This is a genomic window from Rhizobium sp. LjRoot254 (assembly GCF_964254105.1).
Taxonomy (GTDB): domain Bacteria; phylum Pseudomonadota; class Alphaproteobacteria; order Rhizobiales; family Rhizobiaceae; genus Rhizobium_E.
The window spans coordinates 4,785,001-4,899,910 of record NZ_CAXUSM020000001.1 but is presented as its reverse complement, the minus strand read 5'-3'; the positions used below and the strand labels follow the sequence as shown (position 1 = coordinate 4,899,910).

The 114,910-nt window shown below is 61.4% G+C and carries 103 protein-coding genes and 1 pseudogene (2 of these 104 running past the window's edge); 58 read left to right on the top strand and 46 right to left on the bottom strand.

The features are described from left to right. Positions 1–449, top strand: partial view of a sarcosine oxidase subunit gamma gene (locus tag ACSQ26_RS24190; protein WP_436013454.1) — the 3' portion only. It extends 79 nt beyond the left edge of the window; the window shows 449 of its 528 coding nt (coding positions 80–528); the start codon falls outside the window, past its left edge; its stop codon occupies positions 447–449. Positions 450–456: 7 nt separating this feature from the next. Here ACSQ26_RS24190 and ACSQ26_RS24185 read toward each other — a convergent pair whose 3' ends face one another. From ACSQ26_RS24185 to ACSQ26_RS24165, 5 genes are all read right to left on the bottom strand, one after another. Next, the gene (locus tag ACSQ26_RS24185) at positions 457–2,304 is read right to left on the bottom strand and encodes a putative bifunctional diguanylate cyclase/phosphodiesterase (protein WP_436013452.1); all 1,848 of its coding nucleotides are present in this window, start codon (positions 2,302–2,304) and stop codon (positions 457–459) included. A gap of 126 nt (positions 2,305–2,430) precedes the next feature. After that, entirely contained in the window at positions 2,431–3,702 is a 1,272-nt protein-coding gene (locus ACSQ26_RS24180) for a D-tagatose-bisphosphate aldolase, class II, non-catalytic subunit (protein WP_436013450.1), read from the bottom strand. Beyond that, positions 3,699–4,682, bottom strand: coding sequence for a tagatose kinase (locus tag ACSQ26_RS24175; RefSeq protein WP_436013448.1), 984 nt, complete (start codon positions 4,680–4,682; stop codon positions 3,699–3,701). The genes ACSQ26_RS24180 and ACSQ26_RS24175 overlap by 4 nt, the downstream gene beginning before the upstream one ends. A gap of 38 nt (positions 4,683–4,720) precedes the next feature. After that, entirely contained in the window at positions 4,721–5,923 is a 1,203-nt protein-coding gene (locus ACSQ26_RS24170; protein WP_436013446.1) for an ROK family transcriptional regulator, read from the bottom strand. A gap of 108 nt (positions 5,924–6,031) precedes the next feature. After that, positions 6,032–6,916, bottom strand: coding sequence for a sugar phosphate isomerase/epimerase family protein (locus ACSQ26_RS24165; RefSeq protein WP_436013444.1), 885 nt, complete (start codon positions 6,914–6,916; stop codon positions 6,032–6,034). 489 nt (positions 6,917–7,405) lie between these two features. Between ACSQ26_RS24165 and ACSQ26_RS24160 the strand changes: the two genes are divergently transcribed. From ACSQ26_RS24160 to ACSQ26_RS24105, 12 genes are all read left to right on the top strand, one after another. Next, the gene (locus tag ACSQ26_RS24160; protein WP_436013442.1) at positions 7,406–8,359 is read left to right on the top strand and encodes a helix-turn-helix domain-containing protein; all 954 of its coding nucleotides are present in this window, start codon (positions 7,406–7,408) and stop codon (positions 8,357–8,359) included. A 292-nt stretch (positions 8,360–8,651) separates the two neighbouring features. Then, positions 8,652–10,025 (top strand): extracellular solute-binding protein, encoded by a 1,374-nt coding sequence (locus ACSQ26_RS24155; RefSeq protein WP_436015445.1) that lies wholly within the window; start codon positions 8,652–8,654, stop codon positions 10,023–10,025. A gap of 112 nt (positions 10,026–10,137) precedes the next feature. Beyond that, entirely contained in the window at positions 10,138–11,019 is an 882-nt protein-coding gene (locus ACSQ26_RS24150; protein ID WP_436013440.1) for a carbohydrate ABC transporter permease, read from the top strand. After that, positions 11,019–11,855 carry a carbohydrate ABC transporter permease gene (locus ACSQ26_RS24145; RefSeq protein ID WP_436013438.1) on the top strand — a complete coding sequence of 279 codons (837 nt, stop codon included), beginning with the start codon at positions 11,019–11,021 and terminating at the stop codon, positions 11,853–11,855. Before ACSQ26_RS24150 ends, ACSQ26_RS24145 begins: the two co-directional genes overlap by 1 nt. Positions 11,856–11,858: 3 nt before the next feature. Beyond that, positions 11,859–12,098 carry a DUF2160 family membrane protein gene (locus tag ACSQ26_RS24140; RefSeq protein WP_436013436.1) on the top strand — a complete coding sequence of 80 codons (240 nt, stop codon included), beginning with the start codon at positions 11,859–11,861 and terminating at the stop codon, positions 12,096–12,098. Positions 12,099–12,127: 29 nt separating this feature from the next. Next, positions 12,128–13,171: an NAD(P)-dependent alcohol dehydrogenase gene (locus ACSQ26_RS24135; protein ID WP_436013434.1), complete on the top strand. Its 1,044-nt coding sequence runs from the start codon at positions 12,128–12,130 to the stop codon at positions 13,169–13,171. A gap of 11 nt (positions 13,172–13,182) precedes the next feature. Then, positions 13,183–14,244, top strand: coding sequence for an ABC transporter ATP-binding protein (locus ACSQ26_RS24130; protein ID WP_436013432.1), 1,062 nt, complete (start codon positions 13,183–13,185; stop codon positions 14,242–14,244). 25 nt (positions 14,245–14,269) lie between these two features. Continuing rightward, the gene (locus tag ACSQ26_RS24125) at positions 14,270–15,040 is read left to right on the top strand and encodes an SDR family NAD(P)-dependent oxidoreductase (RefSeq protein WP_436013430.1); all 771 of its coding nucleotides are present in this window, start codon (positions 14,270–14,272) and stop codon (positions 15,038–15,040) included. Between the two features lie 12 nt (positions 15,041–15,052). After that, entirely contained in the window at positions 15,053–15,778 is a 726-nt protein-coding gene (locus ACSQ26_RS24120; RefSeq protein WP_436013428.1) for an SDR family oxidoreductase, read from the top strand. A gap of 84 nt (positions 15,779–15,862) precedes the next feature. Then, entirely contained in the window at positions 15,863–16,846 is a 984-nt protein-coding gene (locus ACSQ26_RS24115) for a hypothetical protein (protein WP_436013426.1), read from the top strand. A gap of 19 nt (positions 16,847–16,865) precedes the next feature. Continuing rightward, positions 16,866–17,882, top strand: coding sequence for a carbohydrate kinase family protein (locus ACSQ26_RS24110; protein ID WP_436013424.1), 1,017 nt, complete (start codon positions 16,866–16,868; stop codon positions 17,880–17,882). Between the two features lie 53 nt (positions 17,883–17,935). After that, a complete protein-coding gene (locus tag ACSQ26_RS24105; RefSeq protein WP_436013422.1) occupies positions 17,936–18,664 on the top strand; it encodes an SDR family oxidoreductase in 729 nt (242 codons plus the stop codon). 198 nt (positions 18,665–18,862) lie between these two features. Here ACSQ26_RS24105 and ACSQ26_RS24100 read toward each other — a convergent pair whose 3' ends face one another. The 4 genes from ACSQ26_RS24100 to ACSQ26_RS24085 form a co-directional block, all read right to left on the bottom strand. Next, positions 18,863–19,609: an ATP-binding cassette domain-containing protein gene (locus ACSQ26_RS24100; protein WP_436013420.1), complete on the bottom strand. Its 747-nt coding sequence runs from the start codon at positions 19,607–19,609 to the stop codon at positions 18,863–18,865. Next, positions 19,602–20,669: an ABC transporter permease subunit gene (locus ACSQ26_RS24095; protein WP_436013418.1), complete on the bottom strand. Its 1,068-nt coding sequence runs from the start codon at positions 20,667–20,669 to the stop codon at positions 19,602–19,604. Before ACSQ26_RS24095 ends, ACSQ26_RS24100 begins: the two co-directional genes overlap by 8 nt. 95 nt (positions 20,670–20,764) lie before the next feature. Next, positions 20,765–21,751, bottom strand: coding sequence for an ABC transporter substrate-binding protein (locus tag ACSQ26_RS24090; RefSeq protein WP_436013416.1), 987 nt, complete (start codon positions 21,749–21,751; stop codon positions 20,765–20,767). A gap of 177 nt (positions 21,752–21,928) precedes the next feature. Beyond that, a complete protein-coding gene (locus ACSQ26_RS24085; protein WP_436013414.1) occupies positions 21,929–22,828 on the bottom strand; it encodes a sugar-binding transcriptional regulator in 900 nt (299 codons plus the stop codon). 251 nt (positions 22,829–23,079) lie between these two features. Between ACSQ26_RS24085 and ACSQ26_RS24080 the strand changes: the two genes are divergently transcribed. The 8 genes and pseudogenes from ACSQ26_RS24080 (at position 23,080) to ACSQ26_RS24045 (ending at position 30,065) form a co-directional block, all read left to right on the top strand. Next, entirely contained in the window at positions 23,080–24,006 is a 927-nt protein-coding gene (locus ACSQ26_RS24080; RefSeq protein WP_436013412.1) for a tagatose-bisphosphate aldolase, read from the top strand. 5 nt (positions 24,007–24,011) lie between these two features. Continuing rightward, on the top strand, positions 24,012–25,442 hold the full coding sequence (locus ACSQ26_RS24075) for an ROK family protein (RefSeq protein WP_436013410.1): 1,431 nt from the start codon (positions 24,012–24,014) through the stop codon (positions 25,440–25,442). A gap of 46 nt (positions 25,443–25,488) precedes the next feature. Then, positions 25,489–25,665: pseudogene (locus ACSQ26_RS24070) on the top strand (sugar phosphate isomerase/epimerase); the annotation flags it as partial. Positions 25,666–25,674: 9 nt separating this feature from the next. Next, on the top strand, positions 25,675–26,751 hold the full coding sequence (locus tag ACSQ26_RS24065) for a Gfo/Idh/MocA family protein (protein WP_436013408.1): 1,077 nt from the start codon (positions 25,675–25,677) through the stop codon (positions 26,749–26,751). Then, entirely contained in the window at positions 26,751–27,572 is an 822-nt protein-coding gene (locus tag ACSQ26_RS24060; protein WP_436013406.1) for a sugar phosphate isomerase/epimerase family protein, read from the top strand. The genes ACSQ26_RS24065 and ACSQ26_RS24060 overlap by 1 nt, the downstream gene beginning before the upstream one ends. After that, positions 27,569–28,402 carry an alpha/beta fold hydrolase gene (locus ACSQ26_RS24055; protein ID WP_436013404.1) on the top strand — a complete coding sequence of 278 codons (834 nt, stop codon included), beginning with the start codon at positions 27,569–27,571 and terminating at the stop codon, positions 28,400–28,402. The genes ACSQ26_RS24060 and ACSQ26_RS24055 overlap by 4 nt, the downstream gene beginning before the upstream one ends. Beyond that, positions 28,399–29,121, top strand: a complete 723-nt coding sequence (locus ACSQ26_RS24050) for a ribulose-phosphate 3-epimerase (RefSeq protein ID WP_436013402.1) — start codon at positions 28,399–28,401, stop codon at positions 29,119–29,121. The genes ACSQ26_RS24055 and ACSQ26_RS24050 overlap by 4 nt, the downstream gene beginning before the upstream one ends. After that, positions 29,121–30,065 (top strand): ROK family protein, encoded by a 945-nt coding sequence (locus tag ACSQ26_RS24045; RefSeq protein ID WP_436013400.1) that lies wholly within the window; start codon positions 29,121–29,123, stop codon positions 30,063–30,065. The genes ACSQ26_RS24050 and ACSQ26_RS24045 overlap by 1 nt, the downstream gene beginning before the upstream one ends. A gap of 10 nt (positions 30,066–30,075) precedes the next feature. On the opposite strand, the gene ACSQ26_RS24040 is transcribed toward ACSQ26_RS24045, so the two are convergent. The 4 genes from ACSQ26_RS24040 to ACSQ26_RS24025 all read right to left on the bottom strand — a co-directional run bounded on the left by ACSQ26_RS24040 (position 30,076) and on the right by ACSQ26_RS24025 (position 33,557). Further along, complete coding sequence (locus tag ACSQ26_RS24040) at positions 30,076–30,807, bottom strand: ATP-binding cassette domain-containing protein (protein ID WP_436013398.1); 732 nt, start codon at positions 30,805–30,807, stop codon at positions 30,076–30,078. Next, positions 30,804–31,787, bottom strand: coding sequence for an ABC transporter permease (locus tag ACSQ26_RS24035; protein ID WP_436013396.1), 984 nt, complete (start codon positions 31,785–31,787; stop codon positions 30,804–30,806). The genes ACSQ26_RS24040 and ACSQ26_RS24035 overlap by 4 nt, the downstream gene beginning before the upstream one ends. 65 nt (positions 31,788–31,852) lie before the next feature. After that, positions 31,853–32,827 carry a sugar ABC transporter substrate-binding protein gene (locus ACSQ26_RS24030; protein WP_436013394.1) on the bottom strand — a complete coding sequence of 325 codons (975 nt, stop codon included), beginning with the start codon at positions 32,825–32,827 and terminating at the stop codon, positions 31,853–31,855. Between the two features lie 37 nt (positions 32,828–32,864). Then, complete coding sequence (locus ACSQ26_RS24025; protein WP_436013392.1) at positions 32,865–33,557, bottom strand: GntR family transcriptional regulator; 693 nt, start codon at positions 33,555–33,557, stop codon at positions 32,865–32,867. A gap of 141 nt (positions 33,558–33,698) precedes the next feature. Between ACSQ26_RS24025 and ACSQ26_RS24020 the strand changes: the two genes are divergently transcribed. Genes ACSQ26_RS24020 through ACSQ26_RS24010 form a run of 3 tightly spaced genes read left to right on the top strand, consistent with a single transcriptional unit; the run spans position 33,699 to position 36,715 of the window. Continuing rightward, positions 33,699–34,592 (top strand): SMP-30/gluconolactonase/LRE family protein, encoded by an 894-nt coding sequence (locus tag ACSQ26_RS24020; RefSeq protein ID WP_436013390.1) that lies wholly within the window; start codon positions 33,699–33,701, stop codon positions 34,590–34,592. A gap of 46 nt (positions 34,593–34,638) precedes the next feature. Continuing rightward, positions 34,639–35,421, top strand: a complete 783-nt coding sequence (locus ACSQ26_RS24015) for an SDR family NAD(P)-dependent oxidoreductase (RefSeq protein WP_436013388.1) — start codon at positions 34,639–34,641, stop codon at positions 35,419–35,421. A gap of 46 nt (positions 35,422–35,467) precedes the next feature. Next, the gene (locus ACSQ26_RS24010) at positions 35,468–36,715 is read left to right on the top strand and encodes an enolase C-terminal domain-like protein (RefSeq protein ID WP_436013386.1); all 1,248 of its coding nucleotides are present in this window, start codon (positions 35,468–35,470) and stop codon (positions 36,713–36,715) included. 18 nt (positions 36,716–36,733) lie between these two features. Here ACSQ26_RS24010 and ACSQ26_RS24005 read toward each other — a convergent pair whose 3' ends face one another. After that, on the bottom strand, positions 36,734–37,624 hold the full coding sequence (locus ACSQ26_RS24005; protein WP_436013384.1) for a hypothetical protein: 891 nt from the start codon (positions 37,622–37,624) through the stop codon (positions 36,734–36,736). A gap of 198 nt (positions 37,625–37,822) precedes the next feature. On the opposite strand from ACSQ26_RS24005, the gene ACSQ26_RS24000 reads away from it, so the two are divergent. From ACSQ26_RS24000 to ACSQ26_RS23990, 3 genes are all read left to right on the top strand, one after another. Beyond that, positions 37,823–38,074: a hypothetical protein gene (locus tag ACSQ26_RS24000; RefSeq protein ID WP_258159368.1), complete on the top strand. Its 252-nt coding sequence runs from the start codon at positions 37,823–37,825 to the stop codon at positions 38,072–38,074. Between the two features lie 154 nt (positions 38,075–38,228). Further along, the gene (locus tag ACSQ26_RS23995) at positions 38,229–39,035 is read left to right on the top strand and encodes a DUF72 domain-containing protein (RefSeq protein WP_436013382.1); all 807 of its coding nucleotides are present in this window, start codon (positions 38,229–38,231) and stop codon (positions 39,033–39,035) included. Between the two features lie 123 nt (positions 39,036–39,158). Next, positions 39,159–40,247 carry an AbrB family transcriptional regulator gene (locus tag ACSQ26_RS23990; RefSeq protein WP_436013380.1) on the top strand — a complete coding sequence of 363 codons (1,089 nt, stop codon included), beginning with the start codon at positions 39,159–39,161 and terminating at the stop codon, positions 40,245–40,247. 6 nt (positions 40,248–40,253) lie between these two features. Here the strand turns inward: ACSQ26_RS23990 and ACSQ26_RS23985 are convergent, their stop codons facing one another. From ACSQ26_RS23985 to ACSQ26_RS23950, 8 genes are all read right to left on the bottom strand, one after another. Beyond that, positions 40,254–42,260, bottom strand: a complete 2,007-nt coding sequence (locus ACSQ26_RS23985) for an aldo/keto reductase (RefSeq protein ID WP_436013378.1) — start codon at positions 42,258–42,260, stop codon at positions 40,254–40,256. A 41-nt stretch (positions 42,261–42,301) separates the two neighbouring features. Then, positions 42,302–43,390, bottom strand: coding sequence for an ABC transporter ATP-binding protein (locus tag ACSQ26_RS23980; RefSeq protein WP_436013376.1), 1,089 nt, complete (start codon positions 43,388–43,390; stop codon positions 42,302–42,304). Positions 43,391–43,401: 11 nt separating this feature from the next. After that, on the bottom strand, positions 43,402–45,648 hold the full coding sequence (locus ACSQ26_RS23975; protein WP_436013374.1) for a glycoside hydrolase family 2 protein: 2,247 nt from the start codon (positions 45,646–45,648) through the stop codon (positions 43,402–43,404). Positions 45,649–45,657: 9 nt separating this feature from the next. Further along, positions 45,658–46,473 (bottom strand): carbohydrate ABC transporter permease, encoded by an 816-nt coding sequence (locus tag ACSQ26_RS23970; RefSeq protein WP_436013372.1) that lies wholly within the window; start codon positions 46,471–46,473, stop codon positions 45,658–45,660. Beyond that, the gene (locus tag ACSQ26_RS23965; protein ID WP_436013370.1) at positions 46,470–47,369 is read right to left on the bottom strand and encodes a carbohydrate ABC transporter permease; all 900 of its coding nucleotides are present in this window, start codon (positions 47,367–47,369) and stop codon (positions 46,470–46,472) included. Before ACSQ26_RS23965 ends, ACSQ26_RS23970 begins: the two co-directional genes overlap by 4 nt. A 295-nt stretch (positions 47,370–47,664) precedes the next feature. After that, positions 47,665–48,933 carry an ABC transporter substrate-binding protein gene (locus ACSQ26_RS23960; RefSeq protein WP_436013368.1) on the bottom strand — a complete coding sequence of 423 codons (1,269 nt, stop codon included), beginning with the start codon at positions 48,931–48,933 and terminating at the stop codon, positions 47,665–47,667. A gap of 135 nt (positions 48,934–49,068) precedes the next feature. Then, a complete protein-coding gene (locus ACSQ26_RS23955; RefSeq protein ID WP_436013366.1) occupies positions 49,069–50,115 on the bottom strand; it encodes a LacI family DNA-binding transcriptional regulator in 1,047 nt (348 codons plus the stop codon). A 166-nt stretch (positions 50,116–50,281) separates the two neighbouring features. Further along, the gene (locus ACSQ26_RS23950; protein ID WP_436013364.1) at positions 50,282–50,830 is read right to left on the bottom strand and encodes an AAA family ATPase; all 549 of its coding nucleotides are present in this window, start codon (positions 50,828–50,830) and stop codon (positions 50,282–50,284) included. Positions 50,831–51,225: 395 nt separating this feature from the next. On the opposite strand from ACSQ26_RS23950, the gene ACSQ26_RS23945 reads away from it, so the two are divergent. The 6 genes from ACSQ26_RS23945 to ACSQ26_RS23920 all read left to right on the top strand — a co-directional run bounded on the left by ACSQ26_RS23945 (position 51,226) and on the right by ACSQ26_RS23920 (position 59,089). Then, positions 51,226–52,848 (top strand): ABC-F family ATP-binding cassette domain-containing protein, encoded by a 1,623-nt coding sequence (locus tag ACSQ26_RS23945; protein WP_436013362.1) that lies wholly within the window; start codon positions 51,226–51,228, stop codon positions 52,846–52,848. Positions 52,849–52,960: 112 nt separating this feature from the next. Further along, a complete protein-coding gene (locus tag ACSQ26_RS23940) occupies positions 52,961–53,959 on the top strand; it encodes a UDP-glucuronic acid decarboxylase family protein (RefSeq protein ID WP_436015443.1) in 999 nt (332 codons plus the stop codon). Positions 53,960–53,969: 10 nt separating this feature from the next. Then, the gene (locus ACSQ26_RS23935; protein WP_436013360.1) at positions 53,970–55,316 is read left to right on the top strand and encodes a UDP-glucose dehydrogenase family protein; all 1,347 of its coding nucleotides are present in this window, start codon (positions 53,970–53,972) and stop codon (positions 55,314–55,316) included. Between the two features lie 241 nt (positions 55,317–55,557). Continuing rightward, positions 55,558–56,436, top strand: coding sequence for a UTP--glucose-1-phosphate uridylyltransferase GalU (gene galU / locus ACSQ26_RS23930; protein WP_436013358.1), 879 nt, complete (start codon positions 55,558–55,560; stop codon positions 56,434–56,436). 136 nt (positions 56,437–56,572) lie between these two features. Continuing rightward, the gene (locus ACSQ26_RS23925; protein WP_436013356.1) at positions 56,573–57,976 is read left to right on the top strand and encodes an O-antigen ligase family protein; all 1,404 of its coding nucleotides are present in this window, start codon (positions 56,573–56,575) and stop codon (positions 57,974–57,976) included. Positions 57,977–57,994: 18 nt separating this feature from the next. Beyond that, on the top strand, positions 57,995–59,089 hold the full coding sequence (locus ACSQ26_RS23920) for an endo-1,4-beta-xylanase (RefSeq protein WP_436013354.1): 1,095 nt from the start codon (positions 57,995–57,997) through the stop codon (positions 59,087–59,089). A gap of 9 nt (positions 59,090–59,098) precedes the next feature. On the opposite strand, the gene ACSQ26_RS23915 is transcribed toward ACSQ26_RS23920, so the two are convergent. Beyond that, the gene (locus ACSQ26_RS23915; protein ID WP_436013352.1) at positions 59,099–60,211 is read right to left on the bottom strand and encodes an acyltransferase family protein; all 1,113 of its coding nucleotides are present in this window, start codon (positions 60,209–60,211) and stop codon (positions 59,099–59,101) included. A 146-nt stretch (positions 60,212–60,357) separates the two neighbouring features. Beyond that, positions 60,358–60,555 (bottom strand): hypothetical protein, encoded by a 198-nt coding sequence (locus ACSQ26_RS23910; protein WP_436013350.1) that lies wholly within the window; start codon positions 60,553–60,555, stop codon positions 60,358–60,360. Positions 60,556–60,893: 338 nt separating this feature from the next. On the opposite strand from ACSQ26_RS23910, the gene ACSQ26_RS23905 reads away from it, so the two are divergent. The 6 genes from ACSQ26_RS23905 to ACSQ26_RS23880 all read left to right on the top strand — a co-directional run bounded on the left by ACSQ26_RS23905 (position 60,894) and on the right by ACSQ26_RS23880 (position 70,017). Continuing rightward, a complete protein-coding gene (locus tag ACSQ26_RS23905; RefSeq protein ID WP_436013348.1) occupies positions 60,894–63,989 on the top strand; it encodes a family 16 glycosylhydrolase in 3,096 nt (1,031 codons plus the stop codon). Positions 63,990–64,119: 130 nt separating this feature from the next. Further along, positions 64,120–64,329: a KTSC domain-containing protein gene (locus tag ACSQ26_RS23900; protein WP_436013346.1), complete on the top strand. Its 210-nt coding sequence runs from the start codon at positions 64,120–64,122 to the stop codon at positions 64,327–64,329. Positions 64,330–64,901: 572 nt separating this feature from the next. After that, positions 64,902–65,480: a sugar transferase gene (locus ACSQ26_RS23895; protein ID WP_436013344.1), complete on the top strand. Its 579-nt coding sequence runs from the start codon at positions 64,902–64,904 to the stop codon at positions 65,478–65,480. Positions 65,481–65,553: 73 nt separating this feature from the next. Then, complete coding sequence (locus ACSQ26_RS23890) at positions 65,554–66,315, top strand: WecB/TagA/CpsF family glycosyltransferase (protein ID WP_436013342.1); 762 nt, start codon at positions 65,554–65,556, stop codon at positions 66,313–66,315. 251 nt (positions 66,316–66,566) lie between these two features. Further along, positions 66,567–67,622 carry a polysaccharide biosynthesis/export family protein gene (locus tag ACSQ26_RS23885; RefSeq protein WP_436013340.1) on the top strand — a complete coding sequence of 352 codons (1,056 nt, stop codon included), beginning with the start codon at positions 66,567–66,569 and terminating at the stop codon, positions 67,620–67,622. A gap of 43 nt (positions 67,623–67,665) precedes the next feature. After that, positions 67,666–70,017 carry a GNVR domain-containing protein gene (locus tag ACSQ26_RS23880; RefSeq protein WP_436013339.1) on the top strand — a complete coding sequence of 784 codons (2,352 nt, stop codon included), beginning with the start codon at positions 67,666–67,668 and terminating at the stop codon, positions 70,015–70,017. A gap of 15 nt (positions 70,018–70,032) precedes the next feature. Here the strand turns inward: ACSQ26_RS23880 and ACSQ26_RS23875 are convergent, their stop codons facing one another. Next, positions 70,033–71,004, bottom strand: coding sequence for a glycosyltransferase family 2 protein (locus ACSQ26_RS23875; protein WP_436013337.1), 972 nt, complete (start codon positions 71,002–71,004; stop codon positions 70,033–70,035). A gap of 189 nt (positions 71,005–71,193) precedes the next feature. On the opposite strand from ACSQ26_RS23875, the gene ACSQ26_RS23870 reads away from it, so the two are divergent. The 16 genes from ACSQ26_RS23870 (at position 71,194) to ACSQ26_RS23795 (ending at position 88,382) form a co-directional block, all read left to right on the top strand. Then, positions 71,194–73,182 (top strand): acyltransferase family protein, encoded by a 1,989-nt coding sequence (locus tag ACSQ26_RS23870; protein WP_436013335.1) that lies wholly within the window; start codon positions 71,194–71,196, stop codon positions 73,180–73,182. Then, entirely contained in the window at positions 73,172–74,482 is a 1,311-nt protein-coding gene (locus tag ACSQ26_RS23865) for a hypothetical protein (protein ID WP_436013333.1), read from the top strand. Before ACSQ26_RS23870 ends, ACSQ26_RS23865 begins: the two co-directional genes overlap by 11 nt. After that, positions 74,469–75,329, top strand: a complete 861-nt coding sequence (locus ACSQ26_RS23860) for a hypothetical protein (protein WP_436013331.1) — start codon at positions 74,469–74,471, stop codon at positions 75,327–75,329. The genes ACSQ26_RS23865 and ACSQ26_RS23860 overlap by 14 nt, the downstream gene beginning before the upstream one ends. After that, positions 75,326–76,768, top strand: coding sequence for an MOP flippase family protein (locus ACSQ26_RS23855; RefSeq protein ID WP_436013330.1), 1,443 nt, complete (start codon positions 75,326–75,328; stop codon positions 76,766–76,768). The genes ACSQ26_RS23860 and ACSQ26_RS23855 overlap by 4 nt, the downstream gene beginning before the upstream one ends. Next, positions 76,769–77,719, top strand: a complete 951-nt coding sequence (locus tag ACSQ26_RS23850) for a glycosyltransferase family 2 protein (protein WP_436013328.1) — start codon at positions 76,769–76,771, stop codon at positions 77,717–77,719. It begins immediately after the preceding gene. Between the two features lie 61 nt (positions 77,720–77,780). Beyond that, entirely contained in the window at positions 77,781–78,767 is a 987-nt protein-coding gene (locus ACSQ26_RS23845) for a glycosyltransferase family 2 protein (RefSeq protein ID WP_436013326.1), read from the top strand. A 34-nt stretch (positions 78,768–78,801) separates the two neighbouring features. Then, positions 78,802–79,758 (top strand): NAD-dependent epimerase/dehydratase family protein, encoded by a 957-nt coding sequence (locus tag ACSQ26_RS23840; protein WP_436013324.1) that lies wholly within the window; start codon positions 78,802–78,804, stop codon positions 79,756–79,758. 129 nt (positions 79,759–79,887) lie between these two features. Beyond that, positions 79,888–80,559, top strand: coding sequence for an FCD domain-containing protein (locus ACSQ26_RS23835; RefSeq protein ID WP_436013322.1), 672 nt, complete (start codon positions 79,888–79,890; stop codon positions 80,557–80,559). Positions 80,560–80,577: 18 nt separating this feature from the next. Then, a complete protein-coding gene (locus ACSQ26_RS23830; protein WP_436013320.1) occupies positions 80,578–82,020 on the top strand; it encodes an MmgE/PrpD family protein in 1,443 nt (480 codons plus the stop codon). Between the two features lie 52 nt (positions 82,021–82,072). Further along, complete coding sequence (locus ACSQ26_RS23825) at positions 82,073–83,041, top strand: tripartite tricarboxylate transporter substrate binding protein (RefSeq protein ID WP_436013318.1); 969 nt, start codon at positions 82,073–82,075, stop codon at positions 83,039–83,041. A 59-nt stretch (positions 83,042–83,100) separates the two neighbouring features. Beyond that, positions 83,101–83,583, top strand: a complete 483-nt coding sequence (locus tag ACSQ26_RS23820) for a tripartite tricarboxylate transporter TctB family protein (protein ID WP_436013316.1) — start codon at positions 83,101–83,103, stop codon at positions 83,581–83,583. Next, on the top strand, positions 83,583–85,079 hold the full coding sequence (locus tag ACSQ26_RS23815) for a tripartite tricarboxylate transporter permease (RefSeq protein WP_436013314.1): 1,497 nt from the start codon (positions 83,583–83,585) through the stop codon (positions 85,077–85,079). The genes ACSQ26_RS23820 and ACSQ26_RS23815 overlap by 1 nt, the downstream gene beginning before the upstream one ends. After that, the gene (locus ACSQ26_RS23810; protein ID WP_436013312.1) at positions 85,076–86,446 is read left to right on the top strand and encodes an MmgE/PrpD family protein; all 1,371 of its coding nucleotides are present in this window, start codon (positions 85,076–85,078) and stop codon (positions 86,444–86,446) included. Before ACSQ26_RS23815 ends, ACSQ26_RS23810 begins: the two co-directional genes overlap by 4 nt. Positions 86,447–86,454: 8 nt before the next feature. Continuing rightward, positions 86,455–87,222 (top strand): SDR family NAD(P)-dependent oxidoreductase, encoded by a 768-nt coding sequence (locus tag ACSQ26_RS23805; RefSeq protein WP_436013310.1) that lies wholly within the window; start codon positions 86,455–86,457, stop codon positions 87,220–87,222. A gap of 52 nt (positions 87,223–87,274) precedes the next feature. Next, positions 87,275–87,835 (top strand): chromate transporter, encoded by a 561-nt coding sequence (locus ACSQ26_RS23800; protein WP_436013308.1) that lies wholly within the window; start codon positions 87,275–87,277, stop codon positions 87,833–87,835. 1 nt (position 87,836) lies between these two features. After that, the gene (locus tag ACSQ26_RS23795) at positions 87,837–88,382 is read left to right on the top strand and encodes a chromate transporter (protein ID WP_436013306.1); all 546 of its coding nucleotides are present in this window, start codon (positions 87,837–87,839) and stop codon (positions 88,380–88,382) included. Here the strand turns inward: ACSQ26_RS23795 and ACSQ26_RS23790 are convergent. Genes ACSQ26_RS23790 through ACSQ26_RS23780 form a run of 3 tightly spaced genes read right to left on the bottom strand, consistent with a single transcriptional unit; the run spans position 88,379 to position 91,573 of the window. Then, positions 88,379–89,392: a PdxA family dehydrogenase gene (locus tag ACSQ26_RS23790; RefSeq protein ID WP_436013304.1), complete on the bottom strand. Its 1,014-nt coding sequence runs from the start codon at positions 89,390–89,392 to the stop codon at positions 88,379–88,381. The genes ACSQ26_RS23795 and ACSQ26_RS23790 overlap by 4 nt on opposite strands. Then, positions 89,389–90,486, bottom strand: a complete 1,098-nt coding sequence (locus ACSQ26_RS23785) for a tartrate dehydrogenase (RefSeq protein WP_436013302.1) — start codon at positions 90,484–90,486, stop codon at positions 89,389–89,391. The genes ACSQ26_RS23790 and ACSQ26_RS23785 overlap by 4 nt, the downstream gene beginning before the upstream one ends. Positions 90,487–90,496: 10 nt before the next feature. Continuing rightward, entirely contained in the window at positions 90,497–91,573 is a 1,077-nt protein-coding gene (locus ACSQ26_RS23780) for a tartrate dehydrogenase (RefSeq protein WP_436013300.1), read from the bottom strand. Between the two features lie 137 nt (positions 91,574–91,710). Between ACSQ26_RS23780 and ACSQ26_RS23775 the strand changes: the two genes are divergently transcribed. Then, complete coding sequence (locus tag ACSQ26_RS23775; RefSeq protein ID WP_436013298.1) at positions 91,711–92,673, top strand: alpha/beta fold hydrolase; 963 nt, start codon at positions 91,711–91,713, stop codon at positions 92,671–92,673. A 53-nt stretch (positions 92,674–92,726) separates the two neighbouring features. On the opposite strand, the gene ACSQ26_RS23770 is transcribed toward ACSQ26_RS23775, so the two are convergent. The 9 genes from ACSQ26_RS23770 to ACSQ26_RS23730 all read right to left on the bottom strand — a co-directional run bounded on the left by ACSQ26_RS23770 (position 92,727) and on the right by ACSQ26_RS23730 (position 102,887). Next, positions 92,727–93,797 carry an isocitrate/isopropylmalate dehydrogenase family protein gene (locus tag ACSQ26_RS23770; protein ID WP_436013296.1) on the bottom strand — a complete coding sequence of 357 codons (1,071 nt, stop codon included), beginning with the start codon at positions 93,795–93,797 and terminating at the stop codon, positions 92,727–92,729. 12 nt (positions 93,798–93,809) lie between these two features. Further along, the gene (locus ACSQ26_RS23765; protein WP_436013294.1) at positions 93,810–94,910 is read right to left on the bottom strand and encodes an AbrB family transcriptional regulator; all 1,101 of its coding nucleotides are present in this window, start codon (positions 94,908–94,910) and stop codon (positions 93,810–93,812) included. A gap of 16 nt (positions 94,911–94,926) precedes the next feature. Next, positions 94,927–96,342 carry an MmgE/PrpD family protein gene (locus ACSQ26_RS23760; RefSeq protein ID WP_436013292.1) on the bottom strand — a complete coding sequence of 472 codons (1,416 nt, stop codon included), beginning with the start codon at positions 96,340–96,342 and terminating at the stop codon, positions 94,927–94,929. A 123-nt stretch (positions 96,343–96,465) separates the two neighbouring features. Next, positions 96,466–97,188, bottom strand: coding sequence for an FCD domain-containing protein (locus ACSQ26_RS23755; protein ID WP_436013290.1), 723 nt, complete (start codon positions 97,186–97,188; stop codon positions 96,466–96,468). A 147-nt stretch (positions 97,189–97,335) separates the two neighbouring features. Next, on the bottom strand, positions 97,336–99,054 hold the full coding sequence (locus ACSQ26_RS23750) for an ABC transporter permease (protein WP_436013288.1): 1,719 nt from the start codon (positions 99,052–99,054) through the stop codon (positions 97,336–97,338). 6 nt (positions 99,055–99,060) lie between these two features. Further along, positions 99,061–100,107: an extracellular solute-binding protein gene (locus ACSQ26_RS23745; protein WP_436013286.1), complete on the bottom strand. Its 1,047-nt coding sequence runs from the start codon at positions 100,105–100,107 to the stop codon at positions 99,061–99,063. 17 nt (positions 100,108–100,124) lie between these two features. Beyond that, a complete protein-coding gene (locus tag ACSQ26_RS23740) occupies positions 100,125–101,189 on the bottom strand; it encodes an ABC transporter ATP-binding protein (RefSeq protein ID WP_436013284.1) in 1,065 nt (354 codons plus the stop codon). A gap of 398 nt (positions 101,190–101,587) precedes the next feature. After that, positions 101,588–102,049 (bottom strand): hypothetical protein, encoded by a 462-nt coding sequence (locus tag ACSQ26_RS23735; protein ID WP_436013282.1) that lies wholly within the window; start codon positions 102,047–102,049, stop codon positions 101,588–101,590. 13 nt (positions 102,050–102,062) lie between these two features. Continuing rightward, complete coding sequence (locus tag ACSQ26_RS23730) at positions 102,063–102,887, bottom strand: DUF2092 domain-containing protein (RefSeq protein ID WP_436013280.1); 825 nt, start codon at positions 102,885–102,887, stop codon at positions 102,063–102,065. Positions 102,888–103,184: 297 nt separating this feature from the next. Here ACSQ26_RS23730 and ACSQ26_RS23725 point away from each other — a divergent pair, with 297 nt between their 5' ends. After that, positions 103,185–103,475 carry a hypothetical protein gene (locus ACSQ26_RS23725; RefSeq protein WP_436013278.1) on the top strand — a complete coding sequence of 97 codons (291 nt, stop codon included), beginning with the start codon at positions 103,185–103,187 and terminating at the stop codon, positions 103,473–103,475. Beyond that, entirely contained in the window at positions 103,456–104,349 is an 894-nt protein-coding gene (locus ACSQ26_RS23720; protein ID WP_436013276.1) for a helix-turn-helix domain-containing protein, read from the top strand. Before ACSQ26_RS23725 ends, ACSQ26_RS23720 begins: the two co-directional genes overlap by 20 nt. A gap of 191 nt (positions 104,350–104,540) precedes the next feature. On the opposite strand, the gene ACSQ26_RS23715 is transcribed toward ACSQ26_RS23720, so the two are convergent. The 9 genes from ACSQ26_RS23715 to ACSQ26_RS23675 all read right to left on the bottom strand — a co-directional run. Further along, positions 104,541–105,620, bottom strand: a complete 1,080-nt coding sequence (locus tag ACSQ26_RS23715; RefSeq protein WP_436013274.1) for an LLM class flavin-dependent oxidoreductase — start codon at positions 105,618–105,620, stop codon at positions 104,541–104,543. A gap of 45 nt (positions 105,621–105,665) precedes the next feature. Beyond that, on the bottom strand, positions 105,666–106,634 hold the full coding sequence (locus tag ACSQ26_RS23710) for a ketopantoate reductase family protein (RefSeq protein WP_436013272.1): 969 nt from the start codon (positions 106,632–106,634) through the stop codon (positions 105,666–105,668). A 12-nt stretch (positions 106,635–106,646) separates the two neighbouring features. After that, the gene (locus tag ACSQ26_RS23705) at positions 106,647–107,828 is read right to left on the bottom strand and encodes an acyl-CoA dehydrogenase family protein (protein ID WP_436013270.1); all 1,182 of its coding nucleotides are present in this window, start codon (positions 107,826–107,828) and stop codon (positions 106,647–106,649) included. 84 nt (positions 107,829–107,912) lie between these two features. Next, positions 107,913–109,019: an LLM class flavin-dependent oxidoreductase gene (locus ACSQ26_RS23700; protein WP_436013268.1), complete on the bottom strand. Its 1,107-nt coding sequence runs from the start codon at positions 109,017–109,019 to the stop codon at positions 107,913–107,915. A gap of 54 nt (positions 109,020–109,073) precedes the next feature. Then, positions 109,074–110,156: an LLM class flavin-dependent oxidoreductase gene (locus ACSQ26_RS23695; protein WP_436013266.1), complete on the bottom strand. Its 1,083-nt coding sequence runs from the start codon at positions 110,154–110,156 to the stop codon at positions 109,074–109,076. Further along, a complete protein-coding gene (locus ACSQ26_RS23690) occupies positions 110,153–111,874 on the bottom strand; it encodes a dipeptide ABC transporter ATP-binding protein (RefSeq protein ID WP_436013264.1) in 1,722 nt (573 codons plus the stop codon). The genes ACSQ26_RS23695 and ACSQ26_RS23690 overlap by 4 nt, the downstream gene beginning before the upstream one ends. Further along, positions 111,853–112,707: an ABC transporter permease gene (locus ACSQ26_RS23685; protein ID WP_436013262.1), complete on the bottom strand. Its 855-nt coding sequence runs from the start codon at positions 112,705–112,707 to the stop codon at positions 111,853–111,855. The genes ACSQ26_RS23690 and ACSQ26_RS23685 overlap by 22 nt, the downstream gene beginning before the upstream one ends. Then, positions 112,704–113,714, bottom strand: coding sequence for an ABC transporter permease (locus ACSQ26_RS23680; protein WP_436013260.1), 1,011 nt, complete (start codon positions 113,712–113,714; stop codon positions 112,704–112,706). Before ACSQ26_RS23680 ends, ACSQ26_RS23685 begins: the two co-directional genes overlap by 4 nt. An 18-nt stretch (positions 113,715–113,732) precedes the next feature. Further along, positions 113,733–114,910, bottom strand: partial view of an ABC transporter substrate-binding protein gene (locus ACSQ26_RS23675; protein ID WP_436013258.1) — the 3' portion only. It continues 478 nt past the right edge of the window; 1,178 of the gene's 1,656 nt are visible here — the last part of the coding sequence; the start codon falls outside the window, past its right edge; the stop codon is at positions 113,733–113,735.

Below are 114,910 nucleotides of genomic sequence, written 5' to 3'. Positions count from 1 at the left end.
CATTGCCGGAAGGCCGGGTGATCCAGGTGCTCGGTAAGCCCGATGGCGACGACCCGCGCCAGATCCTTGGCGAGTTTGCCGGCGTGGAGCCACATGGCCTGCGCTCGGCGGGCCCCGGCCAATGGTTCATCGTCGGCGACTCCCCGATGACCCACGACGAGTTTCAGGCAATGGCCGCGAAGCTTGCCCAGCATGCATTCCTCGTCGACCAGAGTCACGGCCGGGTGCGTGTCGGCCTCAAGGGAACCCGGATAGTCGATGTGCTGGCGAAGGGCACGGGCGTCGATCTCGACCGGGTCGCCGTTGGGGAATCGGCCATGACCTTGGTGGGCCACATATCGGTGCACCTTACCCGCCTCGCGCCGGATGCGATCGAACTCATGGTGCTGCGTGGTTTTGCTGAAAGCCTGTGGGACGATCTGGTCCGGATGAGCCGGGAATTCGCCTGATCGGGGCTCACGCACCGCGCGCGGTCGAGACCCGTTTCAGTTGGAACAGCGCTTCGTTCATCTCCGCCGTGCCCTTTTCCTGACTGCCTTCGAGGAGCAGACCGGTCATCTCTTCCGCCGACACCGCCCTCGAATACAGATAGCCCTGGCCCAGCACGCATCCCATCGTCTTCAGGCGTTCGGCCTGGTCCGCTGTCTCGATGCCCTCGGCGACGACCCGGATGCCGAGACCCTTGGCGATGTGCAGGATTCCCTCGATAATACATCCGCCGGCGTCACCGGGACCGAGGCGATCGACGAAGGATTTGTCGATCTTGATGATATCCACCGGCACGGCAAGCAGGTGGGTCAGGGAGGCAAATCCCGTCCCGAAATCATCCAGAGCGACCTTGAGGCCTCGCGCGCGGAGCGCCTTGATCTCGTTTGCGACCGTCTTGTCGCGCTGGCTGATATAGACGGATTCCGTGACTTCGAGGATAGCGTGGCTGAGCGGCACACCCTCCGCCCCGAACGTTTCGGAAAGAAGATCGGACAATCCGCCGGCCTGGAAATCGGCCGCCGAAATATTGATCCCGACATGCTGGAAGGCGATCCCGCGGCCGAGCCATGCGCCGACATCTCTCGCAACCTGCTTGAGCATCGAGCGCGTCAGCGCGGCGGCGACGCGCGCATCCTTCGTGGCTTCATGGAATTGCGAGGCCGAGATGATGGAGCCATCCCTGCCGATCATCCGGCAGAGCGCTTCGACGCCGATGATCTCGGCGCTGTCGAGGCGCACGACGGGCTGATAATAGGCTCGTATGCGATCCTCGTCCAAGGCAAGTGCCACACTGCGGATCGCGTCGAATCGCGCTGAGATCGCGGTGCCGAGGGTCTCCTCGTGATGAATGAAGCCGCCCCGCTGTGTCTCCTTGGCGTGGTAGAGTGCAAGGTCGGCATTCTGGCGTACGGTCTCCGGCGTCTGGCCGGGATGGTTTCGTTCGGCCGCGCCGATCGTCACCGATGAGAAAACGGTATGGCCGTTGCAAATGAAGGGCTTGCTGGCGGAAGCAAGGATGCTTTCGGCAAGCGCAGCGGCTTTCTCGGCCGAAGCGGAATTGACGATCACCGCGAATTCGTCGCCGCCGAGCCGGTAGGCCTCGAAGGGTTTGACCGCGGTGGACAGCCTCGCTCCCACTGTGGCGATTAGCGCATCCCCTACATTGTGCCCGAACGTATCGTTGACGGTCTTGAGATTGTCGATGTCGACCAGCAGCAGGCCCCAGTCGTCGTCCTGGCAGGCACTGAGATCGTTTTCGAACCTGGCGCGGTTGGGAAGTCCGGTCAGGACATCGGTGAAAGCCAGCCTGCTATGTGCCTGCAATCGCTCCTGGCGTTCGAGCGCGATCATGCAAAGCGGTAGGCAGGTCTCGACGATATTCTCTTCGAGCGATGTAGGACCGCGCGTCTCCCGGAAGTAGAAGGCGAATGTGCCAATGACCCTGCCGTCGTTGCTGAAGATGGGACTCGACCAGCAGGCCCGCAGTCCCAGCGGCAGAGCCAGTGCCTTGAAATTCGTCCATAGCGGATCGCGGTCTATATCCGTGACGCTTACCGGCCGTCCGAGAAAGGCGGCTGTGCCGCAGGAGCCGACGTCCGGGCCGATGGGTAGATTGTCGAGTGCATCGGAATAATGGTCCGGCAGGCTGGGTCCGGCTGCCGGGTGCAGGCGGCCCTCAGCATCCAGTGTCAGGATCGAACAAATGATCCCGGGCACCAGGGTTTCGGCTTGCTCGCACAATCTGTTCAGCGTCGTTTCCAGCGCATCGCCTCGGGCGACCATCCTCAAGATGACGTTTTGCAGTTCCAGAAGCATGCCCGACTCCATACGACATGCCTAAAATACAGACTGACGTTTTCGGAAGCGTTAGGTCGATAGATACAACTTGAGCGATTTGATCCTCGACGCGAAATTCCTCTCGTTCGCGCGCTAACGCTCGTGTTAGCCGCCCGTGCAGGCAGCGCGGTAGTTGTCGAGGCTGCGCTGAACCGCGGCAACGACAAGCGCGGTTGGATCGAGCGGCTTGCCGAACCAGCCTTCGAAGCCAGGGAGGTGCTGGCGGAAAACCGTCGGCGGGGCGGTTCTGCCTTGTAGCACATTGATCAACGTCTGCACCGCAGCTGCCGCCTCTGGCTGATTCCAATAGTAGCGGATGCGGTCGGAATAGGAGTAATGCCGCTGCACGTGCTGTTCCTGCGGCCAGCCGTGATAGTGGCCCTGCCAGAAGACAGGATTGTCCAGCATCAGCTTTTCCATGGTTTTGAACAATGCGCGGGGCGGATAGCCTTCGATGAGATCGCTGGCGATGAGATCCAGGCCATAGAGTGCTTCCCGCAATACGAAGGTCAGCTCTGGCCCGACCTTGAGAATGGGAAAACCATCCTCCACAAGATGCCTGAGCGCCGCCCGTCCCTGGTAATCGGTCGAATGGGCCTCGTAGATGAGGCTCTGTTCCCGATCGAGCAATTGCGTCAGCCCGCGTGCCTTCGAGGGATCATAGATGACCACGTTTTCATTGCCGAATTCGACACCCGGCTGAACGACGAGGCCGATCACGCGCGAGAAGGTATCCTCCATGCCCGCCCGCCGGAACATATCGCGGTGAATGTCGATGGTCTGCTGCGCGGCCGCAACGTTGGTCGGTTCGAGCTCGGTGATCACATGATGCGCACCGCCGGGCGGCGGCACTTCGGTGCCGATGATATAGACCGGCATCTCGCCGCCAGCCTTCCGCGCAGCATGTTCCGCCGCCTGGGCCAGCCGCAGCGCCCGCTCGGCCGTTGTTGCATCATCGAGCGCGGCAGGCTCGCCGGCGCATCCCATCGATGCGTCTAGATGGATTTTGCGGAAACCGGCATCGACATAAGCCATCACCATGTCCTCGGCTTTCGCCATGGCCGAGGCGGCAGGCTCCGATCTCCATGGGTTGGGACCAAGATGGTCGCCGCCGAGGATGATCTTGTCAGTTGGCAGATTTTCCTCCGCTGCAATGCGCCGAACAAGCTGCACGAAATCGGCTGGCAGCATGCCGGTATAGCCGCCGAACTGATTGACCTGATTGCAGGTCGCCTCGATCAGCAGGATATCCGAGTAATGCGCGGCATTTCGGGCCGCGGCGCGTATCACCAGCGGATGCGCTGAACAGACTGAGGTGATGCCGAGCGGCTTGCCGTCGCGGCGCGATTGCGCCAGTTGTCTTAGGAATGCGGTCACAGCGCTGCCCTCGGCGTATTTGCAATGAACTCGTCGAGTTGCTGGCGGCTTCCGGTGCCCTCCATCGGGCCCTTGGCGGTGACATTCCGGGCGCCCGCCGCATTGGCATATTCCAGCGCCTTGTCGGCCGGCATGCCAAGCCGGCGACACGCGACATAGGCGCCACCGAAACAATCGCCCGCCCCGGTCGGGTCGACTTCTTCCACCTTGAAGGCCGGGCAATCCAGGCGCGTGCCATCGGAGCCGTAGAACGTCGAGCCCCGCTCGCCGCGCTTCAGTGCGATCTCGCTCGCACTGTGGGAGAATAGCGCTTGGATCGACGCCGTCTCTCCATCCACACCTGATGCCGCGAACAATTCGTCGCCCGAGGGGAGGATGAGGTCGGCGATCTCCACCAGCCTCGCGAAACGCGCCAGCATATCGCCCTGACCGAGCAGTTCCTTGCGCAGGTTGGGATCGAAGGAGATGCTGCCGCCCCGGTTCTTGATGACGCCGATGGCGTGATCCATGATGTCCCAGGCGCCGGGAATCGAAAATGCGGTTCCCATGACATGCAAATGTCCGGCACGGGCGATCAGCGCCATTGCTTCGCAGGTCAGGCTGAGTTGAGCGGCGGCGGATTTGGCGATGTTGTAGACGAAATCGCGCGAGCCATCCTCGCGATAACGCACGAAGGCGCTGCCGGTGGGATAGTCGGCGCTGACCGAGACGGCGGAGACATCGGCGCCATCGGCGCGCAACCGCTCGACATTGATGCGTCCGAAATCATCGTTGCCGACAGAGGCGATGATGCCTGCCGATCCGCCGATCTTGGCGCATTGGTTGATGAAGATCGCCGGAGCGCCGCTGGGATAAGGCCCTGTCAGCTCGATCGGCTCCAGGAAACCGTCGCCGCGATGGACCGCCATGATCTCCACCAGGATTTCTCCGATGGTGATGGTGGGGCCGAGCTCGTCGGGGGCGAGGGATGTACGGGTCATGGATGCATTCTCTTGATTTAATCTCAATTATGACCGGCCTATCCCGCATCCTCGGCGAAGCGCTGGCTCTCCATCGACAGATACCGCTGGTGGAGGATGCAGGCCGCGCCGAATGCCGGGCCGATCGTTTCATTGTCGTTCATCACAATATCGGGCATCGGAAAGCTCGCCTCCTGCGTCGACCGGATGTGGTGGGCGACGCGGGCAGCCATCAGCGGATAGAGCGCCGCCACCGATCCGCCCAGAACGATCCGATCCGCATCGATGACGCGACAGGCCTGGATGAGGCCGATCGCCAGCGCTCTCGCCCACTCCTCGGCGATCGTCACCGCGCCGGGCACGCGATCATGCACATCTGCCAGGAATGTCTGGAACGTCGGTTCGGCCTTGCCGGACACGTTGCGATATCCATGCATGATGTTTTCGAGGCCGAGCACCTGTTCCAGATTCCGGTCCGGCTGCGAGACGCCGTCGATCCTGAGATGGCCGACCTCTCCGGCCAACCCATTCGCGCCGCGAAACAGGCTGCCATTGACGATGATGCCGCCACCGACGCCGCTTTCCATGACGAGGAACAGCGTAACGCCCGCATGCCGTTCGTTGCGGCCATATGTGGCGCCGATGGCGAAGGCATTGGCGTCGTTCTCCGCCACAACAGGAACGGAGACGGGCAGGACGTCCCGAACGCGCTCCACGAGCGGCACGTTTTCCCAGCCGAGCAGTGGCGCCAGCCGGACAAAGCCGTGCCTGTCCATCTGCGCCGGTGTTGCGATACCGAGACCTTCGCAACGATCGCGCCTATGGGCGGGGATCGCTTCGAACGCCATCTGCACCGCGCGCTCGACGGCTTTCGTGACACCGGCGGAGGCGCCGTCGAAGGGCTCGACGCTGGTGGAGATGATATTGGTCGCGAGGTCGATCTCGACCGTGCTGATATGCTCGACGCCGATTTCGACGCCGACGAAGAACACGGCCTCCGGCACGAGTTCGAGCATGATGCCCGGCCTGCCGGCATGGGTCGGGTTGGCGCGAACATAGTGGTTTTCGCTGACTTCGCGCACCAGCCCATCGGCGGTCAATCCGGCGATGATATGGCCCGAGGACGAGCGGTTGAGCCCCAGCTTGCGCGCCAGATCGGCGCGGCTGAGGCGGCCGAACTGATGCAGCGCCTTGAGGGCAGCCACTTCATTTCGTTGCCTGATGCCGCGCGGCGAACTGGTGATCAACACCGTCTCATTCACATAAAAGTCTCCCCAAATGCATGGCAGGACGGAAAACTGATGGCACAAGACGGAAAGCCGGTAAAATGCTGATATCGCACGACACCGACTTTCCCCGCATGTTCGCGCTCAAGGACCGGCATTTGTGGCGCGCCGGCGGACAGCTTCTTCCATTTTGAGATCGATAAACGCCTTGGCATGCCTGGCGACCGGCATGTTGTCGGTCCAGGTATCGCGCCAGATCGCGCAGGCCAGCGACAGGCCTTCATCCACCACGGCGCTCGAAAAGGATTCGAATGTGATGTCCCTGGTATAGCCGATGTCGAGGAGCGCATCGAAGATCCGGTCGAAATCGATCACGCCATCGCCGAGATAGCCGCGATTGCTTTCGCCGATGTGGAAATAGCCGATCTTGTCGGCAGCGAGCCGGATCGCCGCGGCGGGATTGGCCTCCTCGATATTCATGTGGAACGTATCGAGATGCAGCGTCACATGGTCGGAGCCTGTCTCCTTGATGAAATCCATCCCCTGCGCAGTCGTGTTGAGCAGGTTGGTCTCGAACCGGTTGACGATCTCAAGGACGAGGTCGACACCGGCGGCCTTGGCGATGTCCCCAGTCCGCGCGATCGCCCCGATGCTGTTCTTGCGGCCACGATCCGTCGGCATCCTGGAATATTTGGTATGGGCGGAATAGAGGATGCCACCCAGCTTGGTGCCGCCGATGTCGCGCACGGCCTTCACTGCATCGGATAACAGCTTCTCGCCCGCCTTCACCACCTCGGCGTCGTCGTTCGAGACATCCGCGTTGAGCGGCAATCCCATGGTCACGGCGATCTCGAGATCGAGCGCGGACGCTCGTTTCGCCAGTTGGTCGAGGTTGAATTTCTCGGGCCGGAGATAGGCGAACTCTATCAGCCGATATCCGCAGGCCGCCGATTTTTCCATGGCATCCTCGAGCATCGCCTGGGTGGCGCCGCCCGTCCAGACGAATGAATGTATTCCCAATCGGCCCATGTTTTTCCTCCTTCCCGCACTGGCGGAATATTTATGTTGTTATGCGCAACAAATTTGCCGCACTGCAGCAAACTAAAATGTCGGTAGCCATTGAATTGATCTTAGTCGTGCGAACCGGTCGACAGGTCTCGGCTTCATTCTTCTCGAAATGAGCGAAATCTCCGCACCTGGTGGCCTTCCTCATATTGCCGCCAAGCACTTAAGCAGTTTGTCATTGACTTATTTGTAAAGAATATTAATTTGTCTTGTCAAGCAACATATAAGCCTGAAAATGCATCGAGGCCGGGAGGAATTGAATCATCGCCGAGCGCATGCCTGTGCGTGTCCGCCAAATCGCGTGGATTCAGGGCCGGCGACCGCCGATTTGAAATTTGAAAATTCTTATGCATTGATGTCGCGGGGAAGAGGAGCCCCAGGAGACGACTTGGGAGACTGCGGATCAGAATGAGCGAGGCGGCTACCGCCTCACTGGGGAAGAGGAGTCATTCAATGAAGGCCGATCTGAAGATCGTTCCGGACTTCGAAATGATCATTTGTCCGCCTGCGGAATCCTTCCGCTGGAACATGCACGACTATCCATATTTCGGCGCCAAGTGGCACTATCATCCGGAATACGAACTGCACCTGACGCGCGCGACATCCGGCGTGATGATGGTCGGCGATCATATCGGCGAGTTCGCGCCGGGCTGCCTTGTGCTGACCGGCCCCAACGTGCCGCACAATTGGGTCAGCGACATCGAGCCGGGCAAGCTCATCCGCAATCGCGACATGCTGATCCAGTTCAGCCCCGAATGGGCCGATCGCGTCACCGCCTTTTGCCCGGAACTCGGAACCATAAGACCGCTTTTCGAGGACGCGGTCTTCGGGGTGGAATTCACTGGCGCCACGGCGCTCGCGGGGCAGCGGTTGCTCGCCCAGATCGGTGCCGCGCATGGTGCGGAGCGTGTGGTGCTTTTCCTGCAATTGATGATCACGCTGGCGCAAAATCCCAAAGAGCGGCGCAAGCTTTCGCGCCTCGCGCCGACTTCCGCGCGGGTGGAACTGCCGCCGGAGCTCGACGTCGCCATGCGCTACGTGCTGGAGAACTATAGCGAGGACATCGACTTCGCGTCCGTGGCGAAGCGCTGCGGCCTGGAACCCCAGGCTTTCTCGCGGTTCTTCAAGCGCCAGACAGGTCATACCTTCGCGCGTTATGTCATCCTGGCGCGCGTCTATGCCGCCTGCTCGCTGCTGACCCAGACCTACCGGCCGATCACCGATATCTGCTTCGAAGTCGGCTTCAACAATATCGCTAATTTCAACCGGCAGTTCTTCAAGATCTGCGGGCGAACACCCTCGGATTACCGGCGCAATGCGCACAAGATCGGCACCGACGCACGGCCCGATCCGTTCCGGGAAATCCGCGCATTTTCGGCCGGCTTGGTCGTCGGCGAAAAAGTATAGATCGCCTGCAAAGCACGCGTGGCATCGGGTCAAACCCCGCTCTAAGCTTTTGGAACGCTCATGGGAACGAACTTCGGACGATAAATCCGGTGACGATCCGGAAAGCGAAGGATGCCTGAACGCCGGGAGGAGCCGTGCGTCAGGTCATGGGAGGACCCGGCTTGTACCGGGTGCGAGACCTTGCCTGCAGGCCGCCGGCCGCAGGATGCGCAGACACCAAGGAGGAGGAATCATGATCAGGAAAAGTGGAATTGGAATTGCCGCGCTTGCGATCAGCCTGCTGGCAAGCGTGATGCCCGCACGGGCCGACTTCTGGTCCGATGCCGGTGCGAAGTACAAGGGCGTCGTGCTGCACGGCGTGACCGAAAGCACGCCGCCGTCGAATTACATCAAGGACGTCCTGGCACCGGAATTCGAAAAGAAGACCGGCATCAAGGTCGAGATCGAAACGACCTCCTGGGACCAGATGTACGACAAGGCGATCAAGGACATGGAAGCCAAGACCGGCCTCTATGACATGGTCTATATCGAGCAGGACATCATCTACGCCTATCTGGCGCGCAACTTCCTCGTCGATATCACGAAATCGCTCAAGGACGACCCGTCGCTGAAGGCGCCGGATTTCGATGAGTCGCATTTCACGACCTTCGCCAACTACTTCAAGAATGCCGATGGCGACATTTTCGGCATCCCCATGGAAGCCTTCATCAAGGTCTATCTCTATCGCACGGACCTCTTCAACGATCCGAAGATCAAGGAAGCCTTCAAGAAGGAAACCGGCAAGGATCTCGTGCCTGCCAAGACGCATCAGGAATATACCCAGATCGCGGAATTCTTCACCAAATATGGCAAGGACAATGGCATGGAGCTCTGGGGCACGACAGCCCAGGCGCATACCGGTCATCCAGCGTCCTGGTATGAATTCTTCGAGTCGATCGCGCCGACATACGGCGTCTACAACTGGGGCATCGACCCATCGAAGAACTATGCCGCATCCGTCGAGAATGGCGGCCAGATGAACAGCGACAAGGCGAAAGCCGCCATGAAATACTGGCTGCATCTGCGCGATATCGCTCCGCCTGAATCGGCTGCCTCGACATGGACGGAAGTCGGCACGACTTTCGCTGCCGGCCGCGTCGCACAGGGTCTGGTCTATGGTGAAAACGCCGCCTGGATCGCATCCGATGCCGAAAAATCCAAGGTTGTCGGCAATGTCGGCGTCGCTCTGCCGCCGACGGAACCCGATGTCCTAAAGGAAGTCGAAGCCGGCAATGGCTATCTCGGCTACTATGACGGCGGCGCCTTCGGCCTGCCGGTGACCTCCAAGAACAAGGAAGCGACGCTGCTCTTCCTGCAGTTCATCGGCCAGGATTCGGTGCAGGCCGACTGGGCGGTTGCCGCTCCCCGCATCACCAACACGGCGACCTACGACGACCCCAAGGTCATCGAGATGGATAAGAAGCTGAACGGCTACTACACCATGCTCAAGGACCAGGGAAAGCTGTTCGCCGGTGCGCCGCCCTTCCCGTTCCATGCCCAGGTGCGTGAAGCGACAGCTCCGATCTTCTACAGGATCCTTCTGGGCGAAGTTGGTCCGGACGAAGGCCTCGACCAGATGGCGGCCGCCGCCGAAGCGGAACTGACGAACCTCGGCTACCGCAAGTAAAACCGGTTAAGAGCCTGCGTCCGGGTGGCATCTCCCAAGACCGCCACCCGGGCGCAGTGTCCTCTCAAGACAGGCATCGAGCCTGCGTAAATATCCTGGGGAGCACGAATTCATGCGTTCAAACACAGTCGGTTGGCTGATGCTCGCTCCGACGATCGCGATCCTCGGCATCTTCGGCATCATACCCTTCATCTACGTGCTCTATGTCGCGTTCCACCAATGGAACCCGTTCGGCGCCAGCCCCGACATGATTTATAACGGCGCCAACAATTTCCGCCGTCTCGTCTTCGACGGCGAGTTTCTGACGTCCATCTGGTACACCATGAAATTCGCCTTCTTCGCGGTGGCAAGCGAGGTCGCGTTGGGCTACCTGCTCGCGCAGCTGTTCATGAAGGAATTTCCCGGCCGCGGCTTTTTCCGCACGATCCACACATTGCCGCTGATCGTCGCGCCCATCGTCGTCGGCTCTGTCTGGCGCCTGATGACGACGCCCAGCATCGGCATCATCCCCTATCTCCTGAAGAGCTGGTTCGGCTACGATCTCAATATCGGCCGCGATCCCACCACCGCCTTCGCGCTGACCGTCATCATGGATATCTGGCACTGGACGCCGCTGGTGACGTTGACGCTGCTTGCGGCACTGCTCGCGCTGCCCAAGGAACCTTTTGAGCAAGCGCAGATCGACGGCGCCAACCGCTGGCAGATCTTCTGGCACATCACGCTGCCGATGATCCGCCCCGCTATTCTGGCGACCGTGTTCATCCGCCTCATGGATGCGCTGCGCACCGTCGATGAAGTCTGGATGCTGACCTCGGGCGGGCCGGGTGCCGCCACCCGCTATGTCGGCCTGCACATCTGGAAGATTGTCTTTCCCAAGACCGACTACGGCTACGGCGCGGCAATCTCGGTGATCGTGCTCTATCTCACGCTGGTCATGTGCTGGATACTTTACGTCTCGCTCGTGGCGCGGCGCGAACGGAAGAGGACATTCTGATGCAGAGCCGCAATCCGTTGATCTACCTGGTGTTTTGGCTGTTTCTCAGCCTGCTGACGCTGTTCCCGATCTATTGGCTCTTCGTCATCTCGGTGAAGCCGGCGGTCGATCTCTTCACCACGCCGAGCCTGTTCCTCGATGTGATCTACTGGAAGAACTACGTCAACGTGATCGGCAACGAGACGCTGCGCGGCTATATGCTGAATTCGATGATCATATCGAGCGGCAATGCGCTGCTGGTGACCACGCTGGCGTTCCTCGCCTGCTACGCGCTTTCGCGCTACGATCTCCCCGGCAAGGAGAATATCTTCTTCTGGACGATCACCAACCGCATGGCGCCGGCGGCGGTGTTCCTGCTGCCGTTCTTCCTGCTTTTCACCCAGGTCTTCACCTTCGGTGACTGGAAGCTCTATGACACCAAGATCGGCATGATCCTGCTCTACTGCACCTTCAACCTGCCCTTCGCGATCTGGACGCTGCGGCCGACGATCGACGGCATCCCGAAGGAATTGGATGAAGCCGCGACAGTCGATGGCGCCACGACCTGGCAGGTCATTTCCGAGGTGATCTTTCCGCTTGCCCGCCCGGGTCTTGCCGTGACGCTGATCCTGACCTGGGTCTTTGCCTGGAACGAGTTCCTGCTGGCGGCAACACTCACCAGTTTCAACGCGCGTACCATCACGACGGGCCTATCCGAATATGTGACGACGACGGGCACCGAATGGGGCGCGATGGCCTCGATCGCGGTCATCACGCTGATCCCGGCGCTGATCATCTTCTCCGTCGTCCAGCGCCATATCGTCGCCGGCCTCACCTTCGGCGCGGTCAAGGAGTAAGCCATGCAGCAGCCAATCGAAGGCGAAAACCCCGATCCGGAACTGGAGGCCGCGCCAGTGAAGCCCGCACAGACCGGCTTCCTGCCGATCGTCACCAACTGGTTCGACCGCGTCTTCGTCGGCATCTACCTGTTCGTCGCGCTCGAGCTTTTCTGGATGCGGTTCCTCGAACAGGCGATCCCGCTGACGGTCTGCCATGTGCTGGCTATCGCACTCGGCGTGCTGATCGTTTGGCGCGGCTGACGACTTCTAGGGAAAACAGGACAAAGACAATGAAATCGCTGGTGTTGGAAGAGAAAATGAAGCTGTCGCTCCGGGATTTCCCGATCGAGCGGGAAGAGCGTCTGGGACCACGCGACGTGCGCATAAAGCTGCACACAGTGGGCATCTGCGGTTCCGACGTCCACTATTATACCCATGGCGGCACCGGCGTCTTCCAGGTCAAGGCGCCGATGATCCTCGGACACGAGGCATCCGGGATCGTCATCGAGACCGGCGCCGAGGTGACCTCGCTGAGGATTGGCGACCGGGTCTGTATGGAGCCGGGCATCCCCGACCCAAACAGCCGCGCCACGCGGCTTGGAATGTATAATGTCGATCCAGCGGTTCGTTTCTGGGCGACGCCGCCGATCCATGGCGTGCTCAGGCCAACCGTCGTCCACCCCGCAGATTTCACCTTCAAGCTGCCCGACAACGTGTCCTTCGCCGAAGCCGCGATGGTTGAACCGCTGGCGGTCGGTGTGCACGCTGCCACCAAGGCGCAGGTCAAGCCGGGCGATATCGCTCTGGTGATCGGTGCCGGCCCGATCGGCCTTGTGACGGCGCTTTCGGCGCTGGCCGCCGGCTGCGCCCGGGTCTTCGTCAGCGACATCGACGACGTGAAACTGGAACTGGCGGCGAAGCTTGGGCCAATCACGCCCATCAATGTCTCGAGACAGGATCTCGCCAAGGAAATCCTGGCTGCCACCGATGGCTGGGGCGTCGAGATCGTGTTCGAATGTTCGGGCCATGCCAAGGGCGCCGAAGGCGTGTTCGATCCACTGGCGCCCGGCGGCCGTGTGGTCTTCATCGGCTCGCAGGTCCACACGATCAACTACGACGTCGGCAAGGCCATGGTGCGGGAGGCGCGCGTGGAACATGTCTTCCGCTATGCCCATGTCTTTCCGCGCTGTGTCGCGATGCTGTCCTCGGGCGCGATCGACGTGAAGCCGCTTATTACCCGCACGTTCGATTTCGACGAAAGCGTTCGCGCCTTCGAGATCGCCGCGTCCGCCCCCAAGGGCGAAGTCAAGATGCAGATCGCGCTGCCGCAGTAAAAGGAAGAGAAATGGCCCACGTCACCGTCAAGGACGTCATCAAGAAATACGGCGCGATGCAGGTCATCCACGGCGTCGGCATCGATATCGCCGATGGCGAATTCGTCGTGCTGGTCGGCCCGTCCGGATGCGGCAAGTCCACGCTGCTGAGGATGATCGCAGGGCTCGAGACGATCTCCGGCGGCACCGTCGATATCGGCGGCAGGGTGGTCAACGACGTCCTGCCGAAGGACCGCGACATCGCCATGGTCTTCCAGAACTACGCGCTCTATCCGCACAAGACGGTCGCCGACAATATGGGCTTTCCGCTGAAGCTCAAGGGCGCCCCGAGGAGCGAGATCGAGGCCAAGGTCCGCAAGGCGGCCGAAATCCTCGATCTCGGCAAGCTCCTCGACCGCTATCCCAAGCAGCTCTCCGGCGGCCAGCGCCAGCGTGTTGCGATGGGCCGTGCCATCGTGCGCGATCCGCAGGTCTTCCTGTTCGACGAACCGCTCTCCAACCTCGATGCCAAGCTGCGCGTGACCATGCGCGTCGAGATCAAGGAGCTGCACCAGCGGCTGAAGACCACCACCATCTACGTCACTCACGACCAGATCGAGGCCATGACCATGGCCGACAAGATCGTCGTGATGCGCGATGGCAGGGTCGAGCAGATCGGCGCACCGCTCGACCTCTACGATCGCCCGGCCAATGTCTTCGTTGCCGGCTTCATCGGGTCACCATCGATGAATTTCGTCACCGGCAAGCTGGTGAACGAGGCCGGCCGGCTGTCCTTCGTCAGCGACAAGGGAACTGTGCTGCCCGTACCCGAAGGCACGGCGAACCACGCCGAGCCGGTCGTCTACGGCATCCGCCCCGAGCATGTCGATGTCCGCACCGATGGCTTGCCGGCCACGATTTCGGTTCTGGAACCGACCGGTTCTGAAACGCAGATCTTCGCCCATTTCGGCACGGACCCGATCATGGCGGCCGTCCGCGACCGGATCACCGCCCGCCCGGGCGAAGCCATTTCGCTGAAGATTGACCCCGCGCGCGTGCACCTGTTCGACGCCAGGAGCGGCCGGCGCCTTTGATCCCGGCATAGAAACGGAGCAGCAGATGTTTTTCGAGAAATTCAGGATGGATGGCCAGGTCGCAGTGATCACCGGCGGCGGGCGCGGCATCGGCCTTTCCTGCGCCGAAGCGCTCGCGGAGGCGGGCGCGCGCATCGTCATCATCGACCGCGATGACGCCGTGGCGGAGTCGGGCCGGCAAGCGCTGGCGACCAAGGGCGTGCAAGCGGACAAATATGTTCTGGATGTCACGGATTCGGCGGCGGTGGACAAGGCAGCGGCGGATATCTTCGCCAGGCACGGCCGCATCGATGTGCTGGTCGCCAATGCCGGGATCGCCCGCACCGGCGCCCGGGCGGAGGATACGCCGGATGAATTGTGGCTCAATGTCAACGACGTGAACTACAACGGCGTCTTCTGGTGCAATCGCGCCTTTGGAAAATACATGCTGAAGGCCGGGCGCGGCGCGATCGTCAATATCGGTTCGATGTCCGGCTATATCGCCAACCGCCCGCAATTCCAGACCTATTACAACGCTTCCAAGGCGGCGGTGCATCACCTGACCGCCTCGCTCGCCGCCGAATGGGCCGATCGTGGCGTCCGCGTCAATGCGGTGGCGCCGACCTATATCGAAACAGAGATGACCAGGAACATCGTCGACAGGTCGATGATGGATGTCTGGATTCGCGACACGCCCATGGGCCGCATGGGCCAGCCGCACGAGATCGCCTCGGTGGTGCATTTTCTGAGCTGCGATGCGTCGAGCTTGCTCACCGGCGCGACGGTGAAGGCCGATGGCGGCTTCACCATCTGGTAGGGAGGATCATTCATGGATTTTACGGACAAACACGTGGTGCTGACGGGCGCGGGCAAAGGCATCGGACGCGCGACCGCGCTGATGCTTGCACGACGCGGCGCCAGGGTAACGGCGCTGTCGCGATCGGCAGCCGATCTCGAAGACCTCAGAAGCGAGATCGGCTGCATCCCGATCGCGGTCGATCTCGCCGATCCCGAGGCAACGCGCGCCGCAGCAATTCGGGCGCTGCCTGCCGACTACCTGATCAACTGCGCGGGAACGACCGAACTCGAATCCTTCCTCGACCTCAAGGTGGAGAATTTCGATCTCCTGCTTGCCGTCAATGCGCGGGCACCGATGATCGTGTCGCAGGAATATGCCCGCGAGCGCATCGCGAGCGGCAGGAAGGGCGCGATCGTCAACGTTTCGAGCGTTTCCTCTTTCATCGGCTTTGCCGACCATGCCGCCTATTGCGCGTCCAAGGGGGCGCTCGATGCGATGAGCCGCGTGATGGCCAACGAACTCGGCCGGCAGGGCATCCGCGTCAACTGCGTCAATCCGACCGTGACGTTGACACCCATGGCCCTCAAGGCGTGGAGCGATCCGGCAAAGTCGTCCGGGATGCTGTCGCGCATACCACTTGGACGCTTCGCGGAGCCCGACGAGGTCGCCGAGGTGATCCTGTTCCTGTTGTCGGACGAAGCATCGATGCTGCACGGACTGGCCATGCCCGTCGATGGCGGTTTCATGGTGAACTAAAGCTCGGCCGACGAGACCCCGTATGGCCCTGCGCCAATTCCGACGGCACTTGAAGCCGCCAACTTATATTCGAAGGATTCCTGCATGACACGCTTTGACGCAAAGATCGCCCGGATCAGGGCCGGCAATTACAAGCGCACGGATTTCATCATAGCCGACGCCAAGGATGGCGACATGGGGCCGAGCATTCCATCCTGCGGCCCCAAGCTCGAAAAGGATTGCTCGTTCACGCGCTACCGCACGCGGGCGGAATTCCTTGGGCAGGTCAAGGCCGTGATCGCGCAGGATGTCGTCGATATCATGCTGACCTCGGCGTCGAACCTCGAACTGCTGGTGGAAAGCGGCGCCTACGCGGCCAGTAGTGTGAAACCCGCGATCCGCGCCAATGATACGACGGATATCTGGGTGGGACGCGGCGCGACTTATTCGAAGCATCCGTCGCGGCCCTATCGCACCGCCTCGCTGTCGGTGAACCGGCGCCATACTGATCTCGGGCTCTATTCGATCACCTTCAACAACGACATCGACGCCGACTACGATTCGCTGCTCGCTTTCCTCGATTTCGTCGAGGATGCCGATGACAACGGCTTCAAGTATTTCCTCGAAGTGTTCAACCCGAACGTCGATACCGGCATCGCGCCCGAACTCGTGCCGCACTATGTCAACGACTGCATTTGCCGTGCGCTCGCCGGGTTGACGCGCGCCCAGCGGCCGCAATTCCTGAAGATCCCGTTCAACGGCCCGAAGGCGCTGGACGAGCTGGCATCCTACGACCCCAGCCTGATCGTCGGGGTCCTCGGTGGCGGCGCAGGCACGGCACGCGATACGTTCGAACTCATCCACCAGGCTGAAAAATACGGTGCCCGCGTGGCGCTGTTCGGCCGCAAGATCAACCTCGCCGAGGATCCGCTCGCGATGGTGAAATACATGCGCGCCGTGGCCGATGGCGACCTCGCACCGCAGGAGGCGGTCAAGGCCTATCATGGCGCGCTGCAGGCCGCCGGGCAGAAGCCGCTGCGGGCGCTGGAGACGGATATGGAAATCACCGAGAAAGTGCTGAAGTCTTAATCCGGCGAGGGAGGAGAACATGGCCGGAAACACAAGGTGCGGGTTCATCGCCGGCGGTACCTGGTGCCTGGACCGCAACCGCAAGATCGATGCCTGGCCGAGGGAGGATAGCGTCGGCATCGCCTGGGGGCTGGAGGAGCGCGGCGGCGGCCCGGCCTGCAATCTCGCGGTCGATATCAAGCGGCTCGATCCATCCATTCCTGTCGAGACCATTGGCCTTATCGGTAACGATGACGCCGGTCGGAAGCTGCTTGCTGCAGCCGACGCGGCCGGGCTCGAACGGCGGCAGATCCATGTCAGCGATCAGGCGCCGACGCACTCGACCGAAGCTTTCATCTCGCAGGCGAGCGGTCTTCGCACCCATATCTCCGACCTTGGCGTATCGGCGCTTCTTTGCCCCGATCATTTCGATTTTTCCAGCACGACTGCCCGGTTTATGCATCTCGGCCTCCCCGGCATTCATCCCAAGATGGATGCGCCATGGCAGGGTGACGAGAATGGCTGGGTGACGGTGCTCAAGGCGGCGCGTCGGGTGGGGCTGGAAACCAATCTGGAACTCTGCACCGTCACGCCCGAACGGCTGCGCGGCCTCATCCTGCCATGCCTGCCACATCTCGACACGCTGATCGTCAACGATAGCGAGATCGGGGCGCTGGCCGAGGCGATCACCGTCCGGGATGGCAAGACCGATGTTGAAGCCTGCACCGCCGCATCCGCCGCCATTTTGCAGCAAGGCGCGATGCGCCTCGTCACCATCCATTTTCCCGATGGGGCGATCACGGTTAGCCGCGACGGCGCCAGCGTCTTCGTGCCCTCCGTCAGGGTGCCGCCCGAGGCAATCGTCGGCCCCAACGGTGCGGGCGATGCCTTCGCGGCGGGCTTCATGTACGGCCTGCATGAGAACTGGCCGATCGAGGAATGCCTCGGCCTCGGTCATGCGGCAGCTGCCTGCTCGCTGAGGACCGCCGGGACCACTGACGGGGTGGTCGGCTGGCGAGAATGCCTCGACATCGCACGCCGGTGGGGCAACCGCTAAGGGCACGCCACGACAGGATTTCAACATTTCATCCGAAATAGAAGGAGACGGACATGGTCAAGCATTTGGAAGGCAAGGTAGCGGCGATTACAGGCGCCGCCTCGGGCATTGGCCTGGCGAGCACGCGGGCGATGATTGCCGAAGGCGCTCGCGTGGTGCTCGTTGATCGCGATGAGAAGGCGCTCGACAAGATCTGCGCGGAACTCGGCGATGCCGCTATCCCGCTGGTGATCGATCTTCTCGATCCCGCAAGCTGCGCGACCCTGATGCCGTCGATCGAGAAACTGACCGGACAGCTGGATATTTTCCACGCCAATGCCGGCACCTATATCGGCGGCGACCTGATCGAGGCCGAGACTGCCGTGATCGACCGGATGCTCAATCTCAACATCAATGTGGTGATGAAGAATGTTCATGACGTCCTGCCGCACATGATCGCGCGCGGATCGGGCGACATCGTCGTCACCAGTTCGGTCGCCGGACATTTTCCGGTTCCGTGGGAGCCGGTCTATTCGGCATCGAAATGGGCGATGACCTGCTTCGTCCAGACCGTGCGGCGCCAGGTAAACCGGAAGGGCATTCGGGTGGGCTCGGTGTCACCCGGCCCGGTGATCAGCGCTCTGCTCGCCGACTGGCCTGAGGAGAATCTCAGGAAGGCAAAGGAATCGGGCAGCCTGATCGAACCGGTCGAAGTGGCCGATGCCATCATCTTCATGCTCACGCGGCCACGCAATGTCACGATCCGCGACGTCGTCGTGCTGCCGACGAACTTCGATCTTTGAGAAGGAATCGATAGCCAGGGAGCAAGCCAATTGCTCCCGCTTCTCCCCTTGGGGAGAAGGTGGCGCGCAGCGTCGGATGAGGGGTTGCGCGAAGCGCATCGAACAATGGGAACCCCTCATCGCCTCGCTGTGCTCGGCACTTCTCCCCAAGGGGAGAAGAGGGAGTTTGTGGCCGCGCTTCAACGGCAGTCAGTCAGCCTACCCGCCAATCATCAGCCTGACCACCTCGTCATGCGTGGTCTCGCCGATATTGCGTTCTCCGGCGACGATGCCCCGCCGCAGCACGACGATGCGGTCGGAAACCGCGAAAATATCCTGCAGGTTATGCGAAATGAAAAGCACGCCGCGCCCCTGCGCCTTCAGCGACTTGATCAGGGAAATGACCTTGCGCTGCTCGGGCACACCGAGCGCCGCGGTCGGTTCGTCCATGATCAGGATCTTGGCGTTCCAGTAGACGGCCCGGCCGATGGCGACGGCCTGGCGCTGCCCTCCGGAGAAATTGCTGACCGGCGCGTCGAGGCGTTTCACGTGGAAATCGAGTTTCGCCATGGTCTGGGCGGCCGCCTCGGCCATCGCCTTGCGATCGAGCACCGGCAGGAAGCCGAACATCTTGCGCATCGGCTCGCGGCCGAGGAAGATATTGCCGCCGATCGTCAGGTTGTCGGCGAGCGCCAGATCCTGGTAGATCGTCTCGATGCCCAACTCGCGGGCTTCCTGTGGCGAGCGGAAGGTGACCGGCTTGCCCTCGATCAGGATTTCGCCCGAGGTCGGCGGATAGACGCCCGAGATCGCCTTGATCATCGTGGTCTTGCCGGCACCGTTGTCGCCAGCGAGCGCCACCACTTCACCGGGGCGGACCACCATGGAGCAGTCTTCGAGCGCCCGCACCGCGCCGAAATAGCGCGAGAGATTGCGGACTTCGAGCAGTGGTGTCTGACTATTCATCCTGCTTTGCTCCACCACTGAACTTGCGCTGCGCCTGGTCGATCAGCACGGAGATGATGATCACGATACCGACGGCGATAAATTGCCAGAACGGTTCGACGTCGAGAAACACAAGCCCGTATTGAATGACGGCGATGACCAGCGCGCCGGCGACCGTGCCGAGGATAGAGCCCGAACCGCCGAACAGGCTGGCGCCACCGATGACGACGGCCGCGACGCTATCGAGCAGTAGCGGCTCGCCCGCCTGCGCCGCGCCGGCGGTGAAGCGCGCGGCATAGAGCGCGCCGCCGAGGCCGGCGCACATCGCCGACAGGATATAGAGCTTCAATATATGCTTCTTGATGTCGATGCCGGCGCGGCGGGCCGCCTGCACATTGGCGCCGATCGCATAATTGTGCTGGCCGAAACGCGTCTGGCTCAGCACGTAATGCATGACCAGCACGAAAACAGCGGTGACGATGACGAGATAGGGAATGCCGTAGAAGCGGCCATTGCCGAGCATCGCGAACCAGGAATTGGACACCGGGACGGTCGTGCCGCCGGCAAGCAGGAAGGCTGTGCCGCGCGCCACGCCGAACATGCCGAGCGTGCCGATGAAGGGCGGCACCTTGAGGCGGGAGATCAGCAGGCCATTGATCGCGCCGGGAATGCCTGCAGCGAGCACCGCGACAAGGATCCCGATCAGCATGGCAACGGGTAGAGGAAGGTAAATGCCGGCTATGTTGGTGATATGCGCCGCAACGACGGCGGCCAGTCCCATGATGAAGCCCGTGGAAAGGTCGATGCCACCCGAGATGATTACATAGGTCTGGCCGATCGCGATCAGCAGCGGCGCCACCGCGAAAACGGCGACCGACTGCCAATTGTAGGACGAGAAGGCGAACGTGCCGCCGAAGGAAATCCGCGCCCAGACTTCGAAGATTATGATCAAGGCAGCGAGGAATAGCCAGGCGCGCAATTGGGCGATGCGCTGGACGATCGTCTTGGCGACTTCACTGTGATCGGCCTGCGGCGCGATATGTGTTTCCGCCTCATGCGACACGGCGTTCTGTTCTGTCATTGACTGTTTTTCCGACAGCGGAAGGTAAACTCCGCTCTAGCAAATTGCAGAGGCGGCACCTCGCTTGGAGATGCCGCCCGAGCGAAACCAGAAGATCAATCCGAGTAGATGAACTTCGCGACGTTTGGATCGGTCACGTTCGACTTGTCGATGACCGTGAAGCCGGTGCCGATCGAGATCGGAACCGAGTTGCCGGTCAGATGCGCATAGGCGACCATGAAGCCGAAATAACCGATTTCAGCCGGATGCTGGGCGATCGCAAGGTCGACGAGGCCGGAATTGATGTTGTCGACGATGCTGGTCGGCGCATCGAAGGCAACGACCCGCACCGTGCCGGTCTGGCCCGCCTGCTGGACGCCGTTTGCTGCGCCGAGAGCGGAGAACAGATTGGCGCCGAAAACGCCGGCGAGATCGGAATTGCGGGCGAACACCGCCTGCAACTGCGACGCGGCCTTGTTGGCGTCGTTGTCGTTGAATTGGGTTTCCAGAACGGTGATGCCGGGATGGTTGGCCATCTCCTTCTTGAAGCCTTCCTCACGCTGGTCGGTCGTGGAAATGCCGGGCTTCACATTGGACACATAGACCTTGCCCTTGTCGCCGATCGCCTTGGCAAGCGCACGTGCAGCGATCTCGCCGCCGAGTACGTTGTCGGACGCAACATAGGAAAGCGGGAAATCCGCATCGCCCGCGCCGGTCTGGTAGACACCGCTGCCGATGAACGTATCCACCGTGATGACGGGGATGCCGGCATCGGATGCATTCTTCAGCGGCTGGATGAGCTGGCTCTTGTCGGTCGGCGCGATTAGGATCGCATCCGGGCGTTTCGCCACGACGGCATCGAGAACCGGCACCTGGGTGACCGGGTTGAAATCGGGAGCGCCCTGGAACACCAGTTCCGCGCCCACGGCCTTGGCCGCGGCTTCCGCACCCTTGCGCATGGTGATGTAGAAAGCGTCGGTGGTCAGGCCCGGGATCAGTGCGATGGTGAATTTCTTGTCTTGCGCATTCGCGCGGCCTGTTGCGGCGACAGTTGCCGCAGCCGCCATACCGGCAGTCGCTTTGAAGAATGAACGGCGCTCCATGGTCTCCTCCTTATGGGCTGTTCGTCTCAATCTGGTCGTGGCCGGTCAGCTCCTCAACTGGGCCGGTTGGGTGCATAATTGCCGTTTATAGCGGTTCGTCAAGTGAAATTTGTTCCAGAAAAATATTTCTAGATAATTTGGTGCTTTGCGCAACTTTTTATACGAAGACTCTGCTGGTCAGTCCAGCAAATCGAGAATGGCCTGCGCAGTGGTCGTGTCGGTTGCGAGCGCATTGATCATGCCGGAGCGCACGGCGCCGATGATGCCACGTGCCTTTTCCGGCGTCGCGGCAATGCCGATGACCAGCGGGGTGGCCCGGAGTTGATCGGGGGAAACGGCGATCATCCGCTGCTCGCCATCCCATTCAAGCAGTTCGCCATCCTGGTTGATATAATGACGGATCACGTCGCCGACCGCCTGGTTGAGCGCCTTCTCGTTGGCGGTCGCGGCACTCGCCTCCGGCGGGTTTATCGCATGCGGCAGACCGACGCCGACGATCGCCGCATCCATGTGGTCCCACTGGGTCAGGACCTCCTTGACGGTCGGATCGTTGATGAAGGCATCGCGCAATTCCGGCGATGGAAGATAGGGCGCGTGCAGGAAATGCGGCGTGCCGCCCATCCGTTCGGCGGCTTGGCGGACGAATTCGTTGATCTGGAAATGTGCCGCCGCCTGCTGCATCCCGCCGGTCATCGGCACGGTAATGACACCAGGAATGCGCGGCAGGCCGGCCCCCACGACTTCGCGGATTGCCCGGCCCCAGCCGATGCCCAGCACCGAACCGGACTTCAGGCCGGTTTCCTTCAGCATCGTATCGACCGCACTCACCAGAGCGCCCAACCCTCCGGAAACCGGCGCATCGACCACCTGCGCCTGCTTGAGGCCGAGCTTGGCGATCAACGCAGTCGTGATTTCCTCTGGCGTTGCGAGATCGATCACCTCGATGCGGACGATGCCCACGGCACGCGCCTTTTGCAGCAGCCTCGAAATCGTCGCGGTGGAAACGCCCAGCTTCTTGGCAATATCGACCTGGGCCATGTCGGCTTCATAGTGAAGCTTGGCGACCATGTGCAGCATTGCGCGCGTGGTTGGGGTTTCCTGGGCGGGTTGAGGAGGCAGCTTGCAATTCCTTTCAGAAACGTGTTACACGATTGGCCGATCGATGAGTTATCGCTCAAAAACGCCAGTTCCGCAATGTGCTGCATTCGAATGCAGTAGCCCGAGAAAATCCGTGCAGTGACGGATTCTCGGAACGCGTTCCTGCGCGCTCTGGGACGATGCTCGAACTTTACACTTTTCGCCTGATGCGGCGGGTTGAGGATGATATCATGACAGGCATGACGACGGCTGAATTGCGTGGATACCAGCAGATTTGCGGTGCGGACGGCGCCATGATGGTGATCGCCTGCGACCAGCGTGGCGGCATGCGGACCCTGCTGGAGACTGATCCCGATAAACAGGCCGCGATCAGCAACGATATACTCGGCTGCACCAAGGCCGATATCACGCGCTATCTAGCGAGCAAGGCAGGCTGTGTTCTGGTCGATCCCATCTGCGCCGTGCCGCATCTGGTCGATGATGGGGTTCTGCCAAGGGAAACCGCGCTGTTGATCGGGCTTGATGCATCCGGCTGGGATACCTCGCCAGAGGGCTACCGCCTCTCGAAGCTGGTGCCGGATGTCGATGCCCGCAAGGTTCGCGACCTCGGCGCGACCGGCGGCAAGATCATGGTCTATCTTCGCATGGACAGGCCGGATGCCAATACGCACAACATTGCGATCCTCAAGCAATGCATCGATGATTTTTCGCGCGAGAACCTGCTGCTGGTGGTGGAATTCCTCACCTATCGGCTGGAGGGAGAAAGCGCAGAAGATTATGCTGGCAAGGTGCCTTGGCTGATCGTCGAGGGCACGCGCGCATCGCTGGAATGCGGGGCGAAGGTCTTGAAACTGCCTTATCCGGGAACGCCGGAGGCCTGCCGCGAAGTCACTAGGCTTGCGGGCAATGTCCCCTGGGCGGTGTTGTCCGCCGGCGTCGATCACGAGACTTTCCTCGGCCAGGTTGAGATCGCCATGCAAAACGGCGCATCGGGCGTCATCGCCGGACGATCGCTCTGGAAGGACTGCATTTCGCTCGACCGTGAGGTGTCCCGCAAGAAGCTGTCGACCATAGCCGTTGGCCGGCTCGACGAGATCAAGGCGGTCATCGCGCGGCATTTCCGTAAAGGTACAGCCGCATTGCAAAAAGCCGGGTGAGACGCATGACGGGAGGCAACACGGCGATCGGGGTTGATGTCGGCGGCACCAATATCCGCGTCGCCCGCGTTTCCACCGATGGACGCATACTGCGGAAAGTCCTCGGCAAGAGCGATACCGATCCGGCACAGGCGCTGGCGCGGATTGTGGAGATGATTAAGGCGGTCGATACGCCGGATGTCGCAGCGATCGGCATCGGCATTCCCGGCCGCGTCGATTACCGGCAGAGGCTGGTTCTCTCCGGTGGATATCTCGATCTCTCAGGTGTCGAAGCGGCAAAATGGATCGAGGATGCAGTCGGCAAATCAGTCGTCATCGACAACGATTGCAGCATGGCGCTGGTGGCGGAGGCTGCCGTCGGCGCAGCCAAGGGTCATCGCAACATCGTGATGCTGACCATCGGCACCGGCATCGGCGGCGCGATCATGGAGAATGACGAGATCGTCCGTGGCGCCCGCAGTGCGGGCCAGCTCGGCCATATCACCGTCGATTTCAACGGCAGGCCATGCGCCTGCGGCCGGCGCGGCTGCGTCGAGACCGAATCCTCCGGCACGGCGCTCGGCCGGCACATGGAAGAAGCGGGCTATCCCGCCGCCACGCGCGCCGACGCATTGCTCGCATTTTGCCAGGCCGGCGACGATAAGGCGCTCGGCGTCATCAGGCGTTGGGCCAGACCTTTGCGCGCGGCGATCGATACGATTTCCGCGACACTCGATCCGGAGATTGTCCTGCTGGGCGGCGGGCTGGGCGTCGAGGCGCGGGAAGCGCTGAATTTCGTGCCCGGCCAGTCTTCGTGGTTCAAGACCGAGGTCCGCGCCGCGTCCCTGTGCGACGATGCCGGCATGATCGGGTCGGCGCTTGCAGCGCTCGGCGGCGTCCGTGCGAGGCAAAGGGGCGGCAAATCCGTGCTGATGGTCAACGGCATCCCGGCCTCGGGAAAAAGCCGCATGGCACACGAGATTTCCGCGCGCACCGGCTGGCCGGTCCTGTCGCTCGACACAATCAAGAACCCCTTTCTCGAGCATCTCGGCGGCGCCGACAGGCTATTCAACCGCACGCTGGGCAAGGCGAGCTACCAGTCGATCTGGTCGATCGTGCGCGATGCGCCGGAGGGATCGTCCTTTATCATCGACGCGTGGTTCGGCTTCCAGCCGATGGACCTGCTGCGCGAACACATCGCCATGTCAGGCGTCGGCAACCTCGCCGAGGTCTGGTGCCACGCACCGGGCGAGGTGCTGGCTGAACGCTATGCGGCACGTCTCGATGAGCGCCCCGCCGGCCATCCCGGCGCATCCTATATTCCGGAACTGATTGAGCTCGCCAGCCGGGCCGAACCGACAGGCTTGGCACCCCTCTACCGCTCCGATACGACTATGCCGGCATCCTACGATGCGATCGCGGCCTGGGCGCGCTTGGAACTCGGCAAGGGAGGGTGAGATGACCGACGCCAGCACAGGCATCAAAGCCGGTTGCCAGACATATACCTGGGAAATGCTGGGCAAGGGCATCTGTGACATACGGGCCGTGATCGATATCGCCGCCGCCGCGCCGCGCTTCAACGGCTGGCTGGTGCTGGAGGAGGAATCCGATGCCGCCGCTGCCGACCCGGCGCGCGCCGTCAAGACCAATCGCGAAACGATACGCCGCCATGGCATCTGAGGAGAGATCATGATCGCCAAGGAAGACCGGCGCCTGCGTGTCGGCGTGCTGGGTTGCGGCCCGATCGCACAATTCGCTCATCTTGAATCCTGCATCAAGGCGCGCAATGCCGATCTTCATGCGATCTGCGACGCGGCACCCGACCTGCTGGCGCGCATGGGTGCCACATACGAGCCTAGCCGGATGTACAGCGATTACGATGCGATGCTGGCCGATCCCGAACTCGAGGCTGTGATCATCGCCACATCGGACGCCTACCACGTCCCCATGTCGATCAAGGCGCTCGACGCCGGCAAGCACGTGCTCTGCGAAAAACCCACCGGCGTAACGATCGAGGAGGGCGAGGCGCTGGCTGACGCCGTGAGACGCTCAGGCAAAGTACTGCAGGTCGGGCACATGAAGCGTTTCGATCCGGCGCTTGAGGCCGCGCGCGATTTCGTCCGCGACGACATTGGCGAGATCTTCGCGCTAAAAGCCTGGTATTGCGATTCCACCCACCGCTACACCAATACGGATGCGGTGCAGCCCCTGCCGGTCACCAGCAAGTTGGCGCGGAAGCCGGCCGGCAATCCCAAGGCCGACTTGCGCCAGTATTTCATGCTGGCGCATGGCTCGCATCTGGTCGATACCGCCCGTTTTCTCTGCGGCGAGATCATCGCTGTGCGCGCCCGGCTGCTGGAGCGCGCCGGCGCCTATTGCTGGTTCGTGGAGACGGAATTCGCCAATGGCGCGCTCGGCCATCTCGACCTGACCGTCGCGGTCCGCATGGATTGGCACGAGGGTTTCCAGCTCTATGGCGAGAACGGCTCGGTGCTCGCCAAGACTTTCAATCCTTGGTACCTGCGCGCCAGCGAAGTCGAGATCTTCCACGAGAAGGACGCCACGACCCGCAAACCGCTCGGCGCCGACGGCCATTTCTTCCGCCGGCAGCTGGAAGGTCTGGCCGATACCGTGCTGACCGGCGCACCCATGCGCGGTGCCGCTATCGAGGACGGCATCGCGTCCATCCGCGCCATGGTCGCCATCGCGCGCTCCGTCGAAACGGGCGAGCGAGTGAAGCTGGCCGATGTCACGGGGTCGGTCTGATGAAACTCGGCATATTCGCGAAGACTTTTCCCGGCACTGATCCGCATGAGGTGCTTGCTTCCGTCCACGACAACGGCTTTGCCACCGCGCAATTCAACCTCGCCTGCGTCGGCTTGCCCTCCATGCCCGACGCAGTTCCTCCCGAAACGGTCGCCGCGATCCGCAAGGCGTCGATCGCAACCGGCGTTTCGCTCTGTGCGCTCTCCGGCACATACAATATGGCGCACCCGGACAAGATCGTGCGCGACACGGGCCTGAGGCAGCTTCGAACCGTCATCGAAACCGCTGCGGCGCTAAACATTCCCCTAGTGACGCTCTGCACCGGCAGCCGCAATGCCGAGGATCAATGGGCGCATCATCCCGATAACAGCGACCCATCGGCCTGGGCGGATATGGCGGCGGGGATGGCGCGTGCGCTTGAAATGGCCGAACAACACGGCGTCGATCTCGGCATCGAACCGGAACAGGCAAATGTCGTCACGTCTGCCGCCGACGCCATGCGGCTGATCTCGGAAATGGGGTCGAAGCGCCTGCGCGTCGTCCTCGATCCCGCCAATCTCTTTGAACGGGCCGATCGCCAGCAGGCCGCCGCGATCGTTGCAAAGGCAATCGAGACCGCCTCTGGGCATATCGCCATGGCTCACGCCAAGGATCGCCACGCAGACGGACGCTTTGCCACATCAGGCGAGGGCGTGGTGGATTTTCCGGCTTTCATCTTGCGCCTTCGTGCGACTGGCTTCGATGGTCCGCTGGTCACGCACGGCCTTGCAGCTTCCGAGGCGCCCGGTGTGGCAACGTTTCTTGCGGGGCTCGTGACATGAGCACCGTCTTTCGCCTGGCTCGCAGCGATGTGGAACTCGTGGTTCACGACCACGGACGCGGCATGCCGGTTTTCTTCCAGCACGGACTCGGCGGCAGCCAAGCGCAGGTCGCGCAGGTTTTTCCCGACGACGGAAATTGGCGGCGGATCACCATCGAATGCCGGGGCCATGGCGCATCCACGCTTGGCACTGCGCGACCGTTCTCAATTGCGATGTTTGCTGGCGATATCGTTGCGGTCGCGGACCAATTGGGTATCGATCGCTTCGTCGCGGGCGGCATTTCCATGGGTGCGGCAATCGCACTCCATCTCGCCAAGGCCTGCCCGGGACGGGTTGCCGGGCTGATCCTGGTCCGTCCCGCCTGGGCGTTCGAGCCCGCACCGGAGAACATGGGGTCGATCCGCGAAGTGGCGGAAATGATCAAGTCCCATCCGCTTCATGAGGCCCGGACGATCTTCGAACAATCGGAAACAGCCAGGCGTCTTCGCGTGGAAGCACCAGACAATCTTGCTTCCCTGCTCGGCTATTTCGATCGCACCGACATCAGCGCCTTTGCGGATGTGCTGGCCGACATCGCGGCTGACGGAACCGACGTCTCCGAGGATGATGCGGCGCGTTTCAATATTCCGACGCTCGTCATCGGCAACCGACAAGACGCCGTACACCCCATGGCGACCGCCGAGCACCTGGCGAACGCGATCCCTGGAGCCCGCTTCGTCGAAGCGCCGGCCAAGGCATCCGACGCGGCCGCACATTCCGCCAGCGTACAGACCGCTATCCACCGCTTCCTCACCACGCAATTCAACCATCGGAGCCTCGCTGCGTCATGACATCGAAAACTCTCTCGGGTGCGGCCGCTATCGCCGCCCTGCCGCGTGACAGGCTGCTCGGCGAGTTCTCGCTGTGGTCGGCGGATCTCGCCAACATGCAGCGCGACCTCGAACGCATCGAACCCTATGTCGATATGCATCACATCGACGTGGCCGATGCCCGCTTCACGCCGGGCTTCCTGTTCTTTCCGGATTTTGTTGCCCGCATCGCAGCGCTGACGGCGAAGCCGATCCATGTCCATCTCATGGTCGAAGAGTCAATCGTCGAGGAACAGGTTCGCCAGTTCATCGAGGCCGGCGCCGATCTCGTCAGCGTCCATGCCGAAACGGGCGCGGCCGGATTGCGCGCCGTGAAGCTTGCCCGAGAACTTGGCGCCGAAGCGGGCGTGGTGCTGCGGCTGGAAACCCCAGTCGCCGCGGCTGAGCCCTTCCTCCAGCACGTGGCCTTCCTCACTTTGCTCGGCACCTCCATCGGCGTTAAAGGCCAAAGCCTGTCGGAAAACGCCTGCGACCGCCTCACGGAAGCACGGTCGCTGATGCAGAGCGCCGGACGTGAAAGCGAAATCATCCTTGCGGCCGATGGCGGCATCCGCGAACAGACGGTTCCCCTGCTTCGCGCCGCCGGGGCGGAGACGGTCGTGCTCGGTTCGCTGGCTTTCGGTGACAGGGACCTGCCCGGCCGCATCGCCTGGCTGCATGGATTGGAGAAGGCTGCCTGATGTCGCGTGTGGCACTGGCCTTCGATCTCGGTGGAACCGACCTGCGAGCGGCGCTTGTCGATGAGGCGGGCGCATTGCTGGCCTTCGCATCCATGCCGACCGAGGCCCGTGCCGGCCCGCAGGCTGTCGTCGAACAGATTGTCGCGTTGGCACTAGATGTCCGGGAGCAAGTTCCCGATGCGACCCCGGTCGGGATCGGCATTGGCGCGGCTGGGCCGCTCGATCCGATCGCCGGTATCGTCATCGCGCCGCCCACGTTGTTCGGCTGGCGCGATGTGCCGCTCGGCCAAATCCTGCAGGATCGTTTTAATCTGCCCGTCAAGCTGGAGAATGACGCTAACGCCGCAGCGATCGGCGAATGGCGGTATGGCGCGGGCCGGGGCACTTCCTCGCTGGTCTTCGTGACGGTATCGACCGGCATCGGCGGCGGCGTGATCGCTAATGGCCGCATCCTTCACGGACGGCGCGGACTGGCTGCCGAGATCGGCCATATGACCATCACCGATCACAGCGAACGTTGCTTCTGCGGCGGCATCGGCTGCTTCGAAGCCGTCGCTTCGGGCAGCGCGCTCGGCACCAAAGCGACCGCGATAACCCGGTCGGGTGACGGCTCGGCTCTTCGTGCGCTGTCGCGTGATAGTGACGTGACCGGCCGGCATGTGATCGAGGCCGCGCGCGGCGGTGACGAAACCGCACTCATACTGATTGCCGAAGAAGGCCGCTGGCTCGGTATCGGCTTCACCAACCTGCTGCATCTTTATTCGCCCGACGTCATCGTGATGGGCGGCGGCATATCCGCCGGCTTCGACCTGCTCGAAGGCACGATCCGCGCCACCATTCGAGAACGAGCGATGACCGCCTATCGGGATGTGCCGGTCGTTCCGGCGGAGCTTGGCAGCCACGCCGGCCTGATCGGGGCGGCAAGCCTGGTGCTGCGTCCATAGGCGCATTCCCTCAAAGCAGTTCATGCACCTCGTCGATCGAGGTCTCCGAGGTCGGTTTGTCGAAGACGATCTCGCCGCGCGCCATGGCCACGATCCGGTCGCAGGATTGGAAGACGTGCTGCATGTTGTGGGAGATGAATATCCCGGTCAGGCCCTGCGCCTTCAGGCCGCGCACGAAGCCCAGCACCTTGTTGGTTTCCTTGACCGAAAGGTGGTTTGTCGGTTCGTCGAGGATCAGCACCTTCGACTTGAAGTGCATGGCGCGCGCGATGGCGACGCCCTGCCGCTGGCCGCCTGAGAGTTCGCCGACCAGCGCATCCGGCGAGCGCAAATGCAGATCGACATCGGCAATCGCCTTGACGCTTTCCTCGCGCATGCGTTTCTGGTCCATGGTCCCGAAATTGCCGATGCTCCACTTCAACGGCTCGCGGCCGATGAACAGGTTGCGAGCGATCGACATGGTCGGGATCATCGAATTGTACTGATAGATCGTCTCCAGCCCGTGGTTCATCGCATCCTTGGGCGAGCGGAAATGCACTTCCTTGCCCTCGATGAAAATCTGGCCATCGTCCTGGTGATGCACACCGGACAGGATCTTGATCAGCGTCGATTTGCCGGCGCCATTATCGCCCACCAGCCCGACGGATTCGCCCGGATGGATGGTCAGCGAAACATTCTTCAGCGCATGCACGCCGCTATACCATTTCTGGAGACTGCGGCACTCGATGATTGGTGTGCTCACTTGTGCGCCTCCAGCTTGATCTTGCGCGACATCTTGCCCATCCACGCATTGGCGACCACGGCGAACATGGTCAGCACGCCGATCGCGAACTTGAACCAGTTGGAATCGACACGCGACAGCACAAGACCGTTGTCGATGACGCGGATGAGCAGCGTACCGATGATGGCGCCGAACACCGTGCCGATGCCGCCGGAAAGTGCGGTGCCGCCAATGACAGCCGCCGCGACCGCCTGGAGTTCCAGGCCTTCGCCGATCGAGGGTAGCGGCGAGCCGAGCCGCAGCACCTGCAGCAGGCCGGCAAAGCCCGCCAGCATCGAGCACAGCATGAAGCAGATGATCTTCACCCGCTTGACCGGAATACCCATCGAAGCGGCTGCCTCGTTGAAGCCGCCGGTCGCGCGGATCCAGTTGCCGAAATTTGTCAGCGACAAAAATGCTGCTGCGAGGATGGCGATCACTGCGAACCACAGGAACGACATGCGCAAGATCGAGCCCTGCCAGATATAATCGGTGAACAGCCACGTCGGCAGATCGTCGGGCAGGAGCGGTGGAAAGCCACCGGAGATGACGATGGTCAGCGAGCGGGCGATGAACAGCATGCCGAGCGTCGTGATGAAGCTCGGAATGGAAAATTGCAGAGTGATGTAGCCGTTGATCAGGCCGATAATGGCGCAGAGGCCGAGCCCGATCAGCACGGCCAGCGTGAATGGCACGCCATCACCCAGCATCACCGCGATCGACATCGGCATCAGCGCGAACACCGAACCGACCGAGAGATCGAACTCCCCGCAGATCATCAGGATGGTGACGCCGATGGCGACCAGCGCCATTTCAGGCAGCAGGCCCATGACGCCCCTGATATTCTCGAAGGACAACAGGAAGCCATTGGACTTGATCTGGAAGATGATCACCAGGACGATCAACAGGGCAAGCCCGGCCAGTTCCGGCTTATCCAGGTAGATTTTCAGGAAACGTTTCATCGTAATCACTCGAAAAACGGCGCCCTGCCTATGACGGCAGGACGCCGGCGTTTATGTCATTGGCTTTAGCGCAGGCCCTGCTTGGACATTTCCATGATCGTGGGCACATCCTCGGGCCGAACGACGCCCTGTCCCGTATCGATATCGGACGGTGTGAGGCCGGCGGTCTTGTAGAGATAGGCCTGCATCACGGGCATGAAGCCCTGCATGTAGGGCTGCTGGTCGATCTGCACCTGCACATAGCCTGATGTCATCTGCTGCAGCACTTCCGGCACCAGGTCGAAGCCGCCAAGCAGCACCTTGCCGGGCTCGACTCCGCGATCCTTGAGCACCTTGGCGACGCCGGCATGCCAGTAGCCGGTGTCGAAATAGGCGGTCGTGTTGGGATTGGCGTTGAGATAGGCGCCGATGCGGTCGGCGGTCAGCGCGAGGTCGGTCGCAGAATCGATGCGGGTGATGGTGATCTCGCGATCTTTGTGCTCGGCCTTGTATTCCTCGAGATATTTCATCACGCCGCCGGCGCGCTGTTCGGACCAGGTCTGGCCCGGCGCATTGACGCCGACGAGCAGGTTGAGCGGCCCCTCCTTGGGGAAGTTCTCGGCCTGCGCCTTGGCGAGCGAATAGCCCGCGGCGACGAAGCCCTGGCCGATGAAGGCCTTGCGGGCGTTACCCTTGGCGCCTTCGCTGTCATCGACATTGACGGCGAGCACGAGGATGCCGGCATCGGTCGCTTCCTTGATCACGGCGTCATAGGCCTTGTCGTCGACGATCGCGACGAAGATGGCGTCCGGCTTGGTGGCGATCGCCGCCTGCAGGTTGGCGATGGCCTGCTCGACCGAGCCTTCCTGCTGGGTCAGGATCAGCTGGCAGGTTGCCTCGACGCGGGCGCAGCCGTCGTCAAAACCCTTCTTGACAGATTGCCAGAACGTGTTGGACGCCGACGAATGGCTGATGAACGTGAGGTTCAGTCCTTCGGCATGGGCGCCTGACGCCATCATCGACAATCCGAGCGCCGTACCGGCGATTAACTTTCTAAACATGCTTTCCTCCCTGGTTAAAATAGAGCTGATGTTTCGATCAGCTTGCTCCGTCGAACAATTCCGCCCGGGCGCGGGCGATTTCGGGCAATGAGTTGAGGATCTCGCGCAGGTGCAGGCGAAGAGCCTCCTCGGCAGCGGCCTTGTCGCCGGCTGCAATGGCATCGACGATCCGTTCGTGCTGGTCGATGAGGCGGTTGATCTGCATGTCGTCGACGCTGAGGAAGCGGACGCGATCCATCTGCGCCTTGACGCTTTCGATCACGCTCCAGGCATAGGCCTTGCCAGCCGCAGCGGCGAGCGTGTGGTGAAAGAGTTCGTCGAGCCGGAGGAACGCGGAGCGGTCGTCATGCGGCACCTTCTTCTGCTCGGCGATCTGGCGGTGAAGCTCGGTGATGGTGTCTTTCTCATGCCGGTCCGCGACAAGCCGGACAATATCCGCCTCGATCGCCTCGCGCACGAACCGCACGTCCATAACCGATGCGACCGAGATCTTGGTGACGAACGTGCCGCGCTGCGGCAGGACGTGTACCAGGCCTTCCTCTGAAAGCTTGATGAAGGCCTCGCGCACCGGCTGGCGGCTCACGGACAGGGTTTTTGCGACATCGGATTCGGAGAGCCGTTCGCCTGGCAGGAGCTCGGCCTGGATGATCTGCTCGCGCAGAATCCGGTAGACTTGCGGGCCTACCGTTTCTCCCAAAGCCACGACGCGAGGCGATCGCGCTGCCAGCATCCGCTGTCCTCCCAGACCACTGTTCCGGCTTGACCGTACTAACCTACTACCATACAAGTCAAGGGCATTTTGAATTCTATGCCACCGCGGCGATCGGAATTCCTGATTGCCAGCCGCCGGCTCTCGTGGGAGGAGAGAGAAATGCAGCCGAAAGTTCTGTTGGAAGCGCGGGATCTTGTGGGCGAGAGCATTCTCTGGTCGCAGGAGGAAAGCGCCCTCTACTGGGTCGATATCGGCGGCAGGCGCATCCATAGGCTGGAGGTCGCCAATGGCCGGCATGACCTCTGGCCGACGCCGGATTTCCCCACTTCGATCGGCATGCGCAAGGACGGCGGGTTCATTGTCGGGCTCTGCCGCGAAGTCTGTCTCTGGCGGCCGGATGGATGTTTCGAGACTTTCGCCGTGCCGGAACCCGGCCTGCCGGGCAACCGCTTGAACGAGGGGCGGGTGGCGCCGGATGGTTCGTTCTGGGTGTCCACCATGCAGAACAACCTCAATGCCGACGGCTCGCCGAAAGACATGGATCGTCATTCCGGCGCCTACTACCGGATCGACCCGTCGGGCAACGTCGAGCAACTCACGCCGAACGAATACGGCATCACCAACACGATGGCCTGGACGAGAGACAACAGGTTCCTGACCGCCGACACGCTGGCCAACGAGATCTATTCTTTCGCCTATGATCCGTCTTCGAAGACGATAAGCGATCGCAGGACGATTGTGTGTGGCTTCGAGCGCGGTCTTCCGGATGGCTCCTGCCTGGATGCGGATGACAATCTCTGGAACTGCCGCGTGGTCGGTGGCAGTGCGGTCGCCTGCTTCGATGCCGATGGCATTCTGCTAAACCTTGTCGAACTACCGGTTTCCTGGCCGACGAGTTGCACGTTCGGCGGCGCCGATTTGTCCACGCTCTATGTCACCTCGGCACGCTTCACCATGTCGGAAGAGCATCTTGCTACCCATCCGCTCGAGGGCAGCGTACTTGCGATCGACGTGAAGACGAGGGGCAATCCTGAGTCGAAATTCGGTTATTGACAGACTGGTATGGTAGAATGTTAATTCAAGTTGAGGAGGAGCGCAAATGGAGTTCGAAAGCAAGAGCATCGTCGTCACCGGCGGCAGCTTCGGCATGGGCCGGGCCTGTGCCGAACGATTTGCCAAGGGCGGCGGATCAGTCCTCATTGTCTCCAATGACCAGGCATCGGTCGACAAGGCGGTGTCCGAGATCGGCGGCCGGACCACCGGCTTCGTCGGAGACGTCCGCGATTCAAAGGCCATGCAAGCCGCCGTCAGCGAAGCTGTTTCAAGATTTGGCGGCGTCGATATCCTCGCCTGCTGCGCGGGCATCCAGCGCTATGGCACGGTCGTCGATACGCCGGAGGATGTCTGGGACGATGTGCTCGACGTGAACCTGAAGGGCATCTACCTCGCCTCGAAATATGCCATTCCTGAGATGCGCAAGCGCGGCGGCGGCGCCATCGTGGCGATCTCGTCAGTGCAGGCCTATGCCTCACAAGCCGGCGTCGCGGCCTATACCGCCAGCAAGGGCGCCATCAACGCGCTGGTGCGGGCGATGTCGCTGGATCATGCCGGCGAAAACATCACCGTCAACGCAGTCTGCCCCGCCTCGATCGACACGCCCATGCTGCGGTGGTCCGCCGATCTCCACAAGGGCGACAGGACCCAGGACGATATGATCGCCCAATGGGGCAAGGGCCACCCGCTCGGCCGTGTCGGCAGGGCGGAGGAAGTCGCGGAACTCGTCGCCTTCCTCGCCAGCGACAAGGCCCGCTTCATCACCGGTGCGGATATGAAGATCGACGGCGGCACCATGGCCAAGCTCGGCATCGTGCTTCCCGAATAGGCGCCCGCACTGCGCGTCCAAACAAATAGCCCCAAGGAACAAATCCATGCAGCGGCCGAAAATCACCGACATCCGCGCCACGACCATCACCGTCCCGCTCGAAGCGCCACTCAGGCATTCGAACGGTGCACATTGGGGCCGCTTCGTCCGCACCATCGTCGAGGTCGAAACGGATGTCGGCATCATAGGCCTGGGCGAAATGGGCGGCGGCGGCGAGAGCGCCGAGGCCGCATTCAAGGCGCTGAAATCCTACCTCGTCGGCCACGACCCGTTCGAACTCGAACAGCTGCGGTTCAAGATCTGTAACCCGACCGCCAGCCTCTACAACAACCGTACCCAGATGCATGCGGCGATCGAATTCGCCTGCATCGACATCATGGGCAAGTTCCTCGGCGTGCCGGCCTACGACCTGCTCGGCGGCAAGATGCGCGATGCGGTGGGCTTTGCCAGCTATCTGTTCTTCCGTCTCCCCAACCAGGACACCGGCAAGGGCGAGATCCGCACCGCCGACCAGCTGATCGAACAGGCGCTCGACCTCAAGCGCACGCACGGCTTCACGGCGCACAAACTCAAGAGCGGCGTCTTTCCGCCCGACTATGAGCTTGAGGTTTTTCGCGCGCTGGCCAAGGCGGTGGGCAGCGATACAGTGCGTTACGACCCTAACGCCGCATTTTCGGTCGAGGAAGCCATACGCTTCGCCAAGGGCATCGAGGATCTCAACAACGACTATTACGAGGATCCGACCTGGGGCCTGAACGGCATGCGCCGCGTGCGCGAAAACACCTCGATGCCGCTCGCGACCAATACGGTCGTGATCAATTTCGAGCAGCTTGCCACCAATGTGCTCAATCCGGCGGTGGATGTCATTCTGCTCGACACCACCTTCTGGGGAGGCATTCGGCCCTGCATCAAGGCCGCCGGCGTCTGCGAGACCTTCCAGCTCGGCATCGCGGTCCATTCCTCGGGTGAACTTGGCATCCAGCTCGCGACAATGTTGCATCTCGGCGCCGTCCTGCCCAATCTCGTCTTCACGGCCGACGCCCACTATCACCAGCTGACCGACGACGTGATCGTCGGTGGGCCGATGAAATATGAGGGCGGCAAGATCGCCGTGCCCACCGGTCCCGGCCTTGGGGTGGAACTCGATCGCGACAAGCTCGGCAAATATGCCGATCTCTATAAGTCGTTAGGCGGCTACATGTATGACCGCGATCCGGCTCGGCCCGGTTGGTTCTCCACCGTGCCGAACACACGCTGGGCCGATCCGAATGACGATCGAGTCGTCAAATATTGAAGTGGCTCAGCGGCGAAGCTAATCCCGCAGCCATTCGACGCCGTTGGAGAAATGCAGTCCGCGGCCGGCATCAGTGGCCTGGAATACTTGGTCACGCCCCTCGAAAGCGGCGGCCAGTTCGCCGCCCGCCGCAGCCAGCGTGCCGTGCGGGATCGCGGTGCCGTTCTCCATCCTGTAGATGATGGCGGCCCGATCCGATATCGCTTTCACCAGCTTGCCCGAGGCGTCATAGCTTCCACATATGCCGGCCAGGCAGACTTCGCTCGTATCGGAAAACAGCCGCGACAGGATGACCGGATCGGGCCGCAACGAGAGCTTTCCCGAAAACCTGTGGTCGAGCCGGTCATCATTCAGTTCGGCGGTTTCCTCGACCTCGCGGATGGAACGGCTGAGAAACCGCATTCGGTAGTTCCGTGCCCCAAAGGCATCCAGGGCCGATGCGATCTCGTTGAAGGCCGCACGACCGAGCCCGAACTTCTCCTCGAAATCTGTACGGTCACCGGCGAACTGGTCGAGATTGTGCTGGGTATTCGTCAGGAAGAATGTCTTGGCGTCCTCCGATCGCGCCAGCGCCGCGAAGCGCTGCCAGAGCGCCGTGTATTTCTCGTTCACCCGCGCCATGTCATTGCGCCAGTCGCATCTCAGTGCCAGCTTGTCCTCGGCCAGCGGATAATCGTGCCAGAAATACAACCCGCCGATCTCGATACCATGGCGCCCTTCCGCCGAGGTGACGAACGTCGTTGCACGCTCCGGGCAGTGCCGCAGCGATGCACCATCCGTTCGAAGCGCGTTGACCAGCGCGCGGCGTGTCGTGATGTTGAAATCGAAGGGCATGCGCCTCTGGCTCTCACCACCCATGATGTCGATGATGAAGCGGGTCTGGCAGGAGTGGCCGAGGGAAATCAGCATCGCATGTCCGGCATGAGTTGAGCGACTTCGCGCATGTTGGACCGCAAGTTGCCGGCACGCAAGATGCATCAATCTGATTCGCACGCTCAAGCCCCGAGCATTGCAGGCATTTGGCGTCAATTTCCCGTCTTCTTGGCAGCTTCGCGCAAGTTTCGCGTGTTAAGAAAGTCTTAACCGTATCCAAAATCAGCTAAGATCATGCAAATATCTCCAAGCCTGCATAGCTACGAGAAGACACCGCGGAGCCCGGTCTACGATCGCAAGCCGGTGCTGTCGGAGCAGAATGACGACCAATCCTTCGCCCGCAGGGACGATGCGATTACCGGCAGCCAGACGGTGTTGAGCAGTTCGCTCGCCGAGGCACTCTGGTCCATCCAACGCTCCGCGACCGATGACGAAAGCATGTCGGGTTCGGCGATCGAAAGTCTCTACCTGTCCTATTCCGAATAACCGCACGCGCTTCCAGCCATCCTAAAATCTATCCCGACCGGTGGGTGACCACGCGGTCCGATTTTGTTTTTCGGCTGATGTCAGGCACTGACAGTTTCGGGTTGCCAATCCGTGTTCTCTGGCTAGTCTGTCGAGCACATTGGAGGATAGCCAAATGGCTGAAAGCAAAAGCGGAAAAATCTATGTCGGCATCGGCGGCTGGACCTTCGAGCCCTGGCGCGGCACCTTCTATCCCGACAAGCTGTCGCAGAAGCGTGAACTCGAATATGCCAGCCAGCACCTGACCTCGATCGAGGTCAACGGCACCTATTATGGCTCGCAGAAGCCGGAGAGCTTTCGCAAATGGCACGACGAGACGCCGGAGGGCTTCGTCTTTTCACTGAAAGGCCCGCGCTTCGCCACCAATCGCAAGGAACTGGCTTTGGGCAAGGAATCTGTCGAGCGCTTCCTGGCGAGCGGCATATTGGAACTCAAGGACAAGCTCGGTCCGCTCAACTGGCAGTTCATGGAAACCAAGAAATTCGAGCCGGAGGATTTCGAGGCGTTCCTGAAATTCCTGCCCGAATCCGTGGAGGGCCGCAAACTGCGCCACGTCGTGGAAGTCCGCAACGACAGTTTCGCGGCCCCTGACTTCGTTGAACTCGCCCGCAAGCACAAGGTCGCTTTCGTCACGGCCGGTGATTCCAAGTTCCCGCAAATCGCCGATGTCAGCACCGATTTTGTCTATCTCCGCATCATGGGCACCGAGGAAAAACACAAGAAGGGTTACTCCGAAGCCGAACTCGACGCCTGGGCCAAGCGGGCGAAAACCTACGCGTCGGGCAAGGTGCCCTCGGATCTGAAACGCGTCTCGGACAAGGACGCCAAGGCGGAGCCTCGCGACGTCTATCTCTACGTCATCAGCGGCCACAAGGAGCTCAATCCGTCGGCGGCGATGGCGTTGATCGAGCGGTTGAAATAGAGTTGTCCATCGGGCGGAATGGGTCTATTTGGTCACCCGACCACACATTCGGCCACCTGATAGCCTGGCCGACCCCGCCGATGGACTCTCCATGCCTCAACCTTTAACCGGAGCCGCGCCGCTATGAGCCTCATGAGTGGCGCAGGCGTGCAGGCAATTCGCTGGAGCGCGCTGCTTTTCGTCTCGGCGATTTTCGTCTACGTGCTCGAAAGCGCGCATCTGCCGGCCGCACTGCTGCTCGGGCCGATGCTGGCGGCCATTTTGTTCGCCGGCTTCGAAAAGCAGGTGGCGGTGCCGCCGACGGTGGGCTTGATGGCCCAAGGCGTCATCGGCTGCATGATCGCGACGACAATTCCGCTCTCGATCCTAGGCGAACTCGCCAGAGACTGGCCGCTTTTTCTCGCCGGTGTGGTCTCGGTCGTCGTGGCGGCCTGCTCGCTCGGCCTTGTGCTTGCCAAGCTGCAGGTCCTGCCCGGCACCACGGCGATCTGGGGTTCCTTCCCGGGCGCGGCTTCTGCAATGACGATCATGGCGGATTCCTTCGGCGCCGACATGCGGCTTGTCGCCTTCATGCAGTATCTGCGCGTGGTCTGCGTTTCGGTCGTCGCGTCCACCATCGCACGGATCTGGGTCGGCCATTCCGGCACACCGTTGCCGGCCATGGTATGGTTTCCGCCGGTCGACTGGCTGGCGCTCGCGGCCACCATACTACTGATCGTAATGAGCTTTTTCGTGACTCGCTGGTTCAAGATCGCGGCAGGGATTTTCCTGCTGCCGATGATCCTTGGCATCGTGCTGCAGAACACGGGCGTGATGAAGATCGAGCTGCCGCCATGGCTGCTGGCGGCCTCCTATGCGCTGGTCGGCTGGACGATCGGGCTGCGCTTCACCCGCCCCATCCTCGCCCATGCGGCGCGCGCCCTGCCAAGAGTGCTTGGCGCCATTCTCGCACTCATGGCGATCTGCGGTGTCTTTGCGGTGGCCTTGGTTTATTTCGCCGGCATCGATCCGCTGACCGCCTACCTGGCGACAAGTCCCGGCGGCGCGGACTCGGTTGCCATCATCTCGGCGTCGTCGAATGTCGACATACCCTTCGTCATGGCAATGCAACTCGCCCGCTTCCTGGTGATTCTCGTGGCAGGTCCTGCAATCGCCAGGCTGGTGGTGAAATGGTCCGGCCTGCGGGACGCGACGCGCGTCCCGCTGCCGTAAACGGCGTTACCCCTCCAGCCACCTCATCTGTTCCGGCGTCAGCCGGATGTCGAGCGCCGAGAGGCTGTCTTCCAGTTCGGCGACATTGCGCGGGCCAATCAGCGGGATGACCGGGAAGGGCTGGGCCAGTACATAGGCGAGCGCGACATGGATCGGCTTGCGGTTGAGCTTTTTCGCCAGTTCGATCGCCCGGTCGCGACGGCCGAAGTTCCTGTCGCTGTACCAGACGCGCACCAGTTCCTCGTCGTCCGTCTTGTCACGCCCGGCCCTGTCGGTGAAGAAGCCACGGCCCTGGCTCGACCAGGCGAAATTAGGGAACTGCTTCTCGTTCAGCCAAACCTTCCAATCGTCGTCCGAAGCCGCGACGCAGCCGTCCCAGATCGGGTCAAGCATTTCGGCGAGCGAGAAGTTGTTCGACATCGCGCCAGGCGCCGTCTTGCCGTTGGTGGTGGCGTAATCCATCGCCGCCTGTAGGCGATCTCGCGACCAGTTCGATCCACCGAACGGCCCCCGGATGCGGCCGGCCTTGACCTCGGCATCCATGGCATCGACGAATTCGCCGACCGGCACCTCTTCGTTGTCGCGATGCATGAAGTAGATATCGACATAGTCAGTCTTGAGGCGCTCAAGCGACTCGCTGAGCTGCTTGCCGATCTGGTCGGGATAGACGAGCGGCGAATGGGCGCCCTTGCCGATCAGCACGATCTCCTCGCGCGGCGCCGCGCGGCTGGTGAGCCAGTCTCCGAACACGCTCTCGGTCAGGCCGCGTCCATAGATCCAGGCAGTGTCGAACAGGTTGCCGCCGGCTTCGTAGAAGGCATCCATGGTCAGCGACGCATTGGCGAAATTCGGGAAGAACTCGAAGCCGAGCGCGACAACCGAAGCCTGCTTGGAAAGGCCAGGGATCGCCCGATACGGCACGCTGGACCCGGCCACTACCTTGCTGCCTGATATGTTGAGCGTACGGTTCTCTGGTTTCTCGGCATCATAGGAAAGCCCGATCGCGGCACGCCACTGGTCGAGAACGCGAAGGTTGCCGATGGAATCTGCATGGCTCATACCAGGCGTTTCGAACTCCAATTTTCCTGTTCGAATCGCCTCGCCCGCGGCATCGGCCTCGAATGAATAGAGCCAGCCCCCTTCCTTGACCTCGACCGGCTGGCGCGTGCCATCGTTGAGCGTGATCTCGATAAGCCCGGTACCACCCTCATGGCCCGAGGCGAACCAGAAATCCTTGACCTCCAGCCGGCCCTTCGAGCCGATGATCCGGAGCGTATTGTCCTGGTTGGCCATGATCGAGCAGGAGACCTCGGCGACGATGCCGCTTGCGAATTTCAGCAGCGCCGAGGCCCATTCATCGACACCCGTCTCGCCGAGATGGCCGGCGCCCGAAACCGAGAACGGCTCCGCGAAGAGCTTGTCCTCGACAGCGCCGGCGATCAGCCGCGCCATCGATACGGGGTATCCGCCGACATCGAGGATGCCGCCGCCGGCCAGCGCGTTGGCGAACAGGCGGTGCTGGGGCTTCACCGTGCCCATGTTGAAGCCGAAGCTCGAACGGATCAGCCTGACATCGCCGATCACGCCGCTCTTGACCAGTTCGACGATCTTCGCGGTCTGCGGATGGAGCCGATACATGAAGGCCTCGCCTGAAAAGACGTTCGCCCTGCGCGCTTCGTGGTAGATCGCCTCGGCCTCGTAGGAGGAGAGCGCAATCGGCTTTTCGACCAGCACATGCTTGCCCGCGCGCACCGCCTTGATCGCCCACTCGGCATGGCCGACGTGTGGTGTGGCGATATAGACGGCCTCCACTTCGGGATCATCGAGCAATGCCTGGTAGCCCTCGAAGATGCGGGCGCCGGGGAAATTCTCCGCAAGTCCCGGCTTGCCCGGGTCGCGGGTCGCGATGGCGACCAGCTTGCCAGTCCTGGAATGGGCGAGCCCGCCAGCGAAGGTGCGGGCGATGGTGCCGGGGCCAATGATTCCCCAGTTGACCGGTTTTGTGCCGTTCATATCAGTCTCCATCAATATGTCGTGGCGCGGGCGAGGCCCGCTTACTTCACGCGGTGGCCCGCGTGGTCGAAAAGAAAGGTATTGGCCGCGACCAGGCCGATCGTCAGCTGATCCTTGTTGGTCGCGTCGCGGGACTCCGCCCGCTCGATGATGATCCGTTCATCCCTGGAAACGTGGGCGTAGACGTAGGACGTGTTGCCGAGGTGCTCGGCCACATCCACTTCTACGGTCAGATCCGCGTCGCCCTGACCGGGTCCGGCGAATTTCTCGGGCCGGATGCCAAGGCTGACGTCGTCGCCCGTCTTTATCGATGTAGCGGCCACTGGCAGCGTAAGCCGCACATCCGGTTGGTTCACGAGTGACATGGTGGCCTTGCCAGACTCAGCCGACACAACCCGCGCTTTAAGAAAATTCATCCGTGGCGAGCCGATGAAGCCCGCCACGAACATGTTCGCCGGGTCGTCGTAGAGATCTAGCGGCGCGCCGACCTGCTCCACTTCGCCCGCACGCAGCACCACGATCTTGTCGGCCAGCGTCATCGCCTCGACCTGATCGTGGGTGACGTAGATGATCGTGGTCTTGAGTTCCTTATGCAGCTTGGCGATCTCGACACGCATATGGACGCGCAGTTCGGCATCGAGATTGGACAGCGGCTCGTCGAACAGGAAGACATCCGGATTGCGGACGATCGCGCGGCCGATCGCAACGCGCTGGCGCTGACCGCCCGAGAGCGCCTTCGGCTTGCGATCCATCAGCGGCCCGAGTTCGAGGATGCGGGCGGCATCATCGACGCGGCGGTCGATCTCTTCCTTGGCCTGACCAGCGAAACGCAACGCGAAGCCCATATTCTCGCGCACTGTCATATGCGGATAGAGCGCGTAGGATTGGAACACCATGGCGATGCCGCGCTTGGACGGATCGACATCATTCATAACCTTGCCGCCGATCTCCAGTGTACCCGAGGTGATGTCCTCGAGCCCCGCGATCATGCGGAGCAGCGTGGACTTGCCGCAGCCGGAGGGGCCGACGAAGACGGTGAATTCACCGTTGTCGATCGAAAGATTGACGCCCTTGATGATTTCAAGCGCTCCGAAACTCTTGCGTATGTCGGTCAGTCGGACCTCGGCCATATGGTTCTTCCTCAGGTCACTGAAATCGTGATGGTTTGGGTATCGAAGCGCCGGCTTTTCGCCGTCAGCGTCAGTGTGCCCGCTACGTCGCCCGCCTCGATCCAGAGACCGGTGGCGCCACCCTTCAGCGTATGATCGGACGGGCCGATGATGCGGCCGGGGCCTTCAAGCGTCAGGCTGACCGGCTCCTCGAAGAACGGCAACAGATTGCCATTCTGGTCCAGTGCCCGGATCACCACGCGGGTCGCATCCTTTTCGCCGGCGCGCAGCGCCAAGTCATCGGCCTTGACATCGAGCGTGGTGGGCACCGGATCGGCGGCCAGCGTGATCGACTTGGCAGCCTTGCCATTGACGAAGCCCGTGATCACACCCTGGCGCCAGACATGGCCCCAGCGGCCGATTTCGTCGGGCGTGATGTTGCGATGATCGAGCACGACGGGCGCATGCGGCAGATGCTTGTAGGTCTCGCGGTCCGGGTCGACGCGCTTGGGTGGGAAATCGCCGAACTGCACTTCGACATAGTCGCAATTGGTCAGGATGATCAGCGGCAGGATGCCGCCGATATTGCGCTCGCCCCGCGCCCAATAGGTCACCGGCTGCAGCACGACGCCATTCTCCGGCTCGCCTTGGGATGCATAGGCAGCTGCTGCGAATTTCGGGATCCGGTACATGTCGAGCACGCCGTGATAGCAGATCCTGTCGCCCGAGCCGAAATCCTTGTGCGTATTGTAGTCGGCGTAGCACCAGCCGGTAGAGCCGGAAATGTTGTTGTCGCCGGCTGCGGCATCGAGGATCAGCAGGTGGCGTGTCACATGTTCGGCCTGCCGTTGCTCTTGGTCGAAGCGCTTGGTCGGGTACATGTGGCCGTTATATTCGGTGATCATATAGGGGATTGGCCGCGTGATACCCGTCGTCTCCACCCGGTCGCGCAGCACGACGCGGCCTCGGTTATTGCCGGGGAGTTCCTCGTTGCCGAGCACGAAGTCGTTCATCGTGTAGACGTCTTCGAGGAATTCGGAATTGGTGATGAAGCGCACGCCGCCGGTCTGGCGGGTCGGGTCGAGTTCGCGGGCAAGCCGGTTGGTCTCTGCATAAAAATCGTGGCTGTCCTGGCTCTCGTTGATCCGCACGCCCCAGATGATGATCGACGGATGGTTCCAGTCGCGCTCGATCATGCGGCGGACATTCTCGATCGATTCCTGCTGCCACGCCTTGTCGCCGATATGCTGCCAGCCGGGAATTTCCTCGAACACCAGAAGGCCGATCTCGTCGCAGCGGTCGAGGAACCATTTCGACTGCGGATAGTGCGAGGTGCGCACGATATTGCAGGCGAGTTCATGCTTGAGGATATCGGCATCCTTCTCCTGGGCGCGGCGGCCCATGGCATAGCCGGTATGCGGCCAGGATTGATGGCGGTTCAGTCCACGCAACTTGAGCGGCTTGCCATTGAGCAGGAAGCCATCCGGCGTGAACTCGGCGGTGCGGAAGCCGAAGCGCTGGGCGAGAAAATCGGTGCCGTGCTCGGTTTCGAGCTTCAGCGACAAGGCATAGAGCGCCGGGTTGGCGATGTCCCAGAGATCGATGCCGGCGAGATCAGAGAATGAGAGCGTCGCTTCGGAGCCGGTGACCTCGACGGAACCGGACGCCACTTCGGCACCACCTTTAGCGCGGATGATCGCCGATAGTTTGCCGGCGAAGGATTTGTTCTCCGGATTGCGTAGAGTAACGCGCGCCGTGACCGTCTTTCTCTCCGCTAGCGCAGCCGGTGTCTCGATCTTGACATTGCCGATCGACACCGGGCTCACAACCTTCAGCCAGACGTCGCGATAGATGCCGGCATAGCAGAGATAATCGATCTGGCCACCGAAGGGCGGGATCGCGGGATTCTCCGAGCCATCGATCTTCACCGTCAGCAGATTGTCGCCCTGCTTGAGATGCGGTGTCAACCGCGCCTCGAACGGCGTATAGCCGTCCTTGTGGGCAATGATCTCGATGCCGTTCAGATAGACCACGTTGTCGGCCATCGAGCCATCGAACACAACCGAGACCTCACGGCCCTCGAATTCCGGCCGCCAGGCGATGACCTTCTGATAGGTGAAGGCCTTCTGGTAACTCGTCTCGTCGAAATAATTGTAGGGCAGTTCCACGGCCGAATGCGGCAGGCGCACGGTCTCGCCGGCCTGCAATGCATGCGCGCGCGCAGGCTCGAAGCCCTCGCCGAACACCCAGTTGCCGTTGAAACTCTCATAAATGCGCATTTCGAAATCCTATTTGACTGAACCGAGCATGCCTTGCACGAACTGGCGCTGCATGGCGAAGAAGATGGCGAGCGTGGGAAGCGTGGCCAGGATGGTGCCGATCATTACCACGCCGAAATCGGGGTAATAGGCCGAGGCGAGCGACGAGACGACGAGGGTGATCGTCTTGGTCTCGTTCGATTGCAGCACGATCAGCGGCCAGAGATAGTTATTCCAGTTGGTCATGAAGACGATGACCAGGGCCGCCGCATAGGTCGAGCGCATCACCGGCACGTAGATGTAGAGGAAGATCTGCCACTCCTTGAGGCCGTCGACCTTGGCGGCGTCTCGCAGTTCGGTCGGGAAGGCCTTCGTGGATTGGCGGAAATAGAAGATGATGAACGCCGACGCGATCGACGGCAGCATGATCGCGATATGTGTATTGATCAGGCCGGCACGCCCCATCATCATGAAGAGCGGGATCATCAGCGCCGCGAAGGGTACGAAAAGCGTCAGCAACATCAGTGAATAGATGCGGTCGCGCCATTTCGATTTGAACATCTCGAAGCCGTAGCCGGCAAACGACGAAACGACGATGGTCAGCACGGTGGCTGATATCGCGACCTTGGCGGAGTTCCAGAACACCAGCGGCACATCCACCAGCGTGAAGAAGTTCGTCACATTGGTCGCAAACGCCGACCCCAGGCTCACCTTGCCGCCCATGATCTCAACCGACGTGTTGGTCGAACTGATCATCATCCAGATGAACGGGAAGATGGACAGGAAGGCCATGACGCTGAGGAAGAGGTACTGGCCGGCCGTGGATAGCGTGCGCGAACTGATCATGACCGGTCCCTCGCGGCATAGAACTGGAGGAAGGACAGAAGCGCCACCATCAGCACAATGACATAGGACATGGTCGCCGCGTAGCCGTAGCTCGGCATGTAGCGGAAGGTGACGTTGTAGATGTAGAGCGACAGCGTCAGCGTCGAATTGGCCGGGCTGCCGCGGCCCTCGGTCAGGTTATAGACTTCATCGAACAATTGGATCGTGCCGATGGTCGAGATGATGGTGGTGAACAGGATCACCGGCTTCAGCATCGGGATCGTGATGTAGATGAAGCGCGCCCATGCCGGAACGCCGTCGATCCGCGCCGCCTCGTAGATCGACCTGTCGATGTTCTGCAGCGCCGCGAGATAGAAGATCATGTTGTAGCCGGTCCAGCGCCAGGTGATGGCTGTTATGACGAGCACCTTGGCCCAGAAGGGTTCGGTCAGCCAGCCGATCGGCCCGGAGGCGAGGCCGATGGCCATCAGCGCCGAATTGACCACGCCATCGGCGGCAAACATGCTCTTGAACAGAACGGAATAGGCAACCAGCGAGGCGACGCAGGGCAGGAAGATCGCGGTGCGGAAGAAGCCGATGAACTTCAGTCGGTCATTGTTGAGCACCGATGCCAGCAGCAGCGCCAGCACAATCATGATAGGCACCTGCACCACGAAGAAGATGATCGTGTTGGAAAGCGCATGAAGGAAGACCGGGTCGTTCCAGAGCCTGGCGATGTTGGCGAACCCGCCGAATTTTATCATCATGCCCTTGCCGGTGTAGAGCGACCAGGAAAGCGAGCTGATGATCGGGTAGATCAGAAAGATCGCAATCAGCAGGATCGACGGGGCGATGAACAGCCAGCCGTTCAAATCGTAATAGCGCTTCAATCCGCCTCTTGTGCCGGCTACTGCCATGGAACAACTTCCGTACGATGGTTTGTCTGAGGGCCTCCCCACCATGGGAAGGGGTGCTCTTTGGCTGGCGGGCAATACGCTCTCGGCGTCATCCTCGGGCTTGTCCCGAGGATCTGGTGCCGTCGCCAGGCACTCGACCGTCGAGTATTAATCAAGCCTCACCAGATCCTCGGGACAAGCCCGAGGATGACGGAGTCTGTGAGAGCGTCATCGCCCAGTCAACCACCCTCCCCTTGTGGGGAGGGTTCTCATCTTATGAGCGATAGTCAGCATGCTGTCGCTGCCGATCCAACCCTTACTGGATCTGGCCTTCGGCCTGGCTCCGGATCGACTTCAGCACATCGTCCACATTGGCACCCTTTGCGAGATCGGGCAGATGCGCGGTGACCGCGGTATCGACTTCGTTGGTGAAGATGCCGTAGTTGACCGGGGGAACCTTGGCCAACCAATCGGAGAAGTTCTGCCACACCGGTTCGCCGCCGAAGAAGTCATCCGACTTCGAATAGGCCGGGCCGGAGCGGGCCGAAAGCAGCGAGCCGACGGCGCCCTGATCGACCAGGATCTTCTGGTAGAAATCGGAATCCTTGGCATAGATCTCGTTGAGGAAGTCGATCGCCTCGTCTTTCTCGGCCGAGCTTTCAAGCACGTACCAGCTCGAACCGCCGAGGTTGGATGCATGCGATGCGCCTTCGACATTCAGCTTCGGAATCGGTGCCACGCCCCACTTGCCGGCCTGGTCGGCCTGCGCCTTGACGGTGCCGGTGATCCAGACGCCCGTCGTCACCGTGGCGGCATCGCCCGAGGTGAAGGCCGAAACCCATTCGGTCCAGCCGGCTGCGGGCTTGTAGATGCCGGCCTGCAGGATCTTCTGCTCGGTTTCCAGTGCCGCCTTCAGCGCCGGGTTGCCTTCGATCGAGAGATTGCCGTCCTTGTCGAAATACCAGCCGCCCGCCGACTGCATGAGGATGCGAATGAAGCCGGCGTCATTGACGTCGAGGCCCATCATCTTCTTGCCGGTCTTTTCCTCGATCGCCTTGCCGATCTCGATGAACCGGTCCCAGGTGATGTTCTGCATGTCTTCGGGCTTGAAGCCGGCCTGTTCGAGATAGTCCTTGCGGTAGTAGAGGCCGGTCACGCCGGAATCGAAAGGCATGCCATAGACCTTGCCGTCGACGGTCATCAGCTGCACCTTGTAGGGCGCGAAGCCGGAATAGTCGATCTTGCCGGACATTTCGGCAAAGGCGCCGGGGAAGGACTGCAGGTATTTCTGCGCGCCGTAATCCTCGATCAGGACGATATCCGGCAGCGCGTCTGTGGTGCCGGAAGACAGCGCGGTCTGCAGCTTCTGCTCGACATCGGTCTTGGCGAAATCGACGACGTTGAACGTGGTTCCGGGATGCTTGGCGGTATAGCGGGCGCCGGCTTCCTTCATGATCGCGACGTTGAAGTTCGGGTCCCAGCACCAGATGGTCACTTCGCCGGCGAATGCGGCGGAAGCCGCGAAGATGCTCGCCCCAGCGAGTGCCGCCGCTGCAAAGCGCGATAGAATCGTCCTGTTAGCCATTGTTTCCTCCCTCGGAATGGTTCGAAACAGGTTCTCCTCTCCTGTCTCGTGAGGAGAGTTTTACCGAAAATCAGGCAACGAGCAAGGAAAATTTAGTAAATATTTATTGCGTCTGCGAAGAGCTGCGCAAAAGTATTATGATTCCAGCGGCTTGCGGCAGCTGGCTCGATAGACGAGTTCGGTGGCGATCCGCACCTGCTTGCCGTAATCGCGTCCGGAAAGCCGTTCGAGCAGCAAGTCGACCGCCGTTTCGCCGATATGCTCGCCGTGGATTTTCACCGTGGTGAGCGGCGGTGTGAGGAATTGCGCAACCGGGATGTCATTGTATGAGATGACGGCAATATCGCCTGGGATCGACAGCCCGAACTCCTGTATCGCGCGATAAGTACCGATCGCCATATTGTCATTCGAGGTGACCACGACATCGGGCCGCTCGGCCAGTGCCAGCAGATCGCGCGCCAGCCGGTAGCCGGTCTCGAGCCTCAGGCTCTGGCCGGAGCTACAGTCGGCGAGAGCCAGCAGGTCGGGATCGAAGGTGCCGTTGCTCTTCTGCCAGTCGATATAGGCGGCGCAGCGTCGCTCGGCGAATTGCTGGACGGCGCCGTTGATGTTCTCGTGGCTGCCGATGAAGCCGATCCGCTTGTAGCCACTGGCCTTGAGGGACTCCAGGATCTTGACCGTGGCCGCGCCCATATCCGAGAACACGCTGTCGAGCGCCTCGATCCTGGGGTCGAAATCGGCCATGACCACATGCTGGGCATGCTCGCGGAACCATGCGATCTCGTTATCGGAATGTTTGCCGATGACGATCACGCCCGAGACACCCGACAGCAGTGAAGCCTCCGGCAGCGCATCGGAATGGAAGACCTTGACGATCTCCGTCTTGAGTTCGCGGCATCGATTCTCGATGCCGAGCCGGACGCCGACATAATAGGGATCGGCGATTTCGTCGGAGGGTTCAAGGAAATGGATGATCGCCAGCCTAGTGAGCAGGCTGGGCGCGGCTTGGCCATTGGCCTTGTTGCGGTTGCGTGGCGTCTCGTAGTTCAGCGCCTCGGCGGTCTCGATGATCGCCTGGCGCTTGATGGGGGAAATCGACAGCGCCGGGTCGTAGTTCAGCACCCGCGACACCGTGGCCGGCGATACGCCGACGGCCTTGGCGATTTCCTTGATCGTGACCATCCCGTCTAATCCAGTCTTCTCTTTCCACGCATGATGACACAGATTCCGGCAATCCGGAACGTGTTTCAGTAAATTTTTACTACCCATTGAAGTCGGCGGAACTGTCCGTGAGCCGGAAGCGCCGGGATAACAGCGGCTTGCCCGATATATCCAAGCGGTAAAATATTCACAAGGCGCGAAGCGTTCCGCCCACTACGCTGAGCACGAATTCCACGCGCGCCGCGACGTTTACCTTGGGCAGAAGGACAGTCTGGTAGCCGAGTGCCGGATAGGCTTGCGCAAGCCGCTCATATTCAGCGATTGCAGCGTCCATTCCGTGGCGCCGTTCCGGATCGTTCTCGAAAATCTCGGGCCAAGGTGGCGTGAGGAAGACCTGCGGGTGATAGGTATGCTCCGCCGCGAGGTCCGCCAGGACCGGTTCACCTGTCATGTGCTGGAGCGCGACCGCGGCATCGATGAGCCCGCGATCGAAGAATACCCAGCTTTCGTCAGTCGGAGAAACTCGGTCGCGATCCTCGATCGCCATGGCTATCGCTCGGCGGGCGAAGGCTTGTTCGTCGATCCAGGGCAGCGCCGTACCGCCGCTTTCGAGTTCTTGCCTGACGATGCGCCGGCCGGGTTCCTCGACCGTGGCAAAGCCACGCTCGGCGAGTGCGGCAAGCAATGTGGATTTACCACCACCAGAGCAGCCCGAAATGATCACGAAGCGATTCAATCAATTTTCCTTCTGAAACAGGCAACAATTTTGATGGAACACATTCCGATTTCCATGGGTTCACCCGATGCCGGCGAGAGGTGCCGGATCAGGAAAGGAGACCAAAATGGACACGATCTACCCCGTTCAAACCCACAAGCCATGGGGCGCGTCACTGACCCTCTCCTCTGTTATCATCGTCCTCTATCTGATCTTTTCGGCCTATCAGGCCGCTATGTGACCGCACCGCGCGCGGCGCACCGATGCGGGTAAGACCACGACCCCGGAAGCAATTCCGGGGTCTATTTGATTGGTCGCGCCGCCGCTTTGCAAGCGCTTCATTCCCGACTCCCATTTTGCATCGCAACATGCCATAAGCCCGGCCGAAACATTCCTCCCGTCCGGACCGCGCCCGCATGATTCGCATCGAAAACATCTCCAAGCAGAACTCGCACCGCATTCTTTATATCGAGGCTTCGGCGGCCTTGAATCGCGGCGAGAAGATCGGCCTTGTCGGCCCCAACGGTTCAGGCAAGACGACGCTGTTCCGCATGATCACCGGCGAGGAAGTGCCCGACGAGGGCCAGCTCTCGGTCGAGAAGAACATCACGATCGGCTATTTCAACCAGGATGTCGGCGAGATGTCCGGCCGTAGCGCAGTCGCCGAGGTCATGGAGGGCGCCGGTCCCGTGAGCGTGGTCGCGGCCGAGCTTCGCGAACTCGAGGCGGCGATGTCCGACCCCGACCAGATGGACAATATGGACGCGATCATCGAGCGTTATGGCGAGGTGCAATCGCGTTACGAGGAACTCGACGGCTATGCGCTCGACGGCCGCGCCAGGGAAGTTCTCGCCGGCCTCTCCTTCAGCCAGGAAATGATGGATGGCGATGTCGGCAAGCTCTCGGGTGGCTGGAAGATGCGCGTGGCGCTCGCCCGCATCCTGCTGATGCGGCCCGATGCCATGCTGCTCGACGAACCGTCGAACCATCTCGATCTCGAAAGCCTGATCTGGCTCGAGGACTTCCTCAAGGGCTACGAAGGCGCGCTGCTGATGACCTCGCACGACCGCGAGTTCATGAACCGCATTGTCAACAAGATCATCGAGATCGATGGCGGTTCGCTCACCACCTATTCCGGCGACTACGAATTCTACGAGCGCCAGCGCGCCGAAGGTGAAAAGCAGCAGCAGGCGCAGTTCGAGCGCCAGCAGGCGATGCTCGCCAAGGAAATCAAGTTCATCGAACGCTTCAAGGCGCGCGCATCGCATGCCGCGCAGGTGCAGAGCCGCGTCAAGAAACTCGACAAGATCGAGCGCGTCGAGCCGCCGAAGCGCCGTCAGGTCGTAGCCTTCGAATTCCGCCCCGCGCCCCGCTCCGGCGAAGACGTGGTGAATCTGAGAGGCGTGCATAAGCAGTATGGTTCGAAGGTCATCTATGAGGGGCTGGATTTCATGATCCGCCGGCGCGAACGCTGGTGCATCATGGGCGTCAACGGTGCCGGAAAATCGACTCTACTCAAGCTGGTCACCGGCTCGACCGAACCCGATCAGGGCAATGTGTCGCTGGGCGCATCCGTCAAGATGGGCTATTTCGCCCAGCATTCCATGGACCTGCTGGACGGCGACCGCACCGTGTTCCAGTGGCTGGAGGATTCCTTCCCGCAGGCGGGGCAAGGTCCTCTTCGCGCGCTCGCCGGCTGTTTCGGCTTTTCCGGCGACGACCAGGAGAAGAAGTGCCGGGTTCTCTCCGGTGGCGAGAAGGCGCGGCTGGTCATGGCCCGCATGCTGTTCGATCCGCCGAACCTGCTGGTGCTCGACGAGCCGACCAACCATCTCGATCTCGACACCAAGGAAATGCTGATCAAGGCGCTCGGCGATTTCGAGGGCACGATGCTGTTTGTCAGCCACGATCGACACTTCCTCGCCGAGCTTTCCAACCGCGTGCTGGAACTGACGCCCGAGGGCATTCATCGCTACGACGGCGGCTATACCGAATATGTCGCCCGCAGCGGCCATGAGGCGCCGGGGCTGAGGAGCTGAATTTGTCTGCCGCGACCCGGTCCCCGATCTTGCATATCGCGTGCTTGGCGGCCAATGTGGGACCAGGGATGTGAGCGATGGTCATGACCGTGTCTTATTTGCCGGTCTATCAGTGCGACGGAATGTGCGAGAGGGTGATTGTTTGACGCGAATTCTGGTGACCGGCGGAGCGGGATTTCTGGGTGCGCATCTGTGCGAACGCCTGCTGGATATGGGCAATCACGTCACCTGCCTCGACAATCTTCACACAGGTGCCCGCCAGAATATCGCCGGATTCCTGGCCAATCCGCGATTCGAATTCGTCGAGCATTCGGTCATCGATGCATTCGATGGCTATTTTGACGAGATCTACAATCTCGCATGCCCCGCTTCGCCGCAGCATTATCAGCGCGATCCGGTCTATACGTTCAAGACCAGCGTGATCGGCACATTGAACATGCTGGAGCTTGCGAAGCGTCGTGGCGCCAAACTCCTGCAGGCTTCGACATCGGAAATTTACGGCGACCCGCTCGTCCATCCACAGAAAGAAAATTACTGGGGAAACGTCAATACGATGGGGGTCCGTTCCTGCTACGATGAGGGCAAGCGCGGCGCCGAGACGCTGGTCTCGGATTTCCACCGGTTTCATGGCGTGAACACGCGAATCGTCCGGATCTTCAACACCTACGGGCCCGGAATGAACCCGGAAGACGGCCGCGTCGTCTCCAATTTCATCATTCAGGCGCTCACCGGCAACGACATCACGATCTACGGCGATGGCAGCCAGACGCGGTCCTTTTGCTATCGCGACGATCTGGTCGAAGGCATTATCGGGTTGATGAATGCGCCCGACCATGTCACCTTTCCCATTAATATCGGCAATCCTGTCGAGATCACGGTACGCAAACTGGCTGAAACCGTGCTCGCCATGATTCCTTCGAAATCTCGGATCGACTTCCGGCCGTTGCCTGAGGACGATCCGATGCAGAGATGCCCAGATGTTTCCCGGGCAAGGGAATATCTGGGTTGGGAGCCAAAGGTCCCGCTCCAAGAGGGCCTGGGGAACACCATCGAGTATTTCCGTCAAATTATTGCGTCTCGGTCGATCCCAAGCGTACCGAAGACTGCATAAGGAGAAAAAAATGAAGGTAGCTATCATTGGTTCCGGCTATGTCGGCCTCGTCGCCGGCACATGCTTTGCGGAACTCGGCCACCAGGTGGTGTGCGTCGATAACGACGAAAGAAAAGTCACGGCGCTGAAGGGCGGCGCGATCCCGATCTACGAACCCGGTCTCGAGGAACTTGTGAAATCCAATGTGGCGGCCGGCCGCCTCGACTTCACGGAAGATCTTGGCCTTGCCCTTCAGGGCACGGATGCGGCCTTCATCGCGGTCGGTACACCGCCGCGCGTGACCGACGGCCATGCCGACATGAAATATGTCTATGCCGTGGCCCATGCCATAGCCGAAAAGGCAAGCGGCGACCTCGTCGTGGTCGACAAGTCGACGGTCCCCGTCGGCACCGGCGACGAAGTCGAGCGCATTCTCAGGACCACCGGTGGCAACTTCCGCTTCTCGGTCGTCTCCAACCCCGAATTCCTGCGCGAAGGCGTCGCGATCGACGACTTCCTGAAGCCGGACCGGATCGTCATCGGCAGTGAGGACGATTGGGCGAAGGCCGTGATTTCCAGGGTCTACGGCGTCGATGGCTTCAAGGGCGTCCCCGTCCTGCACACCTCGCGCCGCTCGGCCGAACTGCTCAAATATGCCTCCAACGCCTTCCTGGCGATGAAGATCACCTTCATCAACGAGGTCGCCGATCTCTGCGAAGCCGTCGGCGGCGATATCCGCGATGTCGCGAACGGCATCGGGCTCGACAGCCGTATCGGCCGCAAGTTCCTCAATGCCGGACCCGGTTATGGCGGGTCGTGCTTCCCGAAGGACACTCTGGCGATTTCCAAGACCGCGCGGGACTATCGCGTGCAACTGCGCACCGTCGAGGCTGTCATCCAGGTCAACGAGAATCGCAAGCGCGCAATGGCGCTACGGGTGCTGGATGCCTGCAATGGCGTCGTTCGCGGCAAGACCATTGCCGTCCTCGGCCTCGCTTTCAAGGCCGATACGGATGACATGCGCGATTCGCCCGCCATTCCGTTGGTCCAGGCGCTACAGGATTTCGGCGCGCATATCAGGGCCTATGATCCCCAGGCGATGACCAACGCCGGCAAAATCCTCACCGACGTCGAGTTCTGCAAGGACGCCTATGACGCCGCGACCGGTGCCGACGCTGTCGTGACAGTGACCGAGTGGACCGAGTTCAAGGAGATGAGCCTGCCCAGGCTCCGCCAGGTCGTGCGGTCGCCCCTGCTCATCGATTTCCGCAATCTCTATTCGGTGGACGACGTCAAGAACGACGGCTTCGAATATTGGTCCATCGGGCGACGCACCGACACCGAGCCGACTCTCAGCCAGTCGCTGGCGGCCGAGTAACGATCAACCGACACATGATGACGCACCGGCCGGCACTTACGCTGGCCGGATGGAAATTCGCGCGAAAAAACGCCGCGGGATGTGCTGCCTCAAATCCGTTCGCTGAAACGTGCGTCGCCTGACGCTCGTGCCAGCGTCGGGTCACCTGTCTTGACTCGGTCGGACCGGCTGTGCTCGATTGAGGGCCGGGAGGAGCGCACCTCGAAGCGTCGCGATAAACGCTGACACTCTGGAGAAGCACATGCGTTCCGACAAAGTAAGAGTTGCCATTTTTCCCGTTGCGGGCCTGGGCACCAGGTTTCTTCCCGCCACCAAGGCGATCCCCAAGGAAATGATGACGGTGGTGGACAAGCCGGTCCTCCAATATGTCGTAGATGAGGCGATCGAGGCCGGGATCGAGCATTTCGTGTTCGTCACCGGCCGCGGCAAATCCGCGATCGAGGACTATTTCGATATCCAGTTCGAACTGGAATCGACGCTCCGCTCACGAAACAAGACGGTCGAGCTGACGGCGCTGGAAGCCATTCTCCCAAGGGCCGGCACGACGAGCTTCACCCGCCAGCAGGAGCCGCTCGGCCTTGGCCACGCCGTCTGGTGCGCCCGTGACATCGTCGGCAACGAACCCTTTGCGGTGCTGTTGCCCGATATGATCATGAAATCCGAAAAGGCCTGCCTGGCGGGCATGGTAGAGCTTTATGCCCAGAGCGGCGGCAATGTCATTGCCGTGGAAGAATGCGCGCCAGAACTCGCGCATCGCTACGGCATCGTCGGGCGCGGCGAGGATATCGCCGACGGTTTCCGGATCACCGGCATGGTGGAAAAGCCACTTCAGGGAACGGCGCCGTCGAACTTCTTCATCAACGGCCGCTATATCCTGCAGCCCGAGATCTTCGGCATTCTCGAAACCCAGGAGCGCGGTGCTGGCAATGAGATCCAGCTCACGGACGGCCTCTTGAAACTCCTGCAGAAGCAGGATTTCACGGCCTACCATTACCGGGGCAAGACCTACGACACCGGCGCCAAGGATGGGTTCATCATGGCCAATGTCGCCTTCGCGCTCGATCGCCCGGATATCCGGGGCCTGGTCGAGGCCGATATCAGGTCGCTCGTTCACCCCTGAGGGATGATCGTTTCTGAGTGGAGATTGCCGGAACCTGCGGCAATTGGGCCGGACTTCGGGGTTGCCCGGTAATTTCCATTCAGCTTATAAACAGGCAGACGTGCCTATCGCCCAAACGAAAACCAAGGTTATGCCATTGGCCTATGCAGAGCGATATACACCGGGCGTAACTCTCGCCCGCAGACGGACGTTTCTAGGGCTTGAACTAGGGGCTGATCTGTTCTTCACGGCGGCACTCTGCCTGCTACTCACCTTCATCGTGGTGGAGGTGCGCTATGAGGCCGCCGCATCGTCGCTCAGCCGCGAGACGCTCGGCCTCGCCGTGATCGAGGGCGCCGGCGGCGACATGATCCGCCAGCTCACCTATTTCATGACATTCTTTGTCGTCGGGGGCGCGACCTTCATCTTCATGCGGCCGAGATCGATCATCCCGATTTCGACGGCTTACAATGTGGCATGTCTCTGGTGCCTGTTCAGCGCTATCTACGCCATTCAACCAGGCATTTCCATTCGCCGTGCCATCGGCATGTACATCATCCTACTGGCCGTCGGATGGTGCATCCAGAACCTGGGCGCCGCCAAGACGATACGGGCGGTGTACATATTCCTGGCCGGCGTCATCACGGCGTCCTATATTGCGGTGCTGCTGTCGAAAATTCCGCTCTTCTCGTTTGCCGTCCATCCGCCGGATGAGATCGATACGTCGCTGGTAGGGGCCTGGCGTGGTGTGATCCCGCACAAGAATATCGCCGGCGCGGTGATGATCCACGCTTCGCTGTTCTTCTTCCATCATGCGATCAGCAGACGGAAGCCGCTGGATTTCCTGTTCTTCGCCCTCGCTGCCGTGTTCCTCATCTTCACCAAGTCCAAGACATCGATAGGCTGGTTCCTGATCGTGCTGATGTCGGGCCTCGGCTACCGGGCCATCATGCTTTACGGTCTGCGCCCCTTCTTCAACGTCGCGATGGCATGCATCGCGTTCTGGATCGCCATGATGACATGGGCCGAATGGGACGTGGTGCTGGCCTTCTTCTCCGATCCCGAGAACCTCTCCGGGCGTATCGGCATCTGGGAATCCGTGATGCCCTTTATTCAGACGCATCCGTTCTTCGGGTCGGGCTATGGCTCATTCTGGGCGATCGGATATTCGTCGCCGATCTACGAGAGTGCGGTGAGCGAATTCGTCACCCAGATCGGCCACTCCCATAGCGGCTATATCGAGGTGCTTCTCACCACCGGTATTGTGGGGCTGACGCTCGCCATCATCGCTCTGATGATCGTACCCTACTATCGCTTCGCCAATCCGCTGACTTCGGACCTGAAGCTGAACGCGATGCTCTTCTCGATGTGGCTGTTCGGCATGCTGCAGAACTTCACGGAGAGCCAGTTCTTCTCGCCCGACAAGCAGAGCTGGGTGTTTGTCGTCATAGCGATCACGATCATTCATTCCAGGCATATGTCCGCGAAGTCTAGGGACTACGAATGGCTGGCCGCCACCCATTGGCCGCCGGCAAAGCCGCCGCAATTGCTGCGGCAATAGCTGCCAAAGGAAAACGACATGAACATCACGCGACGCTCATTCCTCGCCGCCGGCGCAGCCATGCCTCTTCTTGGCCTCACACGTCCATCCCTCGCCGATGAAGGAACGCTGCGGCAGGTAGCGACCGACCGCAAGCTGATCTATGGCACTGCGGTTTCGACCGGCACTCTCGCCAAGGACAAGCCGTTTGCCCAACTGGTCATCGACCAGGCCAACATGCTCGTCGCGGAAGGCGAGACCAAGCGCAAGGCGATCGAACCGAAGCAGGGACGCCTCAATTTCGCGCCGACCGAGAGGCTTCTGGCATTCGCGGAGAAGAACGGCCAGCGTATGCGGGGCCACACCCTGCTCTGGCACGAGGCGAACCCCGACTGGCTGCTGGCGAAGCTCGAAGAAGGACGCGACGACAAGCTTCTGACCGACTACATCGAAAAGACGGTCGGTCACTTCAAGGGCAGGATGCATTCCTGGGATGTCATCAACGAGGTCATCCACATCGATGAGGGTGGCGAGGAGGATCTCCGCATCAGTTCGCCCTGGTACAAGGCCTTCGGCTCCGGCTATATCGAGACCGCCTTCCAGGTCGCCCATGCCGCCGATCCGGATGCATTGCTCTTCTACAACGAGATCAATCTGGAGGCGGATGTCTGGTGGGCGGAGCAGCGGAGGACTTCCGTGCTCAAACTGCTCGAAAAGCTCCTCAAGAAGGGCATTCCTGTCCATGCGCTGGGGATACAGTCCCACCTCAAGGCGTATCGCCTGGATTACACCGACGAGGTCATGTCGCGCTTTCTCGACGAGGTCAGCGATCTCGGCCTGAAAATCCTGATCACCGAGTTCGATATCGCCGATGTCGAAGGACCGGCCGATCCCGCCCAGCGGGACGCGGACATTGCAGCGCTAGGGCGCCGCTATCTCGATGTTGCGTTTTCGAAACCCGCCGTGCTCGGATGTCTCACATGGGGCATTTCCGACCGCTATTCCTGGCTCTCATCCTACGACAGCTACAAATGGTCCGACGGCAGCCTGTCACGCGGACTGCCCTTCGACGGCGATCTGCGTCCGAAGAAGCTCTATTTCGAGATGCTCAATTCCTACCGCAGCGCCTCATAGGCGCTGCCTTCAAGCCGCAACCGAATTCGTGACCACGCCCTTCCGGCGCGTGGACGCCTTGTTGCGCCATTTCAGCACCGGCATCTCCACGAGATAATAGGACGCGACGGCAAGCACGAATGTCACGCCGAGTTCAGCGAACGACGTGAGCATGGTTTTCGTCATGCCGATGTTGGAGAGGAAGAACCACGCCGCGCCGTGCCAGATGTAGAGCGAGTAGCTGAGCTTCCCGATCCATTCCGCCGGCGGGGAATTTGCGATGTTCTGGAGCAATCCCAGCCGTGGCGAAAACACGATCGGTGCCACGATGAGGAGGGCGCCGATGCCACGCAGGCTGTAGCGGAGCGTATCCCTGAAGAAATCATCCCGGATGACGGTCGAGAGGACCAGAAGCGCTATGCCCGCGATAAGCGCCTGCGGGCTCGATATGGCTTTCCTGATCCGGCCCTCGGGGCTCAACTCGCAGATCGCCGCGAGGAATACGCCGTAAGCGATCGAATCGAACCGCGTTTCGGACGCCATGTAGATGCGGTTCGTATTGGACCATTCCGGCCACTGGATGACGTAGCCGACGCGGATGAGCAGGGGTGCCACGATCATGACGATCGCGAAGGCCAGCACCTTGCCCGGGCTCGCCCTGACGAAGGCAATGAACAGCGGCGCGATGAGGTAGAAATGCTCTTCGACGGACAGCGACCAGAGCACGCCGATCGGCAGGACATGCTGTGTCCCTGCAAGTTCGTAATACGACTTTAGGTAGTTGACGAAATAGAGAAAGACCGAGGCGATTTCGATCAGCGGCGCCGGAATCGAATGCATCTGCGCGAACAGCACGACGACGATCATATAGACGATCAGCACCGGAAACAGCCGCAGCAAGCGCCGCCAATAGAATGCTCCGATTCGCACTTCGCCGGTTTCCTTCGCTTCGGCAAGCAGCAATCGGGTGATCAGGAATCCTGAGATGACGAAGAAAATATAGACGCCGAGCGACGATATTCCGGAATATTCGCCGAGGAAAAAGTGACCGATAATCACGATCAGGATGCTCAGGCACCTGAGGCCATTGAGGCCCTGGATATGGCCTTTCGTTGCGGAAACTGGTGGAAGAGGCTCAATCATCATTCGTGTCCGTTCGCCGTTCGACGGACATTTAAACCAGTTTTTGCACTGCACTGCAACGTTGTTGCGTTGCGGTGCAGATGCGAGCGAAATGGCGTTGAATCGGAGAGAAATGTGACGAAAGGCTCAAAATATGGTCAAAAAGCCTATTTTCGGCCACCTTGCATGCGTGCCCAGAGCACCCAGACCACGACGACGATGATCGATATCGGCCAAAAAATATAGGCGATTGCGGCGTGATACCACACCACTTTCGAGCTGCCGCCGCTCAGCCATGTTGCAATGGTGCCAGCGAACAAAAAGAACAATCCGCCGATCAACCAGATCTGAAAATAGATATCCAAGACGCTCGCCCCCAAGCTCAATATGTCCCGTGGTGTACTAAAGCGAAAGAAGGGAAATTAGCAATTGATTTACCATGTCCTGGCGCCCTTTGTTTGTTTGTTGGTAAATGCGCGGGACCTTTTGGACACAATGCTTTGACGCCTGCGTCCAAGGTCCGGATATGAAACATGTATTGTTTTATTCCGGGGCGCGACCTGACGGGTGGCCGGCAACACGTTCGATGAACAAGGCGAGCCTCCCTATTTCTTATATAAGCAAATCATAAGATTTTGCACGCTGCGGTTACCTTTCTTAACACTTTTCATTGCTATCCCGGTTCTGCAACAAGGAGAAGAGAATGGCTGAGCAAGGTATCACCCTGTGGGCGGATCAGGCGGACCAGACCCTGACCGGAACGGAATTCGACGATGTGCTGGGAGGTTTCCACGGCACTTCGACATTGATTGGCGGCGCCGGCAACGACACATATTATGTCATGTCGCCGCTCAACACTGTCATCGAGAATACGGCTGAAGGCAGTGATTCGGTCATCACCTGGCAGAGCTACACGCTCGGCAGCAATCTTGAGAATCTTCAGGTGCTCGGCGCCGATACGATCGGGATCGGTAACGGCGTTGCCAACATTATCGCCGGTGGTGACGGCAGCCAGCAGATCTTCGGCGCCGGCGGCGACGACACGCTGTCGGGTGGCGCGGGCAGCGACCTGTTCATCGTTCGTCAGAATTCAGGTTCGGATGTCATCACGGATTTCGACTCAGGTGCCGGCGCAGGCGACGTCGTCCAATTGGGCAGCTATGGCTTCACCAACTTCTCGGAGGTCCTCGACCAGATGTCGCAATCGGGCTCCGATGCCGTCATCCAGCTCAATTCCGGCGAGACCCTGACCTTCCACAATCGTTCGATCGCCGATTTCAACGCCGATGATTTCCAGTATGCGCTGGATACCTCGAAGCTCGATCTCACCTTCAGCGACGAGTTCAACAGCCTGAGCCTGCAATCGGCCGGCGGAACCTGGCGGACGTCCTTCTGGGATGGCGCGGACGGGCGCACGCTCGCCGCGAATGAGGAATTGCAGGTCTACATGGACGAGGCCTATCTCGGGTTGGGCGTCAATCCATTCTCCATCGATGGCGGAATACTCAACATTCATGCGGATACGGCGAGCGCTGAGGTCAAGGCGGCAACCGGCCATGATTATACATCGGGCATGCTATCTTCCCGCGACAGCTTTGCGCAGACCTACGGGTATTTCGAGATCAAATGCGAACTGCCGCAGGGCCAGGGTACCTGGCCGGCCTTCTGGATGCTGCCGGCCGATGGCTCCTGGCCTCCGGAGCTCGATGTCTTCGAAGCGCTTGGCAGCGATAGCGCCACGGTCTTCATGACCGCCCATTCCAACAGCACGGGCGAGCATACGAAAACCGGCTTCACCTCCTGGGTTGGCGACGTCACGGCGGGAATGCACACCTACGGCGTGCTTTGGACGCCGGAAGAGCTGGTCTGGTACGTCGATGGCGCCGAAGTCTTCCGCACCGCGACGCCGCCGGACATGCACCAGCCGATGCACATGGTCACCAACCTGGCGATCGGCGGCGTCCTGCCCGGCGATCCGGACGAGGACTTCAGCGGCGCCGATCTCAAGATCGATTACATCCACGCCTATCAGCTCAATGACGGCTCGATACCCTCGACCGTCACTTCAGGCGTGACGACCACGCTCGATCACCTCGCGGTCTCGCTGGTGCTGACGGGCACGCTCGATATCAACGGCACCGGCAACGGGCTGGACAACACACTGACCGGCAACAGCGGCAACAATATCCTGGACGGGCGCGCCGGCGCCGACACGATGATCGGCGGTCTCGGCGACGATACCTATCAGGTCGACAATACCGGCGACATCGTTACCGAATGGTCGGGCGAGGGAATGGACACGGTCAACGCCTCCGTGACCCATATCCTGTCGGCCAATGTCGAGAATCTGACGCTGACGGGCACCGGCGATATCAACGGCACCGGCAACGAACTTACCAATACCCTGACTGGAAACGCCGCCAGCAATGTCCTCAATGGTGCCTCCGGTGCCGATACGATGACTGGCGGCGCCGGCAACGACAGCTATTTCGTCGATAACGCCGGCGATGTCGTCACCGAATGGTCGGGCAATGGCACCGACACGGTCTACGCGTCCGTCAACCATGTGCTTGGCTCGAATGTCGAGAACCTGACGCTGACGGGAAGCGCCAACATCAATGCCACCGGAAACTGGGCCGTCAACGTCATGTCGGGCAATTCCGGCGACAACGTGCTGGATGGCGGCACGGATGCTGACCGGCTCACGGGCGGCGCTGGCAACGATACCTACCGGGTCGACAATGCCGGAGATGCCATCACGGAGAATGCCGGAGAGGGAACAGATAGCGTCCATTCCTCGGTATCGCTCACGCTTGTGGCCAATGTCGAGAATCTGACGCTGACGGGTAGCTGGAGCCTTAACGCCACGGGCAACGATCTCGCAAACGGCCTGACCGGAAATGCAGGCGCCAACATCCTCAATGGCTTAGGTGGCACTGATACGATGGCTGGCGGAACCGGCAACGATACCTACTACGTCGACAATGCCGGCGATATCGTCAGTGATTGGTCCAACGCTGGAACCGACACTGTCTATTCGTCCGCCAGCTATGCCCTTCTCACCCATGTGGAGAACCTGACGCTCACCGGCAGTGCCAATATCAATGCCACAGGCAACTGGCTGTCGAACAACGTGGGCGGCAATATAGGCGACAACGTGCTCGATGGCGGCACGGGCGCCGATACGATGAGCGGCGATACGGGTAACGACACCTACTACGTCGATAATGCCGGCGATGTGATCACGGAGTGGTGGAACCGCGGTGCGGATACCGTTTTCGCTTCTGTCTCCTACACCCTTGCGGCGAATGTGGAGAATCTCACCCTCACCACCACCTGGAGCCTCAATGCCACCGGCAACGATCTGGCAAATAGCCTCACGGGCAATGCCGGCAGCAATATCCTGAATGGCGGCGGCGGTGCCGACATCATCGTCGGTGGCGACGGCAAGGACTTCCTGATCGGAGGTGCCGGCGCGGATCGGCTGACGGGAGGCACTGGAACCGATACCTTCCGTTTCCTCTCCCAGGCCGACTCGACGGTTGCCGCTCACGATGTCGTCACCGATTTCACGCGCGGCGACCGGATCGATCTGTCTTCCACCTACGACGGCACCCTGACCTATCTTCATGACGGGGCGTTCACGGGGCAGGCGGGAGAGGTGCGGCTTACGGCGTCGGGCGACGGCGTGCTCGTCGATGTCGATCTCACCGGCGACAAGGCGTCCGACATGCAGATCTATCTCTCGGATGTCTCGATTGGCACGATGCTGGAAAGCGGTGCGGACTTCATTCTCTGAATCACGAAACTGCTCCAATAAGTGACGGTTTCATACGTCCGTGCCCTGGCTTTCAGGGCGCGGACCGCCGCCCCTTTCCGGTATATTTACAATCCTGTCCTATGGTCCGCGCAGAGCAAGGAGCGGCGGCATGACGGAACTGGCAGTCAGATCGAGAATCATAAAATTCCTGGCCTATGACCGGGAACGGCATCGTCTGCGAATCGAATTCAGGAATGGTGCGATCCGGATTTTCTCCGGCGTGCCCCCGAAAATCGTCAAGGCGCTGGTCAGCGCCAAATCGCCGGGATCCTATTACATCGATCATATCCGCATGAATTTCGAGAGATTAGCCGCCTGATTGCTCTCTGGGGAGACAATCGCAGGTCCTCAAAAGGCCCGTCCGGCAAAGGTCATTACAGCATTCGCGGTGTCCAAAACACCCTTATCCCACAACCCTCGATTTAATCGCTTGAAATAGTTGCTTCCGCGGCATGCCGGTTTGGCCGTGCCGGGCCGGGACCTAGTTACTTCTTACCCAAGATCAAGAAACTTTCCTGCAAAACCCCGGATTTCTATTTAGTCGTACTTTTTCGACACGAAAATGCCCAGAAGTTTAGAGCTCTATACATTAGAGCCAAGGCGCTCAACGCTCGAAACAACAATTTTCGATAAGAAAATTTACGTTAAAAATCAATACCTTGAAGTTTTGCAAATATTGGCTTGAGCTAATTTTTGGTTAAATTTGGTCGACACTCTCGCAACTGCGTTATAGGATGCCGCATCGCAACATCGAGATGGGGTGGCGAAATGAGGACAACAGGATTCATTGAACCCGGTCGGCGAAAAGCGTATTTGCGGCGCGACCGCCAGGGGATAACGTCTACAACCGGGGAGAAAATCAGGGCTTCCCAGCTGATCGCAAAACGGGGCATGGACATCCTGATATCGGGATCGTCGTTGATAATTCTGCTGCCGCTTTTTCTCCTGATCGCGGCTCTGATCAAGATCGAAAGCCGCGGTCCGGTGCTGTTCACCCAGCTGCGTTGGGGCATGAACGGCAAGAAGATCAAGGTCTACAAGTTCCGTTCCATGCGTAGTGATCTCGGTGATCCCACTGGTATCCAGCAAACGGTGCCGAATGACCCCCGCATCACGCCATTTGGGGCTTTTCTCCGGAAATCCAACTTCGATGAACTTCCTCAGCTGCTGAATGTGCTGAAGGGAGATATGTCGCTCGTCGGACCCCGGTGCCATGCCATCGGCATGAAGGCGGCCGGAGTTCAATATGAGGAACTGGTTCCTATCTATCACGACCGTCACAAGATGCGGCCCGGCATTACAGGCCTGGCCCAGATGCGGGGTCTCAGGGGACCGACGATCTCGCCCTCCAAGTCGAAGGCACGCATCGCCTGCGACATCCATTACGTGAACAACTTTTCTCTGCTGCTCGATATCAAGATCGCCTTCGGCACGCTCAGGAATGAGATGTTCAAGGGCACCGGCTTCTAGGAGCACAGGTAGACGCCCGCGCGGCGGCCTCCATCAAATCAAGTCTGATAGACCAGTCCAAAGGACTCTGAAAATGTCTCTGCTGGAATATGTCAAAGTTGGCGGCATAAAAACCGCACGCCTTTCGAGGCAAGGGTTGGTTCAGGCGATCGCCGATGAAATCAACACCCGCGACAGCCAATCCCCTCCAAAACTGCTGTTTGACGCGAATGGCCATGCTCTTGCGATGGCCATCCTGAACCGCAGCTATCTCGAGGACATGAACCGGGCGGATATCATCCATGCCGATGGTGAACCGCTGGTAATCGCCTCGCGACTGCTGACCAATTCGCCTATCCCCGAGAGAAGCGCCACGACGGACCTTTTCCACGATGTTGCACGGACCGCCCATACGGACGGCGTGAAGTTCTTCCTCCTCGGAGCCTCCGAGGAGGTCAACAAGGAATGCGCCGACAAGATGCAGCAGATGTATCCCGCGCTCGATATCGTCGGTCGCCGGAACGGATATTTCTCCCTCGAGGATGAGGCCGCGATTTGCGATGAGATCAATGCCTCCGGTGCCAATGTCATATGGGTCGGTCTCGGCAAGCCGAAGGAACAGGCCTTCTGCGTCAGGAACCGGGACCGGTTGACCAGCGCCTGGCTGATCACCTGCGGCGGCTGCTTCAACTATGTGACCGGTGCCTATGCCCGGGCACCCGAATGGATGCAGAAATCTGGCCTCGAATGGGTGCACCGGCTGCTGACCGAGCCGCGCAAACTCGGCTGGCGATATCTCACCACCACGCCGCTTGCTCTCATCCTGCTATTCGCGCGGACGAGCAGCAAGGTCTAGGTGGCCCTTCCTGTCGGGCCACCTGAACGCCGTCGTGGATGGGCCAACCGGCACTGTCCAGAGCCGGCGAAATATCAGTAAAGGCGTATGAGGACTATTGAATGGATGCAAGGAAGACCTTGAACCGAGCAGCCGTGGCTGTCCTGAGCGTGACCCTGTGTTCTTGCACTTTGCCGCGTTCGGGGCCCTCCCATCAATCGATTCTGTCCCAGGCTACCGTCAAGGTCGAGACCCCGCAGAAACGGCAGGGCGTGGACTATGCACTCGTCAGTCTCACCAAGGACGTCGTCCCGATGTTCGAAGAGGTCGTGCTGACCTCGTTTGCCAAGGGTTTCGGCTCACGCAAGAGCTATGCCCCCGATCTGGCACTGGGCATCGGCGACACGATCCAGGTGTCGATCTTCGAGGCTCAGTCCGGCGGCCTGTTCATCCCCGATGACGCGGGCAGCCGGCCCGGCAATTACGTGAACCTGCCGAACCAGACAGTGGATGCGCGCGGCCTGATCCGCGTGCCCTATTCAGGCGCGATCAAGGTCGCGGGTAGGCGTGCAGCCGAAGTCGAGGTGGAGATCGAGAAGAAACTGGCCAACCGGGCCATCGAGCCGCAGGTGGTCGTGACCACCGTGACCAGCCGCTCGAACATGGTTTCGATACTCGGCGACGTCAATGAACCCGCGCAGCTCGATCTCAATCCGGCGGGCGAGAAGGTGCTCGATCTCGTTGCCCGAGCCGGCGGCATCAATGCGCCGGGCTACGAGACCTATGTGTCGATCGAGCGGGGCAACAAGCGGGCGACGGTGCTGTTTCAGTCACTGGTCGACGATCCCAAGGAGAATATCTATATCCGCCCGGGCGATACGATCTATGTCAATCGCGAGCGCCGCACCTATCTGGCCTTCGGCGCCTCCGGCCTCAATGGCAGGATCGATTTCGAAGACTCCAACCTCACGCTCGGCGAAGCGCTGGGCAAGGCAGGCGGTCTTCTCGACAGCCGGGCCGATCCGGCCCAGGTCTTCCTCTATCGCGAGGTGGATCGGGACGTCCTGGCAAGGGCCGGTGTCGATGTGTCGAATTTCACCGGCGATCAGGTGCCGACCGTGTTCCACGCGAACATGCGCGACCCGTCGATCTTCTTCGCGACCCAGAAATTCAGGATGCAGGACAAGGACGTCATCTATGTCTCCAACTCCGATACGGCCGAACTGGCGAAGTTCCTCAACCTGATCAATGGGGTTTCGAACACGACGGCCAATGTGCCGGCCAATGCGGTGAGGACACGAACGTCGGTGAACTCGCTGACGAATTGACGGGGCGACAGGGCAGCCAGCTGCCAGCGACATGGATGCCGGGATGATGGTTTCATCGTCCGGCATCCGAGCCGGGATCGACAATGTCGGTACGGCCATGGACCACCAGGGAAAGGAAGTCCTTCGGATGCTACAAACTTCAACCGAGTTCCGGGAGCTTCGCGACGGATTGGCGAGCGAAATCACCAATCCGATCGACCTCGAGCAATTGCTTGCGATCGTGCGCCGCCAGTGGCGGGTCGTGGCGGGTTTTGCCCTGGCGGCGATCCTGGTCGGCGGCCTGTTCCTGCTGACCGCGACACCTCGGTTTACATCCACATCAGGCATCCTGATCGACGAGGGCAACCAGAAGATCGTCGATCAGATGACGGCGGTTACCGGTGTTCTGGAAGACGAAGGACAGGTTCTCAGCCAGGTCGAACTGCTGAAATCCGAAAAGATCGCGCTCGCTGTCAGCAAGAACCTTGATCTTGAGAACAACGATCTGTTCGTCAACGGCAAACCCGGCATGTTGAGTGGTGCCATCCAGGCCGTCCGGTCGGTGATCGATCCGCGCGTCTGGTTCGGTTCGGAACCTCCTGCGGCGACTGATACGCAGATACAGCGGGGGATCGTCGAACAGCTCCTGGCCGGCCTCGGCGTCACCCGCGTGGGCCGATCCTATGTGCTGGAAATAAGCTATACTTCACCGGATCCCGCGCTCTCAGCAGCGGTTGCGAAAGCCTATGCCGAAGCCTATCTGGCCGACCAGCTCGATTCGAAATACGAGGCAACAAGGCGCGCCAGCGGCTGGCTCAATGATCGCATTGCCGAGCTTCGCCAGAAATCACTGGAAGCTGACACAGCCGTGCAGAAATTCCGCGCGGAGAAGGGGCTCATCGCGACCGACGGCATGCTGATCACGGATCAGCAGCTCGCCCAGTTGAACACCCAGCTGATGGCGGCGCGCGCAGAATCCGCCAATGCCGAGGCCAAGTTCAACCGGATCAAGTCGATTCTTGACAGCGGCGACCTGGATGCGGCGGTCACCGAATCCATCGAAAGCGACGTGATATCGGAACTCAGGACGAAATTTCTCGATGCGTCGCGCAAGCAGGCCGACATTGCAGGCCGCCTTGGTGCCAATCACGTCCAGGCCGCGCGGCTGCGCTCGGCGATGGGTGAATACAAGCGCTTGATGTTCGAGGAACTGAGTCGCATCGCGCAGAGCTATCAAAGCACCAATCAGGTGGCTCTCTCCCGCCAGAAATCCATCGAACAGCAAGTCGCCGCCGCAATGGGCGTGAGCGCGACCGCCAACGATGCGCAGGTTCAACTGCGTGAGCTGCAACGCGAGTCCGAAACCTACAAGAACCTCTACCAGACCTTCCTGCAGCGCTATCAGGAATCCATCCAGCAGCAGTCGTTCCCGGTCACCGAAGCTCGTATCATCACCAACCCGGCGATTGCCGAAAAGCCCAGTTCACCGAAGAAGCCGCTGGTGCTGGCGGTCGCATGCCTCGCCGGCATGCTGCTCGGGGCGGGGGTTGCGGGCCTGAGGGAATTCAGGGATCGCTTCTATCGCACCGGCGATCAGGTTTCCGAGAACCTGGGGCTGGAATTCCTCGGATCGGTGCCGCTGGCAAACGCCGTGCCGCTTGCCACGCCCAACGTGTTCGACCTGCCGCCGCAATCTGTGGTGAAGGCAAACAGTGTGTCGAGCTATGTGCTCGAGCATCCGCTCTCAGCCTTTGCCGAGACGCTGCGCAGCGCCAAGATGGCAATCGACGTCTCGACGCCGGGCGGCAAGGGAAAGGTCGTCGGCATCGTCTCGGCGCTGCCGGGCGAGGGCAAGTCTTCGATCTCGGTCAATCTCGGCGAGTTGCTGGCGCAGGGTTCGCGCGTGCTCCTGATCGATGCCGATCTGCGCAATCCCGGCGCGACGCGGCAGTTGGGACGCCACGCCGAGCGCGGCATACTGGAGGCGCTGCAGGAGGGGGCGCCGCTCTCCGAACTGCTGCTGTTCGATCCCGAGACGGGCATGGCCTTCCTGCCGGCGGTGGTTCGCCGTCGGATTCCGCATTCCGCTGAACTTCTCACGTCTGGCGCGATGGCGCGGCTTCTGACGCTTGCGGTCAGCGAATTCGATTATGTGATCCTCGACCTGCCGCCGATCGTGCCGGTGGTGGATTCCCGTGCGGTCGCCGCGATGGTCGATTCCTATCTGCTGGTCGTCGAATGGGGCAAGACTGCACGCGGCCTGGTCAAGCGGACGATGCAGCACAATCCGACCATCGCCAAGCGCTGCGCCGGCGTCATCCTCAACAAGGTCGATGCCCAGAAGATGAAGCTCTATCGCCAGTTCGGCTCGTCGGAATTCTATCACGCCCGGTATGCATCCTATTACCGGGAGTGACGTGGACGCGTGCCTTCACTTGTACTCGAAGCTGCGCAGCCCGGTCAGGAACGCGAGTTTCCCAAACGACCTGACGAGGCGGCAGTAATAGGTGAGGCGCTTGCCGGACGAGAAGGAGAAGACGGCGAGAAGACCGAGATTGGCGGCGATGGCGGCCAGAGTGGAGGGAAGTGCGAGCAGGTGTCCATACCGCCCGTATTTCCAGCGAAGTTGAACGAGCATGTTCGAATTGCCGATGCGGAAGGCCCGCCTTGTGATCCATCCCAAGGTGGTGCGGCTCGCGGGAACATCGTCCCAGACAACGGCGGATCTCGACCATGCGAAGCGATGACCGGATGCCTTCAACCGCATGAAGGCATCCACGTCCTCGCCGCCGGATTGATTGAAGGCCGGATCGAAAAGATTGGAATCGGAATGCGCGAAAGCGGATTTATGCAGCAGCAGATTGCAGGTGCCCCAGACGATCTCGACGGGGCCGTCGGGCATGTCATCAGACACGAACAGCGGGCAGTGCGCGGCCCAGCCGGGCGCATCGGGCGCGAAGACCGGCAGATTTGGGCCGCCGACGATTCCGGCACCGGTCTGCCTCTGCATCGCGACGAGGTCATCGATCCAGCGTTCCGTCGGCCATTCATCGTCGTCGATCATGGCGACGTAGTCGAGCGTCTCGTCCTTTCGCGCGTAGGCGATCATTGCGTTTCGGACGCTCGACAGGCCGCGTTCCGGCACGGCGATTACCTCGATCGGGAAGCGATAAGCGGCGGCGAGTTCCTTCACGACCGCCGTACCCGCGCCACCGGCGCCTTCATTGTCGGCGACGAGGACCTTGATGTCGGCAGCGGTCTCCAGCGCGGCGATTGCCGTCAGCAGACGGCGAAGTCCATCCGGGCGGCGGAAGGTGGGGATCGCGATCAGCACCTGCGCCTGGCTGTCTCCGGGCGCAGTGCGTTCATCTCCCCTTTGTCCTCCGGTCTCTAGGATTTTCATGTTTCATCCTGCTGATAGGAATTGTTTTTCAATGGCTTGCGGCATCGCTCATAGCGGTGCGCGTTCGATCAGCCGTTCATACAGCATCTTTTCGCATTGCAACAGAAACTCGACGATGAATCTCGTCGCGACGACCTGCGCAGCCCTGTGCATAGCGCTTGGTAAAACCGGTTCGCGGGAGGGCGCCGAATGACGCTCTACGGCAACGAACAGGCTGCCCGGCTGGCTCCGGCATTGGCCAATCCGGTGCCCATGGGCGCGGCGAAGGCCGGGCACGGAGTGGCCCATGCCGAGGGCTATCGCGCCGATATCGATGGGCTGCGCGCGCTGGCCGTGGCTGTTGTGGTCATCTTCCATGCAGGCGTCAGCCCTCTGCGCGGCGGGTTCATCGGCGTCGATATTTTCTTCGTCATCTCCGGCTACCTGATCACCCGCCAGATCAGCGCCGACCTCGAGCGCGGCGCATTCAGCATCCTCAGCTTCTACGAACGCCGCATCCGCCGCATCGTCCCGGCCCTGTTGTTCACCATTGCCGTGACGCTCGTGATCGCGCCCTTCGTGCTCTTTCCCACGGAACTGATGACATCGGGCGTGACGGCGGCCGCCTCCATCCTGTCCGTCGCCAATCTCTATCTCCTGACCTCGGCCGGCTATTTCGCAGCCGATGCCGGCACCCAGCCGCTGGTCCACATGTGGTCGCTCGGCGTGGAGGAACAGTTCTACCTGTTCTTCCCGCTGCTGCTGGCCGCTTTCGGCGGGCGGAGCCGGGCAGCGGCGCGCTGGACGACGCTTCTGCTTGCTCTGACCAGCTTCGTTCTGTGCGTCGTGCTGACGCGATACGACCGCGATTTCGCCTATTATTTTCCGCTCACAAGGGCATGGGAACTGCTGGCAGGCGCGTCGCTGGTCTTCGTGACGATCCCCGGCATGCCGGCCTGGATGCGAAATGTGGCTGCCGCTGGTGCGCTGCTGCTGATCGCTGCAAGCGCCTTGCGATTCTATCCACAGATGGCGTTTCCCGGCTTTTACGCGCTGGCTCCCTGCCTTGCGGCCATGACCCTGATCGCGGTCGGCAGTCAGGGCGGAAGCGCGGTGACAACGGGACTTTCCGCAGGCCCGCTGGTCTGGATCGGCCAGATCTCCTATTCGCTCTATCTCGTGCATTGGCCGATCCTGGTCTTCTATCGCATGGCACGCGGCGTGCCGATCGGCACCGCCGAGGCATGGGCGCTTGTCGCCGCAAGCGTTGCCGCTGCCTATGTCTCCTGGCGTTTCGTCGAACGACCCTTCCGCGAGAAGCGGTTTCTTGCTACCCGACCGGCGCTGTTTGCCGGAACCGGCATCGCCGGCGCGGCGCTCGTTTTGATCGCGGCACTCATATCGTTCGCCCCGCTTTCCACAGATAGCAATGCGACCAACAGGCTGGCGAGTTTCCTCACATACGACGACGCCGATGTGTATCGTAAAGGCCGCTGCTTCCTCTTCGGCCATCAGAACCGTCTCTCGGATTTCAACGCAAGCGAATGCCTTCAACCGGCGTCGGGCAAGCCGAACATCCTGCTCGTTGGCGACAGCCATGCCGCAGATCTGTGGTACGGGCTGAAGACCGAATTTCCGGGTGCCAATGTCATGCAGGCGACATCGACCGGCTGCAAACCTGTCCTCGGCACGCGCGGGGAAAAGACCTGCATCGACCTGATGGAAATGGCGCTTGGCCCGTTCCTGCAATCCAGCCGGCCGGATGTGCTCATCCTGTCGGCCCGATGGATCGACAGCGATATTCCTGACGTCGAGCGCACGCTCAAGGCGCTTGCGGGAAAAGCGGGCCAGGTCGTCGTGCTCGGACCGATCGCCGAATATGCCATGCCCTTGCCGCGGCTACTCGCGCAGGTCTCAAGCGGCCGCGATCCCTCGTTGCTCGTCAACGCACGGCTGCCGGACAAGGAGAAGACGGACCGTGACCTTGGCGCTGCCTTGCGAGCCTCCCAAGCGGACTACGTGTCGATCTATCGTATGCTATGCACCACTGAGACTGCCTCCTGCCAGACCATCGCCGGCGACGTTCCGATCCAGTGGGACTACGGCCATCTGACCGCACGAGGGTCGCAGCTCGTGGCGCGAAAACTCAGGGAGGGCGGTGTTCTGACACTGCCCGTGGAGGGCACCGATGGCACTTGATCTGAACAGCGGCGCTGCAACCGACGCGGACGCGATGGCCGGAAGCTCGCAACCGGCAAAATTCGCTGTCTTTCAGCGTTATGCCCTGGCGGTCTTTGCACCATCATCGGTCTCGGCGGCACATTTCGTCGTGCAACTTATGCTGCTCGCAACGTTGACGCCTGCCGAATTCGGCTCCTTCGCCTTCCTGATGATCGTCGTGCAATTCGGTTTCGGCCTGTCCAACGCGCTGATCTCGACGCCCTACACCGTCGAGGTCAGCAGCCATGCAGATTCGGATGGTGACCGGCGCACCATGTTCTTCACCGCCAACGCCCTTTTCGCGCTCGTGTTCGGCTTTGGCGTGTATCTCGTCGGTTCCCTGATCTCGGATGGCCGCTGGATCACCCTGTTTTCGATCTTCGCCGTGCTCGCGATGATCCGCTGGTTCGGCCGGGCGCACAATTACGCCATGCTGCGGCCGGCCTCGTCGGGCATATCTGATATCGTCTACGCCATGTCGCTGGTGATCACAGTTGCTGCCATGGCCTGGAGCGGAAAGCTCACCATGGAGACGGTCACCTTCGCCTTCGTCATCGCCACCCTGCTCGGCTGCCTTTGCCTCGGCGGCGATTTTATGGTCAGGCAGCTTGGATCGTGGGGAAGCTTGGTTTCATATCGGGAGATATGGAGCGGGCAGTCCCGCTGGACGCTTCTGGGTGTCGTCACCACCGAATCGACCGCGAATATCCATTCCTATCTCGTCACGCTACTCGCCGGCCCGGCAGCCTTCGCGCCCATGGGGGCGGCCGCATTGTTCGTCAGACCGGTGCTACTCTCGGTGTCGTCACTTTCCCAGCTCGAGATCCCCATCCTCGGCCGGGCGATCGCCAGTGGCGATATGGCCCAGGCTGCCGCGACAAGCCGGCGCTTTCTCCACGCGCTGTTGGCGATCTGGGTCGCGACAGCGGCGCTCGCCTATGCCGTCATCACATTCATTCCGTCGGTGATCATCAAGCCGGCTTATTCGCTGGGTGAAGTCGAAGTCGCGGTCCTGCTGTTCCTTGTCATCAGCCTGTTCCAGGTCTGGCAGGGGCCGAACAGCGCTTTGCTGCAGGCAGCCCGGCATTTCAAGCAATTGTCGAAGGTCAGCGTCACATCCTGCGGATTTTCGATCGCTGGCGCGCTGATCGCACTCGCCTTGCTGCCGCCGGTCTACTCGCTTCTCGGCATCGCCATCGGGCAACTGGTGATGGCGGCTCTGATGGCGCGGCTGGCGCGAAAGACATTCGTTGAGGGACTGAAAGATGCAAATGCCTAGAATCCTGAAAGACGAAGCCAAGGAGTTCGTCAGGCCGGCCTATCTCAGGGGCCTCGCCGCCTGGACGAGCCTCCGGATGGCTTTCCTGAAACCCGGCGCGGCGCATCCGCTGCCGCAACGGCTGGTGGTTTCGCTGACGTCCTATCCCAAGCGGTTCGACGTCCTGCATCTGACGATCAAGTCGATCCTGGCCCAGGACACGGCGGCCGATGTCGTGGTGTTATGGGTCGCGCATGCCGACATGGACAAGCTGCCCGAGAATGTCAGGCGGCTGGAAAAACATGGGCTGACGATCAGAGCCACCGACGACCTGCGCTCTTACAAGAAGATCATTCCCACGCTCGCAGATTATGGCGATGCATTCATCGTCACCGCCGATGACGACGTCTATTATCCACGCCATTGGCTCAGGACTTTCTGCGCGGCCTACCAGCCGGGCGAGCGGGAGGTGCTGTGCTACCGCGCCCACCGCATGGCCTTCGCGGGGCCGGACCTCGCCCCCTATGACAGCTGGACCTTCGAGATCACCGAGACCGAACCGGCGCCGGATCTCTTCTTCACCGGCGTCGGCGGCGTGTTTTATCCGCCCGGCGTGTTCCACGAGGATGTCTCGGACCGTACGCGTCTCATGGAGCTTTGCCCCAGCACCGACGATGTCTGGCTGAACTGGATGGTCCGCCTCGGCGGCGCCAAGATCCGCAAGGTCGGGCGCAAGCAGCGTTTTCATGAGTGGCGGGGCTCACAGGAGGTGGCGCTCCAGAACAGCAACCGCTTCGCCACGGCAGGCAACGACCAGCAGATCGCCAATATTGTCCGAGCCTATGGCTATGCGGGGGTGCGGCCATGACCATGAAAAAGCAGGCTTACTCCGCCGTAAGATGGACGACGGCGGTCACCGTCGGGCGTGTCATCCTCCAGACCTTGCAGCTCATCGTACTCGCGCGGCTGATTTCACCGCAAGACCTCGGCCTGATGGCGATGCTCCTCACGGTGACGGCCTTCATCCAGTTGTTCGCCGATCTCGGCGTGTCCAATTCGATCATCCATGCGCGCGAAATATCGCGCGAGGTGCTGTCCACGCTCTACTGGCTGAATGTCCTGGTTGGCGCTTTACTGTCCGGCGCGATCTGGGCCGCCAGCCCCTGGATTTCGGGCTTCTATGGCGAGCCGGGCCTGGCCGAGCCTCTCGCCATTGCCAGCCTGTCTTTCCTTCTGTTGGCACTCGGTCAGCAGGTCAAGGTTCTCGCGGAAAAGCGGCTGGCGTTCCGGCCGATCGCCATTATCGAGATAACGGCCGCGCTGGCGAGTACGGCTGTGACGGTGGTCGCGGCCTATAATGGCCTCGGCGTTTATTCGCTCGTCGCCGGTGTGCTCGTTCTGGCGGGAGGAAACAGCCTTCTTTACTGGCTGTTCGCGAGGGATGGCTGGTGGCCGGGGCTGCGGTTGAGCTTTTCCCAGGCTAAGCCGCATCTTAAATCCGGCCTTTATCTTCTCGGCACCAGCCTCGCCAACACCGCGACCGTGCAGGCCGATGTCATCCTCGTCGGCCGGTTGCTGGGCAGTACGGCGCTCGGCTTCTATACCGTTCCGCGCGAACTCTGCCTGAAGGTGATGTTCGCGACCAACCCGATCGTCACGAGGGTTGGCACGCCATTGATCGCGCAGGCGCAGGGCGATCCGGGCCTGCTCCGCAGAGTCTATCTCTCGACGATCCGCATGACATCGTCGATCAATTTCCCGATCTATGGCGCCATCGCCACCTTTCGCCATGAAGTGGTGGAAGTGGTGTTCGGCCCGGCTTGGAGCGCGTCCGCGGATCTGCTTGGGCTGATGGCTGTCTGGGGCATGTTCAGGGCGCTGGGCAATCCGGTTGGAAGCCTGCTCTACGGCACGGGTCGCTCGCGGCTGGCGCTGGCGCAGAGCCTCACGGTCACCGTTCTCATCATTCCCACCGTGCTCCTGGGCTCGCTCTGGGGCCCCGCTGGCGTGGCCTGCGCCCTCACACTCTTCTATATAGGCTTCACGTTCGGCGTCTGGTGGTTCGTGGTGAAGCCCGTCACCGGCGCCGGCATCTGGGCCTATACCGAACAGTGGGCGACACCGCTTCTCGTCACCCTTCTCGCCTGCGTCATCGCGCTTGCAAGCGTGCACACGCTGTCATCGACGCTACCGCGCCTCGCTGTGGGCCTGGCGATCGGCGGGACCGCCTATCTCGGCTTCAGCTGGCTGATCAATCGGAAATGGTGCCTGGCAATGTGGGGCCTCGTCGGCCTGAGGCAGGCCTGAATGAACATGGCCAGCCTCGATATCTCGCATAAGGAAATAATCGCGATGACTTCACCCCTCTTCACCATTGTCGTGCCGGTCTACAATCGCGCGCATCTGATCGGCCGGACATTGCAGTCGGTGCTCGACCAGACCTGCCAGGATTTCGAGATCGTCGTCGTCGATGATGGTTCGAAGGACGATATCGAGGCGGCGATATCAGGCATCGGCGATCCGCGCATCCGCCTGATCCGTCAGGAGAATGGTGGCGGCGGTGCGGCGAGGAACAACGGCATCGAGCACGCGGTCGGCCAGTACATCGCCTTCCTCGATTCCGACGATCTCTTCATGCCCGGCAAGCTCGCGCGTTACGCCCGCGAATTTCCGCTGCCAGACAACGCGGTCCTCTATTCCTCGATGAATGTAGACCGGGGCGTGGACAAATACTGGGTCAGGCCCGATCGTCCGATCACCGATGGCGAGGACGTCGGCGAATATCTCTTCTGCGCCAACCAGCTCATCCAGACCTCGACGCTGGTCGTGCCGGCGCCGCTGGCCAAGCGGGTGAAATTCGACCCGGGGCTAAGACGTGGCCAGGACCTCGATTTCTGCATCCGGCTGCAGCGGGCGGGCGCCGTCTTCAGGATGCTCAACGAGCCGCTGACCATCTGGTTCGACGATACCGAGGCGGGCCGCACATCCTACGTCAAGGGTTACGAGACCTCTCTCAACTGGCTGACCCGCGCCGAACCGATGCTGACCCAGAAGGCCAGGATCGGCTACCGCGCGACGGTGCTTGCCTATCATATGGGGCCGGTGAAGCCGTTCGTGGCGATGCGCGATCTCTTCAATGGCTGGATGTATGGCGGTGTTTCCACGCGCGTGACCGCCCGGCAGATGCTGAGGGCGTTCCTGCCTAGATCGTTCTACCGGACGGTGGTAAACAGCTTCGTCGCGAAGTTCGGACGCTAGGAGCATTCCTTTGCAACTGGCCCCGGAAAAGATATTTGAAGATTTTAGAGCGAGCCGTCGCATGACGAAGCCCGAATTCTCCGTGATCATCCCGGTCTATAACAGGACTTCGCTGCTGAAGAGAGCCGTGGAGTCCGTGCTTCGCCAGGATTTCGCCGATCTCGAAGTCCTCGTGATCGACGACGGCTCGGTCGATGACATCAAGAGCATCGTCGATACCTTCTCCGATCCCCGCATCCGCTATCATAGGCAATCGAACCAGGGCGCGAGTGCCGCGCGCAACGCCGGCATCGACCGCGCCACCGGCACCTATGTCGCCTTTCTCGATTCGGACGATGTGTTTCTTCCGCATCATCTGGCGACCATGCATGCCATGCTGCGCAATGCGCCCGGATCGGTAGCCTATTGCCCGATCATTGCGACGCGCGGCATCCATGGCAATTTCATCAAGCCGCCACGCGCCATATCGCCGGGCGAGGACATGGCGACCTACCTCATGTGCGACCGGGGCTTCGTCCAGACGAGCGGCGTCTGCCTGTCCCGCCAAACCGCGAAGCTGATCCGCTATCGGGATGACGCGAAATTCGGCGACGACACCGATTTCGCCGTGCGGCTCCATCTCGCGGGGTATGCGTTTGTCATGGCCCATGCACCGGGCGTCGTCTGGTCGGATGATCTCGATCACGAACGGCTTTCCGATATCAGGCGGCCTCTCGGCGAACTCAAATGGCTGGAAGACCTGCGACCCGACATCCCGGCACGCGCCTACCATGGCTACAAGGGTTGGCACGAGGCCAAGAGCCTGATGCAGACCGCGCCGCTCCGGGCATTGGGCCTTTATCTCAAGGCTGCGTCAAGAGGCGCCTATTCCCCCCGATTCGCAATGGTCGTCCTGCTGCAGATCGTCGTGCCGAACCATTACTACCGCGTGCTTTCGGATGTCTGGATCAGGCGGCGCACCAGGAACAGGGAGCGCCGCGGCGCAGCGAAATTGCCGGATCTTGCGAGCGAGCGTATCTCCGACAGCCGGGTCCGCCGGCCTTTCTGAACGCTGCTGGCGTCGGTAAAACAGGAGGAGCGATATGGCACGTGTAATCGTCATCGGAGCGACCGGACATGTCGGCACCTATCTCGTGCCGCGCCTTGTCGAGGCCGGCCATGAGGTGATCGCCATCAGCCGCGGCCAGGCCGAACCCTATCGGCCGCATCGCGCCTGGCAAAGCGTCGACCGCAGGCAGATGGACCGGGAGGCGCTCGAAAAAGCCGGCACGTTCGGCAAGGAGATCCTGGCCCTGAAGGGCGAGATCGTGATCGATATGATCTGCTTCACGCCCGAAAGCGCCACGCAACTGGTCGAGGCGCTTGCCGGTCATGTCAGCCATTTCTTGCACACCGGGACCATATGGACTCATGGCTTCTCCGCCGTCGTGCCGACCCCGGAGGAGGCGCCGAAGAAGCCGTTCGGCGAATATGGATTGCAGAAGGCGCAGATCGAGACCTATTTGTTAGAGATGGCACGCGTGGAACGCTTCCCGGTGACCTTGATCCATCCCGGTCATATCGTCGGCCCCGGCTGGAATCCGCTGAACCCGGCCGGCCATTTCAATCCCGCGGTCTTTTCCATCCTCGCTCGCGGTGAGAGGCTGGCACTGCCGAATTTCGGTCTTGAAACCGTCCACCATGTCCATGCCGACGACGTCGCCGGCGTCTTCATGAGCGCCATCGCCAACTGGAACGCCTCGGTCGGGGAAAGCTTCCATGCCGTGTCGGAAAAGGCGCTGACGCTCAGGGGCTATGCCGAAGCGATGGCGGCATGGTTCGGGAGGGAGCCGAAACTGGAATTCCTGCCGTATGAGAGATGGGCGGAAACCCAGGCACCGGACGAGGCGCAGGCCACTTGGGAGCATATCGCCCGCAGCCCGAACTGCTCAATGGAAAAGGCCAGGCGCCTGCTCGGCTTCGCCCCGCGATACACCTCGCTACAGGCGGTGCAGGAAGGGGTCGAATGGTTGATCGCCAGTGGACGGGTCAAGCTCTGACGAACAGTTGCCGTTCCCTCGAAGTCAAATCCGCCTGACCATAATCGAATAACAGGCCATCAAGATTCATTTTGCAGATTGTTGACAATCTGCATTCTGCATATTACACATCGCGTCATGGAGGAGCCCATGACAATCACCGCCTTCGATTTTCTGAGGTCGAACTCGCTGCCGATGCTGCTGGAGCAGGAAATCGAGCGCGTCATTCTGGGTGGCGAATTCAAGCCCGGCGACCACATCAACGAAAAGGAACTGGCGCTGCGCTTCGGCATCAGCCGTGGCCCGGTTCGCGAGGCGCTGCGGTCGCTGGACTCGTCGGGGCTCGTCGAACAGGTTCCGAACCGGGGTGTCTTCGTCCGCACGCTGACCGCCCAGCAGGCCTGCGATGTCTATGATGTCCGCGCCGTGCTCTTCGGCCTTGCCGGGAAATTGCTGGCGGAGCGGATCACGGATGAGGGTATCGCGCGGCTCAAGGCCTTCGTGGCCGATATGGATGTCGCCGTCGCCGCCGATGATTTCGAAGCCTATGTGAAGATCAATTTCGCCTTCCACGAATTCATCGTCGAAAGCACCGGCAATCCCACGCTGGCGCAGCAATATCTCACGCTGGTCAAGCAGTTGCGCCTCTACCGTGCCCGCAACCTGATGCTCGGCGATTCCATGCATGCCTCCCATTTGGAGCATCACGCCATGGTCGATGCGATCGCTGCGCGCGATCCCGTCCGGGCGCTCGCAACTCATACAAGACATGTCGAGGCAGCCAAGGAACGGCTGATGGCGACGACGACGGACCTCAAGTAAATCAAGGAGAATGAACGCGTGCAGATCAATTCCGACATCACCGCGCAGGCCATACGTTTCATCGAGCGCACGACCTATGCCGACTTGCCGGAAGAGGCGCTTGTCATCGGCCGCCGCTGCATGGTCGACACCGTTGGGCTCTATCTGGCAGGCAGCCAGGAGCAATCCGTCCGCATCCTGATCGAAGACGCCTTCGGCCAGGGCGGTCGGGGCGATGCGCCGCTGCCCGGCGGCGGCACCAAAAAAGTGCCGGCGGCGCTGGCCGGGCGGGTATGGGGCACATCGGGCCACGCCCATGATTGGGACGACACCCAGGTCTCGCACGATCCGGACCATGTCTATGGACTGCTGACGCATCCTTCGGTTCCGCCGCTGACGGCAGCGCTGATCGTCGCCAGCGAACTCGGCAACAAGGACGGTCGCGATGTCATGTTGGCCTTCCAGGTCGGCTTCGAGGTCGAGTGCAAGATTTCCGAATGGATGAAGCCGCGCCATTATCGCCGCGGTCACCATACGAGCGGCACGGTCGGCACGTTCGGCGCTGCCGCTGCGGCCGCCAAGCTTCTGGGCCAGACGGGCGACAAGCTTGCCCATGCGTTGGGTCTCGCGGCTAGTTTCGCATCGGGTATCCGCGTCAACTTCGGCACCATGACCAAGCCGCTTCATGTCGGCCGCGCTTGCGAAAACGGCATCACTGCCGCGCTCCTCGCCTCGAAGGGTTTCGAAGCTGATCCCGCCGCACTCGACGGAACCTGGGGCTTCTTCAGCGTTATGGGCGAGGGCTTTGACGCCGCCAAGGCGGACGCCGGCTTCGGCAATCCACTAACCATCGTTTCGCCGGGCGTGAGTGTAAAACCCTATCCGTCGGGCATTCTCACGCATCAGTCCATGGACGCGATGCTGAAGCTGGTGCTGGATCACGATCTCAAGCCCGAGCAAGTCGAACGGATTCGCTTCTTCGCCGGCAAGAATATCATCGAGCCGATCCGCTATCCGATCGCCAAGAACCATCTGCAGGCCAAGTTCTCGATGCCGGCGCTTCTCGCGATGATCGTGCTGTGCCGCCGCGCCAGCCATCACGAATTCGAGGACGCCTTCGTCGCCGGCGAGGCGATGCAGGACCTGCAGGCGCGCACCGACGTGATCAACGATCTCGAGATCGACGCCCAGGGCTACGACAAGATCCGCTCGCGCATCGAAGTCGTCACCAAAGACGGACGCACCCTCGTGCAATGGGCTGACGAACGCTATCGCGGCGGGCCATCCAACCCGATCAGCGACGAGGGCCTCGATGGCAAGTTCCGCATGTGCGCCGAGGGCGTCATCGATGCGGCAAAGCAGGATGAATTGCTGGCGCTGGTGCGCGGCATCGACAAGGACGCGGATGTCGCCCGCATGATTTCACTGATCAGCGGCACCTCGCCTGAAGGCCATGCGGCCAAGGCGGCTGCTGCGGAGTAACCGAAAATACCAAGCCGTTTGGGAGAAACGGCATTTCAAATGGGAGAGAGAAATGAGCATACTCGGAATGATCGGCAAGGCCGCACTCGGCCTTGCAGCCACGGCCTTCCTCACCAGCCAGGTCGCGCAGGCGGAACCGCTGAAATACCCGGTCAAGGTCGTGACGCTGGTCACGCATTCGAGCCCGGGCGGCGGCAGCGACGTGTTCCTGCGCGAGATGACCAAGCATCTCGGCAAATACATCGACGCCACTTTCGTCGTCGAAAACGTCCAGGGCGGCAGCGGCGCCAAGGCCATGGCGCGCGTCGCTGCGGCGGAACCCGATGGCAGCACCTTCTACGCGACGACGCCGACCTACATCTACACCTCGCTGATGAGCTCGCCGCCGAGCACTTTCAAGGACATGCAGCCGCTGGTGAACATCTTCGTCGATAGCGAAGTGATCTTCACGCGCACCGACGGCCCCTTCAAGAGCCTCGAGGACGTCATCGAGCACGCCAGGAACGAGCGCGGCAAGTGGGGTGCGGCCAACCCGGCTTCGCTCGAACGCCAGGCAGCCGAGCAGCTCAAGGTCTCGGCCGGCGTGAAGCCTGCGATCGTCACCCACGAGGGTGGCGGCGACATGATGCTGAACGTGCTCAACGGCACGCTCGACATCGGCATCGGCGAAATCCAGGAACTGCGCTCGCAGCTCGATGCCGGCACGATCACGCTTCTCGCCACATTCAACCCGGAGCGTATCGCCGACAAGCCGGATGTCCCGACCGTCAAGGAACTCGGCTACGACGTCACGCTGACCAAGTTCCGCGGCCTAGCCGGCCCCAAGGGTCTTTCGGATGAAACCGCCGCGATCTGGGACGAAGCCGTCAAGAACCTCCTCGCCGATCCGGACTACAACAAGGCTTACACCGCCGAAGTGCTGGTGCCGCAGCTGATCGGCCACAACGACTACCCGGCCTTCATCAATGATTTCGCGACCAAGACCGAAAACTTCCTGAAGTCCACCGGCGCCGTCAAGTGATTGTGATCCGGGGCCGGTTCGCCGGCCCCGGTCAGACGACCTCACCCCGAGGATACCTCATGACCAAAGACCTTTTGAGCGGCGTCGCACTGCTCGGCATATCGGGCACTTACTACACCTGGTCCACCTACATCGCCGATAGTACGCTGGCCGATGAAGTAGGAGCCAGCGGCCTGCCGCGCGCACTGGCATTCGTGCTCGCCATACTCGGCGTCATCCTGATCGCCCGGACACTGCTCGTAGCCCGGGCTGCAGCACCGGCAAAGGCAGCTCCGTCGGACGATGACGAGGAACAGGCGAGCCTGCCGCGTGGAATAGGCTTCCTGCTGATCGGCGCGGCTTATGTCCTCCTGCTTCCCTTCGTCGGCTACATCCTGGCAACCGCGCTGATGATCGCCGCCGTGGCACTCTATGAGGGCGCAGCAAGAACCTGGGTGATCCCGGCCGCAGCCCTCGGTGGCGGCGTGTTCTACTGGGCGATCTTCGTCAAGCTTCTCGGTGTTCATCAGCCCATGGGCTCGATCTTTCAAGGACTTTTCTGATGGCCACCTTCTGGGACATCACCCATCTCTTGACGGGAACACCGCTCGTCCTCGTCGCCATTATCGGCCTCACCTGGGGCATTCTCGGTGGCGCGCTGCCCGGCATATCGGCCTCGATCACCATGGCGCTGGTCCTGCCGTTCACCTATACGATGGACCCGGCAATGGCGATCGCGCTGCTCGCCTGCGTCTATATAGGTGCCGAATATGGCGGCTCGATCCCGGCGATCCTGATCCGCACTCCCGGCACCAATTCGTCGGCCGCCACCGTCATCGACGGCTATGAGATGAACCGCCAGGGACGTGCCGGCGAGGCGCTTGGCATTTCATTGATGTCGGGTGTGGTCGGCAGCCTGTTCGGCCTCGCCATGCTGGTCCTTCTCACAGAGCCGCTGTCATGGCTGGCACTGCTCTTCACCCCGGCCTCCTATTTCGGCCTCGGCATACTGGGCCTGAGCGTCATCGCCTCGACCAGTGGCGGGTCATTGGTCAAGGGTCTCGCATCGGCGGTGGTCGGCTTGATGATCTCCACCGTCGGCACCGATCCGATTTCGGGCGTGACCCGCTTCACCTTCAATGCACCGGACCTGCTCGGCGGCATCGAGCCGGTGCTGGTCATGGTCGGCCTCTTCGCGCTGACGGAGCTGATGAGCCAGTCCGGCTCGACATCGGTGATGAAGCTGAATTCCAGCATCCGCATCAAGCTGCCCAGCCTCGATCTCATGAACAGGCTCAAGCGCTCGCAATTCATCGGCTGTCTGCTGGGCCTGTTCGAGGGACTGACGCCGGGTGGCGGCGGCTCCATCGCGGCCTTCATGTCGTATAACGAGGCCAAGCGCTGGTCGAAGGAGCCGGAAAAGTTCGGCAAGGGCTCGGAAGAGGGCGTCGCCGCGCCCGAGGCCGCCAACAACACGGTGGCCAGCACGGCGCTCATTCCGCTTTTGAGCTTCGGCATTCCGAGTTCCAATTCGACTGCCGTCCTGCTCGGCGGATTGCTGATGCACGGATTGATCCCCGGCCCGCGCCTGTTCGAACAAAGCGCCCAGGTCATCGACAGTATCTATGTCGGCTCGTTCATCGCCATCATCGCCCAGATCGGCATCGGCATGATCATCCTGCCGGCCTGTATCTGGCTGGTGAACCGCCCGCGTCCCTATCGCGCCGGCTTCATCTTCGCGCTGATCCTGTCGGGCCTCTATACGCTCAACAACAGCACCTTCGATCTCGGTCTTGCACTTGCACTCGGTCTGCTCGGCTACTTCATGCGACTGACCAAGTTCCCCGTTCTGCCGATGATCCTCGGCGTCGTGCTCGGCCATCTGGTCGAATCCAGCTACCGGCGTTCGCTGGTGCTCTCCGGCGGAGACCTGATGGTTTTCCTTGAAGATCCGATCGCCGTCATCCTTCTGTCCCTCGCCCTGATCTTCGTGATCTTCTCGCTGCGGCGGGAAATCCTCGAGGTCCGCAAAAGCAAGTTAGAGGAAGCCCATCCATGAATATCCTGGTACCTGCGTCGGCGCCTGTTGCGTCCAAGCTGGCCGCCTTCGCCGCCGACGCTCAGCCCTCGAAGGCAGCCTCAGTCATCTGCCGCCGGCTGGTGTTCGATATCATCGCCCTGGCAATCGCCGCCCGCGATACCGATTATGTGCAGGCAGCACTGGCGAGTGCTGTCGATGATGGTCCCTGCACCGCCTTCGGCCACGGGCGGACGCTCGGCCTTTATGATGCAGCCGTGGTCAATGGCACTGCGGCCCATGGCGAGGATTTCGACGACACGTTCGAGGGCGGCCCGATCCATGCCGGCGCCGTCGTCGTCTCGGCGGTCATGGCGATTGCAGAAAAGCGCGGCCTGAGTGGAGATGCCGTGATGCGCGGCATCGCCGTCGGCACGGAACTCATGTGCCGGATGAGCCTTGTGGCTCCGCAGGCGACCCACAAGGCGAGCTTCCACCCGACCGCCATCTTCGGCGCACCCGCCGCCGCCGCCGCCGTGGGTGCCGCTCTCGGTCTCGACTCGGAAACGATCGGCCGCGCGCTCGGCATTTCGGGTAGCCTGGCTTCGGGCATCATCGAGTATCTCACTGACGGCAGCTCGACCAAGCGGCTGCATGCCGGCGCCGCCGCGCAGGCCGGCTTGCGGGCCGCACTTCTGGCCGAGGGCGGGTTCACCGGTCCTGTGACGGTTTTCGATGGCCCGAACGGCATGTACAAGGCCTTCGCACCATCCAAGACGCCGGACTTTTCGAAGCTGATCGACGGCCTCGGCACCGAATGGATTCTGGAGACGCTGGCCTTCAAGCCCTACGCCTGCGGAACCATGACCCAGCCCTTCATCGACTGCGCCATGAAGCTCGCAGCAGCAGGCGTCAAGGTTGACGACATCGTATCGATCAGCTGCAATGTCGGCGAAGGCACGGTCCACCGTCTCTGGGAGCCGCTTGCGGAAAAGCACAGGCCGCCCAACGGCTATGCCGGCAAGTTCTCGACGCCCTATTGCGTCGCTGTCGGTTTCATCGATGGGCAGGCCGGCCTCGGCCAGTTCACCGACGAGCGGGTGAAGGACCCCACCGTGCGGGCGCTGGCCGCGAAGGTCTCCTACGTCATCGATCCGAACGATCCCTATCCGCGCAACTTCACGGGCCATATCAAGGCCACGCTGAAGGATGGCACCGTACAAGAATTCCACCAGCCCTACATGCGCGGTGGTGCCCATGAACCGCTGCCGGACACGGAACTGCTGGCCAAGTTCGAAGCCAATCTCCGTTTCGGCGGCTTCGGCGATGGCGCCATCCAGTCCCTTAAGACAGCGCTCGACCGGATCGCCAATGGCGGCAGCGTCGATCTTTCACCGGCAAGACAGTGAGCAGCGACATGGCAGACAGACAGGATCTCAAGGGGCAGGTCGCCCTGGTAACCGGCGCAGCCCGCAATATCGGCCGCGCCATCGCGCTGGCGCTGGCGGGCGCCGGCGCTGATATTGCCATCGTCGCCCGATCGGATCAGGCGGCATCGGACGCTGTCGCGCGCGAAGTCGAAGCACTGGGATGCCGCGCCACCGTCCTGCTCGGCGATGTCTCGCGCGAGGATGACGCAGCGCGGTTGGTGGACCAGACCGTCAAGGCGCTCGGCCGGCTCGACATCTTGGTCAACAATGCCGCCATTCGCCGCGAGGCACCCGTCGAAACACTGTCCTATACCGATTGGCGCGACGTCATGGGCGTGACACTCGATGGCGCGTTCCTGATGATCCGGGCCGCGATCCCGCATCTGCTGGCCAGCGGACATGGGTCGATCATCAATATCGGCGGGCTGACCGCCTATACCGGCGCACCCAATCGCGCCCATGTGATATCGGCCAAGGCTGGTCTCGACGGGCTGACCAAGGCCCTGGCCCACGAACTCGGGCCGCGCGGCATCACCGTCAACCTCGTATCGCCCGGCATGATCGACACCAATCGCCAGCACGCGTCTTCAGGCGGAGGAGCCGAGCCGGCGCATCACCAGACCACGCGCACGCTCGTCGGGCGGCGGGGAACGGCTGAAGAAGTCGCGGCGGCCGTCCGCTATCTCGCCGGCGGCGACGCACGCTTCACCAACGGCCAGACATTGCATATCAACGGGGGCGCGTTCCTGCCATAGGATCGATCCTGGCACCCTCCATTCCAAGCCTCAGAATCCCTGGACATTGCCGATGTCTTTGTCAGAACCCGCCCCGCCGACCACGCCGCCAAGCCTGGCCGAATTGTTTCTTCTCTGCTTCAAGATCGGCATACTGAGCTTCGGCGGTGGCCTGTCGGGATGGCTCTATCAGGAGTTCGTGCTGCGCAAGCAGTGGATCGACGAGGACACGTTTGCGAGCAGCCTGGCGATCTCGCAGATGCTGCCCGGCGCCAATGTGGTCAATCTGGTGATCTGCATGGGCGAGCAGCTGCGCGGCCCGCGTGGCTCCATCGTCGGTGTTGCGGGATTTCTCATCGGGCCATTCTTTACGGTCATCGGCCTTTATCAGCTCTTTGATTTGTTAGCCGGCTATCCACTGCTGCCGGTTGTCTCGGATGGCATAGCGTTTGCGGCGATCGGTCTGCTGCTCCTGATGTGCGCCCACGGCATCAGGCGCGCCACGCGCTTTCCGCCGTCGATCATCATCATCGCTGTCACGGCACTTCTGGCCGGCGTGCTCCAATGGCCGCTGATCCCGGTGGCGCTGGTGATGGCGCCGATCAGTGTGGCGATGGTCTGGAGGCGCACCTGACATGCGCGATGGCATCATCACCGGCCTCATCCTCGTCTTCGTGCCGTTCTCGCTGACCTCGATCGGCGGCGGTGGCGCCATCATCGCCGGCATTCAGAACGAGACAGTCAATGTCCATAACTGGCTGAGTGCCGAAGATTTCATCCATCTGTTTGCCGTTTCGCGCGCCGCACCGGGGCCGGGCATGGTGCTGGCGACGGTGATCGGCTGGCACGTGGCGGGCTGGCTCGGTGCACTGGTCGCATCGCTTGCGCTGTTCGTGCCGTCCTCGCTGCTATGCTACGCCGTATTCCGCTGGACCAACACGCATCGCGAAAAGAAATGGCACCGGGTGATGCGCGAGGGTCTGGCGCCCGTTGGAATTGGCCTGATCATGGCGGGCGTGATTTCGCTGTTCAGGGTCACAAACGGCGGCCTGCTGGGCCTGTCGATCGCCTGCCTCGCGACAGCGATCCTCTACTTCATTCCTAAGTTTCCGGTATTGATCGTACTCGCCCTCGGCGGCGCAATCGCCGCCGTTGCCTTGGGAGGATGGCAGGGCTTCTAATTCGCGAGGCGCTTGAACCGGATCAGCCGGCTGGCCAGCTTGATGGCGTTTTCGATGGCGCCGGTATTGGCGATACCCTGTCCGACGATGTCGAAGGCAGTCCCATGCGCAGGCGTCGTGAACACGGTGTCGAGGCCGGCGGTGACGGTGACGCCACGGTTGAACCCCTTCATCTTGGTCGCGATCTGGCCCTGGTCGTGATACATCGCCAGCACGCCGTCGAAATCGCCCGCGAAGGCCTTGAGATAGACGGTGTCCGACGGAAACGGCCCCTGGCAATCATAGCCCTTCGCGGCCATGGCCTGCACGGCCGGGCGGATGATTTCGATTTCTTCCGTGCCGAACAGACCGTTTTCGCCGCCATGTGGATTGAGTGCTGCGACCGCCAGACGCGGTGCGTCGATGCCTGATTTGCGCATCATCGTCGTGGCAAGCTCGATGGCGGCCTCGATCGCAGGCCCCGTGACCTGTTCCACGGCCTGCCGAAGCGAGACATGCGAGGTGACGCGCGACATCCACTGATTGTCGAGCACGTTCATCTCGCTGAAATAGCCCTGATGGCCGAGCAGATGGGCGAACATCTTGTGCTCATCGGGAAATTTCCAGCCGCCGTCATACATGGCGCGTTTGTTGAGCGGCGCGAAGGAAACGCCCTCGACCTCGCCTGATTTGGCGAAATCGATGGCACGCGCCAGCGTCTCGCCCGTGACGCGTCCGGATTCGGCGCTGTTCTTGCCCGGCGGGTAGAGCGACGGATCGGTGTTGCCAATGTCGATGATCGGAACGGAGTGATCAGACCAGTCCACGGCAGAGGGCCGGGCATAGGGCCTGAGCGCGAAGGAGACACCCGCCTGGCGCATGCCGAGTTCCATCACCCTGGCGTCTCCGACCACGACCACGTGCGCGTCATCTCTCAATCGTCCATCGTGGAGAATCCGCGCGGTCTGTTCCGGACCGATGCCGGTGCAATCGCCCGGCGTGAGCGCGATAACGGGGAGTTCTGTGCTCATGCTGCCCTCGTCTGGTTGGATGGATTTTTCAACGCCGCCGCGATCGCCTTGCCGCAGTCCTCGGTGCTGGCCGTGCCGCCTAGATCGCGGGTCCGCGAGGTGGGATCGGCGAGCACGGTCTCGATAGCCGAGACGATCGCCTTGGCAGCTTCGGGGTGGCCGAGATGATCGAGCATCATCGCGCCGGCCCAGACCTGGCCGATCGGGTTGGCAACACCCTTGCCCGCGATATCGGGCGCCGAACCGTGGACCGGCTCGAACAGCGACGGGAACCTGCGCTCCGGATTGATATTGCCCGACGGCGCGATGCCGATGGTTCCGGTGCAGGCCGGGCCGAGATCGGAGAGGATATCGCCGAACAGATTGGAGGCGACGACGACATCGAAGCGATCCGGATTGAGCACGAAATGGGCGCAGAGAATGTCGATATGATATTTGTCCCAGCGCACATCAGGGTAGGCGCTTGCCATCTCCTCGACCCGTTCATCCCAATAGGGCATGGTGATCGATATGCCGTTGGACTTGGTTGCCGACGTGAGATGCTTCTTGCCGCGGCTTTGTGCGAGATCGAATGCATAGCGCAGGATGCGGTCGACGCCGATCCGGCTCATCACCGTTTCCTGGATGACGATCTCGCGCTCGGTGCCGGGATACATCCTGCCGCCGATCGAGGAATATTCGCCCTCGGTATTTTCCCGCACGACAAAAAAGTCGATATCGCCCGGTTTGCGCCCGGCGAGCGGCGAGGGCACGCCGGGCATCAGCCGCACCGGTCTCAGGTTCACATACTGGTCGAATTCGCGGCGGAACTGTAGCAGCGAACCCCAGAGCGAGATATGGTCCGGCACGGTATCCGGCCAGCCGACGGCGCCGAAGAAGATCGCGTCATGGCCGCCGATTCTGGCCTTCCAGTCGTCCGGCATCATCTTGCCATGGGCGGCGTAATAGTCGCAGGAAGCGAAATCGAAATGATCGAAGGCCAAGTCGATGTCGAAGCGGCTGGCTGCCGCCTCCAGCACGCGCAACCCCTCGGGCACCACTTCCTTGCCGATGCCGTCGCCGGGAATGACCGCGATCTTGAGATGATTGGACATATCAACTCCTTCAGGTGTTGTCGCCGAGGATGGCAGCGATGACCGCTTCCGTCACCATTGCGGTGTTCGCCGTGCCCTTGAGGTCCGGTGTGTGAAGTTTGGTATCGGCCGTGACCCGCTCGATGGCACGCATCAGCCTCGCGGCCGCTGCCGGCTCGCCGAGATGCTCGAACATCATCACGGCCGACCAGAAGGTGCCGACCGGATTGGCGATGCCTTTGCCCGTTATGTCGAAGGCCGAACCATGGATCGGCTCGAACATCGAGGGAAAGCGCCCCTCCGGATTGAGATTCGCCGTCGGCGCGATGCCGATCGATCCCGAAAGCGCCGCAGCAAGGTCCGACAGGATATCGGCATGCAGGTTGGTGGCGACGATCGTATCGAGCGATTTCGGATTGAGCGTCATGCGCACGGTCATCGCGTCGACCAGCATCTTGTCCCATGTAACGTCGGGGAAATCGGCGGCAACCTCGCGGGCAATCTCGTCCCAGAGCACCATGCCGTGGCGTTGTGCGTTGGATTTGGTCACCACGGTGAGAAACTTGCGCGGCCGCTTCTGTGCCAGTTCAAACGCAAAGTGCATGATGCGGCTGACACCGGCGCGGGTGAAGATGGAGACCTCTGTCGCAACTTCCTCCGGCAGGCCGCGATGCGAGCGGCCGCCCTGTCCGGCATATTCGCCTTCGGAGTTTTCACGCACGATCACCCAGTCGAGATCGTCGGCCGTCACGCCTGCCAGCGGGCTAGTGATGCCGGGTAGGATGCGGGTCGGGCGGACATTGGCATATTGGTCGAAAGGCTGGCAGATGGCGAGGCGGAGGCCCCAGAGGGTGAGGTGATCCGGCACATCGGGCGCGCCGACGGCGCCGAAATAGATGGCGTCGAACGTCTTCAACTGGTCGATGCCGCCCTCGGGCATCAGCACGCCATGGGCCTTGTAGAAATCCGAGCCCCAGGGGAAATTCTCGACCTTGAGCGAGAACTGGCCGTCTCGGGTGGCGCAGGCGTTCAGAACCTCGAGGCCGGCGGCAATGACTTCCTTGCCGATGCCATCACCGGGAATGGCGGCGATGCTATATTCTCTCACGATGGCGACCTCCCAAAATCCACGCTCGATCATCGGATGCCCAATTTCGCACGAATTGTCAATTATAAACTGTTGACAATTTACCAAAATGGGAATGACTCTACAGTCATGCACCATAAATCACGGAGGAGAATGCAATGTCGCGACCCATCACACGAACCAAATCTTCACGGCCGCCCTTCTCTTGGGAAAAGGGCCAGCTGATGGAAGGCTTCCGCTACGAGCGGGTGAAGACCTCGGGCGCGGAGATCAATGTCGCGATCGGCGGCAACGGGCCACCGCTGCTCCTGCTGCACGGCAACCCGCTGACCCATGTCAGCTGGCACAAGATCGCCCCGGCGCTGGCCAAGAGCTTTACCCTTGTTATGCCTGATTTGCGGGGTTACGGCGACAGTTCCAAGCCCGATGGCGGCGAGGACCATTCCGGCTATTCGTTCCGGTCGATGGGCCAGGACAATGCCGAGGTGATGACGCATTTCGGCTTCGATCACTTCCAGGTCGCGGGGCATGACCGGGGCGCGCGCGTCGCATTCCGGATGGCGCTGGATTTTCCCGATCGGATCGAACGCGTGGCGGCGCTCGATATTGTGCCGACGCATCACGCGCTGACCAATGTGACACTTGGCTGGGGCATCGAGGCCTATCACTGGTTCTTCATGGCGCAGAAGGCGCCGTTCCCGGAAAAACTGCTGACGGCGGACCTCAGCTATTACATCGATTACAAGCTCAACAAGAAGGGCGTCGGGCTGGAGATATTCAGCCCGGAGGCGATGGCGGAATACAAGCGCTGCACCACGACGGAGCAGATCCACGCCGTCTGCGAGGATTATCGCGCCACTGTCGGCGTCGATCTGGCGATGGATACCGCCGACTACAACGCCAAGCGCACGATCGCCTGCCCCGTTCTGGTGCTCTGGGGCAGCAACAGCCATTGCGGCCGCCATTTCAAGCCGCTGGAAGCATGGAGCCCCTGGGCGCCTGATCTGCGCGGTTGGGACGTACCGACCGGGCATTATCCCGCCGAGCAGCGGCCGGACCTGATCTATGATGCATTCTGGGATTTCTTCAGCGGCCAGGAACCTGTTCCAGCCGCCGCATGAATCAAGCGAGGTTCACCAGCCGAGTTATCGGCCGGTGAACACCCAACGCAGGATCAGCCGATCGCCTTGATGATGCCCGCCGTCATACCAGCGGTACCGGTCGTGCCCTTGATATCACGCGTGCGGGTATCGGGGTTGGAAAGCGCCACGGCGATGGCATCCTGCATGATCGATGCAGCCTTAACGGCCTTCGGGATTTTCCGGTTATGGCCCAGCCACTCGATCATCATCCGGGCCGACTCGATCATCGCGAAGGGATTGGCAATGCCCTTGCCGGCAATATCAGGCGCTGAACCGTGCGTCGCCTGCGCCATCGCCAGATTGCCCTCTCCGATGCAGAGCCCCGGCGCCATGCCGAGACCGCCAACAAGACCGGCGGCTTCATCCGTCAGGATATCGCCGAACATGTTGGTGGTGACGATGACGTCAAATGTCTGCGGATCGCGGATCAGCCGCATCGCCATCGTATCGACGATCACCTCATCGACCGTCACATCAGGAAATTCCTTCGCGACCCGGTAGCACTCCTCGACGAACATGCCGCAGCCGAGCTTGAAAACTGTATTCTTGTGCACCAGCGTCAGCCGCTTCTTGCGCTGCTGGGCGATCTCGAAGGCGGCGCGCGCCACCCGCGAGGATCCGGCTCGGGTGATCACGCGCACCGAAATCGTCACGTCCTCGGTCGGGCGGAACTCGCCGGAACCAGCGACGACATTGCGGTCGGGCTGGAAGCCTTCGTTGTTCTCACGGACGATGACGAGGTCGATATCGTCATAGATCGCGCCGAGGCCGGGGAAGGATTTCGTCGGCCGCACATTGGCAAACAGGTTGAAGCCCTTGCGCATGATGGGATGCGGATTGATCGCGCCGGGCACCTTCGGATAGGCTTGGTGGCCGATCGGGCCGAGGATGAAGCCGTCCATCCTGGCGAGTGTCTCCATCGTGCCTTCGGGGAAGGTCGAGCCATGCGTGTCGAGCGCAGTCCGGCCGATCGGCATCGGCCGCCAGTCGATCTTGAGCCCCGTCTTGGCGGCTGCGGCACGGGTAACCTCGACGGCGGCGGGCACGATCTCGTGGCCGATATCGTCACCGTTCAATATGCCGATCACGAGATGATGTGACATGGTTCAGTCCTTTCAATCAGACGAAGCGCCAAGCCGGCGCGAAAGAGATTCGAAAATGCGGAGTGCGAACAGGATCGTCGACATCACAACGGCGATGCGTGTGATCTGGAAGGCTGTGACGATGGTGGAGTCGAGATGCATCGCAGTGGCCGTGAGCACCATTTCGGTGACGCCCGCGGGCGCGAGTGCGAGAAGGCTGGTCACGAAAGGCAGCCCCGTCGCGTAGGACAGCAAGGTGGCAAGACCCGCCGCCGCCGCGAGCAGGAAGGCGGTGACGACCAGCGCCGAGACCGTCACCTGCGACAGGCGCCCAAGCAGTGATCGCCTGAAGCGACAGCCGAGCCAGCATCCGATCATGATCTGCGCGATGGTGAGGGCAAGTGGTGGAATGGAGAACGGGCCGAGGTCGAGCCCTGCGACAACGGCCGCGATGATGGCGGGAACCAGAAGCCAAGTGTTGGGCAGTCGCAGCCCGCGCACCCAGAAGGCTGCAGCCGTCGAGGCGAGGAATAGCGCCAGCAAGGGCCAGATCTCACCCGCGAGCGGCACCAAGACTGGCTGAATGCCCCCATCTGCGCCGAAGATCGTGACCAGGAAAGGCACGGTCGTCACGATTGCCGTAACCCGGATGAGATGAACGACCGCCACGATATCGCCATCGGCTTTCTTCTGATGCGCGACCACGGCCATCTCCACGACGCCTGCCGCGGCGGTCGCGAAGAAAGCGGTCCGGCTGTCGATGCCGGCCAGCCGCTTTAGAATGATCGCCGCGAGCATCGACACGAAGATCATCAGCACGATCGCCAGTGCCATGAAGGGCAGCAGCTTGGCGACAGTCAGGACAACTGCGGGGATGAAACGCAGGCCAATCGCGAGGCCGACCACGACCTGGCCGATTTCGCGACCATAGGGCACGGCACGCAGCGGCGCGCCTGCCATCGCGGCGATACCGCAAGCCAATAATGGACCGAGCAGATAGGGAAGCGGTATCGCCAGCGATCGCGCAAGGAAAGCGCCGGCGATACCGATGGCGAGGGTGAGCCCAATCCGGGCAACGGCATCGGCCAAGGCTTTCAGCCTTGCGCCACCGCCGTGTTCCCCCCGATCGAGCATCGCGATGCCTTCTGCGTCAGCCGATTGAGATCAGGCGCGACGACAGGTCATCGACGGTCTTGAGCGTATCGAGGACGCGCACGAGTTCGACGATCTCGTTGGCCTTGGCGGCCGCCATGCCCGCGAATTCGGCATTCTCGCGGAACTTGCCGGCGACCTCGTCATAGCTCATCGGGAAAGCCGGGCTGCCCTTGCCGAAATCGGCGCGGCCCGAGATCTTGCGTCCGTCATTGAGTTCGATGTCGATCAGGGTCGTCATCAGGTGATAGCCTGCTGCTTCCGCCTCGTCGTCGATGACGAAATCGACCCGCTCGATCATCGCCTTGACGTCTTCACGCTCGACCGCCGCGTCGGTGAATTCGTTGAGACCCGCGCGGCCTTCGAGAAGAAGGATCGCCATGCAGAATTCCATCGAGAATTTCGCCTGAAGCTCGTCCTTGGGACGATGATGGATCAGCGCGTTCGGCATGTTGGAATTGGTGCCCACGCGCACGCGTACGACATCCTCGGCCTTGATATTGTTCGCCTTGATCAGCCGCAGCATCTCGGTCATGCCGGGATGGGTGAGCGAGCCTGACGGATGCGGCTTGATGGAAATACCCGGTTCGGAGAAGGTCCAGGGCGCGCCGAGCTTGCCATGGATGGCGCTCTGGTCGTAGCCGCCGCCCGCCGCCGAGAAGAAGCCGCGCGGTGCTTCGAGGATCGTCGGCGCCGCCGTCCAGCCATAGGATGCGAACTGGGCCGCTGCCACGCCGCTTTCCGATGAACGTCCGGCATGGAACGGCTTGGTCATGGTGCCGAAATTCTCGCGCAGGCCCGCCGACTGGCTGCCCGCGATCGAGAGCGCGCGTAGCGTGGTGGCGACGTCGAGCCCCATCAACTTGGCGGCAGCGGAAGCGGCGGCGAATGTGCCGCAGGTGGCCGTGGCGTGGAAACCGGTCTGGTAGTGGCGCGGGTTGATCGCTTCGGCGATCTTGCACTCGACTTCGACGCCGAGGTGATAGGCCAGCATGAAATCCTTGCCCGATGCCTTGGTCAGTTCGGCGATCGCGAAAGCTGCCGGGAGCGCGGGCGCGGTCGGATGCGTCAGCAGGCCGTAGACGCGGTCCTTGGCGACGGCGAGCTGGGTGTCGTCGTAATCGTCGGCGTGAATGCCGACGCCGTTGACGAAGGCGGCGAAGCGCGGGGCCACCTTGCGCCCGGCGCCGATCACCGTGGCAGCGCCGTCGGCCAAGCCCAGGTCATCGAGATGACGGCGGGCCAATTCGCCGCTCTTCGCCACTGAGCCCGAGAGCGCAAGGCCAAAACCATCGAGGATGTGCTTCTTGCCGAGTTCGACGACCTCGGCCGACAGGTCCTCGTATTTCGCATCGACCACGAAGTCCGCGACATATTTCGTCAGCGCCACGTCGACAGGGGTTTGTTGGTTCATGCGAAAATCCTCCTCACGCATTTCAAATTCTGAGAAGGACTGTGGCAAATCAGATTGTTAATTGTCAACAGTTTTTTGTTTGCAAAAGCGATGCAGCGATATTTGTCGCTCGTTTCTCACATCTTATGAGGGAGTATTGGTGGCCTTCGGCGCAGGAGTGGGTTGGCCCGCCTTGCGGGTCCGCTCGATTCCGTTGAGGATATGGGTGCGCGCAGCGATCAGGCTTTTGACCGGATCGCGTGCTTCGAGTGCATCGACGATGGCGCGATGCTCCTCGTTGGAAATATGCAGCACGTCGTGGCTCGAAAGGGCACGATAGCGCTGGATGTGCAACTCGCGCACGAAGCTCTGGTAGATCAGTTCCAGCCGCTTGTTGCCGGCCATAACGGTCAATTGTTTATGGAATTCGAGATTGACCGGATAATAGACATGGACGTCGCCGATCGCGACGATCTCGTCCATCCGCTGCAGCAGCGCACGGAGAATGGCGATCTGCGCGTCAGTGATCCGCTCGGCCAGCATCATCGCCATGCAGCCGAACACACCGGCGCGCGCTTCGGAGAGATCCTGCGCCTCGTCATTGGTCAGCGCCCGGATGAAGAAGCCGCGATTGGGGATGATCTCGATCAGGCCCATCGCCGCAAGCGCGCTGCACGCCTCGCGGATCGGCCCGCGGCTGACGCCCAGGCGCTGCGAAAGCCCGTTCTCGTTGACCCGCTCGTTCGGCTTGAGTTCGCCGTCGATGATCATCCGCTCGATCTCGGCCTGCACCACATTGGCAAGCGAACGGGTGCGAAGAAAATCGATCGCCGAGATGTTTTGCGGTGCGTTTGTTAGGTCTGACATGAGCGGGCCATTGTAACGGGTCTATCGGAAAGGCGTGGGTGCCACGCCGCCGCCGGCAGGTACTCAAAAATTGTATTACCAGCAATCGTATATGTTTGCGACTGCCGACAATTCACAGTCCCCGTCTTTAATGAAACCGCCAAATCATCAACCCCGCGAATTCATTTGCGATCCGCCGAGCACCGGCAGCCGGTTGGCCAGGAAGACGACCAGGAACGACACGGCGAGCAGGATGATGCCAAGCACGCAGATCGCGCCGAGATCGCCGCTTTCGTTGAGGTCGTAGATGATCACCGAAACCAGCTTGGTATTGGCCGTGGTCAGCAGGATGGTGGCCGAGAGTTCCCGGATCGTGCCGACGAAGACGAAGCACCAGGCCGCGACTACGCTGGTCCGGAGCAGCGGTGCGGTGATATCCCACAGAGTGCGTAGCCGCGAGGCGCCCATCACGCGCCCGGCCTCTTCCAACTCAGGATGAACGCCCGAGAATGCGGAAGACATCTGCTGGTAGCCGGCGGGCAGTTCGATCGTCATGAAGGCGATGAGCAGGATCCAGATCGTGCCATAGAGCTGGAACGTCGGGTTCGCATAGCTCAGGAACAGGCCGACGCCGAGCACGATGCCGGGCACTGCCACCGGCGCTGTCGCCAGCACGCCGAGGAAGTGTGCACCCGGTATCGACCGCCGGATAACCAGATAGGACACGATCAGCGCGATCGCGGTCACGGCCGTGGCCGTCAGGAAGCCGAGCAGGAACGTGTTCCACAGCGCCAGCCGCGTCGCCGAGAAGTCGAACAACACGAAGTTCCAATGGCTGAGCGTGATCGTATCCCAGGTGATGGCATCGCCGACCGTGCCGGTGAAGGCCGTCTTGATGATGGCAAGATACGGGAACACGATCGTCAGGCTGAGGATGAAGCCGACAAACGTCACCGCTACCCATTTCCAACGCCCAAGCTTCGTGATGCGCGGCGTGCCGCTTTTGCCGCCGAGCACCGTGTAGCCCTTGCGGCCGAGTATCGCCTTCTGCGCGCGCAGCAGCATGATGGTGATGATCAGCAGCGGCAGTGCCGCTGCGGCCGCAAGTCCCAGCCGGGGTGGGAACTGGAACAGGCTCCAGATCTTCGTGGTGATCACATGGAAACCGGCGGGCAGCGCCAGGATCGCCGGCGAGCCGAACATCGTCAGCGCCTGCAGTATGGCGATCAGTGTGCCGGCCAGCATCGCCGGCAGCACCATCGGGATGGTCACTTTCCTCAGCGTCGTCATGGCATTGCCGCCGAGGATTGCGGAGGCATCCTCGAGATCGGATGGCACGCGATCCAGCGCATTGGCCACCAGCGTGAACACATAGGGAAACGTGAAGCAGGCGATCGCGAAGACCAGGCCCGAGAACGTGTAGATGTTGACCAGATAGGCCGAGGAATCGAGGCCGAGTATCTTGCGGTAGAGAATGTTGACGATGCCGCTATTCGGCGCTGCCAGGATTTCATAGGCGATGGCGCCGAGAAACGGCGGCGTGACGAAGGATGCCGTCACCAGGATTCGGACGATCCTTCGCCCCGGCAAATCCGTCCGGGCCACGAGCCAGGCCATAGGCGTGGCGATCACGCATGCCAGCACGCCGACGGCGAGCGCCATGCCGATCGCCAGCGCATAGGCCCGAACCAGCGTCGGATCGGCGACGAGCGCAACGAAATTTTCAAGTGTAGCCGACCCGTCGGTATCGCTGCGGAAACTGTAATAGGTCAGCCAGAAGAGTGGCAGGAGAACCAAAACGCTCAGGACAAGGGTCAGCAGAGCGAAAGTCGGCCATGAAAGGTCGATGCCGCGGCGCCGACCCTGTACCTGTGCGTTGCTGGTCATGATGCATCAAGTCCCAAAGAACTTTTCATAATTCGCCTTGATCGTGGGGATTTCCGGCTCGAGCTTGATCGGATCCGAATGCAGGACCTTGATCTTGGAGAGCGGCGTCCGGTCTGCTTTTTCCTTCACATCGGGATGGAAGGAGCGCAGGCCGCCGAAATCGCTGTTGAGCTGCTGGGCTTCGAGCGAGAACAGGAAGGCGTAGAACAGCTTGGCGGCATTCGGATGCGGCGACTGCTTGAGCACGGCTGCATTGCCTTCGGCGAGCGGCGTGCCTTCTGCGGGATAGACGATCTTGATCGGTTTGCCCTCGTCGATCAGCCGGAAGACATTATACTCGTTGCCATCGACTTCGAGCGCGCGCTCACCCTGTGCGAGTTTCTTCGGCGGCTCGGTCGAAGACTGCACCTGCATGATTTCCTGGGCGCCGAGCTTTTCGAAATAGTCCCAGCCGAGCAATTGGCTGAGCACGAAGGTCGAGGTCATGACCGTGCCGCTATAGCCGGGATGGGCCTTGACCATCTTGCCCTTGTATTTGGGATCGAGCAGGTCAGTCCATGTCTTCGGGGCGTCTGCCTCGGACATCAGGTCGGTGCGATAGGCCAGGACCGAGAGATGGGCGCGATAGACCGCGAAAAAGCCGTCGGGATCACGCTCCTCGGCGGGCCACTTGTCGGCAACCACCTGCGGCACCAGCGCCGTCAGCCAATCCTGGCGTTTGAAATATTCGAAATGCACCGCATCCGATGTTTCGATCACGTCGGCGTTATAGATACCGGTCGAATATTCCTGGCCGATACGCTGGAACACGCGCTCGGAACCGGCGCGCTCAACCTGTACGGCGATGCCGGGATATTCGGACTTGAAAAGTTCGGCCAGCTTTTCGGCAACGGCGACGTCGGTTGAGGTATAGAAGACCACATTGCCTTCGGCCTTGGCTGCGGCTTCCAGTTCAGGCGTGATTGGATAGGGCGCCGGTGCCTCGGCCGAGGCACTGGTCGATACTGCGATCGCCGATGCAAAAAGCACGGCGGATAGAGTTTTCTTCCACATATTCACTTCCTCCCTTGTTACTTCGCGAGCGCCCGGCACTTTTCCGGCGGAAAATGCAGCCAAACCTCCTGGCCAACCGGGATCGCGACGTTGACCGGTGCGACAGTTCGCACCACCTCTCCGCCGGCAATCGAAACGAGATAGTCCCGGTGCGAACCGAGATAGATCTGACGCGTGACCGTGCCCGCCGTGACATTGGTCTCGGCAGCGGGGCGTTCGGATGAAAGTTCGATATCGTGGTGACGCACGGAGACTGCCGTCTTGGCACCCTTCGTGGCAGTACCGCTGCCGCAGCGCAGGATGAGCCCACCTTCGCAGGCCACCGTCCTGCTATCGGTTGCCGTGCCGCTCAGGATATTGGTGCCGCCGATGAAGCGGGCGACGAATTCCGTCGCCGGCCGCTCGTAGATATCTTCGGGCGTTCCGGCCTGCTCGATATTGCCGTCGTTCATCACAACGATCATGTCGGCCGTCGTCATCGCCTCGGCCTGGTCGTGGGTCACATAGACGGTGGTGTAGCGGAACTCGTCATGCAGCCTGCGGATTTCGAAGCGCATCTCCTCGCGCAGATTGGCATCGAGGTTGGAAAGCGGCTCATCGAGCAACAGGATTTCCGGCTGAATCACCAGCGCACGCGCCAGCGACACACGCTGCTGCTGGCCGCCGGAGAGTTCACCGGGATAGCGGTCCTTCAGCGCCAGCAATTGTGTGGCCGAGAGGATCTTCTCGACGCCCTGCGCGATCTCCGCTTTCGGCAATCCACGTAGACCAAGGCCATAGGCGACATTGCCGAACACCGTCATATGCGGCCAGAGCGCGTAGCTCTGGAAGATCATCGACATGTTGCGCCGTTCCGGCGGAACGGTCGCGTTCGCGGACGAAATGCTCTTGCCGCCGACCCGGATCTCACCCTCGGTCGCGGCGATGAAGCCAGCGATCAGCCGCAGCGTCGTCGTCTTGCCGCAGCCCGAAGGCCCGAGAAGACACACGAGCTTGCCCTTGTCGACAGTGAGATCGATGTTCTTGACGACCTTGAGAGAACCATAGCTCTTCGAAAGGCCGTCCAATTCAAGATATGCCATTCCACCTCCCGAGTCCCAGTGAAGGCCGCGCCGGCCTTCAGAAATTGGCATATTCAAAACCTAGGAGGTGAATTGCAGATTGTCAACAGATTACTGTTGTCAATATCGGGGCGCGGTTCTGCCGTCGCTTGAACAAGCAATTGGTGCAGGGATTCTGCGGGGTGAGATCGGGTGATGCCGGGACAGAATTGAATCAGAAGCCCACATATGGGCTTCGCCCGGCAAAGCGCGCGAAACGCCCCGACAGAAGGCGATGTCCTCGAGCGAGAGCCGGATCGGCGAAGAATTGGTCTTGCAATTGATATCGGGCGATACGTTCGGATCGCTTCCCGGGGGCGGTGACGCGTCCCGTATGATCGACCTTACGAAGTGCATCGACTACGGCACGCACTCAGTTCTTAAGGCGCGCGGACAGCGACATAGACGATGTTTGCCCCCTGGTATCTCGGCGCGTACCAGACATTGCCGCAGCGCCTGTAGGTAACCTTGGTCCTGACGACCTTGACGCAGGAAGTCGGTAGTGAATAGGCGATGGTCCCGAGTGCCACCGTGCCGATCGCGGCACCCGCCCAGCGACCGTAATAGTTGTCGTGCCTGTGCCAGTGATCATACTCATAGTGGTGATGGTGCTTCTTGTTGTTGTTATTGTTGTGCCTGTAGACAGGCTGGGTTCCGCTTGGCATGCCGCCATGGAAGCTGCCTCCGCGATTGGTGTTACCGCCGCCGCCGTGGCCTCCGCCCCTGCCACCACCCCCGCCGCCGCCGCGGGAAAATGTATCCGTCGACAGCGAAATGGCGAGGATCAGGGCAAATCCGGTATAGAGAACAAGTTGGGCTGCTTTTCGGAACGTCGTTGTCATCGCCACGTCTCCTTCACTTGCCGGTCGAGTCCACGGGGTCCTGATCGATGAGGCCCATCTCCGGTGGGGCGGCATAGAGGAAATTGCTGTCGTCGATTTCCGCATCCGTATCCCAGTCTAGCGTCGCAGTTTGCTGCGGTCGCTCGGCACTATCGATCTCAGTAATCACCATGCGGCAGGGAAGAGGATCGCCGTTGGCCCGTATCCAGATCTGGACATCGGCCGCCGCGACCCGAAACGCATAGTGATCGCACCTTTCACCAAGGATCCTGCTTTGGCCGGCAAAATAGGCCGACTTGATCTCGACGTTCCGATCAAACGCCGAGTTCCAGAAGAAGAGGTCGGCAAGCGGCAACCGGACGCCATACTTTTCCTCCGCGGTGATGATGGTCTTTGCGATCGTGTCCGGTGCATCGAAGACCGCGTAATATCCGAGAGCCGGCGATACCTGCGTCACGGACTTTCCGTCGTAATAGTATTCCCGCTGATGCTTGTCGTTGTCGATGCTGACCTTCATGCGGTCGGGCGTCCTGACCAGGAACGTGGTCTGGCCCAGGATTTCGATCTTCTGGCCGTCTTCGAGAACGTCTTCGCTGGTTGTCGTCGCCGTGAGTTTGAATTGCTTGAGCGTGCGAAGATAAGCGGCCATGGTGTCCAGCGCCTTGACCGCTTCCTGCTGCACCAATACATCCGCCTCCGTTTCGGGCGGGCTGCTGGCGGCATCCTGGGCCAGGGTGGGTGCCATCGCGGCAAGCGCAAATGCCGCGCCCGCCATCGTGGATAAGCTTGCCGTCCGCAATCGCGGCTTGCTCGCCAATATTTCCAGGATCTGCAACATGAGTTCGCTCCTCCCCGACCGTCACCCGCGTCAATGCGATGACAAAAGGTCAGGCAACCGTTCAGTAACTGCTCTTGTTCAGCAGAGACCGAAAACGAGGCTCGGCACAAGTACGTAACAGTTACGCAACGCGGAATCGAGGCGAGCAAGCAGCTTTGGCCGGCGCCGTGGACCGTCGCAAGACACTGCCAAATGATTCCATTTAACCCTGAAGGGCTCTAGGTTCACTATGCGGGTGAGACGGCACCAACCATCGACGCTGGAAGGCCGGAAGAGGCGAGGTATATCAAAAGCATATTGGAAAATAATGGCGGACAGAGCGGGCACGCCAGAACCGAGCAAAATCAGCCGGTTAAGCCGCCCGCGACCAAAAATAGTGGCCTTGAAAACACGGCGGAATTAGATGCGGTTCCCAACCGGGTCATGGTGGCCGCAGTCTGGCTTGCGCTTCATCGTGACACGATCGTAGGCGCCCCCATACCAGTGGTCCGCGCGAAATTCGACCTTTCGCCGTTGGACGCCGTTGAAGCGCTGAAGCGCGGTCGAGATATTCGCTATGGGGCGCGCGATGGCATCCGCAAAGCCTGAGCGTAACGACGTCGCCATCGCTCAGAAGGCAATCAACTTGGCGCGAGGCCTTTCTGGGGCTGATAAGGCTGTAGCGGCCGCCATCATAGACCATTTCAACAAGGTGACTGGGCAATGCGATCCGAGCATTGAGCGTCTGGCGACACTGCTCGATCTCGACGAGCGGACGATTCGACGCGCGACCGCGGATCTCTGTGCGAAGCATGGAATGTTCCTCAAGCGCAGCCATGGGGGCAAGTCGTTGCGCGCCTCCTATGCGCCGATCTGGTCCACTTTCCGGGATATCGTGACCGAATGGGATAACCGAATGAGGGGCGCTAACGGTCCGCTCGGTGGACCGTTTCCCAATGCTGAGAACCGGGCGGAAATGTCCGGTTCTACCCCTGCCGATTGCGACAATGAACCGGACATTTTTGTCCATCCAACCGGGCAGAAATGTCCGATAGTACCGGGCAGAAATGTCCTACAAACCCATATAAGGAACCCATCTTATGAACCCATAAGTGCATCAACGTCGGTGCGTGATGCTGCGCGCGACCCTGAAACACTGAGTTTTGGGGCGCTGTCTCAAGGGCTCTTGAGAAGGGAAAATCTTGATCTCAAGCCGCCCGGCTATCAGGCACGGGAACGGGCTGCAACGTCGGGCTGCTCTCGATCAGAGGCGGCATTGATAGCGGCGCAGCGTCGTCTCGATCAGGCGATTGCCCAAGCCGACACGTCCTGGCGCTCGGACATGTGGACGCTCACGGACGAGACGGATCGCAATCACGCCATCACTGCGGAACTCAAGCGCCGAGGCGAAGGCATAGCTTGCCTGCAGGCTGCGGTGCGGCTTGCTCGACTTCGAGACGGAGCGTCGAACCATGTCCACTAAGACCGGGTACATGTGCCCACCCGGCTGGGGGGGTGGGTCAAAGTCTATAAGAGGCCGGGGCGCCCACCGGCTTGGGGCATTTGTTTGTAGCGAGTGGAAATTGGAGGCAAAAAGCCACTTTGGGGGATAATATCGAGCAATCATAAACGAGAAGACCGAGCCACCGAAGGGCAATAGGATGACCACCATTCTTATACGTTTATGTTGCGGAAAAGGGGAAGCAACTCGTCACCCTGACGCTGGATTTCCGCAAGATAGGGTGTATCGGACAGCACGAAATGCGTAATGCCGACTTCTTGATACTTGCGCAACGAGCGGGCGACATCCTCGGCAGAGCCAACCAGCCACGTGGTGCCCGCTCCGCCGCCGCCGAATTTGCCCGGTGCGGTGTAGAGATTGTCGTCCAGCACGTCGCCACGCGCGGCAAGATCGAGAAGGCGTTGCTGGCCAGCCGCGATCCCGTGACGATGGTCCTGCCAGCCGCCGGCCTCACCTTCGGCCATCTTGGCGACTTTCGCCTCCGCATCTGCCCAGGCCTGTTCCGTCGTGTCTCTCACCAGGGTCGTGATCCTGAGGCCGAATTCCAGCGGAGCGATATCGCGGTCGAGCGCCTTGCTGAGCGTCTTCAGCCGTTCGATGCGCTCCCGGATACCGTCGAGAGATTCGCCCCAGAAAAGCTGGACATCGGCCTCCGTGGCGGCCACCAGCTCGGCAGCTTCGGAAGCACCGCCGAAGTAGAGTTTCGGATGAAGGCGGTTACCGCGGACTTCCAGTCTCGGCATCGCTGTCGACCCGGTTACCTGGAAATGGTCTCCCGTGAAGGTGACATTCTCCTCGGTCCAGAGACGGCGAACCAGCCGCATGAATTCCTTCGTCCGCGCGTAGCGCTGCGACTGGTCGCCTTCGTTGTCACCATAGGCCGTAAGTTCGTCGTGGCCGGATACCACGTTGACCCGCACGCGCCCACCACTTAATTGGTCGAGCGTCGCTGCGGAAGAGGCAAAATTTGCCGGCCTCCAGTAGCCTGGGCGTACGGCGACCAGGGGCTCGAACGTCGTCGTTCGCACGGCAAGCGCGGTCGCGACCGTGAATGTATCGGGCCGGCCCCAGCCTGTGCCGATCAGGGCGCCCTTCCATCCATGTTTCTCTATGGCTCTTGCCTGCGCCGTTAGAGTGTCAAGGCTGTTATGACCTTCGGTCGCGACATCACCGCGATGACCCGCCTTGATGTCGTTGGGGATATACCAGAGGAATTCGGAATGACTGTTCATGTTTCTGCGCCAAGATGCGTCCAGCGTTGTTCGAGGTCGGGCTGTCTATCGGACCTCAGCAATGTCCCGCGAGCCAGGCTTGCCGCCATCGCGTGCGAGCCTTGCCGCTGCTTGCTGAAAGGCGGCGTTGAGCGGTGTCGCAACACCGTGAAGCCGCCCCAGACGCACGATCTCGCCGTTCAGATAATCGACTTCGCTTGAGGTACCGCGCAGGAAGCTCTGCCATGTCGATTGCCGGCCGGGTCCGTCTCCACTACGCCTGATCTGCCAGCCGGAAATATCGACCTTGCGTTCCGAAGCTGCAGCCGGGTCGTAGCCAGCAGCCAGAAGGACAGTTCGGGCTTCGGCTGCGAGGTCCGTCGCGGCTTTTGCGCGAGCGTCCGCTGTGCCGGCAAATAGCTCAGTGGCATTCCCAACATTGTGCTGCAGCTTGGCGGCCTTCCAGCGGCGAATGTGCGGACTGGCTTCGGCGAGATATCCTGCCTTTGTCAGGTCGGCAACGATTGTCGATGCTGTGTCGTCAAGTCCCAGGGGATAGCGCCCGAGTGTGACAACACCGACATTGGGCTCCGCGTCCACGGTGACCTCGCCGGTCACGGTGTAGCGTGCTGGAACGAGGATGCTGGCGGCATAAATTCGGCTGAAGCGACGGAGCGCGATGTCCTCGGCCGCGAGTCCGTTCTGAAGCGTGACCAGCGGCAGTTCCGATGCGAGGCCGCCCGCACCTTCTACATCGCGCCAGGCCCAGAAGTCGGTGGCAGCCTCGACATCCTGCGCCTTGACCGTGAGGACGAGGATATCGTCCGGTCTCAGGGCTGGTGGAGTCGCGGTGTCGACGGCGTTGAGCCGAAGCACACGGGCTTCATTCGGGCGGCGATAGGAAAGGCCATTGAGCGCGATATGGGCGATCTGCGAGCCGCGTCCCACCAGGACATAAGGGATGCCATGGGTCTCGAACTGGGCGGCAAGACTTGCGCCGACCGCGCCCGCGCCGATGATGATGTAGCGTGTCATGTGTTTCTGCTTTCAGGCGGACTTCAGGATCGGCAGTTCCGCCGGCTGCTGCGTCGCGGCAGTCTGTTCCCTGTTCCACCGGTCATAGGCCGCGCGGCCCAGGATCGATATGCATGTATCCTCCTGCGGCGCATGGATGAGCACAGCCTGAATGTCGCGGAAATGCCGCTCCAGTCCCAGGTCGGATCCAAGGCCGGGATTGCCGAGACCACGCACTGCGATCTGGACGGCATCGCGCAGCTGTCGGCCAGCAATGATGCGTGCTCTGATAAGCCGCTCCGGACTGTTGAGGCCTGTCCTCAGCGCGTCGAAGATGATCTCCCGGGCGCCGGAGATGAGCAGGTCGATCTCACCCGAGAGCGTCGTGATCCGTTCCGTGCGGGCGATCGGATGGCCCAGATTGGTCGGAACGCGCTCATGGGCGAAGCGGATGAAGGCCGCTTGCGCGGCTTCCGCCACCCCGAGATAGATGGCGGTCAGCGCCAGCGTGATCGCCGCATGGCCGCGATTGTCCTGCTGGGCCACGGAGGGATCGACGAGATCAAGCACGTTTTCCAGCGGAATTTCGACGTCCGTGTATTCGACATCATGCGACCCCGTGGCCCGCATGCCGAGGCTGTTCCAGGTCTCAATGATATTGATGCCGGGCAGCTTGTTCGACACGACGAAGGTGCCGACGCGAGGCGATGCTTCGTCGGTATGAGCCCAGACGAGAAAGTGGGTCAGGCCATAGGCACCGGTCACGAACATCTTGCGGCCGGTGATCGACCAGCCATTCGCCGTGCGTCGGGCAAGCGTCGCCGGCAGACCGCCGCGCGCCGGTGAACCCAGTTCCGGCTCGACGCGGGCCGCATTGAGCAATAGCGGGCGCTTCTTACCCTCCGCCAGCAGGTGCTGATAAAGTTCTTCTGGCCAAAAGGCCTTCTGGGCCTGGGCGAGGTGACAGAAGATCGTCATGGCGCTGATCAGCGCGACCGACGGATCGCCTCGACCCAGCGAGGCCAGGATTTCGGCCGCCTCGTAAAGGTTGGCGCCATCGCCGCCGTGGCGGACGGCGACAGTGCTTGAAAGCAGGCCGCCGTCATGGACGGCATTGATACCCGGCCAGGGAAACTGGCCCGTGCGGTCCGCCTCGGGAGCGTTCTGCGCGAGCACCTGCTCGGCGACTTTCAGCGCGTGTGTGTCGTAAGGCATGGTTCAAGCTTTCTGATTGATCCGGCAGTGTGGCGGCGCGACCGGGAGACGCGCCGCCACATATTGGCAGTCACATAGGGAGAATCAGGCGGCTGCCGACTTCTTGGTTCCTTCCCGCTCGCGGATACCCTCCCGCACCAGCGGCAGGATGTAGCGGCCGTAATCGATCGCATCGTTGAAATTGTCGTAGCCGCGGATCGAGATGAGATCGCAACCGAGATCGATGTAGTCGAGGATGGAATCGGCGATGGTGCGCGGCGATCCCACCAATGCGGTGCTGGCCCCGGCGGCGTTGGTCGCCGTCACGGTCGGGTACCACAACGCGCGGTCATGCACGTCGCCGCGAGACGCGATTTCGAGCAGCCGCTGCGAGCCGACATTGGCCGGGCGCGGGGCGGAGAGGGGTGTACGCAGTGACAGGCCCTTTTCGCGGTTGTCGTTCAGCCGATCCACGACCTTGTGTGCCTTTTGCCAGGCAAGGTCGTCGGTCTCAGCCACAATCGGGCGAAACGTCACCCAGATGCGTGGGCGATCCGTCCGGCCAGCCTTCGCGGCTTCGGCATAGACCCGGTCGATCTGTTCTTTTGTCTCCTTGAGCGGCTCGCCCCAGAGGCCGAAAATATCGCCGTGCGTACCGCCGATCCGGTAGGCTGCGTCGGACGAACCGCCGACCGAAATCGGAATGGTGCCGTTGGTCGGGCGCACCGCGCTGCGGAACCCTTTGAACTGGTAGTGCTTGCCCTCGAAATCGAAAGCCTCCTTCGAGGTCCATGCCTGGCGCAGTATGCGGATATATTCTTCCTGACGCTCGTAACGCTCTTCCTTGTTGAGGAAGTCGCCTTCACGCGCCTGCTCTTCGTCGCTGCCGCCGGCAATGAAGTGGACCACGACGCGGCCGCCGCTCAACTGGTCGAGTGTCGCGAGCGACTTGGCCGCGACGGTCGGATAGACCGTGTTCGGGCGGAGCGCGACGATGATCTTGAGATTCTTCGTATGTGCCAGGACCGTGGCCCCGAGCGTGAAGGGGTCGAAGGACGCGGAGGAGTATGGGAGCAGGGTATAGTTGAAACCGTAGTCGTCGAGCGCGCGCGAGTATCGTTCGAGGTAGCTGGGATCCACGGGAGCGTCCGGTATAGGGTTCAGGTCGTTCGAGGCGTTCGGAAAGCTTATGCTAATAAATTCGGCGGACATGGGAGGCTCCTATTGCTTGCTACGTGGTTCAGTCGGGTTAAGTCGCTGTCGTGATCACCAGGAGGCGGACCAGCCGAAGGCGGGCGCCACCGTCTCAGCCAGATCGCGCAGCAGCCGGACATTCTCTTCGAGGCCGAAGGCCGGGGGCAGGAAGAGGATGACCTCATCGGCCGAGGCGATGCCGGGATCCGTGAACACGGCTTCTATCACCTGGTCGGGCGTGCCCTGGAACACCGGTGAAATCTGTGCACCGGCGGGCGGCGGGGGAGGCGCGAGCGCACCCTTCGGACGGGAAGCGGCAATACCAACGGTGCGGCGTTCGAGATCATAGGCGGCATATTTCTCGCGAAGCTCGGGGGTGGTACCGACGAGAATCGATGCTGCGACCGCGACCGGCGGCGGCTCGGTACCCCACTTCCCGCGCCAGATGCTGCGGTAAGCCTCGATGATACGGGCCTGATACGCGCCAAAGGTCTCACCTTCGGCATGGTCGTGCTGCACGGTCCCGGAAATGAGCCCGATGCCGAGTTCGGCGGCTTGAATGCCAGAGCCAAGGCTGGCCGAACCCTGCCGGATGCGGGAGCGCAGGGTAGGGCTGTGCGGCGTCACGCGAAGTTCGGCACCCTCCGGGGCGCCTTGTCCTGACCCAACGACGGTGTGCAGGATTTCGCCCGAGATCGCGGCGAGGAAACGTGCCTGGCGACGCTTGGCCTCCGTGCGGGCGTCGGTATCGACCGTGCCGAAGACTGCATCGAAGGCGGCATTCGCGCCTGTCGAGATGGCCAGTTCCAGACGACCATTGATCAGCAGGTCGGTCGTACCTGCGGCTTCGGCGAGCAGGATCGGGTCTTGATAGCGCATCGGGATGACCGCTGAGCCCAGCGTGATATGCTTTGCATGCTGGCCGGCCGCGGCGAAGAACGGAAGTGGCGAGGACAGGTAGTGGTCAAAATGCCGCTGATAGGCCCAGCCAGACTGATAACCCAGCCGCTCGGCGGCCTTGTAGAGTTCGATCCCGTCGCGCAGCCCCTGGGCTGGTCCGGCGGTGTCGTTGAAGGACACCCGCGTGTTGAAACCGAGCCGGGTTTTTGGACGGAACGGCGCGGGTTTGGTGTGAGCAGGTGCGGTGATGTTCATGCGATTTGGACCTGACTGATGACCCGCCGGGGTTGCGGCGTTGACACTTCGGCGATGCGAGCTGCGCCTGATGGGATCGATTTCAACAAGGACACTGTGTAGGGCTGCTGCGGGTTGTCGAAGATGTCAGCAACACGCCCATGTTCGACAACGCGCCCGCGGTGCATCACCGAGACCGTGTGCGCGAGTTGGCGCACCAGAGCCAGGTCGTGGGAGACGAAGATGTAGGTCAGGCCGAGATTGGCCTGTAGCGAGAGCAGCACCTCGACGATGTCGGCCTGGACGCTGACATCGAGTGCGGACGTGGGCTCGTCAAGCACGATCACATCCGGCTTGAGGACCAGCGCCCGTGCGATCGCCACGCGCTGGCGCTGGCCGCCAGACAAAGCTTCCGGCTTGCGGGAGAGCAGATGCTCGGCAAGCCCGACGTTGGCGAGCGCCTCGCGGACGCGCTCGACCCGCTCCTTGGCTGTTCCAATCTTGAACCGATCCAGCGGCTCGCGCACCAGCCGCTCGACCGTCCACGTCGGGTCGAGCGAGGTGAACGGGTTCTGGTAGACGAATTGAAGTTGGCGCCACACCGCGCGAAGCGATCCCTGCGAGCGGCCGGCAAGCTGCTCGCCGGCGACGGAGATGTTTCCGGTGTCGGGCTGTTCGAGCCCGAGCAGCAGGCGGATGGCCGTCGTCTTGCCCGAACCCGATTCGCCGACCAGCGCATGCGTGGTGCCAGCCGGAACGGCGAACGATACGTCATCGACCGCCTTCACGGTTCTTCCATCAACCGCGAAAGTCTTGGTGACGGCGCTGACCTCTATCTTGGGCACCTTGCCAGCGCCGGCCTTGAGCAGGCGGAAGCCTGGATCGCGCAGCCTTGCATAGCGGTCCGGGTTCAGGGCCGGGACGTCGGCATGCAGCTTTCTGGCATAGGCCGAGGCAGGCGAGGAGAAGACGCTTGCGGTATTGCCGGCTTCCTGGACGATGCCGTCCTTGAGCACCACCAGCGAATCCGCCCGCTCGGCGGCGATCGCAAGGTCGTGGGTGATGAGCAGCAGGCTGATGTCAAGATCGTGCTGCAGCTTGGTGAGCAGGTCGAGGATCCGCTTCTGGATCGTGACATCGAGCGCGGAGGTCGGCTCGTCCGCGACCAGCAGCGACGGACGCGGCAGAACCGCAAGCCCGATCAGCACCCGCTGAAGCATGCCGCCCGAGAGCTGGTGCGGATAGGAATCGTAGACGCGTTGCGGGTTGTCCAGCCCGACCTGGGCGAAGGTCTCCAGAATGCGCTCCTTGCGGATAGCCTTGCTGGGTTCGTCGAGGAGTGCAGCGGCTTCCAGCGCCTGGGCGCCGATGGTCCGAACCGGATTGAGCGAGTTACCGGGATCCTGCGGAACGAAGCCGATAGTACGGCCCCGCAATGGTCGGAACTGCCGCTCCGGGAGCGCCAAAATCTCCTGGCCACCGAACTCGACGCGGCCGGTCGCGATGCCGCGGCTGGGGAGAAGCCGCAGCACCGCGCGGGCGATAGTCGACTTGCCGGAGCCGGACTCGCCGATCAGGGCAAGGCTCTTGCCACGGCCCAGTTCAAAGCCGACGTTCCGGACAACCTCGTTCAGCCCGTAGGAGACGGACAGGCCGTCGACCCGCAGCAGGCTTGCCGGTTTCTGTCCGGTAACTCCGGCGCGGAGAATAGTCGCGCTCAATCTGTCTTGCGTAACCATTGGCTGATCCTGTTCACTGAGAGGACGGTGGCGATCGTGACCAAGGCGGGCGCGTAAACCAGCCATGGCCATTTGGGGTAATCCTTGCCGATCGAGATCAGCAGGCCCCAGTCGGAGGCGGGCGGCGGGTCGCCGTAGCCGAGGAAGGCGAGGCTGGCGATCACCAGGATCGAGTCGCCGAAATGGAGCACCGCGAGCGGCAGCACCGAGCGCGACGCGTTTGGCAGCACGTGGCGCCAGAGGATATGCCAGCGCGAGCCGCCGAGCAGATAGGAGGCCTCGACGAAAGTCGCAGCCCTCGTCTTGATGACCTCCGAGCGCATGACACGGGCGAAGACGGCCACCGCCGAGATACCCGTGGCGATGGCGGCGTTGATGGTGTCGAAGCCGATCGCGGTGACGACGATGACCGCAAGCAGGAATTTGGGAATGGCAAGCAGGACGTCCACCAGCCGGGCGAATGCCGTATCCACCCAACCGCCCAGAAAGCCGGCCAGCAGGCCGACAGTGCCACCAGCGAAAACGCCGATGACGACGGCGATCAACGCACTGGAGACCGAGGAGGCGGTACCATAGACAACGCGGGTATAGAGATCCCGGCCGAGATGGTCGGTTCCGAACCAGTATTCCAGGCTCGGCGCTCTGAGCTTGTGCGCAGGGATGCCGCTGATCGGATCAAAGCTGGTGAAGAGGCCAGGTACCAGTGACCAGGCGATCACAAGTGCGACGAACACAAAGGAGAGAAGGACGACCGGCGGCACCTTCAAAGCCGTCAGCCGGCTGGTGACGGTGGTGCGTGTATTGGTGTGGGCGTAGTCGGAGGTGATAGTCATGGCGTCACCGCTCCGGAAACGTTGGCCGAGTTTTCGTCGGTGGTGGTCGGCCGACGCTCGGCAGCGCCAACGAGTTTTACGCGCGGATCAAGCAGCGGGTAGGTCAGGTCGGCGATGAGGTTGACGACCACGAAGACCACGGCCGCGAGCGAGACGACGGCCTGCAGGACGGGCAGGTCCTGCGTGCTCACCGAGCGCTGCACGAGGCTGCCGATGCCCGTGCGGCCAAAGACCGTCTCGGTGATCAGCGAACCGCCGAGCAGTTCGCCGATGGTGAGCGCGATGACGGTGACGACGGGCAGCGAGGAGGGCTTGAGCAGGTGCTTGGCGAAGAGGCGCATCTTGCCGAGGCCGCGGCTGCGCGCGACGGCGGCATATTCCTGCCCAGCCTCATGATCGAGATTGGCGATGAGCACTTCCGCGATCTGGGCGGAGATCGGGATACCGAGCGTGATTGCCGCGAAAACGGTCGCCCAGAAGCTGTCCGGCTCGATCACCCGGAAGAAACCGAGCTGGAAGCCGAAGATGTGGATCAGAACCAGACCCAGCACGAAATTGGGGACTGATAGAAATAAGGAAGGAAAGCCTCGCAGCAAGCCCTGTCCATACTGCTTGGGAACGAACCGGGTGCCGTAGGCAATGACCAGCGCCAGCAACAGAGCGACGAGAAGGCCCGAGGCTGCCAGGATCAGCGTCGAAGGCAGTACCTCGCCGATCAATGTCGCCACCGGCCGCTGGGACCGCATGGATATGCCGAGGTCACCCATCAGGAAGTTGGAGAGCGACGACCAGAGCTGGACAAGGACCGGCCTGTCCAGGCCCTGGGCGGCGATGATTTCGCGGATTTCGTCCTCCGTGAACCCGCTCTGCGGATTACGGAGGACGTTGGTGATCGGGTCGCCGGGCAGGATGCTGACGATGACGAAGGTGAAGACGTATGCCAGCAGGATGACAATGGCCGCCTGGACGAAGCGCTTCAGCGCATAGGTTCGGTAGGCACTGTTCATGCCGGTCTCCTCCTCACGTTACACGCTGGTTTTCGTGGCCGTGTAGTAGCTGGCATAGGCGACGCCGTTATAGGTCACGCCCTTGAGGTTCGGAGACTGGACGTAGATTCGCTGGACGATCTGCGTGCGCGGAATGAAGTAGCCCTGCTCGAGAATGTATGTCTGCAACTCGTCGAGCAGCGGCTTGCGCGTTTCGACGGAGCCGGCGCCGGCGATCTTGTCTCTAAGATCGTTGAGCACTTTGTCGCTTTCGTCGAGGGCGAACCAGTTTTCGCCATTGTTGGCGTTGGTCAGGATGCCGGCCACCGTGCCGGCGTCGATGAAGCTGCGCGTCACCTCGTAGGCTGGCACAGCCGGGCCGCCATACTTGACCTTCTCGCCGTATGTCACGACGTCGTAGGCCTGGATGCGCACTTTCCAGCCGATCTTGCCGAGCTGCTGGGCGATAAGCTCGTCGACCGATTTCGACGTGGCGAGGTAGGGGTTGGAGTGGAGGGTGATCTCCAGCGCCTTGCCGTCCTTCGTGCGGACGCCGTCGGCGCCCTTGACCCAACCCGCTTCGTCGAGAAGCTTCTCGGCCTTTTCGGGGCTGTAGGCCAGCAGTTCGCTGTGGTCGGTCGCGCCGGGCACGTTGCTCTGGATGAAGGACTTCGCCAGCTTCCAGTCCGGCGTGTAGACGGTGTCGATGATCTCCTGGCGATTGACGGCGGCCTGGAGGGCCTGGCGCACCTTCAAGTCATTATAGGGCGTGAGCTTGGTATTGATCGCCCAGCCATTGACGAAGCCGAGATAGCGCGGTGTCGCAACGGTGAAGCCCTCGTCCTTGAGGGACTGCAGCTCCTGCGGCGAGGCGTTGTAGGCGATGTCTGCCTGGCCGGACTGGACCGCGGCGACGCGCAGTGAGGGCTCGGTGACCAGCTTGTAGGTGATCGTATCGAGATGAGCGGGGCCGGTATGACCGACCGCCTCGGGACCCCAATTGTAGTCCTTACGCTTGACCAGCTTGACGAAGTCGCCGTCCTTCCAGGACTCGACCACATAGGGGCCGCTGCCGGATGTCTTGCTCAGGTCGGCCTGTTCGGTCGCCGGTGTAGCGAGGCTCTTGGGCGAAATCAGGATCGAGCCGTGATAACCCAGCGTCGGGATAAAGCCGAGCGTCGGCTTCTTAAAGACGACCTTCACCGTGGCTGCATCGA

What these genes read in the sequence shown, in the direction of transcription:
- ACSQ26_RS24185 (WP_436013452.1), bottom strand. Translation starts at nt 2,304, where the DNA reads ATGCTTCTGGAACTGCAAAACGTCATCTTGAGGATGGTCGCCCGAGGC.
- ACSQ26_RS24175 (WP_436013448.1), bottom strand. Translation starts at nt 4,682, where the DNA reads ATGACCCGTACATCCCTCGCCCCCGACGAGCTCGGCCCCACCATCACC.
- ACSQ26_RS24165 (WP_436013444.1), bottom strand. Translation starts at nt 6,916, where the DNA reads ATGGGCCGATTGGGAATACATTCATTCGTCTGGACGGGCGGCGCCACC.
- ACSQ26_RS24160 (WP_436013442.1), top strand. Translation starts at nt 7,406, where the DNA reads ATGAAGGCCGATCTGAAGATCGTTCCGGACTTCGAAATGATCATTTGT.
- ACSQ26_RS24155 (WP_436015445.1), top strand. Translation starts at nt 8,652, where the DNA reads ATGCCCGCACGGGCCGACTTCTGGTCCGATGCCGGTGCGAAGTACAAG.
- ACSQ26_RS24150 (WP_436013440.1), top strand. Translation starts at nt 10,138, where the DNA reads ATGCGTTCAAACACAGTCGGTTGGCTGATGCTCGCTCCGACGATCGCG.
- ACSQ26_RS24145 (WP_436013438.1), top strand. Translation starts at nt 11,019, where the DNA reads ATGCAGAGCCGCAATCCGTTGATCTACCTGGTGTTTTGGCTGTTTCTC.
- ACSQ26_RS24140 (WP_436013436.1), top strand. Translation starts at nt 11,859, where the DNA reads ATGCAGCAGCCAATCGAAGGCGAAAACCCCGATCCGGAACTGGAGGCC.
- ACSQ26_RS24135 (WP_436013434.1), top strand. Translation starts at nt 12,128, where the DNA reads ATGAAATCGCTGGTGTTGGAAGAGAAAATGAAGCTGTCGCTCCGGGAT.
- ACSQ26_RS24130 (WP_436013432.1), top strand. Translation starts at nt 13,183, where the DNA reads ATGGCCCACGTCACCGTCAAGGACGTCATCAAGAAATACGGCGCGATG.
- ACSQ26_RS24125 (WP_436013430.1), top strand. Translation starts at nt 14,270, where the DNA reads ATGTTTTTCGAGAAATTCAGGATGGATGGCCAGGTCGCAGTGATCACC.
- ACSQ26_RS24120 (WP_436013428.1), top strand. Translation starts at nt 15,053, where the DNA reads ATGGATTTTACGGACAAACACGTGGTGCTGACGGGCGCGGGCAAAGGC.
- ACSQ26_RS24115 (WP_436013426.1), top strand. Translation starts at nt 15,863, where the DNA reads ATGACACGCTTTGACGCAAAGATCGCCCGGATCAGGGCCGGCAATTAC.
- ACSQ26_RS24110 (WP_436013424.1), top strand. Translation starts at nt 16,866, where the DNA reads ATGGCCGGAAACACAAGGTGCGGGTTCATCGCCGGCGGTACCTGGTGC.
- ACSQ26_RS24105 (WP_436013422.1), top strand. Translation starts at nt 17,936, where the DNA reads ATGGTCAAGCATTTGGAAGGCAAGGTAGCGGCGATTACAGGCGCCGCC.
- ACSQ26_RS24100 (WP_436013420.1), bottom strand. Translation starts at nt 19,609, where the DNA reads ATGAATAGTCAGACACCACTGCTCGAAGTCCGCAATCTCTCGCGCTAT.
- ACSQ26_RS24095 (WP_436013418.1), bottom strand. Translation starts at nt 20,669, where the DNA reads ATGACAGAACAGAACGCCGTGTCGCATGAGGCGGAAACACATATCGCG.
- ACSQ26_RS24090 (WP_436013416.1), bottom strand. Translation starts at nt 21,751, where the DNA reads ATGGAGCGCCGTTCATTCTTCAAAGCGACTGCCGGTATGGCGGCTGCG.
- ACSQ26_RS24085 (WP_436013414.1), bottom strand. Translation starts at nt 22,828, where the DNA reads ATGCTGCACATGGTCGCCAAGCTTCACTATGAAGCCGACATGGCCCAG.
- ACSQ26_RS24080 (WP_436013412.1), top strand. Translation starts at nt 23,080, where the DNA reads ATGACAGGCATGACGACGGCTGAATTGCGTGGATACCAGCAGATTTGC.
- ACSQ26_RS24075 (WP_436013410.1), top strand. Translation starts at nt 24,012, where the DNA reads ATGACGGGAGGCAACACGGCGATCGGGGTTGATGTCGGCGGCACCAAT.
- ACSQ26_RS24065 (WP_436013408.1), top strand. Translation starts at nt 25,675, where the DNA reads ATGATCGCCAAGGAAGACCGGCGCCTGCGTGTCGGCGTGCTGGGTTGC.
- ACSQ26_RS24060 (WP_436013406.1), top strand. Translation starts at nt 26,751, where the DNA reads ATGAAACTCGGCATATTCGCGAAGACTTTTCCCGGCACTGATCCGCAT.
- ACSQ26_RS24055 (WP_436013404.1), top strand. Translation starts at nt 27,569, where the DNA reads ATGAGCACCGTCTTTCGCCTGGCTCGCAGCGATGTGGAACTCGTGGTT.
- ACSQ26_RS24050 (WP_436013402.1), top strand. Translation starts at nt 28,399, where the DNA reads ATGACATCGAAAACTCTCTCGGGTGCGGCCGCTATCGCCGCCCTGCCG.
- ACSQ26_RS24045 (WP_436013400.1), top strand. Translation starts at nt 29,121, where the DNA reads ATGTCGCGTGTGGCACTGGCCTTCGATCTCGGTGGAACCGACCTGCGA.
- ACSQ26_RS24035 (WP_436013396.1), bottom strand. Translation starts at nt 31,787, where the DNA reads ATGAAACGTTTCCTGAAAATCTACCTGGATAAGCCGGAACTGGCCGGG.
- ACSQ26_RS24030 (WP_436013394.1), bottom strand. Translation starts at nt 32,827, where the DNA reads ATGTTTAGAAAGTTAATCGCCGGTACGGCGCTCGGATTGTCGATGATG.
- ACSQ26_RS24025 (WP_436013392.1), bottom strand. Translation starts at nt 33,557, where the DNA reads ATGCTGGCAGCGCGATCGCCTCGCGTCGTGGCTTTGGGAGAAACGGTA.
- ACSQ26_RS24020 (WP_436013390.1), top strand. Translation starts at nt 33,699, where the DNA reads ATGCAGCCGAAAGTTCTGTTGGAAGCGCGGGATCTTGTGGGCGAGAGC.
- ACSQ26_RS24015 (WP_436013388.1), top strand. Translation starts at nt 34,639, where the DNA reads ATGGAGTTCGAAAGCAAGAGCATCGTCGTCACCGGCGGCAGCTTCGGC.
- ACSQ26_RS24010 (WP_436013386.1), top strand. Translation starts at nt 35,468, where the DNA reads ATGCAGCGGCCGAAAATCACCGACATCCGCGCCACGACCATCACCGTC.
- ACSQ26_RS24005 (WP_436013384.1), bottom strand. Translation starts at nt 37,624, where the DNA reads ATGCTGATTTCCCTCGGCCACTCCTGCCAGACCCGCTTCATCATCGAC.
- ACSQ26_RS24000 (WP_258159368.1), top strand. Translation starts at nt 37,823, where the DNA reads ATGCAAATATCTCCAAGCCTGCATAGCTACGAGAAGACACCGCGGAGC.
- ACSQ26_RS23995 (WP_436013382.1), top strand. Translation starts at nt 38,229, where the DNA reads ATGGCTGAAAGCAAAAGCGGAAAAATCTATGTCGGCATCGGCGGCTGG.
- ACSQ26_RS23990 (WP_436013380.1), top strand. Translation starts at nt 39,159, where the DNA reads ATGAGCCTCATGAGTGGCGCAGGCGTGCAGGCAATTCGCTGGAGCGCG.
- ACSQ26_RS23985 (WP_436013378.1), bottom strand. Translation starts at nt 42,260, where the DNA reads ATGAACGGCACAAAACCGGTCAACTGGGGAATCATTGGCCCCGGCACC.
- ACSQ26_RS23980 (WP_436013376.1), bottom strand. Translation starts at nt 43,390, where the DNA reads ATGGCCGAGGTCCGACTGACCGACATACGCAAGAGTTTCGGAGCGCTT.
- ACSQ26_RS23975 (WP_436013374.1), bottom strand. Translation starts at nt 45,648, where the DNA reads ATGCGCATTTATGAGAGTTTCAACGGCAACTGGGTGTTCGGCGAGGGC.
- ACSQ26_RS23970 (WP_436013372.1), bottom strand. Translation starts at nt 46,473, where the DNA reads ATGATCAGTTCGCGCACGCTATCCACGGCCGGCCAGTACCTCTTCCTC.
- ACSQ26_RS23965 (WP_436013370.1), bottom strand. Translation starts at nt 47,369, where the DNA reads ATGGCAGTAGCCGGCACAAGAGGCGGATTGAAGCGCTATTACGATTTG.
- ACSQ26_RS23960 (WP_436013368.1), bottom strand. Translation starts at nt 48,933, where the DNA reads ATGGCTAACAGGACGATTCTATCGCGCTTTGCAGCGGCGGCACTCGCT.
- ACSQ26_RS23955 (WP_436013366.1), bottom strand. Translation starts at nt 50,115, where the DNA reads ATGGTCACGATCAAGGAAATCGCCAAGGCCGTCGGCGTATCGCCGGCC.
- ACSQ26_RS23945 (WP_436013362.1), top strand. Translation starts at nt 51,226, where the DNA reads ATGATTCGCATCGAAAACATCTCCAAGCAGAACTCGCACCGCATTCTT.
- ACSQ26_RS23935 (WP_436013360.1), top strand. Translation starts at nt 53,970, where the DNA reads ATGAAGGTAGCTATCATTGGTTCCGGCTATGTCGGCCTCGTCGCCGGC.
- galU (WP_436013358.1), top strand. Translation starts at nt 55,558, where the DNA reads ATGCGTTCCGACAAAGTAAGAGTTGCCATTTTTCCCGTTGCGGGCCTG.
- ACSQ26_RS23920 (WP_436013354.1), top strand. Translation starts at nt 57,995, where the DNA reads ATGAACATCACGCGACGCTCATTCCTCGCCGCCGGCGCAGCCATGCCT.
- ACSQ26_RS23915 (WP_436013352.1), bottom strand. Translation starts at nt 60,211, where the DNA reads ATGATTGAGCCTCTTCCACCAGTTTCCGCAACGAAAGGCCATATCCAG.
- ACSQ26_RS23905 (WP_436013348.1), top strand. Translation starts at nt 60,894, where the DNA reads ATGGCTGAGCAAGGTATCACCCTGTGGGCGGATCAGGCGGACCAGACC.
- ACSQ26_RS23900 (WP_436013346.1), top strand. Translation starts at nt 64,120, where the DNA reads ATGACGGAACTGGCAGTCAGATCGAGAATCATAAAATTCCTGGCCTAT.
- ACSQ26_RS23895 (WP_436013344.1), top strand. Translation starts at nt 64,902, where the DNA reads ATGGACATCCTGATATCGGGATCGTCGTTGATAATTCTGCTGCCGCTT.
- ACSQ26_RS23890 (WP_436013342.1), top strand. Translation starts at nt 65,554, where the DNA reads ATGTCTCTGCTGGAATATGTCAAAGTTGGCGGCATAAAAACCGCACGC.
- ACSQ26_RS23880 (WP_436013339.1), top strand. Translation starts at nt 67,666, where the DNA reads ATGATGGTTTCATCGTCCGGCATCCGAGCCGGGATCGACAATGTCGGT.
- ACSQ26_RS23875 (WP_436013337.1), bottom strand. Translation starts at nt 71,004, where the DNA reads ATGAAAATCCTAGAGACCGGAGGACAAAGGGGAGATGAACGCACTGCG.
- ACSQ26_RS23870 (WP_436013335.1), top strand. Translation starts at nt 71,194, where the DNA reads ATGACGCTCTACGGCAACGAACAGGCTGCCCGGCTGGCTCCGGCATTG.
- ACSQ26_RS23865 (WP_436013333.1), top strand. Translation starts at nt 73,172, where the DNA reads ATGGCACTTGATCTGAACAGCGGCGCTGCAACCGACGCGGACGCGATG.
- ACSQ26_RS23860 (WP_436013331.1), top strand. Translation starts at nt 74,469, where the DNA reads ATGCAAATGCCTAGAATCCTGAAAGACGAAGCCAAGGAGTTCGTCAGG.
- ACSQ26_RS23855 (WP_436013330.1), top strand. Translation starts at nt 75,326, where the DNA reads ATGACCATGAAAAAGCAGGCTTACTCCGCCGTAAGATGGACGACGGCG.
- ACSQ26_RS23850 (WP_436013328.1), top strand. Translation starts at nt 76,769, where the DNA reads ATGAACATGGCCAGCCTCGATATCTCGCATAAGGAAATAATCGCGATG.
- ACSQ26_RS23845 (WP_436013326.1), top strand. Translation starts at nt 77,781, where the DNA reads ATGACGAAGCCCGAATTCTCCGTGATCATCCCGGTCTATAACAGGACT.
- ACSQ26_RS23840 (WP_436013324.1), top strand. Translation starts at nt 78,802, where the DNA reads ATGGCACGTGTAATCGTCATCGGAGCGACCGGACATGTCGGCACCTAT.
- ACSQ26_RS23835 (WP_436013322.1), top strand. Translation starts at nt 79,888, where the DNA reads ATGACAATCACCGCCTTCGATTTTCTGAGGTCGAACTCGCTGCCGATG.
- ACSQ26_RS23825 (WP_436013318.1), top strand. Translation starts at nt 82,073, where the DNA reads ATGAGCATACTCGGAATGATCGGCAAGGCCGCACTCGGCCTTGCAGCC.
- ACSQ26_RS23820 (WP_436013316.1), top strand. Translation starts at nt 83,101, where the DNA reads ATGACCAAAGACCTTTTGAGCGGCGTCGCACTGCTCGGCATATCGGGC.
- ACSQ26_RS23815 (WP_436013314.1), top strand. Translation starts at nt 83,583, where the DNA reads ATGGCCACCTTCTGGGACATCACCCATCTCTTGACGGGAACACCGCTC.
- ACSQ26_RS23810 (WP_436013312.1), top strand. Translation starts at nt 85,076, where the DNA reads ATGAATATCCTGGTACCTGCGTCGGCGCCTGTTGCGTCCAAGCTGGCC.
- ACSQ26_RS23805 (WP_436013310.1), top strand. Translation starts at nt 86,455, where the DNA reads ATGGCAGACAGACAGGATCTCAAGGGGCAGGTCGCCCTGGTAACCGGC.
- ACSQ26_RS23800 (WP_436013308.1), top strand. Translation starts at nt 87,275, where the DNA reads ATGTCTTTGTCAGAACCCGCCCCGCCGACCACGCCGCCAAGCCTGGCC.
- ACSQ26_RS23795 (WP_436013306.1), top strand. Translation starts at nt 87,837, where the DNA reads ATGCGCGATGGCATCATCACCGGCCTCATCCTCGTCTTCGTGCCGTTC.
- ACSQ26_RS23790 (WP_436013304.1), bottom strand. Translation starts at nt 89,392, where the DNA reads ATGAGCACAGAACTCCCCGTTATCGCGCTCACGCCGGGCGATTGCACC.
- ACSQ26_RS23785 (WP_436013302.1), bottom strand. Translation starts at nt 90,486, where the DNA reads ATGTCCAATCATCTCAAGATCGCGGTCATTCCCGGCGACGGCATCGGC.
- ACSQ26_RS23775 (WP_436013298.1), top strand. Translation starts at nt 91,711, where the DNA reads ATGTCGCGACCCATCACACGAACCAAATCTTCACGGCCGCCCTTCTCT.
- ACSQ26_RS23770 (WP_436013296.1), bottom strand. Translation starts at nt 93,797, where the DNA reads ATGTCACATCATCTCGTGATCGGCATATTGAACGGTGACGATATCGGC.
- ACSQ26_RS23765 (WP_436013294.1), bottom strand. Translation starts at nt 94,910, where the DNA reads ATGCTCGATCGGGGGGAACACGGCGGTGGCGCAAGGCTGAAAGCCTTG.
- ACSQ26_RS23760 (WP_436013292.1), bottom strand. Translation starts at nt 96,342, where the DNA reads ATGAACCAACAAACCCCTGTCGACGTGGCGCTGACGAAATATGTCGCG.
- ACSQ26_RS23755 (WP_436013290.1), bottom strand. Translation starts at nt 97,188, where the DNA reads ATGTCAGACCTAACAAACGCACCGCAAAACATCTCGGCGATCGATTTT.
- ACSQ26_RS23750 (WP_436013288.1), bottom strand. Translation starts at nt 99,054, where the DNA reads ATGACCAGCAACGCACAGGTACAGGGTCGGCGCCGCGGCATCGACCTT.
- ACSQ26_RS23745 (WP_436013286.1), bottom strand. Translation starts at nt 100,107, where the DNA reads ATGTGGAAGAAAACTCTATCCGCCGTGCTTTTTGCATCGGCGATCGCA.
- ACSQ26_RS23740 (WP_436013284.1), bottom strand. Translation starts at nt 101,189, where the DNA reads ATGGCATATCTTGAATTGGACGGCCTTTCGAAGAGCTATGGTTCTCTC.
- ACSQ26_RS23735 (WP_436013282.1), bottom strand. Translation starts at nt 102,049, where the DNA reads ATGACAACGACGTTCCGAAAAGCAGCCCAACTTGTTCTCTATACCGGA.
- ACSQ26_RS23730 (WP_436013280.1), bottom strand. Translation starts at nt 102,887, where the DNA reads ATGTTGCAGATCCTGGAAATATTGGCGAGCAAGCCGCGATTGCGGACG.
- ACSQ26_RS23720 (WP_436013276.1), top strand. Translation starts at nt 103,456, where the DNA reads ATGGCATCCGCAAAGCCTGAGCGTAACGACGTCGCCATCGCTCAGAAG.
- ACSQ26_RS23715 (WP_436013274.1), bottom strand. Translation starts at nt 105,620, where the DNA reads ATGAACAGTCATTCCGAATTCCTCTGGTATATCCCCAACGACATCAAG.
- ACSQ26_RS23710 (WP_436013272.1), bottom strand. Translation starts at nt 106,634, where the DNA reads ATGACACGCTACATCATCATCGGCGCGGGCGCGGTCGGCGCAAGTCTT.
- ACSQ26_RS23705 (WP_436013270.1), bottom strand. Translation starts at nt 107,828, where the DNA reads ATGCCTTACGACACACACGCGCTGAAAGTCGCCGAGCAGGTGCTCGCG.
- ACSQ26_RS23700 (WP_436013268.1), bottom strand. Translation starts at nt 109,019, where the DNA reads ATGTCCGCCGAATTTATTAGCATAAGCTTTCCGAACGCCTCGAACGAC.
- ACSQ26_RS23695 (WP_436013266.1), bottom strand. Translation starts at nt 110,156, where the DNA reads ATGAACATCACCGCACCTGCTCACACCAAACCCGCGCCGTTCCGTCCA.
- ACSQ26_RS23690 (WP_436013264.1), bottom strand. Translation starts at nt 111,874, where the DNA reads ATGGTTACGCAAGACAGATTGAGCGCGACTATTCTCCGCGCCGGAGTT.
- ACSQ26_RS23685 (WP_436013262.1), bottom strand. Translation starts at nt 112,707, where the DNA reads ATGACTATCACCTCCGACTACGCCCACACCAATACACGCACCACCGTC.
- ACSQ26_RS23680 (WP_436013260.1), bottom strand. Translation starts at nt 113,714, where the DNA reads ATGAACAGTGCCTACCGAACCTATGCGCTGAAGCGCTTCGTCCAGGCG.